The organism is Ruegeria sp. AO1, from assembly GCF_056535985.1.
The window spans coordinates 565,659-681,001 of record NZ_JBQFJC010000001.1 but is presented as its reverse complement, the minus strand read 5'-3'; the positions used below and the strand labels follow the sequence as shown (position 1 = coordinate 681,001).

The following is a 115,343-nucleotide window of genomic DNA, read 5'->3' as shown; positions in this document are numbered from 1 at the left end:
CGCGTTGCTATAGCGGGCTCCGCCCAGCAGAAGGTGTGGGTTCGGATTGTGTAGCCGCTTCATGAAGTGTGGGCGCGCTTCGTTTAGCCACCATTCCAGGATGCAACGAGGATCAACCTTACCGCGTTTCTTTATCGACGCCGTCAAAGGTTTCTTGTTTTTCATCATTTCCTTTGGAATGGCGAAGTTGACAGTTCGCGAACCACTCGGGAAGGAAACGTTAGCCTTCTCGCCAGTGACTGACAGGTTAACGAGTGTATCGACCCTCAGCGGCATAAAGGTCAAAACACTGGCCATGGCAGCGGCAAGTGAAAGTCTCACAGCACGAGCCTGATCGCCCATCAAAAGATCATTGTAGTTCTGGATCAGTGGAACAGCCTGGCTATGAAAGTGACCTGCGAGCGTCAGAAACTTTTCGACACGCCGAGGTGACGTTACAAGGCGCCGACAGAACGCCTGGTTAGCCTCGGTCATTGTGTCCCAGTTTTGAAAGTACTCGGTCTCGAAAAACTCTTTTTGAACTTTTGACAGATCAGGGTGGAACTCACGGGCGAAGCGAAATGCCGCCCCCATGTTTTTCCTGAGCGTTCTGGCGCCGAGCGGCTTCCAATAATACTCGCCGCCCACTTCCGCATCGAAGGCTGCAAACAGATTATCTGCCGTGGTCAATTCCGCGATGGATTGGCCGCCGTCCAAATCCAATCGACCAAGTTCAGAGAGGCAGGTGAAGTACCAGTTCAGATCATCCCCAGCAGATTTGACGGTCTGCGGAGAAAGTGGGGTGCGACGGCGTCCTGCCAGGAGCCCGTCATAGGGTCGACCGAGGCTCATCGTCGCTTGGTATTCGTGAATAGCTGACGTGATTTCGGTCGGTAGAGCCGGTGTCACACGGTGGCGTGTGGCCTTCGGAATTTCACCTAACTTTGCTGGCAACAGAGCAGGTTCGACTGTTTCCGGAAACTCATGCAGGCGATCCAACAGACGGGCAGCTTTACGAATTGCGTTCTTGCGGCCCTGATCGTGACAGTCTTTCATCCAGAGGTGCAACATATCAATACTCAGCTGCGCCGGCTGGACGCCCTTGCTTCTCGCCAGACTTGTCAGAACGGTTAGAGCGATGAGTTCTGGCGTTTGGATGTGATTGCCGTTTCTGCGCGGTTGGATCAGAACGGTCGCGGCTTCCTGGAGTTGCGACCAATCGTCCGCGAGCCCGCGCAGGCGCTTTTCCTCGGCGCGCAATCCTGACGCGTGTGCCATCAGGCTCTTTACGTTGCTGTGCCACGTTTCGAACTGCTTGAAGGTGTCGAATCCTTCGGGCGCATCTTTGTTGGCGACGTGACCTGACCATCGCTTGACGAAGGCATCGACATCGATCGGGATCATCGCCAGCGGACAATTATAGGCTGGCAGTTTTCTACATTTGTTTGCGGATCCCCGGATCTTCTTCGCGTTTGCTTGCGAATATGGGTAGTCTCCGGCGTCGAGTTTTTCGACAGCTTGCTCGAGGGTCATCTGCATTAGTGCCTCCATCATTGATTATGTTTTTTTGCGTTTGTGACGCGGTTGTTCTTGGAAATCCGGATGATCTTCAGAGATGCGTTTTGAGGTTCTTTTTTCGAATTTCGGCACTTTGGATGCGAAATGAGGAAAAGGACTTCAAAACGTATTAAGGTGAGGTTTTGTGGGCGTATTCCTCACTTTTTCCGGATCGGGCAAAGGTGCGGATTGCGGTGTTTTCGGCCTCACACAGCATCAAAAAGCTCCTCAATCTGGTGTTTCCGGAACCGGATCGAGCCACCGATCCGGAGGCTTGGAATGATGTTGTCGCGGGCATAGTTTCGGATGGTTGCCGGAACGCAGCCGAGTTCTTCGGCAAGGTCTTTGCCGGTCAGCAATGGCTCAAGCAGTGCCGGATGTTGACCTTGATCCAGCATCTCGGCATGAGGCACGCCTTCGACTCGCCACACATCCGTGATGGAATAACGCGGGCGTTTCAATGGACCGTGGGCGGGAGGGATGCCGCATTCGCGCAGCACCCGGCGCACTGTGTCCGGATGCAATTGCCAGCGGTCCGAGATCTGGACTTGTGACAAGCTTGGTAAGCCGGCCAGCGCCGTAGAGTGAGTTCTGAGTTTGGATAGTCGCTTCATAAAGAGCAGATGGCTCCACAACGCCGATCCGGAAAAAAATAGCCGAAACTTTTTCTACAATCCCACTTGGAAGGCCGCCGACTAACAGTTGGGGCCTTTCGGGATCTTTACCAACTCATCGCGAGCGTAGACCGTGTGAAAACTGTTTTTGGGCCAGCGTGTTTTCGCGTGTCGAACGCGAATGCGGACATCGGTGACACCCGGGCTTTCACCATCTTGGCAGGTCACGATAGCGTTTTCATGGGATTTGAGGGCACCCCACTTTTTCAAGACTCTCTTCAGTTTCGGCTTGAACTCTCTCATGTCATGTATTGCAGCGTCACAGCGCTCATTGTGGTCGTCGATGCCAAGACTTGAGGGTAGGAGTGAGAATTCCGGGCGCTGCATGTTTTCGTGTAGCGTCAACAGGGTGACAAAAGCGGGCTCAAGATCGGAGTTCATGTAAGCGATATCCATTGTGTGCATAAACGCATAACGCTCGCGATCAGACATCAATGCAGCAGCGAAAGCTGAAAACTCCCAGACAAGGACCGATGGTGGGCCCGCCTTGATTTCCAATGCGTCGAAGAGACCCGTCTCGGTCAAGCTCTCCAGCTTACCATCGGAGTTCATGCAAACCGCTTATGACGTTTTGCAACTGCGTTTGGCACCCGAGAAACTCTATGGGCATGATGAGGCGCGAGGCTGGATGCTAACATCGTTCAATTCGAACAATTCGAAGCCATTGGGCGGAATCGACGACTACACCAATTGTCAACTATCGGCGTTGGATTTGTCAGCCTGTTCCATCTGAGCTTGATAAAGATCCATAAGAAAGTGACCTCGGAGCCAGGACACGACGTAAGACGTTACTTCAGAATTGTCTGCGAACCGCGCGAAGGCGTTTAAAATGTCTTTCAGTGGAACGCCTTTGAAGCGTACAAGACTGCGTAAGATCATTCCTGTTGCCTTCTCAGCTCTTCGACGTGCACGCGGATCCTCGAAGGCGAGCGATACGAAGGCGGCTGCGGTTTGAATGTGTTTTCTGATATCTGCATCTGGTCGGCCAATATACTCTGACGCTCTCTGGAAACGCTCCATGTCGTCCGTACTGTCGATTCCCATCATCGTGACCAGCGTCGGCGCGTTCAGACCAATGAAAGAGTGCCGCAATGCTGCCAACGTGAGCAGAGCCTCCGCTCGTGCGGCGTCATCAATTATGCCTACGTCCAGAAGCAGGTCCAAAAGCGCATCTAAGCCGAACGCGTCGATCTTGAAGACACCTTGTGCAATTTGACGCAATCGAAGATCCGCGCTCAAAACGGTGCACCCTTCGCGCTGCGCAACCGAAAGTGTGTCAAACTGCGTGCCAAGGAAATCAGAAAGTTCTCTCAGTTTCAGATCAAGTGAATCCGAAACTTCTATCCCAACAACATTGCAGTCATTTTTGATATTCGCTGCCACGTTCCTGAGATCGTCAACTTGTGCCGCGAGTTCCTCTGCGGATTGTTGAATCGACACGATTTTATCGCCTTCAGCCATTGCGGTCAGGCGTCCATCTTCGTAGCTGTTCAAATTTTCCACCATCTCAGCAAGCTCGTCGACGCAAGAGGCGGAGGCATAAACGGTATTGAATGCTTCCCGAACTGATCCAAGGAGTCCAAGCTTGCTGAGCAGCCATCCCGTATGAGTATCAATGACCACTCCTTTTTCGGCGGCCTTGCGAGCATGCTCGATTTCCATCCGTATGTCCGGCGTGCGACCCGTTGCGCTGAACATCTCTTGACCAGATTGCGCCAGATACACCGCAAACTCGATCGAGTTCCCCCCACCCATGGATGCGACTGAAGCCAGTGGCAGCGGGTTGTCTCGGTAGAGAGTTTCTATGCGTTCGACCTGCGCACGCCGAGCTTTCAGGTTCTCTAAGATGGGTGTGACATCATCATCTTTGATCGTGACCGACCACAATGCCGTTTCGTCTGGGAAACGATCTTGGAGTGTATGTGACAAATAGTGGAACAGGTGAAGATACTTGGATTTCACCTGTTCGATCTTCCATACGAACCGGTTTGGACCGGTTTCGGTCATAAATTCCTCACCTACAGCTTTACCCATCGCCGCTTCAACTATTGGGTGATCCGCACGAAGATGAAGAGCCACGTCATCTTCACTTGCAACGACAACAAATTCAAATGGCTTTCCATCGTCTAACCTGGAAAGCTTTACGAAGCTGCCTTCCTCAACGATAGAACTCTCCGGTATCGATGGAGCGTCTCCGTCGACCATCATTTCAACCAAAAACAATCCGACGTATGAGTTGCAAACTCCGGCGTCTGTTTGATGTCGCGCCGCGATGTCATATGCGTAATCCAACGCATCTCGACGGCCGCTGCGCCACAAAACTTGGAACAAGTCCATTCTATCGCGCAGTTCACCCTCTAAGGTTTCCAACGTAATTGTCGCAAGGAAGCTCTTGGCGTCGCGCTCCTTCCCAGCCCTGAGAAAGCTTTGCCATAATGCGAGCTGCGTCCGCGCGTTATTCGGTTCGAGGTTTAATGCGCGTCGGAACCATGGAAGGGCATCCTGAGGGCGTCGGCGATTGAGGTGGAAGTGGCCGCCAGCGCGCTGCGTCTGTTCGCCTGCGTTTCCTGCTCGCTGGACAGAGGTAAAAAACGCGACGCCCGACGCCAGTGGAATGCTGGCCGATGCATAAGCCAACGCCAGCATCCTTCGTTCTCTCGTTTCCATGCCAGTGTCTACGTTGCCCTCGAGAAGTTCGATTGCCTTCTCTGGTTGATCGCGATCTATGCACTCTGAGGCCAAGCGCCATCGGAGCTCTCTATTGCCTGCGAGATCTTGTGTGAGCGCAAGTTCGAAGGCCTTTTCGCCGACTTCGGTAGCACCGAAGCGGTTGGCAAGTTGGCTAACAACAAGATAGCTGTGCGCGTCAGGCTTTATCTCTCCGAGCGCTTCCTGAAACGCATCGTTGCGCTCGGCTTCCGGCAACAGCAAGACATTCGAAACTTTCGCTATGTCTTCTGGTGGGATCTGTGTTTTTCCGTCCAGGTCTTCGGTTTGGAGTTCAATTACTTCGAGCGCTTCCTTCCACTCTCCTCTGTTGAGTGCTCGCTCCAATCTTATTGGCGCGTCTCCGGCAAAGCGGTCCTTTAATGCTCGGTCAAGTAGCTCATCGTCGTCTAATTGCATCGCGAGGCCAGCAACCGCAGCGCGGGCGCTGGGATCTGCGAAGAGGGTATCAACATTGGCCTCAACAAGTGCTCGGGCTTCCGGAAAACGTTCATCCAAGCGCAGGCCCATGATCGTGTTCTGTAAAAGCGTCGTGTCAGGCGCGATCCCATAAAGTTCAGTCAGCGTGTGACTTTTCCAAAGCTCCAGTAGGTACTCAGCGGCCTGTCGGGCTTGTTGCTTCGCGTCTGAGAACTCTTGCGGCGATGCGTCCCCTTCAAAATGCAAGGACGCCAACCGCTCGAGATCTCCTTCAGCCGCGGCTCGACAAAGAGTCTTTGAATTCGGGTGCATGGCCAACGCCCGTTTGGCTTCGTCGTACCAGCGTGAATCACCTGCTGCGCGGAGGGTAACCATGCGTGCAACACAGACATCTTTATTCCTACGCAGTTCCAAGGGTATTGCAGAGGCATCGACCAAATCGCCTTTAGCGCTTCTAACATAAACCCAATTGGCCCAATGGAGCGCGCTGTTCGGTTCTGTGGCCAACAATTCGTTCACGCACCGTTCGGCGGCTTCCGGGTCGCCTTGCAGCAAGTGCGCGACAACCAAATTCGAGCGGTGCTTGAGGTTCTCTGGATCAATCTCAGAGGCTTCAATGAATAGTCGTGCAGCTTCTTCATCGTTTCCCAAACCTTTTTCGCATGTCGCAATCAAGGATGTCACCCTCGCTGCAGACTTCGGTGCCAGAGGTTCGGTTGCGTCAGCCTCTTCCAAGCGCGCCCTCAGTAGACCGATTGCCGTCGCAAATTTGGACTGTGCAATTAGGTTTCGGTAGATCTTGAATTCGGGATCCAATGGATCTGGCTCAATGATGCCAGTAGGAACGCTCTGAGAAAGGTGTTCTACCTGTTCTGCGGTTGCAGAAATTGTGCTCTTGAGCTGTTCATGTTCCAGCCGAACCGTTTCAGTGATCTCCTGTTGCGCCCGCAACTGTTCACTGGTGCTGTTGACAGCTTCGGTGACGTCACTTCGCCACTGCGTGATGTTTTTGTCCCGTTTCGAGGGCAGGACACTTCGGCCTAATCCGCTAAGCGCACCACCCACAAATGGTACCGCAGAAAGACTGGCATCAACCACATCTCGACTGCCCTCAGATAAGCGCGTTCCCTTTTCGGGTGGTTCCAGCTTTTTGGCCGCAGAAGCCTCATCAGGTACGACGGCAGGAAGCTGAACGTTCGTTTTGTTGGTTTCGCGTTCGCCGTCGTCTTCAATCAATTTTCTGCTACTTTTCTTATGGTTCTCAATACCGCCTACATAAGCCTTTAGGCAATGAAATTAAATGGTATTTGTGCCTCAAATTCTTGCCGTCACCTGGTCGAAAACACGAACACAAAAAGTGGTGAAAGAACAATTCATGTGTTCAAAGTAGGCCCCGGCGCAAATTTTCGCGCCAGGACTGAAAGCCACTCTCATAACTGCTAAGCGAGTGCCAGCAAGTGTTCAAATGCCGCGCGCTTCAATTTGTATTTCGGCAGTTTCAGGGGCCGTAGGTCAGTCACCTCACGAAGCTTGATGGCCACTTTCTTGAGCGCGTCGTCAGAGAGGCACCCGATCTCTTGCACTTGAAAAAGCGGCTTCTCCAATTGCGGGTCTTTTACCCTCACGCTTTCGGCCTGACTGCTTTCACCAAGGGTTACTTCAATTTCCAGTGTAGAGCTTTCGGCGAGGTTGCAAGCCAGGATAACCGGGAAGCCATAGCGGTAGTTTTTGCCGATCATCAGTTTGAAATCCGCCTTGTCGACCGCTTTTTTAAGATCTTGGACATGGTGCGCCGTATAGAAGACGTTCAGGACATTGCCATTCTTGTGCCCAGCGATTGCCTGCCGTTCGCCGTCAACCACCATTTCGCGTTTCAACATGCTCGAGAAGGTCTTGCGAAGCGCATAGAAATCCTCGTCGAAATCACCGATGCCGAGATGGTCGAAAATTCGGCGAAGATGCTTGCCGTAAGCGCTGGTCACATCACCTGCTTTTGATCGGCGTACCGCCTCGGGAAAAAGTAGTGGGCCGTGATTGTCACGAAGTGACTGAAACCATTCGACGAACCCCAAGTCTATCAGTATCTGTGGGATCGGAATAAGCCGCTTGCTGTCCTCTGTCTTGCCCGTGGCTTCTGGTCCGCATGCGATTGCAAAAAGATAGGTTCCATCGCGATACCTGATATCGCTGCGTTTCAGAAACAGAATCTCCTCAATGCGAGAACCGATGGTCAGTACGATCAGGGGCACCCAATAGTCGGCATCCCGTACGATCACCTTGCCTCGTTGCCAACGGCGATGTTCAGACGACGCTCCTGTATAGATCGGCGACGTCAAGAGTCGCGCAATCCGCTCCGTGGTCCATGGCATCCGGTTTTTCGGTTTTGTGACACGAACATACAGCTCATCGTCGGGTGCAAGTGATTGGATGTGCCGTTGCATTTCTTTGTAGGAAATGGCGTTGGGGATTTCTGGGCCGAGTTCTGAAGCTGACTTGAATTTTCTGTTCATTCCATCCCGGTACTTTTTGAGCGTACGCAGCGTGACGCGCGGTACCAAACGTTCAGAAAGCAACGCACGCTTTTCGGGGTTGGATAGTCCCTCCATGGCGCGGACTTCCTCCATAACTTGGAAATCGGCGGCGTCCGCCTGAGAAATCTCAAATTCCTTGGTTATGTTTTTCCCTTCGCTCTCGAAGCGGTTCCGACCGTGCGACTTGCCGTGGGTGCGGGGCAGTCGGGATGCCCATCCTAAAAATTCTTTCTGTCTTTCTTTCGTGATGGAAGAAACCGGGATGTCGTCAAAAAACTCTTTCATCAGCCGATACACGGAACCTGTGAGCTTTTTCATGTCTTTTGAAGGGAAGTTTTTGTCGGTCCTGGCCCGTGCTTGGGAAATCAGAACCGGTGCCTGAACGAACTTGTCGAAGTCATCCAGCCCGTGTTCAGCCAAGAGTTCCGAACTGGCATAGCGCACGTCGTCGCCTTCTTGCGCGGCAATTTCCACGTCATTGAGCCGACGTTGCAAAGCTGTCGCACGTTTGCCCAGATCGTTTGGAATCGGCGTTGGAAGACTTAGGGCAACGCGGTCTCCGGCGGCGCGCAGCAACGGCTCGACGTCGGTCCATTGTCTGTTCCTTGCGGCCTGCCGGAGACGTCGGTTTTCTTCCTGTAGCGCTTCGATCCTCTGGTCGACCTCGCCCGCATTCAAGGCAGTGTCTTGGTTTTGCTCTTGCAGCATGCCCTCAAGTGCTGAGCGTAGCATCTCAGTCAAGACGGCTTTGGCGGTCTCGGGGTTAAGCGAATCTTTAATCAGTGCGTCCACGTGTGTTTTCTCCATCTGCTCGAGGACGGTGAGCAACGCGGCTGCGCGCTTCACGGCGTCGAGCGGGAGGTCGGTTCGCAGCGACAGGCAAAGAAACTGGTTTGGGACCTGGTTTGATAGTTTTTTTGGCAGGCGTTTTCGGAAATAGAAAATACGACCGCGGCGCATGAGGTAGGGGCCGGCATGGTAACAGGGTTTGCGCAACCGACCGCCGGGTCGGTTACTGGCCGGCTGTGTCACAGCATGTGTCACAGTTTCCGAATGCTGTGACACATCGGATTTTCCGGAGGCTATGTCGCCCCTTATTTTCCTGGCTTTTCTGGTGTGGAGTCCGGCCTGAAACCGAGTCTTTTCTATTCTCAACACACTGATAATACGACACTTTTCCGAAACTGTCCGTATAGAACCCCAACTTCATCCGGGTTAGATGCGAGTCTTGTGGGCGTGAAGGCAAACAAAAGGCCGCAGGAAGCGGCCGGAAACAGCATAGAAATTTTGACTTAAGATTAGAGGCTTAGCAGTTCGGATGCCGGATATACCGGCAGGCCACCAGCATCTGGAGATGGATAAATCCCTATTTCATTGATGCGTTTCTGGAGATCGCTTTCCTCAATCTGCAACACACTCGCTGCACTGCGTACCGTTTGAAAACGCCCCAGAAACTGATCGAGAATTATGACGCTCACACTGTTCCGAATTCTCCGCCGGCAGCCGGATGGAGTTGGATAGCATGGCAGGAGGTTGAGTTTATTCAACTGTTTGAGTTCAGCGTACTCTAAGCCAAGCTGCTTGGTCAGATCATATGGTGTGATGTGTTCACTGGTGAAGATGGGAAGCTTGGCAACAAGTGCAGACCTGAGAACACGAATGCCAGAAATGCCAACTTCGGTTTCATGTTGATACGAACCAGCCAATTGGTCGGTCAGGATGAGCCGAATGACTTGCGGCGTGGTGCATCCGTAAGCAAAGCACGCTTGATGGATGCTGCAATAATCAGCGTTGTCAGTAGGGCTGTTGCCAGCAACATGCTCCTGGATACGAGCCGAAAAGCCCTCAATATCTTCTCGCCGAAACCGCCATTTCTTGTGGGCAGTGCTTCTGATCGGCCGGAGTAGACCGTCATTCACCAGCGCTTCAAACCCTTTTGTGCCAATGCCAAGAAGCTTAGCACCCTTGGTCTTATCCAGGCTTTTCACTAAGTCTTGGATGTGGGCCAAGCATTTTTGCATCTGAACCTTTAGGTTCTGTTGCTGAGGGTTCCCACCTTCGGGCAGTAATCCGTCACGTACCAGTGCCATCCTGACCCAGCTGTGGTGCCGATTTGCTGCCTTGGCAATGGCAACAATGTTGGCGTCGACATATCGTTCAACACTGACCTTTTGCGAGATACTGTTCAGACAAAAGTGGCCCTGGTCGGCGCATAGTTGCCTCATCAACTCTCGAAAGAACGAGCGTTCCTTTGGCTTGACGGACAGCAAAGCCCAGTTGTGCAGCCAGGTTTTGCTCAGCCGAAGACGATGCTTGCAGAGGGCCTTATCGACAGCTTCAAATACTGAGGACGCGCCCTGTTCAGTAATTGCAAAGCCAGCGTTGATCGCATTCCGCTGCTGTTCACGAGTTAGGTCAGCTGGATGACCGGTGCCCATTTTGACGAACTGCCCTAGACCGAGGCACCAACGCTCCACAACGTCGATCTGAACGTCACCGATCCAATTGCACATTGGTGTATCACTATCGATTTGACAGATAGCGGCGCGCTCGAACGGACTTTGACGCATGGGCAGAACATATCGCGGCAGCTGGTCGAGCCAGCCGCGCTCAAAGCGGGCACGCAAAATATGGTCGTAGCAAGAGGTGTAGTCCGCATACGGCAACGGTATCAAAGCAACGTTGTGAATCGGACAGGTCTGTATTGGGCGAGGAAGCCAGTTTCGACGGAGATGTAGCTGCGATTTGTCGGATGTTCCCGTCTCCAGCCAGCAAACCGGACAGATCGCGAGGTCTTGCTTACGCAACGACCGCGTCAGGAACTGCTGACCGTGCAGGCGTGAGTAGGTTCGTGACAGCTGTTCTGGGCTGTTTTGCGTCAAGCTTGATCGCTCAGAAGCCGTAAGATCGGCCAAGCGATCAAGCTCGGTCTGACGACCAGTGCAGACCTTCGCCTTTGACAGGCCTGTCGCTGTGCAGAATTCTTGTGTGGTGCCGGATGCGTTGATGGCGGTGTTCCGGGCAAGTAGTGAGAATCCGGGTTCGTCGGCTAGCGCCGATGTCTTTAATGGTAGAACTGTGATCATTTTTCTGCTCGTTGTTGGGCCGTCTTGTGCGACAGCTATTCTTGGGGTTTGATTTTTATGGTTTCGAAGTCGTCGGCGATAAACGGATTGAGTGCGGGAACGCAGTCTTCTTCTTCTCGGTAGCAGTCTTGGAAATGTGCGATGACAAGCTCATCTGCATCGCTCCGATATGCTTTTGATGCGGCACGCTGACACCAGACGCAGATTTCGCCAAAGGCATACATACCTGCGTGCATGAGACGTGCTGCGAAGTTCTGGGTCATGACGCTGGCACCCAAGGCGATACCGGTATTTTCAGCTACTATCTTCAATACTCGTATCGTCCGCGCGAGGTCTGACGCCGGGTCAAAACTCGACATTCTGACCTTTCTGTAACGTCGATCCAACTGACCGTCTGATGCGAGGACATCGTTAAATTCGGGCATGCCAATCAGGATTGGAATGATCTGACCAACGCGCGGCTTTACCAGTGATTTGAGAAAGTCCTGCAGATCCTCTCGATCTTGTTTTCCCGTCGATCTGATGTGTTGGATTTCGTCGATCACCAAAATCTTGGTGTTAAGCTTAGCCATGTAATTGCGGCTCGAGCGCAGCATGGCTTCGGCGCTATCTTTCTGGCGGGCCGGCCAACCGAGCTCTTCTAACAGCGCCGCGCTGAGCGATTTCAATGTCGCTCTCGCTCCAAGGTCGAGTTTCAGAAATGGTCTTTCTGGGTCCCCTGCGTTGGTTTCGGCCATCCCGAGCGCCTCTAGTGCCTGCATAGTTCCCTCAGATTTTCCGGTTCCGGTCAGACCCAGAATGGCAATCCCGCGCGCCTCGAAACGTCGGCCGGATCTGGTTGCCATTACAAAGTCCTCGTACGTCTCTGTAATCCGCTCCCTGATCCGTTTGGCGTCGCGGCTGTCTATGAATAGTGGACCGGCATTGGTCATAGTGGAAACATGATCAGACATCGTCGTCGTCCCCCTGCCACCAATCAGTGTCGTAATCGACACCGCTATCCCCAGCGTCGGGCTCCGCTATTGGCGTGTCATCAACGTAAGTCGGGGTGGCTTTCTCTGCGGCAACGTCTTTTTCGATGCCGGGTGCTGGCTCGCCTATTATGAAACCCAACCCGTCGTCAGCGCTCGGAAGCCCATCTAATTGGTCAACAGTATCATCGAAGATCGACAGGCCATGCCACAGATTGTTCGCAAGTCGATTGAAATCTGCTGAAGTTGGCGCCTGCGGCAACGTGCCTACAATCTTTTGCTGATCCGTCACGCGTGATCTGATGTTGTTGAGAGCTGCCAAAATGACGGAGAAGTTTACCTTGGCCTCGGCGGCGTAACGCTGCCTTAGGATCGCACCGACTGCGTTCCATTCGACGACAGAGATGCCATCGAAGTTTTCAATGCTGTTTGGAACCTCGATCCATTTTCCTTTGACATAGACGCTGATCGCTCCAAGCGAGTCTGGGTCAACATAAACGGGGCACTTAGGGCTGCCATATTGTTTGCGTGCTTCAACGATTTCCTCGCTGTTGAAATCAATACCAAGAACTCGAACACCTCGCCGTGTAAGTGTGCGTTCGATCCTAATACCAAAGGCATGTCGACGGATGTGTTTTGGTAAGTCAGGTGGCTTGCCTACCGTCCCGACAAGGCGATTGAGCGCGTTTTGTGGCGTCTCGTCAAACAGGCCGAAATGGCTGGACTGATGATATACGTCGACGATGTATCGGATAAAAATCAATGCCAGTTGATCATCCGTTAGCGTAACCCGGTCCTCAGTCTTGTAGTCGCCTCGCTCCTGCGGGTTGCTAAAGGTCCGCGCCGGGATCAAAGGCATGGCACAGTCGGTAAAGGTGCCAAACACCCGTTCAATAATCCCGCGTAGTTGAGGTTCGCCAAGCGTCGGATAGAAGTAAGTCGCAAAAGCTGTGTTGACGGCGCGTTGCGTGAACTCGGAAAAGAACGCTGAGCCGGTGTCGGACTGCAGGCTTTCAAATTGCATGCCAGCCCAGCCGTTCTTGGCACCAGCCGCTTTCGCAAGATGATCCTTATTCTGCGTCGCCATCCGCAAGGCGCGTACGGCAGCCTCTGGGGTTTGGGACGCGGACAGAGCAAAGCCAACGATATACCGTGTGGCCACGTCAATGACGATGTACATCCAACGTCGTCCACGCGGTAAAGCTGCAAGGGTCTTCTTGTCTAGACCTTCACGCAATGGTCCAGCCATCATGAACGTGCGAGCATCTACCTCCCATTCGTCAATTTGAAAGCATTCACCGGGACGCGTTGCGCGCTCTGTCTTTCCTATGCCTCCATACTCGTGTTTGGCTGCGGTCAGTCCGTCTCGCCCCGCCTTGATGGCAAAGGGGCCGAATTTCTGAAGCCACTCATGCAGAACGGATCTACATCGTGTTTGTATCTTCGGTTCACCAGTGGCCAGTCGTCGCTCGTTCTCTCTTTCGATATCCATCAGGGTTTCACGAATGACCCCGTTTCCAGAGTATTCCTGATCATTGAGGTACTTCCGGAGCCTTGCATTGATGAACGCAAAGCTCTCCTGATCGATGTCGATTGATGAGAATTTTCCGCGGCGGTCCACAAGTGCCTCAATCCGGCGACCTGAGTTCCGATACTTACGTTTCCAAAGCAAAATAGTGCAGGCGTTTGGCCAGGGCGGAACCTTTTCGGTTTTTGAACTGAAGTACTGTTTGCCAAATTCTCCCTCGAATGCGCGACGCGCAATGCTTGCTTCCTTGAACAGAATGCCCTCATTTTCTTGGACACTCTTTGGGGTAAACTTGAGTTTCTTTTGCGCGTAGAGCTTCTCGACAGCGCTCACGATGAACCATCGGTTCAGCACCAGTGTTCTTTGAGTATCCGGCAACTCCCAAACGAACATGTAGGGATCTTGCGAATAAGTCGCTTCGATGATGTTTGCGGGTCGACGCTTGATGTCCCATTCCTTGCTCGCCACGGCTTCGTGGATATCTGGCCAGGAGAAGCGTTCAATGGCATCGGAACCATCAGCGCGCTTCATGTAAGCGAATTTTTCGTCGCTCATCATGAACTGGTACGAGACGCCGCCCCAACAGTAGAGGTCAACGGTGTTGAAATGGAATTTTTGGGTCATCAAACTGCCCTCACCATCGTGAAGAAGTTAATGCGACCGGGGCTGACCTTTGCTAGCACTCCTTCATACATGCCTCGGACGATGCACCGAAACCCGCGACCTCCTGCACGGCATAGACGCGTCAGGTCACAAATCGAGATTTCTCCATGGACGCTTTCCAAGACTTCGGCCAATCGTGCATCGACGTCATGATCGGGGCAGAGGGCAAAACGCTGATACATGATCGCGTTGAAGGCTTGGACGCGTGAAATGCAGTGTTCGGTAACAAGACGAAGTTCATCTGCAATCTTGGGAACAATGCTTTCTCTGAGGCACTCAAGCTCCCTAATGAAACGACCTGACGCCAGCCGCTCCGTTGGTTTAACCGCGACAGCGATGCGGCGGCCGTCCCGATTTTGGATCACCAGGTCAATGAAATGCTTGGCAACCTTTCCGTCCTCGTCAATGAAAGGCAGCGGGCCAACCTGTTCACGGACTTGCACGACCGAAGGATTTACAAGCGTCAGAGCTAGGTGATGAAATTCAAGTTGGCTATCCAGTCCGTAGCGCCTTGGTTGTCCTGTTTCCAGATCTACAAGAATCGCGAGGATCCTGCATGACCCACGAGATCGTACATTGATTGGACGGTTGCCACGATACGGGAGCGGTGTAACGTCCAGCATTTCAATAGGGCCAAAATCATCTGGAAATGGCTCTGTAGGCCCAAAGGCGCGCTGGAACGCCCCCGGCAACCCTGACAAATCGATAGGTGGAGTCGATGCGATCACCATCACCGCGTGATCGAGTAGCATATTCATAGCAAAGCATCCCTGTTTCCGAACACGACCGCGTCGGATTTTTGAGCGCAAGTGATCAGCCGCTTGCGCGAGTCTGTTGACTTTCAAATTGTGAGGTGGGATGAATGTAGTCAGTCACGACAGGGGTCTGGTTGCGAAAGCATCCGGGCCTTTGTTCATTCAGCACTTACCTCTGGCTGATGGTTTTTGGTGGCTAGATCATGCTGCGTCCTCTTGGTCGTTGGAGGGCTGTTTCGGCACAGAGCGTACGGCTTCCAATGTTTCGAAAATCTTTGCCATAATCGGACTACTAGTCCGCCTGCGATGGATAACCATGCTGACGGTCGATGGGTGTCGATTTATGGAATCTGCGAATTGAGCAAGGGACATTCCAGCTTCAGTCTTGAGGCGAAATTTTATCTCTTCAGCACACATTTCACATTGCATGGATTGACGTCCACTTTCCTATACGATGTACCATCACAATGAATCTTTTGCGGTCTCGTTGCAATCCCCAATCAGGCCCAATTAATACCCATATGGGTACTATATTACCTCAAAAATCTTCTTAAGTTAATAATAGATTCAATATGTTACGTGATTTCACGTAACGAGATGATCATTGGTCCGAATAGCTCAATTGGGATTTACTGCCTCAGCTAAATCGACAAAGGTGGTGAGAAATTCGGGAGCCGGAAAATGGCCAATTGGTACACTGCAGATACGCATTTCTCGCATGAGAATGTAATCGCTCATTGTGATCGTCCATTCCGGTCGGCAGCCGAAATGGATGCCCTCCTCATCGAAAACATGTGGAAGGTCGTGAAGCCGGATGACGAACTATGGATAATTGGTGATTTTGCCTTTGGTCCAAAAGCGAAAGAGGCACCATATTTGGCGGGTGTTTTCAGCCAGCTGCCCGGAGCGAAAAAGCACCTTGTTGTTGGGAACCATGACCTCAGTCCTACTTTAGAACTGCCGTGGGACAGCATACATTATTTGGTCGAGGTCAAAGATGGGCCTCAAAACCAGGCTCATACACTTTGCCACTATCCAATGATGACTTGGAACCATGCAAGGCGCCAAGCGCTTCATCTTTTTGGTCATGTTCATAACAACTGGAAAGGAGCAAGGAACGCCGTCAATGTTGGCGTCGATGTGTGGGACTTCACGCCGGTTTCATTTCGGCAAATTGCAAAACGGGCGAAGTCGTTGCCTGTTAATAAACACTGGTCTGATGTTGAGCCAAGGTCTTCCCTACTCTAGTTCGGTTCGTCAACCACTACGAAACAGCCTGGTAATTTTGGAGTAAAAATGTGGCGCAATTCTTGGTATGGAGCGATTTGCATGACGAGTTCTGGGATGGTTTTGAGCTACCCGACCTAGCCTCTCCGATAGACGGAGTGTTGATCGCAGGCGATACCAACACGATGGGACGCCACTTGGATATCCCGGCTCGGGCCGCGCGCAAATACGGGTGCCCGGTTGTTACCATTTGGGGAAATCATGAACCTTATGGGTCAATCTGGTCGGAACTACTGGCCGACGAAGAGCGACAGCTAACTGATCTTTGCGCAGAAGGCCTCGATATTCGGGTCCTACATGGTGCGGTAACGGAAATTGCTGGTGTTCGTATCATCGGAGCTACACTTTGGACTGATCTCCAGCTGTTTCCAGGATCGGACACGCAAACGCAGATTATGCTGTCTGCATACCTTCAGGACTATCGAGAAATACGAACCGCGCCTGATACAAGGTTTACAGTTGAGGACATGCTGGAACGTCATAGAACCGACAAAGTTGCGCTGTTTGAAGCGCTGCACCGGCCTCATTCTGGCCCAACGGTTGTAATGACACATCACTTGCCAGTACGGGAGCTACTCACGCCTTGGCGCACCCACCAAAGCAACCCGGAGCGTTTGCTGAGCAACGGTTTTGCAAGTGATTTGTGGGATGAAGTGCGAAAGCTCAAAGTCCACACCTGGATATGTGGGCACAGCCATGAGCAATTTTGCTGGGTGGGAAAAGGCGATCATGGATCGATGCGCTTTGTTTCCAACCAAAGAGGTTATCCAGGAGAGAGAACAGCATTTGATCCTTCGGGTTTGATGGCAGTTTGACCCATTCGATCGCCAAACGTATCAATTGTACATGCTTTGCAGAGAAGCTTGGTGGTAACCATAGAGCCACAGTCGTGTTGCTGTTTGGACACGACTTGCGGTCAACCAAGTTCAAAACTGTTGAGGGAATCAACAATCCCGCTTATCCGACGTTCTCCAATTGGTCCATCGGACCCAAATCGTAACCCCCAACAAGGAAAGGGACATACATGCTTATTCGTCATTTCGCCCTTTCGGGGCCGATCAACACCTAAACTGAAATCAGATCAGGTTTGATCCAGTTCGCCGGCTCGTAGCTGGCACATCTATATACGTTTATTGGGTACTATCTTATGGGCAATTCTGTCTTGGATGGTCGCGCGTCAGCTGTGTCCAGCGACGGCGTCATCACGAAATTCTATACATCTGCGGCCTGGATTGAAGGATGGGCCGAAGCGCAACTCGAAGAAATCGCCGGCTGGATCGGCGTGCAAAAAATCGCGGCCTTTCCCGATTTGCATCCGGGCAAATACGGGCCGGTGGGATGTGCCGTTCTGGCGGACCGTATTTTTCCGCAGCTGATCGGTAACGACATCGGCTGCGGCATGTCGCTGTTCCAGCTTGATCTGCCTGTGCGAAAGCTGAAACTGGAGAAAGTGCTGCGCCGGATGCGTGTTCTTGGAGAGCCTGCATTTGAAGATCAGCGCTGGCGACTGGAAGATGCTGGCCTGCCGACCGACCTGTTTGCCACATCTCTGGGCACTGTGGGCGGTGGCAATCATTTTTGCGAGTTGCAAACTTTGGCCGAGGTCGATGACGGCACCGGCCTCGATGCATCACGCCTGTATCTGCTGGTTCATTCCGGATCGCGCGGATTTGGCAATGCGGTTCTTGGTTCGGTGCCGGATGGTGCCTTCGCGGGTCTTGATCCCGAAAGTGACACCGCGTTGGCCTACCTGCAGGATCATGACCGGGCCGTTCGCTGGGCCAGCCTGAACCGCCAGATCATCGCTGAGCGCGCGGCGGAGGCCTTGCGGGCGGATCTGAAACTGCTGGTCAATGCACCACATAACTTGCTTGCGCGACATAGCGATGGCTGGCTGCACCGCAAAGGCGCGGCAGTCGCTGAGCAGGGACTTGTTCCGCTTGCCGGGTCGCGGGCCAGTGCCAGCTACCTGATGGCTCCGACCGGTCATGACGACGTGCTAGGCAGCCTCGCTCATGGTGCCGGGCGACGCTACGACCGATCCTCGATGCATGGTCGTGTACGAGCGAAGAAATCTGACATCCTGGCCATGCTGCGTACATCCTTCGGTGGCCGTATTCTGTGTGAAGATCGCGACCTTCTGATTGAAGAAGCGCCCTTGGCCTATAAATCGGCCAAATCTGTCGCCGAAGATCTGGAGCGAACAGGTGCTGCGCATTATGTGGCGAAGTTCCATCCGCTCCTGACCTTCAAGAAAACGCGTGACGGGAGGCGGTCATGACTGCATCCCGACATATCTCACTTCTGGTTACGAGCGGCAGAGGTCCGGCGGAATGCCAGCAAGCCGTCGCCGGAGTGCTGGATGTCATGCGCGAAGAGGCCGAGCTCCTCGCCGTGGACTTCGATACCAGTGGGGTTCGAACAAAACTTGGCTATAAATCTGCAGTGGTTCTGATCAGCGGCGCCGATGCCGAGGCCTTTGCCAAGAATTGGCGCGGTACGATCCAGTGGCGGGCACAAAGCAATCTGCGTCCGACGCACAAACGGACCAATTGGTTCATTGGGGTGTTCGACTTGCCCAAACTCGCACGAACACCCGAACGTATTCAAGCGAGCGACGTCACTTTTGCAACCTTCCGGGCGGGCGGACCTGGCGGGCAGCACCAGAACACGACCGATAGCGCAGTGCGGGCGACGCTCAGGCAAACCGGGCTTGCAGCGGTGGCGCGCGAAGAACGGTCGCAACACCGCAACAAGGCGCTGGCATTGGAACGTCTTCAGCATCTGATGGCCGCGCAAGCCACTGCGGAAGAAGCCGCACAAAATGCAAGCCGCAATGAGCTGCACCATGCGCTCGAACGCGGCAATCCGGTGCGGCGTTTCAAAGGTCACGACTTTCGCGAAGTGAAAGGGGGCTAAGATGGAAGCATTTGATCAATTCCTGACCAGCGCCCTGACCAGCGATTTTTTCGCGGGCGGCTTGGCGCTCGGGGCCTTCGGGGTCGCGGCGGCCTTTCTGCGCATTGCGTTTATGGCCATGTACGGTGTGATTGTTCGGCGCGTTTGGGTCAGCCTAACGCTCGACAACAGAAGCGCGGCCTATCGCCATTTCTGTATCTGGATGGAGCAGAACAACGTCCTGTCCCATTCGCGTCATGTGCGTATGACGGATGGCAAATGGGCTCGGGGAACAAAGGGCTATGCACCTGCTCCAGGGCGGCACTGGTTTTTCTGGCGCGGAAAGCTCTGCCGTCTGGAGCGCGACATCAATGAAAAGTCAAAAGTGGGCGCATCACACAACCAGCGCCCGATGGAGGTGTTGAATGTCACCGTCCTGTTCGGAAAGGTCGAAACGATATTGGGCTGGATAGCTGAGGGACGTACGCTTTCCCAAACCAGGGACCGTATCGGCCCTGGCCTTCATATTCTGAAAGGGGACTGGTGGGATCATGTCGGTGATGTCCCGCGCCGTTCCGTCAATACAGTACTGGTGGATGACGATCGCATCGAGAAAGTGCTGGAGGACATGCGTTGGTTCTATGGGGCCAGCGATTGGTACGCGGAACGTGGTGTTCCGTGGCGGCGAGGGTATCTGTTTTACGGCCCTCCGGGCACGGGCAAGTCGAGCCTCATTCGCGCGCTGGCGTCAGACCTGTCATTGGATATCGCGTCGCTGGATATCGGGCGCGTCACGCTGACGGATGATGATCTGCGTGAAGCGATGATGTGTGCCCCCAAGGGGTCGCTGATCGCAATCGAGGATGTGGACGCCGTGTTTACGCAGCGCGAAGGTGGTGAGAAACGCTCGGGCGTCAGCTTCTCGGGCTTGCTCAACGCCATCGATGGTGTGGCCGCTCAGGAAGGGCGTGCGCTGGTCATGACCACAAACCACAAAGAAAGGTTGGACCCGGCCTTGATCCGTCCGGGCCGCGCCGATGTGCACACCGAGCTTGGATTGGTGGGTGCACCAACAGCCCGCCGACTGTATGAGCGCTTTTTCCCCGGTGAACGCGTTTTGGCCGGGGTGTTCGAACAGCGGTTAGGAGGTCAACAACACAGCCCTGCCCAGATTCAGGGTTGGCTTTTGGCCAACAGCGCCGACCCAATGGTGGCTGCGCATGCGTCGGGGCTAGAAGACCGCATGCAAGATATAGCCGCCGAATGAAAAAGCATGGGCGCCCGGATATCTCGCGCCCGCCTGGCTAGATTGTACCCCACTCCAAATCAAACCTACCAACATACTTCCGCAGCCGATATGCACCGCTCTAGGTTTTGCGTTTGCCGCTCGATAAGGCAAACAAGGCGCGCCCGGCCGCACTTAGCCAATTTGATGGTTCGTTTTATTTCTAGATCTTGCAGAGTCGCTTTGGCTGATGGCAAATATCGAAAGCTCTGGCGGCGCCGCAAAGCATACCGCACTTGGCGAAATTTCCCGAAGAGGCGAACCCATAAACCCGCCTCCCGTAGCACACGTAAGAATTGACTAGATTGCGCGGAAATCTCTCACAAAAGTGGTAATTTTCCACATTACTGAGAACAACCCAGCCGGGGCTAAACTCCCTCTGGGCGCGCCGCCTGCAACTCTTCGAGCGCGCTTTGGTGCTGCACGACGAAGAACTTCATGTCATCCTGCGCGGCTGTGAAATTGCCTCGCGCGTGTGCGATCGCCTTGCCCGCCGCCATCCGCTCTTTTTTCACGCCGTCAAGTTTTCCAAACTGCCCATACGTGTTTGTTAGTTCTCTGAGAAGCTTCGGCAGCGCGCCTTTTATGTTTTTTCCATGGGTGGTGATGTTGTATTTCTTGCTCACCGCGCGCAGTGCGGCATCTGCCTTTGTCTCAATTTGAGCCCGGTCCACGCCTTCCTTCTTGTGGTGGGTTTTCCAGACAGTGCGAATCTTATCCTGCTCTTGTTGCGCCGCTTTCACATCCTTGATGATTTGTTTGCATGCCGCCGAGATGCGATCGGCGCGGATGCCGACGGACTGGATTTCCTTGCGGACGATCGCGTCCTTGTTTTCTTTGTCCTTTTTGAACTTAGCGTAAGTCTCTTTTGACTTTTTGTTGGCCTTCTCATTGGCCATTTCATTGGCCACATCCTTCTGCTTCAGCTTTTCGATGTTCTGCGCCAGCTTTGTGGCGACCGCTTCCTGCTTACGGATATGCGCGCGATAGGCTTTACAGAACTCCTTGGTCTGGCTTTGCAGTATACCGCATTTGCCTTCCGCCTTGAGCATCGCGTTCGACAAACTGGAAAACGCCTGAACGATCTCGGGCAGATTGTCGTATTCTCTGACTTTCGTGGAATCACCTGAGGCCGGAAGGCCGAGGTTTTCCATTGCATCCATTATCTTACCAACGCCGCTAGCCTTAGCTGCAGACGAGCGGTACTCGCGCCAGAATTTAGTGCGATATCCCTTCTTAGGAATGTCCGCAAAAACGGATTTCTTGTTTTTGTCCGTGAGTGTAGTTGACATGTGAAAATCTCCTCGAACCTCGTTTAGTTGGAAACACCTCGGGCATCGCAACGTGTTGCCTAGAAAGGCGCTCATTGAAGGTTGCATCGGCCTATTCCATCTGAGGTAGACCATCCCCGTTCCTACCCGCCTTGCAGCTACAAAAACCTAGGTGCGCCTTCAGGCGACAGGGCGCGTGCTATAATCACGAGCCTATTGTTACGCCGGCTTTGAAGCAGTAACATAGACGGGACAAGTTTGGACGCCTTTTACGCTAGCACCTCGTTGGAATAGATGGCCGTCTAGAGCGCATACATTATTTCGTACTTGTGACGGACAAAACAAAAACGCAAGACAGGCACGAAGCTCAGTTGAGAGCGTCCTAGAGTCATGCAGATTACATAGGACCAAATTGAAAAAACCCCAGTCTCTTGCACTGCGCATGCTAAACACAACCTGCCTGCCCACCGCAGTCATCTCCATCGCTACCCCCTTTTGAACCAATGTACTGGAAACGTCCCATAGTGATTTAGCACGGCTCCAGTCCAAGCGCTAAAATCGCACAAGGGTCGATGATTTGGCGATTTCCAGACGTCTCAATTGGCAGATTGATTGTCTCAAAGACGCTTAGTAATTGCGCATTAGGGCATTAGCCTCAAACAAATGTTTTTCAAGAAATTATGTTTTGCTGGGATTTGAATCGTTTCTGCACCCATCTCTTAGTATTCCATCGCTGAAAGCCTAAGGAACACAAAAATTGGCAGCCTCCGAGGCACCGTAGAGCATACCTAGAGAGTAGTTGGGGCGATTTGAGTGGCCCCGAGACGCTGGTGGTGTGCCGCTTCTTTGCAGAGACTTGGCCACTACCGTCATACATGAATCGGCAGCGTATTGTGAGAGGATGCTATAGTATCTTTCCGGTTTCCAAGAGGTAGCGATCCGCCTCTTTTGCACGTATTTTCCCAGCCAATTGACCGTAGCTGCAGTTTTCTTCTCGGAGGCGCCGACCAAGTGTACTTACGCTCATTCCAAGCGCCGTCGCAGCGGCGTCGATAGTAAATGCCCGGCATCATGGGGAACGCCTCGCGCATCATGGGCATCACTAGAAATAAATAGCGAAAAACCTCTGAGGCATTAATCCAGAGAAAATTGGCAATTAGTGCAAAGGAGAGTGGTCCCAAACGGCGTGTCAATTCTGGGAATTCGGTGATTGTGTTCATTTTAGAGTTTCCTTTGTGAGGGAGAGCAAGCTCTGGACAGCTTTGCGCAGAACATCGCCGTCGCTGACACCCCGCGACTTTGTCCAAAGTCCATGGGTAAAAATGACCACTACGTCGGCAAGGTCATGGATTACTTGCGGTTCAATGTGAGGGGCGGCGTTTTTGAGTGCTACCGCAAACCCTTGGCGTAGCCGGTCATTGTGTCGGGTGACCTCTGCCATCACATCGGGATCGCTCGGTGCAACTTCCGTTGCCGAATTGGCCACAAAACATCCCGGTCCGGGCAGGCCTAAGCTTTCCCCCAATCAGATTTGCCGTTCAAAGTAGTCTGATACGTTTTGCAAGGTCGCATCGGGGTCTTCAACTTCCTCAAAAGCGGGGGTCACAATACTGCTCTGATACCTGTCAAAGCAAGCCAGAAACAAAGCCTTCTTGCCACCAAAACTACTATAGACTCCGTGTCGGCTGACCCCTGTTGCTTTCACCAGATCATCCATTGATGAGGCATGGAAACCGTTGACCCAGAAATGCTGGAGCGCGCGATCGGCGAGTTGTTCGGATGTGAATGACATCGTACGTGGCATATTTAATGCACACCAGAACGATCGTTCTGGAACAAGCGGGCATTCCCGCAATAGAATCGAAGGAACGGAAACTTACAAGGATGTACCTTTTTCGGGCCGTCGACAAAGCCGGAAACACCCCTGATTTCGTGCTGTTTGAGCGAAGGAACGATCCAGCGGTAGCCACGCTCTTTACTAACCGCTGTCTTCCAATGAAATTTTAGAAAAGATCGCTGTAGACAAAGTAGAGTTAATTCTGCGGGACTTCGTAAAGTGAAAAAATCCTTCATCTGTTTGGCTACTTAGCTAAAAATCCAAACGGTTGAGTCCAAGTACTCGAACAACTTGATCGAACAGGATCGTAGGTCATCTTACGTTGCATACGGCACATCTACGGGTGCGAGTCGTTCAGATCCGCATCCGCTTCTCTGTACGGCGGTGAGGTTGCCAACATGATCCGAAAGCAGCAATTCTCCAATAGGACCAGGTCGGTCTTTCGTCTGTTTGCCGAGTTCGCAGAATAGGTTTGTCCGGTAGTTTGCAAGCACTGGCCGTTCAAAACGTTTGCGACAAATCCGGAACAGGACAATGCGGTAAGTCTCTTCTACCTACCCCCGTCACAACGGGAGCGAATTCTAAGATCGATGGAGCCTGAAACTAGGCGCTTTTTGGTCTTTTCTGGCCAAGGCCAGGACGCTATTGGTTCAAATAGTAGTGAACATCTTTGTGATTGCAGTCACTATACGATGATGGGAAAGGTGCCTCGACACTGCACGAATGGCTGATGTGTTCGCCATCAAAACTTGCTTCATATTTGAACTCTACGGCCTGAGGGGCGTCATCATAGATCTGATATGTGACGTTCATTTTCGCTTTGTTGGCTGTATCCTTGTATTGAAACTCTATTTCACCAGACCCATGAGGTTCGATATACGGTTGCACACCTTTAATATTGACTTCGTTGTGGTTCGAGGTGGGATTGACCAGAAGAGCTGATGTATTGTTTTCAATATGCATCTTTATGTGCCTTGTGCCCTCGGCATTGACGACGGAAGTGAGGGCAACAAAGAGACCCAGAGCAGTCAAATTTTGCTTCATTTTCTCATCCTTAAGTTGATTTTGTTTTGGGCTGGTAGCTTATAACTATCACTTCCTCTCGCAACCACAGCTTCAAGAATGTGGGCTTGTCTCAGCCAATATGATCCCAGTAGCAACTTTTTTGAGACGAGCAGCCACTAATGTGTGATCCGAGATCAATTTACTGTCTGAATTAGCGTGAGGCAGAGGCTGCGATACTCTCGCGCACAACGGCTCGAAACCTCAAGCCATTGCAAATAGAAGTATGGGTTTGCCATTCAATCTCTTTCAAGAGAGTGACGCGCGGGGTTTGGTATGGCTTACCGTGACTAGGCAAGGTGAATTGGCGGCGCACCTCCCCCGCCTTTGGCAGAGGTTCATTTATCCGAACCCTGAGCCGGAGGGTGGCGTCTAGCACCGCGTCATCGACTTCAGTCTCCGGTACTTCGGCGACTTTGGGCGCTTGCTTGCCATCCTCGGTACTTTTTTTCCTAACCTAACAGTGAACAAGTTCAGTTGGGGAGGCTCAATGGGTGAATGGCAAAACCTGCAATCCCGCTAAAATTGCGACACCGCAACACTATTTGAGACATAGTGACAATGACAGCCCGCCCCTCAATTCAATACCATGAATGAAACCTGGGGTTGTGCGTCCAACGTCAAAACTCAGGTTTGCCCCGAGGGATCGATGCAGAGTCAAGATGTTAGCCCGTATGCCAACTAGCGACTTCGATACGTTTGCCGTTTTGATGTCGAGCATGACAACTTTAAGGACAAAGCATCTAAAATCACTAGTAGATAATCAGCATTCTCCACCTTCGGTTTTGTTCACCTTTACGGCGAGTTTTGTACGTCGGATCAACCAAAATTGAGAAAGCTGAAAAGGCAAGTAGTTGGCGAGTGCAACGTTCCCTCATAGTCATTAATCGAAAGGTTTTATCGTATGAACAAAAATGTACCTTTGGCGTTCTCAGCGTCGCTTCTTCTTGCTTTCGCGACCAGCGTATACGCGTCAGACAATATCAGCTTCCCGGTTCCTACTGGCGTTCCCCAGGTAAAGGGCGGCTTTAAGAACACGTCGAGTGGTGTGGTCACCAAGGTCAAGGTCAACCAGCAAGACGAAAACGGCTGCGAGCAAGACAATCAGGAGCATGACGCCAACGTAGCTGACGGAGGCGGCTTCTATATTTACTACAATCCGCAATGCAACTACGAGTTCCACGTCGAAATCGCGAGCTGCAATAATCAAGAGATGCACATGTCATCATCCGATATCCAAGCGGGCGAGACAGAAGCGCATTTGAAGGGCGAATGCCCCAATCCCAATCTCACACGCGAAGTCCCCTGAATACGGACTTTCAATCGCCGAGAACCGGTCGCGTTGAGAATTGAAAACCATTGGGAGCGGATCGATCCGCTCCCTTCTAACTCGGCATTCGGAATCAACCCATGTCTGCGGCATGTTTTCTTTTCGTTTTCGGCAGAACCACTTCCTGCCAGGGAATAACCTAGCGTGAAAAAGACGGGCGCGAGTTCCGAATTTGAATAATCCCACTTCTTTGAATGTAATATGACGACAAATCAGAAGCGTATGACGGCAGTATCGATCCCTCCGGCAAAGGTTGAGGTACATGAGTGTCCGGATGCACCGACGCGTCTGGTCGTTCCCCAGAATGCAGAGCGAATAGCCCTAGGCGAGATAATACATAGTTTGTATCGGCGGGCGGAAAGACTCTCAAATTGCAACCATAAGAATAGTCCTTGAGGGACCAATGACGAGCACAACACATGCAGATCGGATTGGATTCTGCTTTACCAAAACACTTCGTGAGATCCTCACGGAGACCACAGAGCGCTTTCGAAAGATCGCCCACACTAAGGTTCGGAAACGATCGTGCTTGCTGTGTTGTGCAATGGCTCTGTTCCTGGCTGCCTGCGGTGGCAACATCGTTTCAAACAGCGGTGTCTACTATAACCAAGGTCTTGAAGGTTCATACAATAGCGTCCTGCTGACAAACATTGTGCGTTCGGCCAAAGGGCGGCCAACCTATTTCTCAGCGGTAGGTGACTATTCAAAAAGCGCCGACAACAGCCTCGGCCTATCGACTGATCTCGATGCCAGTATCAATGACCTCAACTCAACCGATGTGGGTCTGGGAATTGACGCGGGTCCCGATCAGTCTCGCAACGCAAACGTTTCTTCCCTTGAGACCGAGCAGTTTACGCAGGCCATCCTAACACCGCTTAGTCGCAAATTGTTTTTCTTGCTGGCTGAGGGGCAGGCGCGAGATCGGCTTGATCTACTCACGACGTTGACAGTCAAATGGATTGCAGTTCCCAGAAGCACCATTGCAAACCTGCAGAGACAGGCGTCGAACGAATGTGCAGGGAACACGGTAACCTTTCCCATCGCACTGAAAGCCATGTGCCAACAATTGCCTGTCGTGATCGCAAATGGGAACTGTGCAGGCTCGCTCACATCTGGTGGCGGCCAAATCGTGGTTCGAAGCGATCCTACGAACGCCTGCCAGCACGCACGCCTTCGCGCGCTGGTTGAGCCTATCACTATTTTGCAGCCTGCCTTGTTGCGTTCCAATTCAGGGAATTCTGTGACGTTGCTGGCCTTGGAACAATCCGCAGCTTCACCAATCTCAGCAAAGGAGGTGCGCAAAAAAGCAGCCTCCGATGCAAGCAAAAGCGGCGACGCAAAAACCCGATCGCCGACCCGCAATCAGGACCTCTTGATTTTTGGTAGCGGCAGCTCATTCGCGCTGCGCTCACCAAAAGAGATAATCCAATACTTGGGTGAGATCGTGAAAGCTGACTATCTGAATGAGGCGGTCCCCATGCTTACAGGGCCTAGGGGCGGTGACATCCCTGTTTTCGAGTTACTCCATGATGACCGCATCAGATCAGACGCAAAGATCTACGAAATTGATGGCGAACCATACGCCCTGGATGAACCAGAGCTTGGCAAACATTCGACTAGCTTTTCGTATCCTTCCCTAGCCATTTTGAAAGAAGTCATCAGTCTCAACACTTCGCAGAGCGTGCTACCCAAGAGCCCAAATATTTTGGTTCAATAGAGATTCCTACTCCCAGACAAAATTGCGGAATAGAAAGCCCATTTTTGTGCGATTGCAGCGAAAGCACAGTTTTCCGCAGAAGAGCGCAATATTCAGCACGAAAAGCTGTTCGCCGACTACAGGCGTGCGCTGTGTGGCGCCAGGCCTGAGAGGGTTTGCATACCGATGTGCGATTTCTATTAGCCGACCCCAATCCTCTGACTAACTGATGCGTTGCGATAAAAACTGGTGATGTTTGGCGAATGCACTGCCGCTGGAAGATCGCCGTTCGTCAGCGTAGCCCAGCCGAGAGCAAATCAATGCTCGCCGCCTGAGTCTTGAACGCCATAGTGCGACCGAGAATATGGGGCAGTGATTGCAGTGTTTATGAATGCCACATTCTGTATTTCTAAGAGAATGCTGGTCGGATAGGTCAGAGCTAATTGTCGCGATTCAATGACTTATTGAAATCTCGCGCATCAAGAGGGTCAAAGATTCGTGACGTTCCGGAAGGACTGACGCTGGGTTGGACTGGCAAGAAGTGTGAGAAAACCGCACGTATACACGCGGGAGAAACCGCTTTGTTAAGCATGGAGACAACACGCTGTGCTAACCCCTTGACTGGCCCAACACGAGATGCGAGCGGGTCGGGATAATGGGAAGGGCATTCCGTTCACTGCAGCTTCTGAATTGGACAATGCCAGGGTCGGGTTGAGCGCGTTTTTTGCGCGTCGACCCCCAGCCCAACCCAATAGTCAATGCGAGCCACGTACCCCGCGCGGATCTTTCAAACCTATTGAAAATAGCGGGCCTACTCTTTGGGCCAAAGCAACAGTGTGTAGGCGACTCGTAGCCCCGGATTTTGGTAAGTGAGAATCTGCACTAAATTAACCATAGGGGAAAGGAACCGTAGCGTTACACCTCTACAGTTAACTAGCGGATTTCAAAGCGGATAGGGAACACGAGAAATGGAACCATACGCTTCAGAATAAAGGCAACTTTGGCGATCTGAGCTATCAGGAAGCATTGACAAGGTTTGATGCGGGATATGCTTCGACGAAGTCAAGTAACGATCTTGCCGACCTATGTATTGGCCAAACGGCCTCGGGCAATGTGAATACCTCCGACCCAAAGACTCTCCAGGGTAGATTTTGGACACCACCAACCGTTGAGCGAAGGCTACCGGTGCATCTCAGAATGAAGTGAGTGTGAAATGAGACACTTGGACATTGATGGCCGTTTCGCCCTCAATATCATCGCCATTCTATAGCTGGAGAATTCACGCATTTGGACGATGAAACCATGACCACAGACTATTACGACCTTATCGAGGCAGCAATTGTGGATGACGCTAACCAACTCGACAAGGTCCTATCACGAATTGATGTTAATGCGACCGATGATGATGGCTGGACAGCATTGCATATTGCCGCACGACAAGGCAGTTTGAATGCACTTAAGTGTTTGCTCAAGCAGCCAAATATCGACGTAAACTCCACGAACCGATGGAAAAGCACCCCCCTTATGCTTGCGGCGGGTGTTGGTAATGCAGCAACCGTTGAACATCTGCTGCGGCATCCATTGACGCAAATCAACCTGCAAGCTGAGTACTATAGGCGCACCGCTCTAATTGAAGCCTGCGCAAAGGGTTACCTAGCTGTCGTCAAATTGCTTATCACCCACGGTGCCGATGTGAACGTGATGGACAAAACCGGCCGAAACTCTGCGCTCATCGAAGCCATAAAGAACCGGCATATCCAATGCACAGTCTTTCTCCTGCGCACTGGCTTGATAGACTTTGCTGAGCGTGACCTGCGGGTTCAGGCACTAATCTGGGCGGGTAGCTTTCAAAGCACTGAGATCCGAACGGAGCTAAATACTGCTATTGAGCGGTTCTTCGCAAGGCGGTCACCGATGGGCTGACTCCCACGATGGGTCACTCGGGGATTCTGCCTCAAAGAATTGGCGATTGACGCGCTTGGGTTTAGCGCGTGGATGTCTTTCAACCCCGACAATGAGAAAACCAGCGCTCTGCGTGACTTTTATGGATTAACACTCCACGCGCACAAACTATTCCTTTATGGGAGCTTGTGGAACTGGAAGCACCTGCGGTCCGCTTAGCTAAGTAAGCCTTCTACGCCCCCGCACTGCTACCGGTTAGCCTGGTGTTCTTTCTGCAGCGTCGCCGGCAACCGAGAGAGGCTTTGGCGTGAAGTCCACTCTTACGCGATCAACCCAATGTGCTTGATACGGGCCGATGTCAAACAGCCACCGCCCTAGCCAACACGCTCCTTGCAACGGCTCTACCTCGAACAAACAAGCCCCCACCGAGAGTTGCCGACGCAACAGCTTTCAGTTCACGATCTTGCACGGCATTCGCATCCCCGCCCCCGCATACGCCGGTCAGGGTAATCCCGGAAAAACTCTTTAGAAGGCCCACCTAAGTGCTGCACGAACGAAGGGACCCTGAGCGTTGCTGCCGATCTCTTGCTCTGCTGCTAGCTCAAGCCGGACGCCTTGCGACAAGTTCTGCTCATAGCCAAGCCCTATGCTGGCGCCTGTGAAGTCCATCGAGGCGACGGTCAGGGATTGCGTATCTGAGAACAGCGTGACATCGGCCTCGGTGTCCCCGAGCCCCCTGCGCAGCACTCCGCTGAGTTGGCCTTTCAACACACCACCGTTGTTGAGAACCTTGTTTGCCTCCAGTCCCAAACGCGCTTCGATGACTTCTGTCGTTGTGTCTCCAACAGTTGCATTCGCGTCCGAACCGGTTTCCGTATAACCATCATTTTTCTGACGAGTATAGCGTGTTTCGCCAAATGCTAGCAGGTCAAAGCTGTTGCTGAGACTGAACTCTTTCTCGACCCCGATATGCGCTGTGACGACAGTGCTGTCGTAGTTGGCCTTTGCGTCTGAACTCCCAGAAATCTGGCGGGTGCTATCCGTGGAAAGCCAACCAAACCCGAAACCAGCATCGACTGTGAATGAGCCGAACCGGCGTTCGACCGCAGCATCAAGATAGAACCCATTGGTATCGAAGTCAGTTGAGTTGCTGTCCCCATTCGCATAGAACACACCCATTCCGACAGCATAGGCAAGGCCGCTATCGCACCGTGTCGAAAACCCGGCGCTGCCATCAAACGCTGTGAGATTGGTGTCATTGCCAGGCGCCGTCTCAAACTGGTTGTATTCAGCGTCGATCACGACAAAAGGTCTTAGCCCAAGGGTCGGCGCACCAGACCCTCCAATCTCCTGCGGCACGTCCAGAGGATCATTGCAGTCCAGCACAAGATGACTGTTGCCGATGGTGCTACCGTAAAAGGCTACAACATCATCAGGGGTAACGACATCACCAGCAAACACAGTCGCATAGATTGGAAATGCTCCGCCCTCATCTTCGACAAACCAGGACCAGCGCTCGTCAGATACCAATTTCGTGAACGTGCCGCCATCTGGATTTGCGTCTTCAAAATAGAAGATCGCGCTCTCGCCCTGCGCGTCCAGGTTGACATCGTGATCCTCAACACGGATCAGACCGGTCACCTTGTCTTTGGAGTCGATATTGAGCGTCCCGGATCCTCCGCCCAGGTAGATGGCATAGGCTTCGCCGGTATTGGAGAAGGCCGAGATCGTGCCGACATCGGTGATCACGCCATTAAAATCGGTGAAGAAGATACCAAAGGCATTTGCGGCCCCACTTCCTCCGGTAGCGGTTGCAGACGCGGTGATCACCCCCGTGTTCGAAAACGTTCCATCCATATCTCCAAGAACGACAACGCCGTAGGAAAGCGCAGTTCCAAAGATGCCGTCCGTTGTCGTAGCACCTTCAACCGTGCCGGAGTTAAGAAAATCTCCGGTCAAGTCTCCCGCGAAATAGTAGGGACTCGCAACCGCCGATGCATTTGCATTTGTCTGAGCACTCACACGCCCATGGTTGATGACAAGGCCCTCTACAGCTGTGAGAAAATAATGACCAAATGCCCCCCCACTTCGGGCGCGTGTTGCAGAAGTATTTTTTGCACTGATATCCCCAGCGTTTTCAATCACCGCTGTAGAGCTTACGAGAGAGTTAAATCGTATGCCGGAAGCACTGAGGTCACCGCCAAGATCGGGCTCGTTTCTTACTTCTGCGCTGATTGTGCCGGTGTTTCCCACAACTCCGGCAACTTCCCCAACTATATCAATGCCTGTCGAAGCTGAAAACGTAGTAAAACTCGGCGCTGACTTGTTGACACTAAGTATTGAAATGTTTCCTGTGTTCAGTATCTGACCAGTCTGCAACAGAGCACCATTCAGGAGCAAAGCCTTGGCTTCGATTTGCGAAAGTTCATCCGACTTCGAAATGATGCCGTTGTTGGTGAAAATGCTGGAATAGTCCGGGTCGATCTCAACTGCCGTGCTAGTGGTTGTGTCATCTACTTCACCTGTGTCGGTGATGGTCACGTCCTCATCCGTCATTATCACTAGCGGTGTCGTCTGAGGTGTATCAACAATCGTCTGAGCACCAGCTGCTCCAACAGCAATCGTTGTAAAGAACACTGAAGACAGAAATACCGACGGCGCAATACTGGCTACAGCCCCCTTCAATTTCACCAAACGTCCACCACGCACTGCATTCTTACGCGTGCGTCCTGCTTCACAATTTACCAACTCTCAATACCTCAAACCTAGCTCTTGTTGGTTCGGCTTCGCTCCAAGGGAAGCGCATAGCCAAACGCCTTTGGCGTAAGTTACTGAGGGCAAGACACTAAAACGACCTTTGAGCGTCTCATGAGATTGGTCAAATGTCTCATTCGTTCCCGCAAATCTATCAAAAGAGAGGCTCTGTCGGCGTACATTGCAAGCTTTGGGTCAAGGTTGACAGACCGGCGTGAGCAGCCGCTTGTTGATTTTAAATATTCAACGAGCAAGTTTCAGAACGGTCTCAAAGAAAGGCTATCCCTTCCCCAAGGACATCGTTCTATTTGCTGATTTCCTCTAGCTTTGACATAGGACGTCACGCCGGGACCTGGAAGAGGTCACTGTTGGACGGGGCTTTGAACTCGATCACGCGGCCCTGAAAAAACTGGGCGAAACGCAAGCTTTGCATGAGCGCGAAAATCCAGTTCGGGATATCCTGTAGGTTGCACACTTTAAATCGGATCGATTGGCCAGCCGAGACCTGTATGGAGTCAAAAGCCAGTAGCCAATCCCAGGCGACACAGGCATCGGAAAGGATCGAGCTGAGGTGTTTGGCTTTGAAAACCATATCTGTGATCTGCTTTGTTGAGACGTCAACGAAGTCTTTTTTGGGATGGGTCAAACATCGATTTCTTTCCTCCTTCCAGAATGGAAAACCGACTGGAAAGGAAGCCACTATTGCCCTTGGTTGCGAGGATCGGGCCGTAGCCTATGGCGGCCTTCTGTGTTGGCTCTAGCGACGTCGTGTACGGAAATAATTACGAGCTCGTGGTTAGGATAGGCGTTGCGCACTCGCCGAACTGCCAGCTCCTCTGAAAGGGCGCGTACCACGTGCTTGCACCGCGCTAGGCCCTCAGCCTTGAAGGTAACTTCAAATAAAGATCTTGTGGAACTCATAGAATTCAACTTTCAGAAGATTGAAGGCCCAAAAAGACGTTGGGCAAAAGGGGAATCAACTATGACACCGACGGAACCTGTTGACGGTTACAAGTCGCGATTCCCGGCGATAAAAGGAGGTTGAAAAAACACGCCATAGTTGAAATCAGACTAACAGCAACGAACCTCCCCGTAGTAGAGAAGCTTTCTGTGCCTTCGTTTCATTTAGGGCTTTGTGTATCTCAATTCGAAGTACTGGGACGTCTCCAGCAGCGTCTTCGGCGATGAACGGAATATGCCAATCATTCTGAGACCAACATACCGCCCTCCTTTGTGACGTCTCCGGGGATCGGAGGTACCGAGAAGATTTCCTTCGGCGTTCGTTGGACCTGAGTAGCAAACAGGGGTCGAGTGCGGCTGAGTGCTAGATCCCCCGTTAAGCGTTTTTCACCTTCATTTGCCGCCAGCGATACTCCCCAGTGAGGATGATGTGAGCCCAGCCAAGAGGCGATATGTGCGATAAGAGATATCCTGGCGTTTTCAAACCGCCCTTTTTCCGCTGCGCAACCGCCATGCCAAGCTGTTTTGTGTTCCAGTAAATTATGATGGCGGTGAGCAGGTTGAGGCCAGCGATCCGAAAGTGTTGGCCTTCAGTTGTACGGTCCCGGATTTCTCCCTGCCGCCCGATCCGCAAGGCGCTTTTCAAAGCATGATGTGCCTCACCTTTGTTGAGACCGATCTGGGCACGGCGCTGCATGTCTGTGTCGAGCAGCCACTCGATGATGAACAGTGTACGTTCGATGCGTCCGATTTCGCGCAGCGCGACGGCCAGATCATGTTGCCGTGGCCGCGCCGCCAGTTTCTTCAGGAGTTGACTGGGTTGCATCCTGCCTGAGAGCATCGTCGCAATGCAGCGCAGCACATCTGGCCAGTTTGCGATAATCGTATTTTCTCGGATTGTGTCGCCCACCAAACCCCTTAGTTCAGTCGGAACACTGCGCCGGTCAAAGACATGCAGCCGTTTGGAGGGCAAATCCCTGATGTGCGGGATAAACAGATACCCGAGAAGCGAGGTTGCATCAAAAACGAGATCTGTGAAGCCACCCGTGTCGGCATATTGTTCTTTGATCCGTTTGCCGGTCGGGTTCATCAACAAGCCGTCCAGAATATATGGGGCCTCGTTCACCGTGGCAGGGATAACCTGCGTGGCAAAGGGGCCGTATTGATCTGATACATGGGTATAGGCTTTCAAGCCCGGCTCATGGCCATACTTCGCATTGATCAGATTCATCGCTTCACCCTGTCGCGTGGTGGGGAAGAATTGCCCATCACTGGAAGCGGTTTCGCCGGCACCCCAGTATTTTGCCATTGGTAACTGTGCCTGAGCTTCGACTACGATGGCCAAGGCCCGATTGATGGCCTCGCTTTCGACATGCCAGTTCGAGAGCCGTGCCAACTGAGTAAAACTATGTGTGCTGCTGGCCCCGGCCATCTTGCTCAAGCCAAGATTCAGGCCCTCTGCCAAAATGACGTTAAGCAATCCGAGCCTGTCTTTGCACGGTGCCCCGGTGCGCAGATGGGTGAAGGCATCGGTGAACCCCGTGTCATTGTCTACGTCTATAAGGATATCCGTGATCCGTACCTCCGGCAGGCGGCGATAAAGATCAAGGATGAGGCTATCGGCTTCAGCAGGTACATCAGCTTCAAGCCGTTCGACGCGCAACCGGCCATCCTCAATAATGCCGCCGGGAAGGGTTCCGTTTTTGACTGCCACAGCAAGCCTATGCAGCCCGTCCTCAAGCCGTTGCTTACGATCTGAGATCCAGATTTTCGGCTCCAATGGCATCGACAAGCCCATAGTCTGCGCGGCCTCGACCGGAACCAAAGCCTGTTTCATATCAGAATAGCGGCGCGAGTGGGCAAGCCAGACATCCCCGGATCTGAAGGCGTCGCGCAGATGGAACAATACCGCAACGACCCACAAGCGGTCCCGGTTGGTTTCTGGATTCCTCAAGTGACTTCGCCATTTAGACTGTGGCTGAAGAAATGGCGCAGAGTGACTTGGAATAGCGCGTTTGTCACGGATCACACCGGTCGCCGCCAGAAGAGGCTCAGCCACACGGGCTCCCGTTATGTCCAACGCTTCCAGCATTCGCGGGGCATAGAGCTTGAACCGATGATATCCCTGCTCGACATAGGCCAGTGCATCCGCCTTGACGGTTTTGCCGAGTGCTCCGGCCGTCGCGACGAGTCGTTCCAGAACATCCCAGCCACAGGACGCATCTACGGCACTAGCGACAGCCATGTCATCGCCCTTGGCTACTAACAATGTCGCGCCCAAAGTCTCAAACCCGGCCAAGGTCGCCGCGATCTCCGATTGCGCCTCGGCAACACGGGCATCGCAAATCCTCTTTGCTTCCCGCCAGATCGAACCGACAATCCGGTCGTGGGTTTCGATGACGGTATCAGCGATGGCAGCTGACCATTCCACAACGCATGCGGCAAGAATGGCCAAACGGCGATCACTGGTGATGTCCCGCAGCCCATCTGTGAAATACCTTTCGCCCTGACGGCGCAATTGTGTGGCCCGATGCGCCGGAATGTCGTCCAGAACCGCAGATGACAAGGCAATTCCTTGCAGAAAATCTAACCGATCAAGCTGACGTTTCATATCGGCGGAGTTCTTACCGACCTCGAACTGCCGCAACCAGATGAACCGGCTGACCCGACCGTCCACCTCTTCGGTCAGCAAGGCATCAAGGCGTGCGCGCATCTTGCTATCGAGACGCGCAACAATACGGGCATCGACCCGCCGCTCGGCATCAACCAGCGCATCCGCACAATGACGTTCTATTCTGGTTGGGCCGGGCAAGACGATCTGTCTCCGACGACATTCTTCCACAAACCCGCGCACCATGCCCTCACTGGATTGTGCGGCCTCGGCGTGTTGATCGAGCCAACGTTTCATCTTCTTTGCAGCTTTGCCCGTGAACATCTTGTACCCATAGATATTGCGCAAAACGTCAAGATGTTCGTAGCGGGTGTTTTCTCTGGCGGCGTAGGGAAGAAGATCGTCAGGCTTTAGGCCAATTTGGGCGGCAACAAAACGCAAGACAGGCTCAGGGATCACCTCACCTGCATTCAGCAAACGGCCCGGATACCGAAGAGCGCAGAGTTGGAGCGCAAAGCCAATCTGGTTTTTGGGCCGCCGCCGCGTGCGGATGTGCTCGATGTCTTTATCATCCAAGGTGTAGTGCTTCAACAGCGAAGCTTCATCGGTGGGAAGATCTAAAAGCGCCGCGCGTTGTCGCGCGGTCAGAACCGCTCGGTGTACCATTCAAAGCTATGTCCGTTAGAGGTCCGATGAACGGACGATTTTTCGTGACGCGCTCGTCCCAGCAAAACTGGCGCGGGAAGCGTCTCGTATAGATAGTACGATAAAAATTGCAATAAAGGGGCCATATTCGTACAGTTCGGCCATGAGCCCCACACTTATCGGATACGCCCGCTGCTCGACCAACGATCAGGATCTCACCGCCCAGAAACTGGCGTTGAATAATCTCGGCGTCGCTCCAGATCGCATCTACACCGACCACGGCCTGACCGGCACTAGCCGTGCCCGCCCCGGTTTGGATCAGGCAATAGCCGCCGTGCGTGAAGGCGACACGTTTGTCGTGCCCAAACTCGATCGGTTAGCCCGGTCCGTTCCTGATGCCCGCGCCATCGCAGATCAGCTCCAGGAGAAAGGTGTCAGGCTGGCGCTCGGCGCATCCGTCTATGATCCGACTGATCCTATGGGAAAGATGTTCTTCAACATCCTTGCTACCTTCGCCGAGTTCGAAGCCGATCTGATCCGCATGCGGACCCGTGAAGGCATGGCCATCGCGCGCGCCAAGGGCAAGCTGCGTGGAAAACAGCCCAAGCTGTCTGAGAAACAGCAAAAAGAACTCTGCCGGATGCATGGCACAGGGGAGTATTCTATAAGCGAACTGGCCGAGGTATTCTCTGTGTCACGGCCAACCGTATACAGGACCCTCAACCGGCACCAGACCTGACTTTCGCTGCGGGCTGTATGAACTCACCAGACGCGGACAGAACTGCCGTTCGCTGTGCTTGCCCGAATGTCTGCTTGCAACAGAACGATCGTTCTGTTACACTTTGAACATGCCACGCACGACGTCTTTCACTTCTGAACAGCTTTCCGACCGCGCACTCCAGCATTTCTGGGTAAACGGCTTCCATGCCTCGTCGATGGATGATCTGGTGAAAGCAACGGGGGTTAGCCGACACGGTATTTACAATAGTTTCGGCGGCAAAAAGGCGTTGTTTCTGGCTTGCTTTGACCGGTATCAGCAAAGCGTTGTGACCCCCGCCTTTGAAGTGGTGGAAGCGCCTGATGCGACCCTGCAAAGTGTGTCGGACTATTTCGAACGGCAAATCTCTTTGGGCGAAAGCGTAGGTCTGCCGGGACCGGGGTGCTTTGTCGCTAATTCGGCTACTGAAGTTGCCCCCAGCGATCCTGACGTCATGACAGAGGTTGCACGACACAATGGTCGTCTCCGGCAGGGGTTTGCGTCAGCACTGCAAAACACCGCACCTCACCATGAGCCGCAAAAAATCCACGAACTAGCTGATGTCATGGTCATCTTCACCAACGGACTTTGGATGACGTCGCGCACCGTCAGCGACGGCGATGTGTTGCGCAAAGCTGTCCAGAGCTTTCTCTCCCTGATTACGGACAACCTAAAATGAGCATGATCGCCGAAAACCCTGAAACGTCCCGCCGCCTAACGCCGCTCACCCTGGCGCTCATTGTCAACTTCATTTGGATCAATGCCTCTGAGGTTTTCCGCTATTTCGCATTCGTCATGCCCATGATGCGCGAGGCATTCCCCATGGTGCCGAACGTTGCTCCAATGAATCTTCCGGTGTTCATGATCTGGGGTGTTTGGGACACGATCCTGGTACTGACGGCGACGCTTCTGCCGTGGATGACAATGAAAGTCTTTGGAGCCTCAGCACTACGTGCGGTTTTGTACGGCACCGGGGTCTGGATGTCTGTCTTCGTGATACTTTGGCTAGGCCTCTACAACATGAACATGGCCACGGTAGGTGTGTTGGCCGTAGCACTTCCTATGGCGTGGGTCGAAACGGTCGTCGCCGCGCTGATCGTGTGGTGGTTTACTGCCCGCGATCAGGCATAAGCCCAATGAGCAAAGACCTTTCTGCCTTCGTGCCGATCCCGAATCACTCCGCGATTTGGTTAGCGCACAAGGGAGCTCTTCACTGCACGGCGCTGAGGTTGAGCGACGGATCACTTTGCCTCTACAGCCCGGTTCTGGGTCTGGGCGAAGCGGCCAAAGCCAGCCTCGCGGCCCTTGGTGAGGTTGCCTACTTGCTCGCACCGAACCACTACCATCACAAAGGTCTCAAGGAGTATGCAGACGCATTTCCAAATGCGAAGATTGTCTGTTCTGACGGTGCGCGGCCTCGCCTTGAAAAACAGGCGGGGTTGACCTTCGAAAGACTGGGACAGTTGGAAGCTTTGCTCCCTGAGAGTTGCGACTTCGCCGAGCCGGTCGGGCTAAAAACCGGAGAAGTCTGGCTGGTCATCATGGCCGAGCAGGAACGCCTATGGATCGTTTGCGACAGCTTCAAAGGCCCCAAGGGAAAAGTGGGCCACGTCGGGCGGACGGTTGAAATGCTGGGCACGTTCCCCACCTATGGGATCAAAGACAAAGTTGCCTATGCCGCATGGCTACGGGATCGTTCTGCTGCGGATGAACCCACGATGATCATCCCGTGCCACGGATCGATGGTTCGAAGCGAGCACCTCGCGACTGATGTAGTATCTTTGTTGGCAACCTAACTCTTCCAGAGGATCAAGAGCTGACATTCGTGCGTCGCGCAGCATTACTAAGTTTGGCTCTCTCTTTGAATCCGCCGCGCAAAAAACGAACGGCGGCTTCACCGAAAAACTGCTTAAAGGGAAATCTAGCACTCAGCCGCACTCGACCCCAAACAGCTTTGATCTCGCGCTCAAAGACCTACGGTCTCCGCTAGGGCCGGAGAGGGGGTCGATCCGGCCCTAGCACGAGCGGGCGCCCGTGGTGAGTGAGTGGTGCCATAGCCGATCTTCCGAAGAAGTGCATGAGCAACGAAGTGAAATGTACCTTTCACCCCCCGCCCTGTCGCTAGCTCGCCGTCTCAGATGGCTAGTCAACTGTGTCATTCGGATCGTTAAATCAGCTAAGTTACGTTTTAGAGAGTTGCGGAGGGCAGGAAAAATAGAATTGCTGATCCAATTGACGGCTGATAGCGGGCGGGCTCAGCTCTTTCTAGCAACCCCTTGCACGAGAGAATAGCGAGACCATTATTGGTTTTGCTGACTGTCTTTATTTGAGCCAGCCGAAGCAATTTTGACATGAGTCACCTCTGGGAGAACCATTTTGACTACTAGCCTTGCCGTTGGGGTTTTCCCTATTGTGCTGTGTGGTCTTGCTTCGTTGCAGCATCAAAGTCATTCCTCTCTCATTTCGGGGATTTTTGCTAGCGGCAGAAACCAATGCGCATCTAGATATTCTGCTCTGAAATTGGAGTTAAGCGCTTCGATGAAGGGTTGTATGGACCCTCGTCAAGAGAGAAACATCACTCTATCTACTCAAACACTTCACAAATCTCGAAAAACTGCTGTCGCGCCATGCCCAAGTTGCAGATTTTTTTGTCGAAGACAGCAAAAAGCGCCGCATCACCTTTGCCCGTCCAGCCAACAAAAACGAAGTACTCGAAGAGCTCAATCTGTATCTGGGTCGTAGTAGATAGTTGGTCTCTAAAGAATGTCTGATGGCTCAGCGTTTTCAGGGCATCTTTGGCAAACATTTTGACCGCAGAACAGATTTTTTTTTCTCCAAAAAATACTTCCCCTGAGCTTGAGGATTTAGGGTTCAGCAGACCCGCAGCGCAAATGGCTGGCAACGTCTCAAGTCGGCATTCGAGTTCCACGGCGCCAAGTTCTACAACCCTTTCAAATACGACGTTTTCAGCCCCAACTATGTTACCCGAAAGGTCCGGAAACACGCCATCCATCAGTGCGGACAAAAGAGCTGACCCGCCTGTGCTTTGCCACCCTTCTTCCTCATAGTGAGAGGAATCGATCAGGTCGCTGTTACCATAGATAAAATGAAAGTCCTCGAAATAGACCTGTGCTTCGGTCTGTAGGCGTTTGAGGATCTTTTTGCGGTCCGAATGCGATTTAAGCATATCGGTTCTGGAAACCACTACGAACCGACGCGGTGGGCAGTACTGCAGCAATTTTTGAACCGCATCCCGTTCGCTTAGCCGCCATGCTTGCGAAGCATTGGTGGTCCAAACCAGTGTATCTGCATTGCGTATGATCGCTTGAGCCTCGTTGCTTATTCTAGCACTTCTGTCCATCGGTATTTCGTAGACTTCAACATTCTTCATATGCTCCTTGGTGTGAAACACAGTCAGGCTGGCAATACCCTTCAGGTCCAGACACTGTGAAACACTTCTGAAAATAGCCTTTTTGCCAGATTTGAAATTCGCAAGAATGCCCGCCTGTTTTGCGTAGCGAAAAATGATGATCGGACGTTCTCCACTAACCAACCCATAAGTCAGCGTGGTTTCACGCAATAGCGTGTTGATGACAGTTGATTTTCCGGAACCAGCCTCACCGCATACAACAACCCTATGCGCCCAACTCATGATTTTCGGTTCTGGCATTTATCTCACCGTGTCAAAAGACGCTTCCGACCGCCTACCCACTCGGAAGCGTCGGGACGGACACCTTGTTTTCTATCGCGATCAGCGCGTCTAGCTTGCTCTGAGCAGTACACCGCTGCTTGCGTAGTATGCCGGACAGCAAAGAGAGCTTTTGGGGAGAATCCGCAAACTCCATGAGCGCTTTCTTGTCCCGTTCAAGCAGACCAATGTATTTTTCTATTTGGCTTTCAGCCAACCTTGAACTGGCTAGAACACTTTCTACTGCTGCGCTGAACCGCTCGGCCAGGGCCATTGCAAACGCATTTAGTAGATCAGCAAAACCACTGTACAGCTCATCCTTCATCAAGCTTTGAATGGCCAACATATATCGATCCACATCCACTTTGTTCTTCTTCCAGAATTCCCAGCTGTTGCACAAATAGACCGTTGTGCTAAGGGATTTCTTTTTTAACGCAAGCGAAGACGAAAAACCGTAGTTTGGTAAGTCTCCTATCGAGATCGCCTTTGCTTGCTCCTGCCCGCCGCTGATCGTACCTAGAGACACACGTTGATACTCGGCTGCGATTGAATCAATCTTCTCGCGAGTGTCGTCGTAGGCCTTAGAAGCCAGTTCGCGGATCGAAGTGCCAATAGGCAATATATCGATCTCGAACCCTGCAGGCTTGTTACCGAGCTCGCTGGCCACCATAAATAGATGTTGGACAACATTCCTCTGCGTTTCGGCAAAGACTTCAATTTCTTTTTGAACCTGGAAATCAAGAAGGTTCCGCGCGTCGAGAATTGTGGACTGCGCCCGACTTTCGGCACTTGATTTTAGCGCTTCAAACTTCGCCGCAGTTTCGCGAACCAGCTCAACTTCCTGATCAAGCTCATTGACCGCAGCCAGAATATTGTTCGATTTAACCTTATTCAGAAGCGCCTCGACCGCGTCATGTTCACACTGGGCGTTCACTTTGAGCGTGTTGACCTCGGCATCAATGTCTCGGGCGAGACGGTCGATGCGCTGTGTTCCTTGCTGGCTATCCATAAAATCGGAGATTTTCCGTTTCACTGCATCGAGTCCAACAAAACGCGCTATCTTTTCTTCGTCCGTCCGCAGCTCACCTGCCCCAAGCGCGTCAAGATACGCATCCAGCTGTTCCTGCACCAATACATTTTCGAGCTTGTGGCCATTGGATAGATGGCTCCCCAAATACGCGCTCCCAGCTATAACTGTGAAGTTTGATGTTGAAATCGCTTTAGACAATCGCGCGGTTACATCTTCAATGACTTCAGGCACTTCCGTTTCGTATCGGCTGAGCTCGTCTATCCGGTTCACGAAGATGATGAACTGCTTGTCATCCTGCGCTGACAGCGCGTTCAGCAACGCAAGATCTACATTGGTCAGCGCCTGATGTACCGACAGGACCATCAAGTAAATATCGGCTGAGTCGAGGTTCCGACAGGTGTACTCATCTCTCACTAGAAATGGGTCATTCACACCGGGTGTGTCCGAGATGACAATCGGCGCCAGGAATTCTGGCTTACGCATGTATAAATCAGCCTGCTTGGTCAAAGCAGAATAGCGGCCAGAGGACGGGGCCGTCTTGCTCCCGTCAGCCTCCTGCCCAACGCAGACATAGCGCACCATCAAGTCCGGGGTCAGAAAGCCGTATTCATGCTTCGATCCTAGGAGCGCAGCATAGTGCTTGCCCAATCGCTTTTTGGCGACCGATTGCAATTCAATACCTTGGTTCTTCAGCACTTCGCTGTCAAAACCGGGCAGCATCTCGGCCAGTTTTTGGAAGGCTTCTGGCGACTCATCGGTAATGCGCTTCCAGTCATGGTCATCAAAAAATTCAAAAGACGCGCCTTGTATCGGATCACCCGGCACATTGATGCGCAAATTGGTGATAGCGGATGTCCATGGATTAACATCGGTGGGAAAAAGGTTCATTTCACCAAGGAAAGCATTCAAAAAGGTGGATTTTCCAGATTTCACTTGCCCGATAATAGCGACCTTGGTCGCACAATTCTTGAAGCGAGTATTGAGATCGGCAAGCCTGGAATTTGATTCTAAATAGCTTTCTTTTTCCAGGTCAGACAAGACATCGCGGATTCTGTCGATTTTCTTCCTTTGTAGAGGCGCGATGTTCATGTGTTTACTGCCTTTTGATCATACTCACATACTGTTCCGAACAGGAGTCATACTTAGTACAGAATCTTTCTTCCAAAGGCCTAACTTCCACCATGGACGAGAGTACGTGATCACAGTTTCGGACACGGTGCGGCTGGGTGGCATGACGCCACCCAATACGCAGTCTAAAGGCTCAAGGTTTCTTCGACCTTACGTACGTTCAAACGCGCCATCGCAAGGTTTGCCTGCTTCCTATTTAGCGCAACGTAAATGAATACGCTGGGGTTCGACGACAATGGACGGATCAGGTGATATTGAGTGTCCAGAGTGATCAAGACGTCTTCGATCTTCTCTTTCAGACCCAGCGCTTCGATTGCGGCGTTCTTTGCCCGAACAACTTCAGTGTTGGCAGCGCCTGCTGCTTCCAAATCGAACTTTCCGGCACCTGCTTCAGCGGCCAGCATCATTCCGGACTCACTGTCTACGAGACAAGCGCCAACAAAACCTGCGATATCTTTGAGTGGTGATATGTCAATGGACATCTTTTGTCTTACTCCATTTTTGGTATACAACAAACCGAACTAACGATACCGATTGAGGTCGCTAGAGATCGAAAAAGGAATGCTGTCAGCTTACCGTTGAGTTTCGAACAGTGAGGTTGATCTTTAGAACGATACCTCTAGGCCAAAATCGACAGTTGTTCGGTCTTCGGAGTCATAACCGACCTCGAAATGTCCGAACTTGCTGTCATATCGAACAAAGGCCCGCGATGCGAAACCGTCGTCATATGGCGATGTTAGGTCCGCACCCATCAGCTCGAAGCTCATGTCATTGCCGTCTGACCAGATCGCATCCAAGCCGTAGGCAATCGTGCCAACGCCCGTGTTGTGTTCCATTTGAAAACGGGTTTCCACGAGATTGGAAAACCGGCTGTCCACAGACATTTCAGTGCCTCCATCCCAGTTGAAGTCGTGGTCTTGCTGCCAAAGACCAACATAGCGCAACCTGATCGAGCTGCCCTCTATAGGACCAGCATGAGTGATTGCTGGGGAAATGAAGACCGATGCGTAGTCTGAATCGGTGGTGTCGATCCCTCCCAAAACACCGTTATCGGCAACATCGCGGTCAGTGTGATTGTATGACACACCTGCCATAAGTGAGTAGTCCAGCTTGCTCGAAAACGTGCCAGACAAGCCACCATAAAGAGTAAATATGTCAGTGTCATACGAGACGTCTTCGTCTCCCGAAACGGTGGTATAGGCGAGACCCCCGAAGAAACCACGCGAATTGTGGGACTTGCCAGCCACAACACCGAAGGAAAAGGCATCGTATCCAGGCGACGTGCTATCTGAACCAGCGAACAAGCCACCACCAAATGCACGCGTCCAAACGCCTTCGTCATTTGCTGCAAAGGCGAAAGAGTTTTCTGGGGCCTCTGCTGAGCTGCCTGCCTCGACGGCGTCTTGCAGCATCTGCGTCATGTTAAAGAATGCTTGATCCTGCTGAGCGTAGGAATCGAGATCGGCAACATATACTGCATTGGTGCCAGGATCGAAGTAGTGCGAATTGTGGTAGGATCTGATTTCAGCTGGCAAGCTGGCTGGGGCACCGTCTCCGATGTGAGCACCTTCCGCAAAACGGACAGTTGCATTTAGCCCATCGTCAAGAATCACTGAAGTGTGGTCGGCACTAAGCTCGCCTACAAAGACACTTCCAAACAAAAGCGAACCGTCCAGAAGTCGAATGGTATTCCGATCACCTGTCTCAAGCGGTGTACTACCGGTTACTTCAATCGAGTAACCATTCCGCGAAAATACTGATCCTGAGTTTTCAAAAACGTGTCCAACATGACCACTTAGGGTCACACCATGGCTGTTTTCCCCCTCAACCGAAACAAGACCCGTGTTTGCTGTATAGCTGAGTTCCAAATCGTCAGGAAGCGTACTACCGTTTCGATAGTGCTCGATCCCATGAGAGTTGTCGCCATAGGAGAGAATGGTGCCGGTGTTCAAAATAGTCCCGTTCGCGCCATTGATATCAATCCCGAACCCTTCAGGATTGATTTCAATGAACCCATTGTTGATCAGAGTGTTGTCATGACCCTCGGCTCTCAAACCACTTACATCAAATGTGCCGGGTGCAGGCCTGGGATCAGTTTCAGCCAGCATCCTGATGGTGCCGTTGTTGATCGCAGTAGCATAGGTAGATAGGTAAAATGCGCCTCTAGCACCATCGAGATAAATTCCACGGCTTTGTAGAACTTCAGAAACGATTTCACCGTTGTTGATGGCCGTATTGCCTGAAAGTGCCTCAGCAGAGGTGACAAGTTCTGGGTCGTTCGGATCGTCAAAAAAGGCCCTAACCGAATTCACACGAATGCCGGCTGAGGCAAAGGACGTTAATCCGGTCTCCCCATTTTCTTCGGTAACCTCTTCCGCAGCTTCCTCCAGAATAACCAGTTTTCCAGTATTTATGAATGTTGAGTTACTGACCCTAGACGCCTGTATGGCGTTCGAAAAGTGATCCCCCACGTAGATTTCACCGTTGTTTAGCAGCCTGAAGTTGTCGGCTTCGCTTACGTAGATACCTTCCGCTGAGACCTTATCGGCATCGATCGGGCCACCAAATGCTTCGTCCCCGCTGGTTCGAATAGTGCCGTTAAATACGACGGTTACGCCGTTCAGGAACAGGTCGACGAGATCAATGCCTGCGTATTCGAAATCTTGGTCGAAGATTTCGATATCAATATCTTTGCCGAAGATAAGAGTGACACCTTCGCTTAAAGGCAAGTCAGACCCAATGATGTCATCGAAAATGGTTTGGTCATCAGGGTAGTTAGGAAAGATATCCTGTGGGGTATTATAGTTGAAAGTTTGCTGCGCTTGAAGGCCTACCGGTATCAAAATCGCGGTTGAGCACATCAATGCCGCGCAATGCAGGTTCCTTCTGGATTTGGTGAGTGAGTTTTTCATTTTTTCCTAACATTCCCCGGAATCTACGCCGGCTGCTCAACCTTTTGGGTCCGATTTGATTTACTTTTTAGGCCTGCTGTTCAGGCCGTCCTTTAGTGCGATGACCACACTTTCCGGACAGTCGCGTTTGACTTCGTTCGATTTCAGGAGGCGCGTTGAAACCTTCGAGCTAAAGCAAGGTTTCGGCCGGGTGTTTGCAGCGACCAGTGTTTGGGATGCCCAAAACAAGGCACCGTCGCGATACGCCGACATGACTTGAGAGCGTCCAAAAGCCATGTGTACTTCGTTGCAACGGATTGAACGAATTGCCCAATCGCTTGCGCTGCCCGCGCAAAATACAACTCGCCTGCCCATCACAGTCGCTTCCATTGCTACCCCCTTTTGTACCAATGCACTGGGGTCGTTCGTTGGTGAGTTGGTACGACTCCAGATCGGTTGTCAGGTTCGCATAGGGGTTAGTGATTTGACGATTTCCGGGTGTCTCAAGTGACAGATTGGTTGTCTCAAACACGTGCCCTGAAAGCGTATAGAGTTAAAAAGCTTAAAGCGCTTTCGACGCAACACGGTGACACAAACGCTCCACCTTTTGCGACGCTGAAGGAATTTCAGACACTTGATAGGATGTTCTAGCGGGCACGCAACGGGCAAATCGATCTTTTGCCCAATTGCTCGAACCACCTACCCAAGCCCCCCACCCGAGCGGGATGGGAGGTTTTTTCTATCTGAGATGAGAATTCGAACTGGGTTCGTGTGGCCAATCAGCGGTTAACGATCGCCAATTGACGCTTACGCCAGGCACCTGGTGGCATACCGAACTGTCGCTTAAACGACGCTGAAAAAGAGGCTTCAGACTGGTATCCAACTGACAGGGCGACATCAACAATAGCTGGCCCCGAAACATTGCCGAGCTGTTCGGCCGCAAGCACCATTCGCCATCGCGTCAGATACTTCAAAGGGGGTTCTCCAATCAGTTTCGAAAACTGAGCAGCAAACTTGGCCCGAGACATTCCAATCGCCTCTGCCAATTCTTGAATTGACCAATCCCGAGCGGGCTCATCATGCATTAGCTTCAATGACTTGGCGATGCTTGGATCCTGTAAACCTTTCAACCAGCCGTCATGTGCTTCGGGCGAAGATTCAAGCCAAGTGCGCATAAAATGAATGAACAGGACGTTAAGCATACCGTCCAATGCTGACAACGCGCCTGGCGAACTGCGGCTCGCTTCAAGCGCGATACTGCGCAGCAACGGCTCCATGAGCTCAGCTTTGTCGTTCGCCTCGCTTCGCAGAGTAATCCGATCCGGAAAACTCTTTGACAAGTGTGTCGCTGCCGCACTTCCAATATTGAACCTTGCGCATACGATCGACGTCTCAGGTCCATCTCCGCTCTTGTGGACATCGTGGACATCACCGTCCTCGACTGAGTGAACACGCACACGCGTATCCTCTTCGGCAAACGTCACGAACGGCGCATCCGGGGCGCTCCCTAGAACATGTGTTTGACCTTGAGTGAACAACACCATGTCACCCTCTCGCAGATGAATTTGCTCACCATTGGTCGTGACAACTACGGATCCATTTGAAATCAGATGAAACACGGCCTCTTCGTTCTTTGGAGATTCAAAAGCCCAATCACCGCGCAAGCTTAGCAAGCCTATCGTGCGACCCTTGACAGGTATATGGCTCAGCATTTCGCTCACTACATCCATTTGTCGCTTTCTCTCTGATAGTTGCCCGCATTTCCGATGGGTCAGCTCTTTCTATTGAACCACTCTTTGTCCTGATTTCGCTCCTCGGCATTTGGACGTGCTAAACTGGTTCTATGTGAAAGATACCAGGGCTGCCCTCCAACCGAACCATCAATACAATAAGTTACTACCGCCTGACACTAGGTCACCGCCCAGTCAATTCAATAGCGCACGCCCTCAGACCGATCACAATCGCCGAGTTTCAAATAGTTTTAAACAGGCATGTATAGTCGAAACGTCTCACGACAAACGCGCATCGTCTCACAGAAAGCCGCAAAAAGTGAACCCAAGTCACTACTGAAGCCGAGCATGGCGATCACGATCTATACCCAGATTGGCATGAAATACTTCTCGTTGAACGCGCCAGGGGTCATCCCAAATTTCTCTTTGAAACTACGACTGAACTGATTGGGGGATCGAAAACCACAGGAATAGGCGACATCTAAAATAAGGCCACGCGCAGGCAATCTTGTCCGCAGCATCTTGCGCGCAGCCTGAAGTCGAAGATCAGTGATCATTTCACGTACTCCGCCCACAGGCTCAAAAGCACGATAAAGTGTCGCGCGAGACGCATTTGCGTAGGCTGCGATGCTAGCGATATCGAGATCGGGCTCGTCTAGGTTTTCTACCACATAGGCCCTTGCTCGTTCCCTGATAAGTTCATGGCGACTTTTACTCGTGTCGCGAGACTCTGAACTCAGGATGTTATACACAAGCTCTTTGAAGACACCTGAAAGCCTCAGAATTTCGGTTCGGGGAACGTCTTTTTTTAGTTCCTCAACGCTGGAAATTGCCGCGTTCATAATGGTGTTCAATGGCGTGCCCCTAGGCAGTGCAACTACTTGAAAAGAATCGGTCAAAATGCCACTGAAGTAGTGGGCAGGAAGCATGACCTTTGACAGATTGCCGGGCCCAAAAATTGTATCGAATTGGTGGGTTTGGTGCAAATATATGTCACCGGCAGACAAACGGTGCTGGAGTCGCGGCGAAGCCAATTCCACACTTCCGTGATCGATCCGGCACACTGTGATCTTTTGCGACGTCGTATCCGATCTGCTATGCTCTTTAGCTTTTGCGATTCTGTAGCCTGAGGTCGCAACCTTCGCTAGCCAAAAATCTTCGACTATCTGACGCTGAACGGCATTGTAGTTTTCGTTACTTGCCGAGATTGCTTCGAACTTAGCGCTGCCCATCGACATCTTTGGTGCGCCCTGGACAAAGTTCTCGAGCGCATACAATCGATCGTCTCGATCAAAGTGGCGCGCGTCAAACGTAGTCCTATATTTGCCTGCATCCAACCTGTTTGTGCTGCCCATTCTATCCCCCGAATTGACAAGACCCCGTACTTAATGTTCGGGCAGCGAACTGGTGAAGCTTATGATTGGTTTAACCCCATTGCCGCCCAATAGCGGGAACTCAGATATCTAGAACCTGAGCAAGGCCCACACTCTAGGAATTCTATAGCTTGTCGACCGTTTCCCGCCTTCACGAAGCCCATTAGATCACGGGCACCAAAGTCGTTTAATCATCGGACGTCTTAGTTTATTGTCTATTCGTCTCTGATGCCTTGGAATAAGCTCAGTTGATCCTGGTGGAAGACGTAAAGGGAAATTACTGAGCCATGCTCGGCTGCGTGTCTGCACCAAGCTTATTCGCAACCAACTGAATGTTTCCGAGAGAGGCGCCCGCTTCGGGCTTGGACGATGCTCGTGCAAGCAACGGCGGGCCCCTAAGGATCGCTTGGGCGTAGCAGACCCCGAAATGCACGTTTTGTTTAGTAGCCTAGTGCGCGTATTGGGAACACTATTCCGAAAATGATCCTTCTTGTTCGCAAATATTAAATAAGTATCGATTACACTTAACTAAATGAACGTAGCCAACTAGGCAAGATCGTACTCTCCGCGGCGGCTCTCCACGTGACCGTAGGGAATGCACTCCGCGCAAATCAGCAAGGCGCAAACGGCGATAGGAGAGCAACTCCTATTGAAGAAACAGTTCGCTACTATCCAAATGGACAAACCCGGCTGCCGGGCTAGGCACGGCGCTAATTCACTAATCAAACTAAGATCTAAAACGCATAAAGGCTTCAAGCCAGTTTGCTCGGTTTTCAGACATCTCCCTTTGAATCCAATGAGGCGAGTTGACTTCGTAACTACACCCGGTGTTGCAATTGGTCGTGGTGATATATCAATTCAAAGCTTGGTTGAAGAACTCGGCATTTCGAACCAAATCTGAGTATCTCGAAGTCTATTTGCGGTCGGTTGTAGGTTAATGCCAACCCTATGATGAACAACGATTAGAATGCTCGGAAGCCTGAGCCATTTTGAATGTGCTTTAGGCATATCCCAAGGACCTAAGAAGCCTCCGAACACTAGTCTTAGCCGTTTACTGTGGCCTCACGCCACTTTCGGTAGCGTTTGGCCCACTTTTTGGACCGTATTTGATTGCGCATCAATGAAAAGAACGGGAAACGGCTCTTACGGGGGGCTTTCCCCAATGACATATTCTCCAACTGGTTGTATGCAAGCACCATCGACGCGAAACCGGCCAGTCTTTTGTTCTTCCACTTCACGTTAGGAACATCGACTGTAAGCGCCTCTCCGTTTTTCCATTTGTTGATCAGATCAGGTTCAAAAGCCAAAGCGCGCGCGATTCCCAGGACCGAGACGCCTATTCCCTGAGTTCGCTCGCCGATGGCACGCTCGGCAACCTCTTTGGATCGTATACCACCAGTTACCATGATTGGCATCGTTGCGACTTGGGCAACTTCACGCGCAAAATCAACAAAATATGCCTCCCGACGCGCAGTACTGGTGCCGTCTTCGCGGCGACCCTGCATGGCCGGGCTTTCGTAGGAACCACCGGAAACCTCTACAAGATCCACCCGAAGATCATTCAATTGCCTGACGACCCATTTAGCATCTTCTAGATCAAATCCACCCTTCTGAAAATCAGCTGAATTCAGTTTGACTGATACCACGAAGCCGGAAGACACGACATTCCGAACGGCGGTGACTGTCTCTAACAAAAGACGCGCACGGTTCTCCAACGTCCCTCCCCATTGATCTTCCCGGTGGTTGGTAAGCGGCGACAAGAACTGATTGATCAGGTACCCATGGGCCGCATGGATTTGAACTCCAGTAAAGCCTGCATTTTCAGCCAGAACTGCAGTAGTTGCAAAGCGGTCAATGATCTCCCTTATCTCGTCATCAAGAAGAGCTCTGGGTGAGCTAAATCTATTGGACATTCCCGGAATTTGCACGGCGATATCCGAGGCTGATACGGCTTTTTCACCGAGTAAAGCCATAACTTGTCGACCAGGATGATTGATCTGCATCCAAATCTCGCCACCGCCAGATCGACCGGCACGCGCCCATTCTTTGAAGGGCGCCAAGTCAGTCCCTTGTTGCAAGACCACGCTTGCTGGCCCTGATAGCGCGTCGGGTGAAATCATAACGTTGCCGGTGATCATAAGACCTGCGCCACCCTTTGCCCAGCGGCGGTAGAGTTGTATCAGACCGGCATCTGGAACCTGCCCATAGGCAGCGAGGCTTTCTTCCATCGCCGCTTTGGCTAGGCGGTTGGGCAATACCGTTCCGTTAGGTAGTGTCAGCGGCTCAAAAAGATCGGTTTGTGTCATTTTGGGATCCTTGTTTTCGTGATCCCAGCTGATATAAACCCTGGACAATGGTTCAAGGTCAAGAGCATGAAGATAGGCAAACTTGCAGATGCAACCGGAGTAACCGTTTCGAGCATTCGCTTCTATGAAAAGCACGGTTTAATCCCATCTCCGATGCGAAGAGAAAACGGTTATAGGGACTATCCTGACACAACGGTTGAGCGCCTAAGAACCATCACCATCAGTAAGTCGCTAGGCTTTTCTCTATCTGAAATCAAAAGGTTTTTGCCTGATGATCCCGAGAATTCAATTCCGCGCCCAGACGTCATCTTGAACCTTGAACAAAAGCTTCAAGATGTGGATCAAAAAATCCGTGAACTCAAAGAAGTAAAACGGAAGCTCATCGGAACAATCCAGCATATGAAAGACCCTGACAGCGACAGTTGCTGAACTGTTACTGAGTGATTTGAGACATTTTGCACTGAGATTGGGACATCCGCCCATCAGAAACTACACAAGAAGAACACGTGCATAGCAACGAAGTAGAGTAGAAAGTGATCCATCCATCCTATCGGAACGCATAAAAGCTGTGATCACCTCCTCGAAGGCACCCGTCAGATTATGATGCCCAACAGGATTCGGTTCTTGAATGTCGGGTGCCAGCGCGTGAACACGCTCTGATTCAACCGGAGCAGTATTAACAGCCATCGCAACCGAAACTGTGAAAGCTACATTTTTGGTTCAGAGAAGAGTTCCTTAGCAGAGCAACCTTCTAAAGCCCTCAAGAAGCGTGGATTTTGATCGAATATTGCAGGAACACCTACAACAAGAAAAGCCCGAACACTGCTGTGGCATGAAAACCGCAGACTTCGGAAACCATTGTACAGGTGTGCCAAAACCAGATCATTTGCTAACACTCAAAACATGCCACAAAAGTGGAACTCATCTTCAGGATTTGCTATAGTTCCCTTAGTGATGAGCAAGTAGACGAGCATATCATGCCGCGCCCTTGAAGTTTTTCTGTCGCCAAGATCCTGGTGGAACTCCATACTCACGCTTGAACGCCGCTGAGAACGAGGCTTCGTACTGATAGCCAACCGAAAGTGCTACATCTACAATTGATTTCTCTGGCATTGAGAGCAGTTGCTGGGCAGCTTGTGTCATCCGCAGTCTGTTTAGGTACTGAATAGGTGGTTCACCAATCAATTCAGAAAATTCCCTAGAGAACTTTGATCTCGACTGACCTATTTCCTTGGCAAGGTTTTCGACAGTCCAAGCCCTCTCAGGTGAACTATGTATCAGCGTCAGAGAACCTGCAATTTCTCGATTCCGAAGTCCTTTCAACCATCCAAATTGATCATCAGGAGCTTCGTCGATCAATTTACGAAGGAAGAAGACGAAAACAACATGTAAAACGCTGTCTAAGGAAGCAAATACTCCCGGTGAGCCTTCCATTGCCTCACCTACCAACGCAAGCAGCAGTTGATCAACGGACGAAGCGCTTTTGAATGCAGGCTTTCGGATAACTATGTGATCTGGAAAACTCCGAAGAAGAGGCGAGCGCGTTATGGGTCCAAGGTCTAAGGCGGCGCAAACAACTACAGTTTCTGGTCCAACGCCCTTCTTGACTATTTCATATACATGATCACCGTTCTTTGAATGAACACATGAGACTAAGGTCTCTTCGGATAGGTCCAATCTGGTGGTGTTCGCTGAGCTTCCGATAGTATGGAATTTCCCCGTAGGAAACATTATCATGTCGCCTTCACCAAGTTCTATTTCATCTCGATCAGTTTTGATCACAGCTGAGCCTGTCGAGATCAAATGAAATACGGGATCACCTTCCTTGGGAGAACTAAGCGCCCATTCTTCGTGCATGCTGAAAACACCAACCATTCGACCTTTGATTTGGAATTGGTTCAGTATTTCGCTTGCTACGTCCATCGTCTTAACTTGGATCCACTAACCTAGCTTTGCTATTCTTGATTGAATTTTCCCGCCCTGTTACGGCGAAATCGGCTGACAGGAAGATGACCAGTACCAGTGCTAATATGAGAATTTGGAAGTGTCGAAGCGTTCCATTCCCAAACCTCGTTTCCCTGCGAGAGCCTCACCGACTTAGGAACATGACGGTTAAACATTCTCTGCGTTTCCAAACGCCATTGGGCAAAGCTCTCATCAGATTCATTCTCACTTAATTGTCCGCCGCCCAGTACAGGTTTTGCGGCCAGAATTCATTCTGAATGTGCATTTCTGACCCGTGCAAATTGACCTTCGAAAAATTCGTTGTCGTCCGCCAGTAGGGTTGTATCACAACGCCCTCATTCCGCATGATTGTCACTATCCGTTCCATAATCTCGCGCCGAGCATCGACGTCCGGCGTTGCCATTGCTTTTTCGAGTTCCTGATCGAACTCTGCGTTCGAAAACCCGCTTTCGTTCCACGCTTCACCTGAGCGATAGGCCAGCGCAAGAACCTGCACACCCAGTGGCCGATGGTTCCAGTCTGTTGCGGAAAACGGATACTTATCCCAATCGTTCCAGAAGGTGCTGCCGGGCAGAACTGTACGTCGGATCTTGAGACCCGCGTCTCGGATCTGTGCTGCAGCTGCGTCGCAGGTATCCTTCCGATAGTCTGAATCGATCGAAATCAACTCGTGTTCAAAATCGGCCATTCCTGCTTCTTCCATGAGCGCTTTTGCACGTTCGGGAGAATGCGTTTCCGGACCAATATCGGCGTACTCGGGGTGCATAGGGCCAACATGGGTATTATTCGCGACAATACCGTTACCCGAGTCACCTAGTTCGAGCAACACCGCGTTGTCGACCGCAAGCTGAAGCGCTTTGCGAACACGAACATCCGCGTAGGGTACTAACCCATCGACTTCGGCCTTTTGATTGGTGCGAATGCAGATAGTCGCCCCAGTTGCCACGTCGTCCCGGCGCCAACCGTCGATGCTTTCAACGATCTCAATAAACTCGCCGATATTCTGATACATCGTATCGACTTCGTCAGATTCGATTGCAGCAACCCAATTTGCAGGGTCAGTGCCATAGTCGATGTATTCTATCCGATCGATCCAAGCCCCATTGCCTTGGTCCCACCATGTATGGTTCGGATTGCGGATCAGAACAGCTTTTACACCGACCTCAATCAACTCCGGAATATAGGGGCCCGTTCCAAGCGGCTTTTCAACGATGGTTTCATAGCTATAGTCCTTATGTGTAATCGCCGCCGGATAGTCTGCCATCGCAGCGATCAGAGTGATGTCCGGACGAGGCAGATTGAGTTTGACGGTGTGGCTATCGACAACTTCGATAGCGCCATCGATCGCCTGACCAGATTCAGGGTCAACCAATGTCGCAAAGCGACTCGCCATCGAGTTTCCTTCTACGCTTGTATCGCACCAGCCACGAATGTTGCGTGCCACATCATCGGCAGAAAACTCGCTGCCGTCGTTCCACTGAACACCCTCTCTCACGTTCAGAGTGTACGTCCTGGCGTCATCCGAGAGCTCCCAGCCCTCTAGCAACTTCGGCGTGAAAGTGGCATCGTTGTTGTATTTAACCAGATACTCGATTAACCCTCGTGTCAGGTTGCCCATCTGTACCCAGTCATAGGTACGAGGGTCCTTTAGCGGGTGCAGTGAGGTCTGATATCGCACTGTCCCGCCCTGCATCGGTTTTTGAATGGTTTTCGCCATTGCAGGCACCGCCATGCCAATCATCGAATATGCAGTGGCAGCTGACGCACCAAAAGTACTAGCCGTTACAATAAACTCTCTGCGACTAACTTTTTCACCGTGGGCTCTGACACGCTTGGCAGCCGCGATCAGGTGTTCGGGCATTGGTTTCCCATTGCTTTTTTGGAATGTCATATTTTGTCCCTCCTATGCCGTGAGTTTGCGCAAAGGGGTGATACCGACCAAAACATATCTGGTGCTGGTCGTAGTGAGCGCGTTCTTTGGTGAGCATATCATTTCGCAGGACAAATTCTTGGTCAAAGGAAAAACAGTAGTTCATTTGGTTCCGCTTAGTTATCGCAAACTGTCGATCTTTTGCCGTCAACCGGCTCGCTCTCATCGCGGAACTGAAACCCTTGACCAATCCCCTGCAACAAACTGCTTTGGGATATGCCAAAGTAGTGTTTTGGAGCTGTCGTTTATCAAAAACTATAGTTCGACGATGAGAACCCGACTTGGCTACAGGACGAGATCGGAACGCAGCGTTCCTTTTATCCAATTTATGAACTCATGTGCGGCAGGCTTGTTTTGTTTTGCCTTGCCCATCGATAGCCAGAAGTCAACTCGCCCAGGCAGCGAGCTTTTGCCTACTCTTGCTAGATGACCAGACGAGAGGGCATCGGCACACAACAGATCATCGCCAATTGCCAAACCCGCGCCTGCCATCGCCGCACGCAATGCAGTAGCGCCGCTTCCCAGGAAAATTCCATGGTTGTTCCTTACGATGTTTTCTGCACGCAATATGGCGTCCCACCAATAAGTATCTTCATCATGCAACAAGGGTAGATCAACAAGGGGCTCCTCGCAGCTAGCGATTAACTCAGGTGTAGCTACGGCAAATGCGCGAAATCGACAAAGACGTTCAGACCGGAAATCGCGATGACTAGGATGTCCAAACGTAATTGCGAGATCACAGTTTCGCTCTACGCGGCTAGTGGTCTCGGGTACAAAAACAACCTCAAGATTTGGCAAAGCATCCCGCATTTCGTTCAACTTGGGAACGACTACAAAGTTCAAGAACTCGTGGTCAATTACAACTTTCAGGACTTCTTGTTCGGATCGGGAAATTGCTTCACTGCTGCCAGCGACTAGTAATTCTACTATTCGTTCTGCGTAGGTTAAGTAGGCCTCGCCTGCTTCCGTCAAGACAACAGACCGATGGCGGCGGCGAAACAACTCAGCGCCAACACGTGCTTCCAAAGACGCTATTTGTTTACTGATCGCAGGCTGTGTGACGTTCAATGTTTCAGCGGCGCGCGCGAAACTGGACAGTTTCGATGCCTCAACGAACATCCGCAGAGCGGTAGGGGATGGGAGATGCTTCATACGCAAAAGATAACTAAATGGAACTTTCAGAGCAACTATTGCTCGTTTGACCCACCAAAAATGCCCATTTAACACTTTCGAGAAAGCTGTCAATTTTAGTTCGGAGAGCCGAGTGCAAGAAACCCGGAAGCTCGTCGCAAACACGGCCAAACCAAACAGCTGGATGAATCTCTTCGATCCTCCAAGCTACTCTTCCGATACCATTGGTGTTCTGCTCAGAGAACTATATGGTCTGAGTGTTGATTGTGTCCCCTTGACCGGTGAGCGCGACCAGAATCTTCTGCTTAGAGCCGATGGCAAGCCCTGGGCCGTTCTGAAAATCAGCCACCCAAACGAGACCGAAACTTACATCGATTATCAAGCAGAGCTATTGCAGCACTTGCTAGAGTTCGCTCCAGACTTGCCTGTGCCTCGAATTTTCCCAACAGCCAACGGCGCATACTACAGCTATTTTGAGTTTCCCGACGGTAGAAGCTGCGCGGTTAAGGTTGTTACCTTTTTGGAAGGTCTTCCACTTTTGAAGTCAAAGACAACTATTGAAACTTGGGCACATCGCGTCGGGAAGATGCAGGCTAAAATCTGTCTGGCACTGGAAGGGTTTGATCACCCTGGCGCTAATGATTTTTCTCCATGGAATGCGACATCTAGTGCCGTGCTCGACGATCAGATCCTGCCGCTGATGGAACCCGATTTTCTAGATCTTTTGGCACCCGAAATAGAGCGGCTAAGGTCCGTATCGCTGCCGCGAATCCGGCAAATGCGATCACAGATCATTCACAACGACTTCCACAACGGAAACATTCTTTTGGATGAAAAGCAGAACATTTCTGGCATCATAGATTTTGGAGACGCGGTTTTCGCCCCGATCATTCAGGACGTCGCTGTTGCCGCGGTTAGCTTAATAGAAATGGCACCGGACGCTCCCGTTGACGCCCTGTCGTATCTGGTTGCTGGGTTTCGCTCGGTGTACCCACTGTCCTCAGAAGAACTCTCCGCTTTGCATGACACAATGTTGTTGCGGAGCATGCTCAACGTGGCGCTGGGTCACTTGAAGGATCAAGGCGTACCAGCAGACCAACGCCCTCGCACGGCAACACAAGTATCCAGCAAAACACTACTTAAAATTTTATCACTGAAAGCAACTGAGTTTCTGGGTGCGTGGTAAACTGGATCTAAGGATGGACAAACTGAGCCCTTCCCGAACGCTTCTGCAACGCAGGCAGACTGTGCTTAGTCCGACTTACTTTCATCACTACGACACTCCTATTCATGCCGTTCGAGCTAGAGGCGTCACAATATGGGACGAAAGCGGCAGGGCGTATCTAGATTGCTACAACAATGTCCCATCGGTGGGGCATTGCCATCCACACGTTATTTCGGCTTTAACGCAGCAGGCGTCCTTAATTAATAGCCACAGCCGCTACCTAGACGACAATATCGTGCGCTATGCGGAACGCCTGGTCGCTACGCTCCCGGCCGCAATCGACACCTGCGCGTTTGTGTGCAGTGGTACCGAGGCTAACGCACTTGCCTATGACATGGCCCGCGCAGTGACGGGTAACAAAGGCGTACTGGTGTCTGATGGTTCTTACCACGGAAACGCACTCGCTGTTGCAGACTTCTCGCTCTTTGGTGGCCCTCCAAACGAAACCCCCGGTTTCGTGAGGTCAGTCCCTGTACCCAATCCACATGAAACCAACGACGAAACCGAGACTGGTAGTTTCGGAAAAAAGCTAGCGAACGGGGCCGCGCCCATTGTTCGCGAGTTGGCGAAATCACGCCACGGCTTGGCCATGTTCATTGTTGATCCGATTTTCGATGCGCCCGGCATTTTTACGACGCCTCCCAAGTACTTGGCCGAAATGTCACGGAACGTGCGTAGTATGGGCGGACTGGTCGTCGTAGACGAGGTGCAATCAGGGTTAACCCGCCTAGGTGACAGTGTCTGGGGCTTTATGGATTCCGGTGTAGTGCCCGACATCGTGACAATGGGTAAACCGATAGGTGCTGGGTATCCATTGGCGGTTGTCGCTTCGACCCGCGAGATATTTTCGACCTTTGCCAAGAAACGGCAATACTTCAACACCTTCGGCGGGACACCCGTTGCCGGGGCGGTTGGAAATGCTGTGATTGATGTAATCGAAGAAAACAACATTCTAGAAAATGTGAATTCCGTAGGCCGCTTTTTAAAATCCGAACTCGACACGATGTCCCGAGACTTTGACTTTATGGATTGCGTTCGAGGCAAAGGGCTGTTTTTAGGCATTCCGGTAGTTTCAGACAAGTCATCTCGCCGCCCTGATCCGAAAAGGGCTGCCGCACTCGTTAACCAAATGAAACGCAATGGCGTATTGGTCTCAGTCTGCGGTGCATCAAACAACATTGTTAAAATCAGGCCGCCATTGGTTTTTTCACATAACGATGCCCATCAGTTGTTAGGCACACTGCGTCACTGTCTGACTGTGATTGACCAGACCATGTAAGAGAGAGGTAAACTGTGAGTAAGCGCGATGGTGAGATGTTTAAGGGACCAATCACTGCCAACTCGTTCTCCGGCATTTCGACTTTTTTTAGGCGGCGCGTAAGCCAAGCCTACGATAAAGCAGATGTCGTAGTATATGGTTTGCCAAGTGATCTTGGAACCAGCAACAGATCCGGGGCACGGTTCGGGCCGAGAGCCATTCGGGAGGCCTCACTACAGCTTTCGTGGGGCGAAGTCTGGCCATGGGGATTTGATCCATTTAATCAGTTATCGGTTATCGATGCAGGGGATATTGAGTACACCTACGGTCAGCAGCAGGAGTTTTCGCGCGCGGCTCTGGACCGCGCCCGAGAGATTGCAACCACAGGAGCTATTCCGTTTTCGCTAGGGGGCGACCACAACGTGACCTATGGCTCGCTGACTGGGGTCAGCGAAATCGTAGGGCCGGTCGCATTGCTGCACTTCGACGCGCATTCTGATACGAGCGTGGGACCGGACAACCAGCACGGAACAATGTTCCGTCATGCCCTGGATGAAGGCCAAATCATCGCGGAAAATTCGCTACAAATTGGAATTCGAACCGCGTATCGCAACGACGACGCCTATTTGCGCTTGCACGCACCCGAGGTGATGCTGACATCGCCTGAGGATACCGCACGAAAAATAGTCGATAGGATTGGGCCTACCCCGTGCTATCTATCGTTCGACATCGATTGTTTGGATCCAGCATTCGCACCAGCGACTGGCACCCCGATCCCTGGCGGGCTCTCCACACTGCATGTTCTGGAGATATTTCGCGCTTTGCCGTCAATACCCGCGAAGAGCAGATTGAACTTTGTTGGTGTTGATATAGTGGAAGTTGCACCCGACTATGACCACGCTCAGATGACATCACTAGCTGCAGCACAAGTGGCGCATGAACTCCTATGTCTTATTGCAAGCTTGCGAACTGATTCTTAGGGTCAATATGCATGACCAATACTTGACCGTTGCCGCTATAGCGATGCATAGTAGGAAGACCTTGGGACGTCGACATTGTTGTATTACCACGCGCGCCCCAAAAGCTTCGATTGATAACCGGTTGAAGCCTATTGCACTACCAAGTACGACAGTAATCATTCCCATCATTGCCAAGGCTATCAACAGATCGAGCTGAGTGAGTCCTGCATTCAACCTTCGCTCAGTCATGGCTTGCCCCGTACTACAACCGTATGAAACGCGTTGGACGCAAAGGGAGGCTGTACTTGTCGAACTGCAATGGAGAGCTCAACAACCCTGAAGTGTGGGTCAAACGCAGACGCCGTAGCAGGCTTCACAAGCGTTTCATTGATTTCCCAGTTCCATTTAGCGAATAGTAGATATGAACCGAAACACCGAGATCGTTCATTCAAAGCATAAATTGAAACATCGCAACAATGAATTGATACGCCAGACACTATGAGGAAATCGGCCTGCCGCAATACAGTCTCTAAGCGGTTAACGGGTGTTTTCATGAGTCTAGGTCTTGTAATTGTTAGTTTGATTGTTGGTGGTTTGGCGTCGCTATCGGCCACACTTCTGGGCTGTCCAATTTGGCTTATAGTGACGTGCTACTTTGGCGCTAGCTATGCCTCTATCGCCGTTTGCACCTTGCTGATTTGCTTGAAGAGTTACTCCTCTGACTGTGAGCGGAGTTGCTCCGGGGAGCTCGATCGTGTTTAGCCAGATGCGCTCAACTGGTTCCGAGTAATTGTCCCCGGTTAAGTTTACTGTCAGTTTTGCTATGCTGTGCATTCGTCTACGCACACCCAACAGACTTTCCAACCACTTCAGTCAGAACCATCCCCTCCCTAGCTCGGGCACGTATTGAAGCGGAGGTACGCAAAGAATGGCTCAAGGGCCTAGGAAATCACTCGGTAGACGTAAGAGTTGCAAGCGTAGGTTTCGGACGTATTGGCGCAAGTATCGTATGACACTACAACACCCTCTTGCGGGAGTGGTTGTGTCCGCTTGCTTGGCAATCCCGATTGCTGTTGTCATACTGATCCCTGCAGTCGTTGGCTACTTTGCGATCTCCTCTGAGAAAGCCCTATACGGCCTGCTTTCTGGAATCGCCTATGTGACACTCATGGGTCCTCTATTGGTGGGGGGTTTGCCCGTACTTGTACTTATTATTTTACTCCAAGTTCCAATCTTGAGACTGACAATCGTCATTGCGCTGGTCATCTCATTCGGGCTTTTACACTTGGGAAAACGCTTACCCTGGATTCAAACATTGATTTGGGTCACAGCATACCTAACCACTTTACTCTTCGGAATATCAATGGGAGTGCTCTCTGTTTGAGCGCCTCCTGTTAGCGGACTGAGCGGCTCTTGTGCCGCTAGCGATGTGCTATCTCCAGCGAGCCGACGGCAATCGGCAAAACGCTCTTCAAGCCAGTCGGCTTGATCGTTGCCGTGAGTTTGAGCCTAAAGAAAGCACTGGGAAGCTAATGATCCGTAACCTCGGTGCATTTCCCCTTGCCCCAACCGGACTTGCTGCCGGAGGTCGTGAAGTCAAACGTGCCCTTTTCCGGGTGAACATTGTAACTCAGCGTGTAATTCTCGCCGATGTAAAGATAGGTCAGTGTGTCCAACCCCGGGTACACCGCGACATCCTTGTCGATGTCACCTATCGTAATATGACCTTTTTGCTCACCATCATATTTAACAAGCTTGGCGGCCATTTCCGGATGCTCCGCATCCGGTGCCTCGCATTCAAACACGCGCTCTTCGGCAAAAGCTGGGAAAGGGAGTACGGTAAGAAGAAGAGCTGCTTTTTTCATGGGATTCCAATCTGGTTTTCATCTGTTTCGATGCCTTAGCGTAAGCGGATTCTGGGCGAAAGTTTGGCGAAACACGGGTTGTTGTGGGTTCGGGTACTAGGTTAAAAATGAGAGAGAACCGCACGCTTGAGCGTGGGAGGAATCGGTTTTTGACCCCGAGACCACTCGGGCCACGCGGCGTTTACCCCTTGACCAGCCCGACGCAGGATGACGGCGGATCGGGATGACGGGACCGGCCCGGAGCCAGAGCAAAGAAAAAGGCGACTTGCGCTGCCCTACCCTTCCCTCAGTTCTGTTCGTCGTCGTCTTTCCGTTTCGGGAATGCCACCATTCCAACGCTGGGGAACACTTCGTTTCAAACATTGATCGACTTGATTTCTCCGCTATCGTCATCCGTGGTTGCAAAGAGAACCTCGCAGCGGCTTCAAAAGTTCGTGCCATCTTTTTCACCGGCTTTCACGTTCTGTTTCAGAGTTTGAGTGCCATCGTTTGAGCCTCGCTTTTGAGTGTTTCGATGACCATGGAAAAAGCGAGATCTAAGCTGATTTCTTAGCTACCTGCTCCGCCAGAGTAGAAACAACTCTTTGGAGATGTTGGGTTAGATCGATTTTTCCCAGGACCTTTATGTTCTGTCCGGGGTATGCCCGGTAGATCCTGTCCATTTCACAGATACCAGGCGTGGATTTAACGATGTGTGTGACTGTTCCCGACACGCTTGTTTCGAAGGTGATTTGGTAAATACGCTCATCGGACATCGTGCGTTTCGCCTTGTGTTCTCTCCCAAGAGCACCGACATGCAATGTCATTGGGATCCATCCTATGTGAGAACTGGTAAGACCCAGCGCTCTATGCAATGTCGCTACTCTACAGGTGGGAAGCCGCCCCATGATATGGCGGCTCCGTGGGCTACTATCTCATTTTGCGGCAATTGATGTCTCAGCGACTGACTCCTGGTAAACCTCGACCTCTTCCGCCTCAATTGGATCATGAGTCATCAGGCTCGGTGCCCATCCATTCGTGCATCTGGTGACGTAGTCGCGACACGGCAACCACCAGAGACCAGGAAGGGCTTGAGATACTTGACCGGCGTGTTGGGATGAACAGGCAGTGACAGGCTTTATGATTTCCGGCTTTCTGTATGCGTTGTTTTTCCGTTTAACCACGGGTCAATACTACAGCGATTCATCCTGGAGTACTTCCCGACCACCTCTTCCGTGGTCGGGTTTTTTTGTAGGCATCCCTTCGCGGGCAGCAGCTCAGTTTTGATACGGGATGTAAAAGATCTGAGACGTGTAGATGTCGTCGAATCCAGACCTCCGTGGTTTAGTGTGATCAACTACCGTGAGTTTTCACTCACTCACGGATCTAAAACCCCTCGTAGACTACCCCCTCGAACCCCGATCGCTTATCAGGCGATCGGGGTTCTAAGTTTGCGGGTGTGTTCAAGGCGACCGCCTTACCCAAAGACAGGATCACTCCGAAGAAATGGAAGGCGCTCTTGCGCCGCGTCGGTGCCGCCGATAGCCTGTTCGAGCGCACAGGGCAGACAGTAGGTTGCCTGTAGGATAGGTTCTTCAAGGTCTGGTGTCATCGTTCGATCTTGCTCTGTGTCAGACGGTGGTTCGGGGTACTGCGAACGTGATCCATGCCCTGATCTTCTAGCGATCTCGTTAGTTCATCAGAGCTATGGCCGGCATGGCTACCGTAAGGTGGCGCAGTTGCTTCGGGTCAGCGTCGTTTGATCCACTGCAACGCCTCGCTCATGCATGATCTCTTCTAGATCGCGATATGACACACCGTATCGACATAAAAGAACACAGCGAAGAGGATCACATCTTTCGGATACTGCGCGCATTTGAAAGATATCATAAAAACAGAATTTCGAATTCAATACTTCGATATCCATTCACTCAAAGCACTTATGGGCGTCAACAGTCAAAAGTTTGCAACAGACTCGAGCAAACTCTACACTAGAACGAGGGAAGTTTCGGGGGGCAGGTCATGATCTGGAAACTCAAACTTGGATAAACAAAGCCGTTATCGAGTGACAACTTGTACACGAAAATTTTCGCTGTCGCGTAAGATGTTCGAGATCGCTACGGTGCGGGAAAGATCATGGTAATCTTCCAGTCTTAAAGCGTGTCCAAGCTCTTGTTAGTACCCGCAGGGTCTTTTGATCGCGTGGGAGATTTGGAAATAGCCGTGCCATCATTTCCTGAGTTGGATAGACACTCGGATCGCTTTTTATTTCGTCCAAAACATATTCGAGAGATGCTTTATTACCATTCGGATAGTAGTAGAGATTGGTGACACTGGCGATCACTTCTGGTTCCATCAAATAGTCGACAAACGCATGAGCGCCGCTCGGGTTAGGCGCATCAACAGGTATCGAAAGAAAGTCAAAGAACACCTCCGTACCCTCATCGGGTATTACAAAGGATATCTCCAAACCGTTATCAGCTTCCAGTGCATTTGCGTAGGCCAAACCCGCATCACCACTCCAACCAAGCACGAGGCACAAATCCCCCCGTGCCAATTCATTGATGATCGAACCAGTGTTGAAATGGCGGATATACGGCTGGATTGGTTTTAGCAGCGCCTCGACTTTTTCGAAGTCCCGACTGTCCTTGGTGAAAGGATCAAGACCAAGGTAGTTTAGTGCTATTGCAACGACTTCCTCAGGCGAGTCGATAAAAGCGATACCGCAATCCGCAAACTTCGACACCAAGTCGGGATCGAATAAGATATCAAGGCTACTAATCGGTGCGTCCTTCATGCGGTCAAAGATCAGCGCAGGATTGTAGATGACACCAGTCGTTCCCCAAAGATACGGAACCCCATACTGGTTTCCGTCATCATGTTGAGCAAGGAAACTCATGATTTCTGCATCGAGATTTCCGATATTGGGCAGCCTATTCTTATTCAGCTTTTGTAACGCACCTGCTTGTATCAATCGGTTTGCAACAAGTGCTGAGGGAAAAATTACGTCGTAACCGCTGTCACCGATTAGCATCTTCGTTTCAAGAGATGCCAGAGTGTCAAAATAGTTATAAACCACCTTGATCCCTGTCCTATCTTCGAAGCCTTCAATCACATCATCCGGTATGTAGTCTGCCCAAGCTGTAATCGTGACGACATTGTCTTGAGCGTGGGTTTGATTTGCTATCGCACCCAAAACTGACACCACCGAGGCTACAACTACTCGTTTTACCCGGACTCGGATTGACACACTGTGTGCTTTGCTCAAGTCACCGTTTCCAATCGGGCGCATCGGTCAGAGGCACCTTATTTCTAGTGATTTGGTGGAAGGTTGTATTGTATATCAAACCTAAAACGAGATCGGTTCTCAATAGGGCGAGACGAGAGCATCCCTGTTGCACCCTCGTAGTCGCCTGTTCCACCCGTTATGGTGATGCGGGATGTTCCAGGTTCTTGAGCCTGCACCCCCGAGAACGTCATCATGCCATGGCCATCGTGATCTTTAACAAAGTCACAGATGTAATGCCCGTCACGCGAAATTTGTTCATAGGACCCGGCGTTGCTTCCAATTCGATTGCCATCTTTGTCGGTAAGGTCCGATTGCCAAAGAATCCTGTTACCCAAACTCTCGGCATGGTACGAAGAGATATATGTATCCTCGGCTGAACCACTGAACACGATCAAAGTTTCTGCGTTTGCAGTCAGTGGGCCAAAAGCCAGAAAACATGTCAAAGCGGCTAATTGCATTGCGCGACTACTCATTCGGGTTATTCCGCGGCCACAGTGTTTTTCGATCCCTCCGTGCCCAAGAAGAAGACAAGGACTCGCACAGGACCCGGGCCATCGTTTCGGCCATAGTGCGGGACATCTATAGTTTCGAGTACCGCCTCTCCAGTAGAGTAGGCTTTTTCCCCATGTTCGCCATAGTCGACTGTAAGAGTTCCTTCTAGAACGTAGCCTACAAGCGGGACATCATGGTGATGCCATCCTGTTTCAGCACCAGCAGGGATCGTCACTAAAGTACCAGTGATGTGTGCGTCACCGGTAGGATAGATCACCCTTTGACCGAGGATGGTTTCATTGCTGGACAACAGGGTTAAGGCGCTTAGTTCCCTATGGTCGTGGGCAAAAGCCGCCACCGCAGGCAGACAAAGCAAAGCCAAAACCAATAGGCGGGACATCAACTTTATTCCAATCAGAAAAACAGGACGCGAGGCAGTTTTGACGCATATAGTCATGGCTCGCATCGCCAAGCTGTCTCATCTTACACAAACACTGTTTCAATTTCTGATTTCGTACTTTGTGCGTCTTCCAAGTCAGAATTTGGCACGCATTGTTGAAAAAGGCACAAAAGCAGGTCGTACCCTTTGCTACAAAATCCGCCAATTCGTTTGACCGGTGGCGTACCATACGAATTGAGGCGAGCTTAAACATAGAACCATCGTAAAGCGTGTTCACTCGCCCCAGCAGCATCTTCAACAGCGGTCCCCGAAATGGCAGGAATTCTCCGTTGATTTTCAAAAGCTATGTGACTGCTAGTTAGAGATATCGTTGTACGCATGCTCGTCAATCCAGTCTCAAAGTTTGCAACAAATCCCGAAGAAGAACTGCGCCACATCATTGATGATCTGACGCGGTAGAGATTCAGAAAACCCACCTAAGTGCTGCACGAACGAAGGGGCCCTGAGCGTTGCTGCCGATCTCTTGCTCTGCTGCTAGCTCAAGCCGGACGCCTTGCGACAAGTTCTGCTCATAGCCAAGCCCTATGCTGGCGCCTGTGAAGTCCATCGAGGCGACGGTCAGGGATTGCGTATCTGAGAACAGCGTGACATCGGCCTCGGTGTCCCCGAGCCCCCTGCGCAGCACTCCGCTGAGTTGGCCTTTCAACACACCACCGTTGTTGAGAACCTTGTTTGCCTCCAGTCCCAAACGCGCTTCGATGACTTCTGTCGTTGTGTCTGAGACAGTTGCATTCGCGTCCGAACCGGTTTCCGTATAACCATCATTTTTCTGACGAGTATAGCGTGTTTCGCCAAATGCTAGCAGGTCAAAGCTGTTGCTGAGATTGAACTCTTTCTCGACCCCGATATGCGCTGTGACGACAGTGCTGTCGTAGTTGGCCTTTGCGTCTGAACTCCCAGAAATCTGGCGGGTGCTATCCGTGGAAAGCCAACCAAACCCGAAACCAGCATCGACTGTGAATGAGCCGAACCGGCGTTCGACCGCAGCATCAAGATAGAACCCATTGGTATCGAAGTCAGTTGAGTTACTGTCCCCATTCGCATAGAACACACCCATTCCGACAGCATAGGCAAGGCCGCTATCGCACCGTGTCGAAAACCCGGCTCTGCCATCAAACACTGTGAGATTGGTGTCATTGCCAGGGGCCGTCTCAAACTGGTTGTATTCGGCGTCGATCACGGCAAAAGGTCTTAGCCCAAGGGTCGGCGCAGCAGACCCTCCAATCTCCTGCGGCACGTCCAGAGGATCATTACAGTCCAGTACAAGACGACTGTTGCCGATGGTGCTACCGTAAAAGGCTACAACATCATCAGGGGGCACGACATCACCAGCAAACACAGTCGCATAGATTGGAAATGCTCCGCCCTCATCTTCGACAAACCAAGCCGAGTGTGGGTCAGATACCAATTTCGTGAACGTGCCGTTATCTGGATTTGCGTCTTCAAAATAGAAGATCGCGCTCTCGCCCTGCGCGTCCAGGTTGACATCGTGATCCTCAACACGGATCAGACCGGTCACCTTGTCTTTGGAGTCGATATTGAGTGTCCCGGATCCTCCGCCCAGGTAGATGGCATAGGCTGTGCCGGTATTGGAGAAGGCCGAGATCGTGCCGACATCGGTGATCACGCCATCAAAACTGCCAAAGTAGACACCATAGGCATTTGCAATCCCCCCTCCGGTAGCGGTTGCAGACGCGGTGATCACCCCCGTGTTCGAAAACGTTCCATCCATGCCTCTATTAACAAAAAGACCATAGGCATCGGCAGTCGCCGTGGAACCGCTGGTTGTCGCAGTAACATTAATATTGCCGAAGTTGCGAAAATCACCGCCAATAACATCGTAGACAAGGTAACCGCCTGCTATCGCTTTAGAATTGGACGTAGCTTGAACGGTAACCGGGCCAAAGTTGGTAATGCTGCCGGTTATGGCGTCTTCCACATAAAGGCCAGAAGCCAACGCTAAATCGACTGCTCGGAGAGTTGTGGAAGTTGCAGCGACGTCCATTGAGCCGTAGCTTAGAAAACTGCCGTCGAAATTTCCATCGACAGTGTAGGCAGAAGCTCTCGTCGAACGAAAACCAGTCGCACGAGCCTTCACCCTGCCGCCGTGGGCAATACTCCCTGTATTGGATCCATCGACATATAAGCCATCCGCATACGTGCACCAAAAAAAACCGCAAGGTTCTGTCGACGTCGCAGCAACATCAATCGTTCCAAGGTTGATAACATCAATGTTTTGGGAATTAATAGAGTAATGACCTTGAGCTCTAGCCTCAGTAAGACCAGTAGCCCTAACTGTGATAGTACCGCTATTGGCAAGGGTGCCTGTCATTTCTCCGAAACTACCATAAGCACGTGCGCGACCATTTGTGGAAACCGCGGTAACCTCGATCGAGCCAAAGTTAAGGATATCACCGATTAGTTGAGGCCTATCTCTAAAATTTCCCTGAAAAAAGTAACCGGACGCGAGCGCTCTACCACCCCCAATTGCTTCAGCAAGAATACTCCCCTTGTTACTGACACTGGTATCTACACTTCTGCCAAAATTATACCCAAACGCGTCAGTTCCAATGTTTTCTTCGGAATTCGCTGTTGCCGTGATTTGCCCGGTGTTGTCGATCACCGCAGTAGACGTCACGGCATCGCTAAAATTCATGCCGATAGCTCGGGCAGCACCGCCGAACGCGTTGGTGGCGCTTGCGCTGATTGTGCCGGTATTTCTTACAACGCCAGAGACTGTGCCAGTTATCCGAATGCCTGCCACAGTTCCAGATGTATTCTCACTAGCCGCAGTGATGCTTCCATTGTTCAAGATCTGACCTGTCTGCAGCAGAGCTCCATTCAGTATCAAACCTCTGCCGTTAGATGTCGAAATAGCGCCATTGTTGGTGAAGATGCTGGAATAGTCGGAGCTTATCTCAACCGCTGGGTCAGTGTTCGATACATCTACCGCGCCGGTGTCTGTGATTGTCGCATCCTCATCCGTCGTGATCTCTAACGGTGTGGTCTGAGGTGTATCAACAATCGTTTGAGCTCTGGCCGCTCCGATAGAAATCGTTGTAGCGAACACCGCAAATAGAAGGACCGACGGCGCAATGCTGACCACCGATCCCTTCCACTTCACCAAACGGCCACCATTCACCGTATTCTCGCGCGTGGGCGCTGTTTCGCAGCTTACCAATCTAAGCCTCCAAACTCATCTCTTGATGGTTTGGGCTAAGTTACTGAGAGCAAGACACCAAAACGACCCTTGTTCGTCTCGCGTGGATGGTCACATGTCTCAATCAGGTCCGTCTGATCTATAGAGGGGTCGAGTCCGGCTAAGTGCAATTATAGGGCGGTAACGAATACTGGTTGGTGCGAAACTGAACATTCACCGTGCCACGTCCGAACAGGAAATACGCGGGACTTTTCTGCCGCTCGCTGGTCTTGCGCCAAGGTCTGCTTTTCCAACCACGGACGCGGATGCCCGTTAGTCAGGGTACAACAATTCGATTAGTAGCCTCTCAGGCGTGCCATGAACTCTTAGCCTGAGCGTACCAGTTGGCCCACAAAAGCTGCGTAGTCCAGTGTTGGAAAAAACAAGTTGGTCGGTAACAAAAGGCTGGTCGTATTCACGAAGAAGCTTCTTTTCGGGGTTGAATAGTGAGAACCGAATGGCGTTCTCCGGCACCCAAGAGATGTCGAGCTGATCAACCAGCGACGCAGAACTATCTTTCGGTAGCTGTGTTGGGTCAGAGTAGGGCGTGTTTATGCACACAAACCCGACATCATCCCGGAAAGCGGCCGTCAATGGCATGGATATTTCTTTCTCACGAAAGCTTTGAAGCTCTGCCCAGTTCCAGCGAACGCTTTGTCTTTGAGACGTGATCCAAACTCCAATGAGAACAAGCACGATGACAAGCGCGAGCATGATGGTTTTGAAGGCGGCTGATCTCAGCATTATCGCAGTATAGCAGTGGGCGGATAAAGCCAACACCAAAAAACAATGCTGGACGGCTGAGCGGACCTTAGCTGCCTTTGACCTTAACACAACGAATGGCTGCTTCACGCAAACCCGGGGTCAATCATTTGTTCGTGCGCCTGAAATACGTGCAAGTAGTGTTCTTCCGAGAAACGAGCAGGCCGACGGGATTTGTCGCAAACTTTTAGAACGACCATAGGCAGTCGACTGCTGGACACACCTATCCTGCGATCTCGGCAAACACCTGAAAACCGGAGGTCGTAGTGCTGGGGAATTGCTGTTTTCGGATCATGTTGGCCACCTCAATGCCATCCAATGTGGCTGAGGCGGATTCGAACGACTTAAACCCACACATGTGCCGAACACGCCGCTTTATGAACCGATGATCCGGTTCAATCATGTTGTTTAAAAATTTGGACCTGACCGTTTGGACTTTGGCTAGACAGCCGAACCGCTTCAGGATCCTGCTCACCTCTCGAATACCCGCTGCGTTGGCGCCACTTTTGTCGATGACGATTTTGTTTGGGACTCCGTTGGAAGCCAGCGCTTTGCTCAAGAGCCTGGCGGCTGCTGGACGGTTACTGCGCTCAGACAGCATGAAATCAAGAGTGTTTCCCGCTTTGTCGACTGCTCGTTAAAGATACATCCACTTGCCGCGAACACGAATATAGGTCTCGTCCATGCGCTATGAACTCAGCGTTGGACGCTTTTTTGATTGCGCACGAGCTGCAACGATCGGCGAGTATTTCACTACCCACCTATTCAATGTGGCATGGTCAACTCTGACACCGCGCTCAGCCATGATCTCATCCAAGTCACGATAGGACACCGTGTACCGCAGATAGAAGTAAACTGCGTACAAAACCGCACCCTTGGGGAAATGACAGCCCTTTAACGAGATCATGTTCAAACAACCTGTTCGAAAACTATTCGACCAATACAAACCTCAGATCACGCATGCTCGTCATTCCAGGCTCAAAGCTTGCGACACAACCAGAGATGTAGAGCACCGACAGGTGAAATATCTCGATAACATCTTCGACGCCGGCCATGGTAAGCTGAAACAGCTGATTAAGCCGGTGCGCGGATTTAAGACGATGAAAACAGCCTATGCGACGATCAAAGGTTTCGAGGTCATGAGAGCACTGCGAAAAGGGCAAGGCCGCGCCTTCAACCTTTCCAGAGATCCGGTTGGAGAAAAGCGCATGATCGAGCGGGCTTTCGGCGTCGGACCTTGCATCATGACAGAGGCTGTCGCACTGATCGAAAGTCAACTGGGTGCATAAGTGTGCCTAAAGGTTCGATAGCTGCCGGCAAATCGAAAATTTGCAACAGAGCCGGCGACCATCCACCGTCTGCAGTCGAGCGAGTCCATAGTTAAAGGTTCATTACAGAACTATCACGCGCACGGCATTTCATGCCTTGAGAGCCCACGTCAGGGCCTCGCGAAGCGCTTCTCCGCTCTAGGCTGCCACTTATACCCTGAGCTTACTTGGCATTCTTTTCAAGGTACTGCCAAAATTTTATCTTTTCATCCAAGGTCTTTTCCATCTGCTTCGGCTTCGCTTTCGGCACGGCCTGCTGCACCACATGCGTTGCTTCATGACCGATCAATTTCTTGGCCGCCGATGCAGTCTTGGCAGCTTTCGACACCTGAAGCAGAAGGTCTTTGTTCGCCTTTTCGTCGACGCATTTTTTCTTCTTGGCTGTCGAAATAGCCTTTTGCGCGACTTTACCCTGCTTCATTGCCACTGCAATCGCCTTCTTCACCGGTGCCAGTGCTTTTTTCGCGACAGGAGACGACTTTTCCGCCTGGTTTATGATTTTGGCCTGCTGGAAAATAGCCGCAGCGATTTTGTCCGCTTCTTTTTCAAGTTTACCCAGGCCCTTTTCATCAATTTTCATATTGTGTCTCCTCAATCTGAGACGCTTGGTCGATTCATCGGGTCGACATTTCCCATGCGGGTCACTTCTCCGCTAGGTCTTGGCTTGTTTTGGCCCGCTTCTCAATGTCGGCATGTCTCAAGATGGTGGCGTTGAGGGTTTTGTGGCAACATCCGTCCCACCTGTCGGCATTGCCAAGTTGTTTGCCAGCGGTTGCAAAAAACGGTTGCGGGCGCGGTCGGGCGTTTTACACCGAGGGCATAGCTATTCCAAAGATCGTGAGCATCCCATCGGGCGAGCCGTAGGAAACGGAGGAGAGGTGATAGCGCCGTCGTCGCCGGTGATGACGCGGACCGAGTTCAGCTGGTCTCGGTGCAGGTAGCTGGGCGCTCCATTGACGAGGCGGACATCGGGGTGGGGACAGGTGATGATCTCTTCTGTGGCGCCTTGTCCGTAGTTTCGGATTTCGACATCGCCGAATGCGACGGTGACGGTCTCGGTGGGCAGGCCGACATTGTCTATCTTCTTGAGCCGGGTGCCATCGGCGCCGTAGACATATTCGGTTTTGACCTCGCTATAGGTCACGCTGCGGGGGCGGTTCTCCCCGTCATAGGTCATGACCTTACCAAAGAGGCCCTGGGTCATGTTGCCGTTGGCATCATATGCAAAGACTTCTTCATTGACCGAGATGGGACGGTGCGTTCCAGCAGCGTAGGTGTAGTCCCCCACATGGCTGTTGGAGGTCATGTTGCCAGCCGCATCATAGGTGAAACTCTGATCGAAGCTGGTGATGCCGTCGCGGTTGCTGACTTCTGTCAAGCGCCCTGCGTAATCATGGGTGTAGTTCAGATTGCTCTGGTCTTGCGTCGTCCATTGCTGAATCACCCGACCGGTTGCCGTACGACCATACTCGGCTTTGGCCATAGTCAGGCTGGAGCTGTCGCGCAGCTTGGTCTTGTTCATCCAGCCGCGTGTAGGGGAATACTCGGTAGCAGAGAGTCCTTGTGCCCTTGAAGTCTTCCAAGGCTTGTGCACCCTTGCCCCAAATTTCAACGATCTGGCTCCAGTCTTGATAAAAAAGCGTCATGTGAAACCCGGTTTTCCGACTCTTGACCCTGACCGTCTTGAGTTGGTCGAAACTTCCGAAACCCTTGGCCCCATTAAAGATCTACAGGCGCCGGAATGATGGGTCGTCTGGCCGTACTGTCAGCTGAGACACCATCTGAAGTGCTCCCTTAAGTTTCTTAGCACGCGCTATCAAATGAACCCTCGACCCGACGGGTGGAGAACAAGTATGCGACAGAACCCAATCTACGGGCTTGTACAGTTACACCTGAGACGGTTGTCAACAGATGCAATAGGCGCTTACTGGGCGTTCAAAACTCAGCATGGGGAATCGGGCACTCTGGCTGTCGAAGCCACCGAAACTACCTTCAACATTCACCTTCGGCCTTAATGTCATCGAGGATACGAGGATGAGTAAAAACCATCGCATTCATAGTTGATCTATTTAACCCCGCTAGTGGAAGCCTGAACGGAGCTTTGTAACTGTTTTGCGCTTCGACTAAGACCAACTTAGCATTGTCCGCCATCTCTGGGAGCCGCTCTTTGATTGAGCCGATGTTACTATCCGTTCTTTTTTCATCAAACGCTATTCCGCGCGTGCATGACCAAGCAACGCGATGTTGGTCGTCCGCTTCATCAAAACGCAAAAAGGAAACTCTAATACTCAGATCAGATGCAGATGAAAGCATACTCTGTGAAACAGCGTGAACTGAATTTATATAGTTGGAGTTAATCGTCGATTCTTCCCGCGAAATAAGATCTGAAACAGTGTAGGTTGCTTTCAACAATCTCGAGCTCTCTCGATAACCATCGAAAAAAGTGTATGATGCCACGATAGACCATAGAAGTAAGGGAAACATCATAACAGCTTCGATCGCGATCGTCCCATGTTGAGATTTTCTGAAACGCGATAGGCGAAGCTGCGCAATTCTCCCGATTTTGAGATTAAAGGGGTTCATGGACAAACACCGTTGTAGCATAAAGTTCCACTTGGCCACTATTTCTAGTCGATGCGGCTTTCCCGACCCATGACCCTGACCACAATGGAGACACCTCGATACATGCTCGAACAATCATAAATTCATTTGATGTTCCTGGTGCGAAAACCCTGTCTTCCGGCAAATGAATGGTCTCCGGCGTATCTGCGCAAAAAGGTGTAGGGTCCAAATTCTCATCAGAAAATGCTGCAAACGGATCAATTGACTTCATTTCAAGAGCCAAGTCGGTCGAACAATCCTGGATAAACAATACCCGTTCACACATCATGCTTTTAAGAACATCGTGTGTCCAAACACTCTCTCCTACCGGCAAATTGTTCACACGAACTTCTCTAATCGCTTCATCCAAGGCTCTTTCAAGATCCGCGTAGCGCAATGACGTCAGACCCAAATCAATACCTGACGCGGTTAACAAAAAGAAAATGGGGAACCAAAAAACGAACTCTATTGACGCATTTCCTTTTTCGCAGCGACAAAAGAAGCGAGTATTTTTTGCAATGAAACGTTTCATCATTTGAGCTTAAGCAAAGAAATCGAAGAGGCAATTGATGCAAAAACATCCGAGATATCACTGCCAGTTGCTTCATAGTATGTAGCGTCTTCGCTCGCGCAGCTCTTCAGAAGTGCTTTGGAAATCTCAGGAGCATTAAAGGCGATAGAGAAGACAATAATCTTTTCCGAATAAGCCTCGTTGCATATAGCTTTTGTATTTTCGTCCTTTCCAGTATTTGAGTACGGGTACCTTAGTTTTGTCATAGAGTCTTCGTCGAATTCATCTTTCTTTTCTTCACCAAAACCATCGCCTATGAGCAACGAAATGAAACCGAATGTCGAGTATTCCCAAAGATCAGGCCAGGATAACTCGACGGCGGTTTCCCCTTCTGATTTCTCTCTTGTAGTGGAGTAATCAATAGTATCGCAATTTCCGTTGCTAGAACTGGCGCATCTGTATTGCATAAATGTGTCGGATGCACCGTAGGCATGGTCCTGGTTCTGTTCTCTAGCCCAATACCAACCGTTGTCGGCATCCCACTCCATCAGCTGGATGTAAGGCCAATAGAAACTATCAGTATCAGCGTCGTAGAAAGAATAGATATCTTCTGATTCATTCCACCAGATATCTGACGATCCGGAATGAAAAGGCGGGTTGACATACTCCTGCCTCGTGTTTCGTCCGTCAGTCATTAAAACGATAACCTTCAGAGTATCGCTCGACGCATTCTCCGAAGGGCGATCAGAAAACACCGCTGGAACATCCCCAGCTTCCGAAAGCCTTTTTATAACGGGTTTCATACTGTCATCTAAAAGCGCCACCCCCCATTTCATTCCAACATCAATTGACGTGTAGCCACTCGCCTCTAAGCCTTGGATATGTGACTTTAAGACATCGACGTCATTTTGAAAAACAGTGACTTCTCGGAGACCAGGAGAGGCATCGCTACTTGCTGAATTATCCGGTTTTTTGTTATTGCCCAGACATTCGTTGTTCGACACGGTTCGGCCATCTTTTCGGGTATCCTGGTCATGCCACTTCGAGTCAGCATGTAGAGTTTGTGGAATCGATGGCGTAGTTATCCTAAGACCCGAATCTGGATCGTAGGCTTTGATCGCCTTAAGCTCTGAAGTCCTAAAATCTTCTGGTCGAAAATCCAGGCAGTTCCCAAAACTGTTTCGCCCCACGGTATTCAATTCGTCGAAAAGGAAATCTGGGAGGGCCACTTGCTGATTGTAAGGCACAATGGAAATTGACGCATCATTTACATCGCCGTTGCTATAGATATCATCAACAAATTTTTCTGCTGCTGCTTTGAGGTCATCCAGTCTATCGCCCTCCATCGATTCAGAGATATCCAGCACCAGCGAAATTTCGACACTGCCCCTGGCTTCTTCGGCGGAACTGCTGGCCGTTGCGGTCAGCGTATCCACTCCGCTCCACCTCATGAAATGGGTTTTGACTCCCATTCTTGCGGTAGCGGATACAAGGCGCGCGTTCTCAGTACCGACTTCCACATCTCCGCAAACATCGGGCTCTACTGTCGGCTCTCCAACCAAATACTGATCAAGGCCATCTTTATTTAGATAGTCTTTAACTACATCCCTTGGGCAAAGAGTCTGATCCATATCTGCGGCCGCTAAAACGGCTCGATCGAGAGAATATTGTAACATTGCCCTTTCACGTTCGTACCTCATCATGTCGACTGCAAATCCAGCGGATATCAGGACGATCACCAAAAGAAACAACGTCAGAATTGTCATTGCGCCACATTCTGATTTCCAGAATAGACTATTGGCGAAACGACTCTTCGGTCCAACATTGAGGCCGGCCTCAAATGGTACTTTCAGATAGCCATCCTTAAAATAGAAAGATTTGAACACGTTCAGACACTTCAAATTCAAACTCCACAAGCGCGCAGACTGACTGGTAGGTCGCAGCCGATTCTCGTACTAGTTTGAACACAGTAAGTTCGGTTTACGATGCTCGCGGGTTGGCACCATGTCTCAATTGAGTGCTCAATAAGGTCACCAATCCGGAAGCACAGCCAATTTGTTTAAACGGATGTACTCCAGAGATCCGTTTTTCAACAGGAGCGGATTCAATATCGTGTGCTCTGATTTTACTTCGGACGATCAGCCACAATGCGCGTCTGGTGTACTCACCCAGAGCATTGAGACCTTCTCGTTTCGACCGATACCCAACTTGTCTTGCAAGAAGTCAATGGCTCATCCATCGTTTGGTTGTGTCAACCTGAGTCACCTAGTCGAGCTGTTCCGGCGATGGCGTAGTCTACGCTCCTTCTGGCGCTTTGGGAGTTGCGACCCGGCCTCGTACCGTAGTCGCTAGACCTCCTTATGATTGACCACCTAGCTCAAAAAACCAATCAGTTCGGTGGTCTTTCGGCAGACATACCGGCCGTACTACTTCGTTGACAAGATCAGAGGAGCGATTGCGGGAAATCATCTCGAATTGACGGATGGTATTGGAAAAAACTCTGCGCTGGTCTACTCACCCGCGGCGTCCACGCCCCGATGTCGCCTGCTCCTGAAGTGTATGAACGATAGTTTGACGAAGCCGCTATAGGGTCAGACCCAAAGGTTTTTTTTGTGGTTGAGGTTTTCATTGAAAACACTCCGATCCGATTCCACCTCTGCAATGACCTTCTTCAGCCGGGCCTCCTCTTTCTCATGGCTATTCCATTCAGCCACTGTGCCCGCCCCATCCCGCCGAGTGTAGAGGGTCGCGTCACTGATCCCCACATCACGACAAGCCTAGACAAAGTCATCAACAACCGCCAACTTTAACTCGATCCCACGCAACAGCTTCAAAGTGTCTTCGTCCGAGTATCGCTTCCGAGCCATCTCTTGTTCCCCCTCCTCGGCCAAAGTAGTGGCCCAATTTTAGGGGGCAAAGACACTGGGCGACCGCACGCTTGCGTCAAAAACATCGTCCCGGTAGATAGCAGACCAGTGATAAACTAGCGATCAAATTGGGCCAGACAAATAGGTAAGGTCTCGGTCTAGCCTCAAATCCCCCAATAACTCGTTCCTTACTTCCATCAGTAGTTTGTTAAGTGCAAATAAGTAGTGGAAAGAGATTCGCCGTTCTGGAACAAAATCTGGGACATGGCTTCTGATGGCAGAAGGACTTGGATAGCTTCGTCTGCACAGTAATGTTTGCTCAACCACTGGACCAGGTAGATAAGTATAACCTATCTCCAATAAGTCTAGGCGTAGCGGTCCACCAATTTTGATTCGGTGTAAGGGTTCGACGTCAATCAAAAATGTCGTGTCACTATCTGAATCCAATGGTAGGTCATACCCTTCAAGCAATGAAAGCTGTGACCACAACACAATTCTAGGTACCGAGATCATTGTTTTACCCGAAACTGGTTTGGTTCGTGCCAAGGCAGAATTGTGTCATACACCACCGAAAAGAATGAAACAGTAAAAGCGCTGGTCGCTGACCTCACCGGAAGAAAGTCCTTTTTAACGTTAGCTCCGAAAGTACAATCTACTAGTGGTCTTGCATCTTCTAAGCTCACCGGTATTTCGAGGTTTGCAATACCTTGTTGTTCCGCTGATCTTTCTTCAACAGCAGTGACCGTTTCAGATATGACAATTATTGATCCAAAGGCTGCTTTGAACCGACTAAGTTTAATTCTTTGATCTTCCGTCATTTTCAATGAATGCCAAAGAGTAACGCAATTAGTTAAACCCATGATAAGCCTTCGAAGGTTAGCTTACCAAGTTTCCATGACACCCCAAGTAACGATAGCCAAGACCAAATGGCAAGAAACGCGACATAGTAGCGGCAACCTGAGACAAACGGCTAACAAAGGATTGTTTAATAAATCGATTAGGGCCTGATTGACACCGTCTAGAGTGGTCGGGTCATGCAACGTTGAACAACTGCACTGTGAACTGGTACTCTGCAATGACACACTGCTGTTTGCAATGGTAGTGGCCGCGTTTGATGGTCCGTGTTTTTTTCTGGCCTTTCAGAGTTGATTTGTCTGGTCGCAACGGTCAAATGCTGTGTCGGTATCCGAGCAATCGTTTTAGCGGCGCGTGATCACTCTTAATCAGATTGTTTCACCGCTTTCGATCGATGTGCTAAATACTGACGAAAAGCGGATCATATCGACCATTGATTTCGCAAACGACACGACGGTAGGTAGGAGCTTTGTCCGTAGCGATGTTCGCTGGCAGGCAAAGTCGCACACGTTTATTAGCGAAGTTGTAGAAGGCCTTGGCCGCTTTTGCATTCCGTCAGACTATCGGTCGGAAGTCTAGCATCCCAGCCGGGGGTGTCCGGTCCAGAACCTCCAGTTTCCAAATAAAGTGGTAGTTCTCAGAAACTACGGAAACAGCCAATTTGGCCGCAATCCATATGCGTAACCGCTAGTTTCGGTAAAAGTTGCGTTCTTGCCCGACAAAAAACGCGTTTCAAGCCGGACAAGCTTTCATTCACACCGGACGACACATCTGGAAAAGGTGGCTGGGGTGGTAGGATTCGAACCTACGATACACGGTACCAAAAACCGCTGCCTTACCACTTGGCTACACCCCATCGGTGAGCGGCTGTCTACGATTGTTGCTGGCAGGGTTCAAGAGGATTCAGATAAAAAAGTGGGCCGTCTAGAAAAAATTTTGGTCGCGCTTGCTGCTGCGTCCGCGGCGGGGTTCCTTTGACCTGTTTTCGACACCGATATCGCCAAGCGCCAGTCTCGGGATAGACAAACAAGGGCACTAAGATCCCTCGGAACTTAGATCCTGTGAGTTCGAATTCAGGCCTGGCACTGTCACCTTTGCTGACCTCGGTGCCCGGACGGCTTACGTTGAATTTGGGAGCCCATGGCGGAACGGATACTGCGAAAGCTTCAATGGCCGTGTCAGGGACGAGCTACTCAACGGCGAAATCTTTACAACCTGCGCAACGCACAAATCCTGATCGAACAATGAAGGAGACACTACAACACAAAACGCCCCCAAAGTGAATTTGGGCTATCGTCCGCTAGCGCCCGAAACCATCGTAGCGATGAATCACAGGCCGATGATGCACTATCAATCAACTTGGACCAGTCAGATTAGGCTGCACACTAAACAATGGGCCGCTCAGGATCGCCTCAAGGGTGATGCGACGTCAGACCCGGCTGGGTTGCGGATCTCCATTCGTGAACCGAATGTTAACAGCCTGTTTTCTGCGTGTTCAACCGTGTTCTTTAATACTCCTGTATGAATCCTTGCCTGAAAAGTCTGATGGCCGAGATACGCAATGAAATTCGGGGGGTAAATGGATGTTGGACCTTGCTTTGACCTTTTCAGCTACTTCAGTTTGGGTTGCCGTTGGTTTCTTGTCAGGGTTTTCTTTTTTATTGACTTGAAGGAACCGTTTGGCAGATGCACGAGCCCTCAACCCCTTACACCGCTGCAATGAACGCATTTCAGTTAGAAAGCGAAGACGCCGACGGCTACGCGGCTATGTGGGCCGCTTGTCAACTCATGGCTTTGCTTGAAGATAGGCCGGAACTAATGAAGGAATTTGCGGACTTGTGGGCGAAAAAGTGGAAACTCAATACACATTCGCACTTTGACGCAGACCCCATGTAGCACCTTTTTGCATCGCGAAATCTGAGTTTTAAAGGCTGACTGGTAAGGGGAAATACCGGCCCGTCCAGCAAGGTCCTGTCCCACTAAATTCAGTGGATTTACAGCGGCCATTTGCTCCACCAAGTCACGAATAGGGAAAGCCCACAATAGCCGGAGAGGCCCCCAATATGCCCGTCGGCCAAGCGAACGGGGTTCGGTCACAGCAATTACCTTAGGATCTGCGGAGACTACTTAAGATCAGTATTGTGTCACTTAAGTAGAAGCGCATTCGAGGCAACCGACTCGCAAAGATGCAAACATTCGGCGAAATTGGGCAGCTTTGGATGAAGAAAAACAATCGACTAAGTAACAATCGCTCCGAAGCTAAACCTAGAGCGCGGTGTGCGTAAAAAATAGTAGGTTCAAGGGAACTCGAAAAATACCTGATTACCAACAATGTATTGAGAGAGGTATTTGGTAGCGGAGGAGGGACTTGAACCCCCGACACGCGGATTATGATTCCGCTGCTCTAACCAACTGAGCTACTCCGCCATGAGTGAGAGGCGATTTAAGGGAGCGGTCAGGGAGGGTCAAGAGGGAAAACACCCCCAACTTACGGATTCTTTCAGTTCGTCGGCTGCCCCTCATGCGGAAGAGCGGCGCTCGCCGCAATGCCAGAGGCGACACCGGCGATGAAAGCGGCGCAGCGGTCAGGCTCGGTGATCAGGATCATGTGCCCTGCCCCGTCAATCACCTCGTATCCCAGCCCAAAGCGCTCCATCGGAGGGCCGTGGTGAGGGGCCGACAGGATTGCATCCTCGGTGCCATAGAGGATGGCACCCGGTGTCCGAAGCGCATCATAGCGGGCGACTTGCTCGGAGATGCTGAGATCAACGCCGATCACATCCTCGGACGCCGTGACAAAGGCCGAGGGGCGCAGGCCAAGGGCGCCTCCCGCGCGATCCAGAAAATCCGAAGGCGGCGTTTCCGGTTCGAACACTGCGCCTAATGTATGCGGTGCGGCTTTTGCTGCGATGGGAACGGCCAGCGTGTTGCCAATCAAGCGTCGCAGCCATTGCGTGCGAATCTCCAATGGTTTGAAAACCGCTGGCGTTCCCGGCAGTTTTTGGGTCAAAGGGGCAAGCAGCGCCAGCCCGCCTACCCTTTCGGGAAAGTCCAGCGCCATCGCGAGCGACACCGCTCCGCCCAGTGAATGCCCAACAAGAATCGCGCCGGAGACCTCTTTTGCCGCAAGAAACTCGGCAATCATCCGCGCCTGCTCTGACAGTCGGGCCAGATCTGCGCTGTCGCGTATGGAATACCCGCATCCCGGCCGATCAAGCGCGATCACGTGGTACTCCTCGGCCAGTTTGTCGACCAGTGCGTAGGTATAGTGCTGCAATTGACCCGCCAGCCCGTGGATCATCACGATGGTTTGCGCGTTCGGGTCGCCTTTTTCAACGTAGTGAATACGCCCGCCGCGCACCGGAAGGATTTGCCCCATCTGCGGAACGGTTTTCAGCCCCTCACCCATCAGGCTGCGAGTCCACAGGTTCATCGCCAGCAGAAACACCGCGAAGATGGCCAATAGAATAAGAAGCGTCGTCATATCAAACCTCGCTGCCTGCGGCGGGAACCGGGGCGTATTGCTCTAACCCGGATTGTGCCATGCGTTTTTGGAATTCCGCAACTGTTCCGGGCCACAGAGTCGTGTTGCGCCCTTCGGCATCCTGATACCACGACGAACACCCTCCGACCTGCCAGACACTGTCGGCGTGACGGTCCTGCATTTCCTTGGTAAACGCGGCTTGCCGTGCGGGGTCGGGAACAACCGCCTCCAGCCCTTGGCTTTGCATCCCGTCCAGAACACGGCCGATATGGCCGACCTGAGCCTCAATCATCAGCACGACCGAGTTGTGGCCGAGGCCCGTATGAGGCCCGAGCAGTATGAAGAAATTCGGAAATCCTGCGATGGCAGTGCCCAGATTGGCCTGCATCCCCCTCACCCATGCATTGCGCAATGTCTGCCCACCTGTCCCAGTAATGGCGAGGCGTTCGACCATATCAGTGACATGAAACCCGGTGCCCCAGATCAGGATATCAGCCTGTGTTTCGCTACCATCGGCTGCGATGATCCTGTCTCTTTCAATCGAACGGACTGCTTGCGATATGACGTCGACATTGTCGCGCGCAAGCGCCGGATACCAATCGTTCGAACTGAGGATCCGCTTGCAGCCAATCCGGTAATCTGGCGTCAGCTTCTCGATTTCGGCAGGGTCTGAGATCGCGCGTTCAAGCTCTTTTCGCCACAACTTCATGGCATATTGCACCATTCGCGTTTCACCGCGGAACACCCGATGGCGATACTCGAAGATCGCGAAGATCAGCTTGCGCCGCAGTCGCGGCAACAAAGGAATCCGCGCGTAAAGCCTGCGAACCCAAGGCGCGATCGGGCCGTCAGGACGCGGCAGAACATAAGGCGCGCTGCGTTGGAAAATCGTGACATGGCGGGCCGTTTTGGCGATCTCTGGTACGAATTGCACCGCCGAGGCACCCGTTCCGACCACTGCTACGCGCCTACCCGCGACCGAGACGTTGTGATCCCATTGCGCAGAATGAAACGTCGGGCCCGGAAAACTGTCGGCCCCTGCAATGTCCGGAATACTGGGATGATGCAACGCACCGATGGCCGAGACCAGAAACCGCGCCGACCAGATCTGCCCAGACTGCGTTTCGACCTGCCAGCGCGCGCCATCCCATTTGGCCGACTTCAACTCCTGCTGAAAATGACAGAGGTTGTAGAGGCCTTCCTGGCGCGCAACATCCTGCAAATAAACCTGAATCTCGGCCCCTGCCGCATAGGCGCGGCTCCAGTTCGGGTTTAGGTGCGTGGCCATCGAATAGAGGTGCGAGGGGATATCGCAGGCAACACCGGGATAGGTATTCTCGCGCCATGTCCCGCCGACATCACCAGCCTTTTCCAGAATGGCAATGTTGCGGAGGCCACGTTTGCGCGCCTCAAGCGCCATGGTCAGCCCGGAAAATCCGGCCCCGACGATCAGCATATCAACCTGGTGATCCACGCCCTCACCCCTCTTCAAGACGACCAGAGTGTATTGGCAAAGACTATAAGCGCAGGCGGCGCCCTGAACAGCGTCCCGTTGGGTAATGCCGCCAAACTAGCACTCGCATACGCTGAGTGTGACGTGCCACTATGTCGTTTTCGACGAATTCGATCAGTCAAAACGCCCCTTTTTGGCGATGAGGCTCACAGAATCCGTCGTCATTGCGACCGAAAAGGTCGGAATCCGGAGCACCACACACGCAAAGAGTGTCTAGCCTTCCCAACCAACCCACATAACCAAAGACGCCTTTTCGGTGTCCGTTTAACATCGAAATCACAAGGAAAAATTCAAGGCGCGACAGAACCTGAGTGGGTCAGGATTTAAAGCCGCGCGCCTGACCGACCGGTGCGATCACCGCAAAAACATAAGAGAAGAGCCTGCAAACAGAAAGGCCTTCCACCCTATCAAATCGACAACACGGAGGAAATTGATGTCGATTAAGGAACCGTTTACGGATTTGGACATTAAGACCGCGGATAGCGGTTTTTATGAGAACAACAGCGTTCCGATTGCGCTGATCAGTAAGGGTGTAATGGTAGCCCTTGTGCTTTGGGCGCTGATTTTTCCGGCGAACGCGAACAGCACTCTGGGCAGCTGGAACTCTCAGATTCTGGAGGTCTTCAATAGCTTCTACGTCATCATCGTAGGTCTGTTTTTCTTCTTTCTGGCCATCGTTGCGCTGCTGCCGGCCACCGGCAAGCGGGTGATGGGGACGCCCGGGGAAAAGCCCGAGTTCTCGAATTTCTCGTGGTTCTCGATGATGTTCGGCGCCGGTCTGGGTGTGGGCCTGATGGTGTTCGCCACCGCCGAGCCTCTGGGCCTGTGGGGTTCCAACCCCGTGGTTGTTGCGGGCGACGTGCCCGGCAATGAGCCCGAGGCGGTCCAGTCGGCCTATCGCTACACCTATCTGCACTATGGCTTCCACGCCTGGGCGATCTACGTGGTGACCGGCCTGTCGCTGGCCTATTACGCCTATACGCGCAACATGCCGCTGACCATCCGCTCGGCGCTGACGCCGCTGTTTGGCAAGCTGATGAACGGTTTCCTGGGCCATGTGGTCGACGTTCTGGGCGTTGTGGCAACGATCCTGGGTGTGTCGGTCACCATCGGCTACGGCGTCAGCCAGTTCATCGACGGTGTCTATGCGATCACCGGGATGGAGTGGATCATGGACCTCAATGGTGAAGTTCCGGCCCCGTCGAAGGTTGGCCTGATTGCAGGTCTGCTGGTGATCATGGGCCTGTCGATCATCTCGGCTGTGTCGGGTGTTGGACGGGGTGTTAAGTACCTGTCGAACCTGAACTTGGTGCTGTCGATCATCCTGCTGGGCACATTTGTCGTCTTCGGCTCGTTCGTCTTTGCGATGACCACCTATGGCACCGCGCTGGTGGATTACATCCTGCACTTCCTGTCGCTGAGCTTTGGCGCCTATGGTCCGCTCTCGGCCGAGGCGTTTGCAGCGGCTCTACCGGCCGAGGCTCAGGCCCATGCGGATGCCCTGATGGGTGGCGCGACCAATGCCTGGGGCAGCTATGACGGCTTCAAGAGCGGCCTGGAAGGCGCGGCAGCGGAACTCGACGAGGCCACTCTGGCCGCGGCCTATGCCGCCGGTGAGCAGGGTCGTCAGTTTGGCTGGCAGGCAGGCTGGACCACGTTCTACTGGGCCTGGTGGATTGCGTTCTCGCCCTTTGTTGGCCTGTTCCTGGCGCGCATCTCGAAGGGTCGCACCGTGCGTGAGTTCATCCTGGGCTGTGTCTTCGCACCGGCGCTGGTCTGCTTTGCATGGATGACGGTTCTGGGCGGCACCGCGATCGATCTGGAACTGGCCGGTGAAGCCGGAGGCGCGATCATCGGGGCCTCGAACACCAACAAGCTGTTCGTGACGCTGTCCTACATGATCGACGGTGGTCTGTTGTCGATGCTGAACGTGATGTGCGTTGTGCTGATCATGACCTTCCTGGTGACCTCGGCGGATTCGGGCATCCTGGTGATGAACACGATCATGTCGGGCGGCAGCCAGGAGACGGGCATCAAGCACCGCATCATCTGGGGTCTGATCCTGTTGGCGGTGATCGGCGCGCTGATCCTTGCAGCGGGTGAGAACAACCCGATGGACGCTCTGCGCAACGCGATGATCATCGGCGCGCTGCCCTTCACTATGGTGATGGGCCTGATGATGGTCGCCCTCGCCAAGGCACTGTTCCGCGACAGCCAGCGTGACAAACACGCCGAGGCACCACAGGCCGCAGAATAAACCCACCAAAACACAAACAAGCCAAGCGCCGCCCAAAAGGGCGGCGCTTTTGCGTGTCGCATCCTGCAAGCACATATCGCTATCAGAGAGGTTGGCGCGCCGCGAATCCGTCATTTTGGTTCCAAGATGGAGGATTGCCCTTTGAATATTCGAACCCAATCACGTTCCGGAGGCCGCGCTGCGCGACGCGCGCAACGCACAGCTCCGAACTTTGAAATGCTCCCCGGCCTGACCCGCACCATTCCCGAATGCGAGGTGATGGACGGCAGCCAGGTCGAGATGATCGACAATGCCGCCATGGACATTCTGGAAAATGTCGGCGTTCAGTTTCGCGACCCGATCGCGCTGGAAGACTGGAAGAAAGCTGGCGCCAAAGTTGACGGCGAATTGGTCTATCTGGACCGCAACATGGTGCGCGAGCTGATCTCGACCATTCCGGCACAGTTCACCTATCACGCGCGCAACCCGGCCAATAACGTCAAGCTGGGCGGCAAGCATTCGGTCTTTGTGCCGATGACAGGCGCACCGTTCCTGCGCGATCTGGACGATGTGCGCCGCAACCCGCTGCTGGAAGATCTGGCGATGTTCCACAAGCTCAGCCATATGATGCCCGCGCTGCACAGCTCGGCCCACCATATCGTCGAGCCTTATGATCACCCGATCAGCCAGCGCCACCTGCGCATCACCTACTCTTCGATGAAATACTCGGACAAGATGTTCATGGGCATGACCACCTCGCCCAAGAATGCCGAGGACGTGATGGATATGTGCGCGATACTGTTTGGGGATGAGTTCATCGATAGCCACCCCGTGACCACCGGCAACTGCAACGGCAACAGCCCTCTGGTCTGGGATGAGACGATGCTGGGCGCGATGCGTGCGTTCTGCCGCCGCAATCAACCGGTCCTCTGCTCGCCCTTTGTTCTGGGGGGTGCAAACACGCCTGCCTCTGTGCCTGCCACTGTTGCGCAATTGACGGCCGAGGCACTTTCTGCGCTGGCCTATACGCAGGTGGTCCGCAAAGGGGCGCCCGCGATCTGGGGTCACTACCTGTCGACCGTGTCGATGAAATCCGGCGCGCCGATGGCTGGCACGCCCGAGATCAGCTTGATGAACTTCATGATCGGTCAGATGGCTCGCTTCTATGATGTTCCCTGGCGCACCTCAAACACGTTGGGCGGCGCCAAGACGTTTGACGCACAGGCTGGCTACGAATCTGCCACGACGCTCAGCGCGGTTCTGCATGCCGGGGCGAACTACATCTGGCACTCGGCGGGCTGGAACGAGGCCGGTATGCATTGCTCAGTCGCCAAGTTCATCGTGGATTCGGAACAATGCGCGATGGCCTATCGCATGGCGGAAGGTCCCAAATGGGGCGACTTCGATCAGGCACTGGCCGCCGTTCCGGATGTCGGCCCGGGTGGCCACTATCTGGGCCATCCGCATACGCAGGACAACTTCCAGACGGCGTTCTTTATGCCCGAGCTGTTCGACAACAACTCGATCGAGCAGTGGCAGGCTGAAGGCAGCGTTGAGATCACGGAACGCGCCCTCAAACACGCCAAGAAACTGCTAGCCGAGTATCAGGAACCAAAGCTGGACGAGGCCAAGAACGAAGAGCTTCTGGACTATATTGCGCGCCGGGAACGGGAAATTCCGGCAGCGGATGAGTTGAACCAGACCTACTGATACCAACTCCCCTACTGGCCCGCCCACCATTCAGGGCGGGCCTTTTTTTTTGCAAAACCGCTAAAGCCGCAACAGGCGAGAGAACTTGCGTGTCTCGGGCCGCTCAATGTCGGCAGGCTCGGTTGAGCCCGCCATACTCATTCATCCCGCGCGCGCCATTCTTTCCAACGCAACACGGCATTCGCCCCGATTTCCCAGAATGGCTGGGGCGGCAGGCGTTTGGGGGTGTCTTCGGCTTCGAAAAAACTTGTGATGTCGGAACTGTGGCCACAGGCCCTCTCCGCCGCTGCGATCCCGGTCAGGGTCCCGCGCGCAGTGCCCAGCCCGTTCTGAACGCAACCGGAATATACGCCCGGCTCAATCTCTCGGGCGACGGAGACGCTATTGAGGCTGAGGCATAGGTGACCGGCCCATTGATGCTCCATCCTCAGCCCCGCTAGTTGCGGGAACCGCTGATCGAACTTGCGCTGCATCACTTTGGCGGCACGCGCCAGATCGCTGGAGGTTGCTGCCATGCCTGGCCGCAACGCCGCACAGGTCCGGGTGACAATGCGATTGCCGCCCTGCCCGGTGTCGATCCTGCGCATGGTCGTTCCCATCGGGTCCGAAGGTGTCACGCCCCAGCGCGGCTGCCCACCCAAACGGGTCAGCGCATCGGTATCTAACTCGGGAGTCATCGAGGCAAAGAGGAACAGCTGCATCAACCGGTCACGCTCAATCCCGAAGCTTTCCAGATGGCCGTTGACCGTCAGGATGATCTTGCCGGTGCTTACGGTGCCTTTCCCAGTCCGCACCACCCAGTCGCTGCCGCGTTTTTCAAACCTAAGAACGGGCGAGTTTTCGAAAATGGTGACCCCATCGCCAGCCAGCCCCGCAGCCAACCCTCGAACATAGCCCGCCGGTTGCAGCATGACCGTTCCAGGCGTGAACAGGCCCGATTGATAATGCCGTGATCCTGTGAGTTCGTGCATCTGCGCGGGGTTCAGCATCTCGCTGGTTTCGCCTAAGGTTTCCAGATGCCGCGCGTAGCTGACATTGTGCGCATGGCCCGTGTCGCCTGCCGCTCCATTGACCTTGCCGACCTCATCGAAAAAGTTGCGTTCGATCTGGTATTGCTCAACAGCGGACCGCGCGAATGCAATGGCCTGCCGGTTGAGGGCGATCATTGTCTTGTCGTCCCCCGCACCGGCATAGTCATCCGATGCAAGGTCATGCGGAAGGTCGATCATGAAGCCCGAGTTTCGCCCCGCGGCCCCTTCGGCCACGCGACCGGCCTCAAGCACGACCACACGCGCCTTGGGGTCCAACTGGGTCAGACGCCGCGCCGCCGACAAACCGGCAAAGCCGGCGCCGACGACCACGACATCAGCCGTCATGTCCTTGTCCAACTCCACCGCGGGCGGCTGGGCGCCGAGGATGGCGCTCCAGGCCGCAGGGCCGCGATGGGTTGGCAGTTTGCGTGCTGAGTATGCGCTCAATCGACGGCCTCATCCGCATCATCGGCCAGATCAATCCAGATGGTTTTCAACTGGGTGTACTGATCATGCGCATGGACGGAGTTGTCGCGCCCGCCGAAGCCGGACTGCTTGTAGCCGCCAAAGGGCGTGGTGATATCCCCTTCGCCAAAGCTGTTCACGGTCACTGTCCCTGCCCGGATCGCCCGAGCGCCCCGGATCGCGCGTTTCGCATTGGCCGTGAAGATCGAGGCGCAGAGGCCATATTCGGTATCATTGGCGATCTTGATGGCCTCATCGAAGCCCGAGACCTCAATCACCGACAGGACGGGGCCAAAGATCTCCTCACGCGCCAGAGTGGCGTCATTGCCCGAGACTTCGACCACGGTGGCTTCGACAAAGCCCCCGGCGGCTTTGCCGCCAGATTGAACAGAGTCGGCCTTGCCGCCGATCACCACATTCTCGGCCTGATCCAGATAGCCACATACCTTGTTATAGTGCCCTTCGCTGACCAGCGCGCCCATGCGGGTTTCCGGGTCAAGCGGGTCGCCAATGTTCCACTGCTTGGCGTGATGGGCGATGCGCTCCAGCAACTCGGCCTTTACATCCTTGTGCACGATCAACCGTGACGCGGCCGAGCAGTTCTCGCCCATGTTCCAGAAAGCCCCATTCACGATATGTGCGGCCACGCGATCCAGGTTTTCGGCATCATCCATAACGATGGCCGGGTTCTTGCCACCCATCTCCAGCACGACCTCTTTGGCGTTGCTTTCAGCCGAGTAGGTCAGGAACCGCTTGCCGGTCACGGTCGAGCCGGTGAACGAGACCATGTCGACATCCATATGTCGCCCGATCGGCTCACCCACTGCAGCACCGCCGCCGGGGACGATGTTCAGAACGCCGCGCGGCAGGCCCGCCTCCATTGCGAGTTCGGCAAGACGAAGTGCGGTCAGCGTTGTCTCAGCTGCGGGCTTCACTACGACCGAGCACCCTGCCGCCAGAGCCGGTCCGATTTTCCAGGCCAGCATGAGCAGCGGGAAGTTCCAAGGCAGCACCAAACCCACCACGCCAATCGGCTCACGCACGACCATGGCGATGTGGTCGTCACTGGCGGGTGAGACCTGATCGTAGATCTTGTCGATTGCTTCGGCGTGCCATTTCAGACAGTGAATCGTTTCGGGCACGTCCACGGTTTCGCAGTCAAAAATGGTCTTGCCGCTGTCGATGCTCTCCATCACCGCCAGTTCGCGGGCATTGCGGGTCATCAGTTTGCAGAGCCGGATCAAGACATCCTTGCGCTCCGAAGGGTGCAGTTTCGACCACCGCCCATCGTCAAAGGCTTCGCGCGCTTTTTCGACCGCGAAATCAACGTCCGCAGCACCACAAGCGGCAATATCGGCCAGCTTCTCTCCGGTCGCGGGGTTCACCGTTTCGAACGTCTCGCCCGAGATCGCCGGGCGGTACGCGCCGTCAATGAATGCTCCGGTCGGCAGCGTCAGGTCTGCGGCGATGGATTTGTATTCGTCCTGTGTCAGCAATTCCATGCCTTAGCCCCCAATCTTCTTTTCAGCTACGATGTCAGCGATTGTTTTCTTCAACACGCGGGTCACCTGTTCCAACGCCCGCTTGTCATCCTTGTTCAGACCCTTCAGCGGAGGCCGCATCGCGCCCGCCTCAATGCCATTCATGGTGACGCCATGTTTGATGGTCTGGATGAACTTGCCGCCCTGTTCCAGCACCCGCATCAGAGGCATCATCGCGCTCATGATCCTGCGGCCTTTGGCGAAATTACCTTCGATCACACAGGCGTTGTACAGCGCCACATGCTCTTCCGGCAGAAAGTTCGACCCACCGCACACCCAAAACGGCGCGCCCCAGGCAAAGAACTCCAGCGCCTGATCATCCATGCCACATCCCAGCTGAATATGCGGGTAGTCGCGCGCCAACAGATGGACCCGGTTGATATCGCCCGAGCTTTCCTTGATGCCGCAGAAATTCCGGCTGCGGCCCACACGGTCGAGGAACTCCTCGCCCATCATCGTCCCAGTGCGGTGCGGGTAGTTGTACAGCATCACCGGCAGGTCGGCGGCCTTGTCGATGGCCAGCGCGTTCAGCGCATTCTCACGATCGGTGGGCACCGAATAAGGCGGGCTTGCCAGCAAAATTGAGTCTGCTCCGATCTCACGCGCCCCCGAGGCCAGCGCAATCGAGTCCGGCGTCAGCAGCGCCCCGGTCCCGACGACCAGAGGCAGACGACCTTTCAACTGCGCATGCGTGAACTTGGCCAGCTCCAGCCGCTCTTCAACGGTTTGAGCATAGTTTTCGCCGGTCGAGCCGCCCGAGATCAGCCCGTGAACACCACTGGCGATCAGGTATTCGATCACGTCGGACAAAGCGTCCCAATTCACGCTGCCATCCTCGTGATAGGGCGTGACCACAGGGGTATAGATCCCCTCAAACTTGAAAATCGGGTTCATTCCGTCCTCATGCAGGTTTTGAAAGAGGCGGGATGCCCATCGGGACATCCAGCGCATCAGGCATCACGAACAGCTCAATCTGATCGCGAGACAGGTTCCAATGGTCCTCGGCCAGTTGCGCAGCAGCCGCCTCATCGCCCGCCTCGATGGCGGCGATGATGGCGTCGTGCTGACGGCTGGCTTCAGTCAGGTTTTCGGTCAGACCCGTGTTGCGCGGTCTGTAAAAGGTCATGCCGATCCGGGCGTGGTCAATCAAAAGGCGATTGAAGGAAGGCAACAGATATACATTGCCGGACATCTGCCCCGTAACATCATGAAACCGGTTATTGGCCAGCGCGCGATCCTCGGCCGAGCCCGACTGCAGAGCCGAACAAAAGGACTGTTGGGCATCCTTCAGGGCGTCAATCTGATCTGGCAGAGCGTTGCGCGCGGCCAGCCTCAGGATGGCGCCATACACCATCGGGGCCGCCAGAAAGAAATCCCGCAGCGCGGTATGCGACATCTCGGATACGCGCGTGCTGCGGTTGGCGCGCTGGTCCAGATATCCCTCACCGGCCAATTGCCGGAACACTTCGCGCAACGGGGTTCGCGACAGGCCGAATGCTTCGGACAAATGCGCCTCATCCAGATCGGCGCCGGGTTGTAGCCGCAATGTCAGAATCGAGACCTTGAGGTGTTCTGCAAGCTCAGATTTGCGCGAACGCGCTTCGTCCTTCATCCGCCTATCCCTTTGCCGCGGCCACTTGGCGAATCGAGATCGCCCAGCCACGGGTGTTGTATGCGATTAAAATACAACTTGTATACAATTAATTTTCGTGCAGCATAGGCAACCTGCGAATAATGTCGAAACCACCCAGCAGCCCGGAAGCGCAAAGACCGCCATGCCCGATCCCAGCCACATCACTTTCATCCTGATCGAGGAGTTCTCGCACCTCGCGTTTTCCTGCGCGGTCGAGCCTTTGCGGATCGCCAACCTCGTCAGCGGGCAGGATCTCTACAGTTGGTCTTTTGTGTCTGAGCATGGTGAACACGCTGTCTGCTCCAACGGCTCGGTGACTCTGGTCCATGGGGGATTCGATAGTCTCCCCAAATCTGATCAGATTTTCGTGCTGTCCGGCATCCACATGCGGAACCACGCCTCCAAACCTCTGCTGGGTTTGCTGCGGCGTGAACGGGCAAGAGGGACTGCGATCGGCGCGCTCTGTTCGGGCGCTTGGCTTTTGGCTGAGGCCGGTTTTCTGAACGAAATGCAGGCCGCTATACATTGGGAATACCATGACGCCTTCACCGAGGCCTTTCCCGATGTAAATTTGGTGCGCAGCGTGTTTGTGGCCGACGAAAAGCACATCACCGCCTCGGGCGGGACGGCGACCGCCGACCTGATGTTGCACTTGATCGAACGAGACCACGGCGTTGAGCTGGCCATGGATGTGGCCGATCAGATGGTTTACAACGCTGTGCGCAACGCCACGGCCAAACAACGCGTTTCACTGCAATCGCGCAACGGCATGCGCAACATCCATCTGGCCAAAGCGATTGAGGTCATGCGCAACAACATCGAAACGCCGGTCTCGCCCTCTGCGATTGCTGATGAACTTGGCATTTCGACACGGCAGCTCGAACGGCTTTTCGGGAAATACCTAAATACCTCGCCCAAAAAGTATTTTATGGAGATGCGCCTTGAGCGCGCGCAAAAACTGCTGTTGCAAACCGAGGCCTCGGTGACTGAGGTCGCCATGGCATGCGGGTTTGAGAATCCAGGCCATTTCTCACGCGTGTTTCGCCTGAGTTTTGGCGTCACGCCTCACGCACAGCGCAACAAGATTGACTGAAATCAAGCAAACCCACCACTGGGGGAGAGCATCCTGATCTGCCCGAAACTGGGCACATCCACGCTCATCCCCCGATCCCTTCGAGAACCCCCTCATTAAAATCGGACTAGTCAACACCTCGGTAGGATAGTGTGGTGGTACCGACGAATGTTGGCACAACTATTGCCAATTCGTGTCAGATCTTGGTTTCTTTCCGACACAAACATTAATTTTGCGGAATTTGATCAGAATTTAGGTCACAGCTGAGTGTTTTGTGCACTCATAAGCACCCACGCACCCGCTCAGACCCCAGGTGATTCCGGTCCGACTTTCGAGCTTGTCTACTTTGCTCGTCGATCCACCCTGCCGAAACCCTTTTCACTAAACACGGAGGCAGTATTAGTCCGAGCCTTGCAAAGCCGAGACATCAAGGACCGGCGACTGCGAGGTAACATGGACGCGCCGCGTAACACCCTGCGACGATGCGGTGATATCGAGCGTCGAAACTTGATCAAAGCGCTCAAAATACGCGAATTCGATCATATCCAGAGCGGCCATGTCCGAACACTGAATAACATACTCGGCCAGAATCTCGGGCGCGCCCACCGCGTCTGCATCCGACCCCAGCCCTTCGCCTGTCAAAGACACATTGGCCGACGCCGTGGCGCACCCAGCCTGTTCAGGGACAACAAAAAGGGTCAACGGCTTTGACAAGGACGAAATGGCATCCGCGATCGCGGAGCGATCCGCGTCATCTGCTGCGCGATGGTCAAACCCCAAAATATCCTCGCTCGGGACTACCAAAGACACGCTGAACTGAGTTTCCTCAAAGGAAATATCCAACGACCCCGCAGCAGCGGTCTGCGCGGGCACCTGATCCCCCGCCCATGCCTGGACGGTTACTGCACACAAACCGATCGAAGCACTCAACCACTTCATGAACTCACACCACTCGCAATAGAATCACATGGATTAGTCTAACTTTATACGAACATGGCGCAATCGCGACGGCGTGTATCAGACCCACCAGATATGGGGATGTAGCGTCCCTGCAGTAAATCCGACAATAAAACTCAGGTTGACATTGTCGACTATTTCACTCAGCTATACGCGTGCAAGTGCAGCCCCTTTTGGACGCACATGAACGAGATTCCTGACATGAAAGACCTGAACCCAATGACGAAATTCTTTGCTGCCGCCAGCACTCTGACCCTATGCGTGGCCACCGCCGCATCGGCCGGTGACGCCCCTGCAAAAGCGGACGTGCTGGACACTTACGCCGATATTGCAGAAGCCAAATATGATGACAGCCTGATCGCCGCCAAAGCGCTGCAAAACGCCGTCAACGCACTGATCGCCGACCCGTCGGACGCCACGCTGAATGCCGCCCGCGCGGCCTGGATTGCCGCCCGCGTCCCCTATCAGCAGACCGAGGTCTACCGCTTTGGCAACGCCATCGTCGATGATTGGGAAGGCAAAGTAAATGCGTGGCCGCTGGACGAAGGCCTGATCGACTATGTCGACGCCTCCTACGGCGGCGCCACTGACGAGAACGAATTCGCCGTTCTCAATGTCATCGCAAACCCGAACTTCGAGCTTTCGGGAACCGCGATTGACGCGAACGAGATCACCCCCGAATTGCTGGCAGACAAATTGCACGAAGCCGACGGGATCGAGGCCAACGTCGCCACCGGCTACCATGCCATCGAATTCCTGCTGTGGGGGCAGGACCTGAACGGTCACGGCGCGGGCGCAGGCAACCGCCCGGCAACCGACTATGCGAAAGGTGTCGACTGCACCAACGGCAACTGCGACCGCCGCGCGCAATATCTGAGCGCCGCGACCGACCTGCTGATCAGCGATCTGGAATGGATGACCGCACAGTGGGCCGAAGGTGGTGATGCACGCGTCGCCCTCACCGAGAACGAATCCGCGGGCATCAGCACCATTTTGACTGGCATGGGTTCGCTGTCCTACGGGGAACAGGCTGGTGAGCGTATGCGCCTGGGCCTGATGCTGAACGACCCCGAGGAAGAGCATGATTGCTTTGCCGATAACACGCACAACAGCCACTACTACGATGGCCTTGGCATTCAGAACGTCTATCTGGGCAGCTACACCCGCATTGACGGCACTCCGATCTCGGGCGCCTCGCTGTCGGATCTGGTGATCGCCGCTGACCCGGCGCTGGATACTGAGATGAAAACCAAGCTGTCGACCACGATGCAAGCTCTGGGCCGGATCAAATCGACCGCCGAGGCCGGTTTCGCCTATGACCAGATGCTGGAACGCGGCAATGCCGGTGGCGAAGCGCTGATCATGGGTGGTGTCAACGGTCTGGTCGACCAGACCAAGACCATCGAGCGTATTGTATCGACGCTCGAGCTTGACGGCATCGAGTTCGAAGGCTCGGACAGCCTGGACAACCCTGACGCGGTTTTCCAGTAATACCATGACATTGTCGGGGGCGTCGGCGATACGGCGCCTCCAACATCTAGGTCACATCACTGCGTGACTCGACCAAACGGCAATAACTTACTAAATAAGTAAGAAACCCAACGAGCCTCGATTCGCCATGATCGTCTGCCACTGCACAAACATCTCCGACCACGACATCCGGGCCGCTATCGACTGGATGCGGACCTCTGACCCGCAAGCGATCATAACCCCGGGCAAGGTCTACCACGCGCTCGGGAAATCTGCCGACTGTGGCGGATGCATGCCGCTTTTCCTAGACACGATGCGAACCGACGATAATCTGGAAGTCCCCATGCAGCTGCGTGCGTTGCGCACCGGCCTATCACAGGAGAAGGCAGATGAAGGGCGATCCCAAGGTCATAGAGTATCTCAACAAATCCCTGCGGCATGAGCTGACAGCCGTCAGCCAGTATTGGCTGCACTACCGGCTTCAGGAAGACTGGGGCCTGGCCCATATGGCCAAGAAAAGCCGCGAAGAAAGCATCGAAGAGATGGGTCATGCGGACAAGCTGATCGAACGGATCATCTTTCTGGAAGGCCACCCGAACCTGCAAAAGCTCGACCCTCTGCGGATCGGGCAGAACCCCAAGGAAACGCTGGAATGCGATCTGGCCGCCGAACACGATGCCCGCACATTGTATGTCGAAGCGCGGGAATATTGCCGCGAGGCGGGCGACTACGTCTCGATGTCGCTGTTTGAGGAATTGATCAGCGATGAAGAAGGCCATATCGACTTCCTGGAAACGCAGCTCGATCTGTATGAAAGGATTGGCGACGCGAATTATGCGCAACTCAACGCCGCGAAAATGGACGCCGAGGAATAGTATTCTCGCCCTCTCGGTGGTCGCTACCGCGGCCACCCCTTCCCTGTCAGCCGAGCTGCAGGACCTTCACCTCAACTTCACCCCACGTACCGAAGACGAACGCGCCCGCATTGCCGGTGTCACTGCACCGCCGCAGGATTTCAGCGCGCCGCAAAGGTTCGAAGAGTTGCCTGCCGGGGCCTCAACCGTGCGCGTGCGCAACAACGCGGATGCGTTATCGCAACCGTCCAAGAACCTGAGCTTTGAGCAAGAGCTGGACTTCAAGGTCGGCAACGGATTGTTCAAGAAAATCTGGGTCTCTTCGCCGTCCTCAACCCTCGCGTCTGATGGTCTTGGGCCGCTTTATAACGCGCGCTCGTGCCAGCGCTGTCACATCAAGGATGGGCGCGGGCATACGCCGAACGGGCCGGATGACAACGCCATCTCGATGTTCCTGCGCGTGTCTATCCCCGGAGGTCCAGAGGACGCGCCGGATGGGATCGAAGACTATCTCGCCACCCTTCCCGAGCCCAACTACGGCGGCCAGATGCAGGACTTCGCCTTGGCCGGCCATCCGGCGGAATACCGGTTGGAGATCACCTACGAAGAGATCCCGGTTGCGCTGTCCGAGGGCGAGAGCGCCTCGCTCCGCCGCCCCACCTACAGGGCTGCCGATCTGGGATACGGCCCGTTGCACCCGGACGCCATGCTCAGCCCGCGCGTTGCGCCTCAGATGATTGGCCTTGGTCTGCTTGAGGCGATCCCGGTCGAGGACCTGCTGGCCAAAGCCGACCCGGACGATACGGATGGCGATGGTATCTCGGGCCGAGCGAACATTGTCTGGTCGACCGAGTTTGACGCCCCGATGATGGGCCGCTTCGGCCATAAGGCCGGAATGCCCACGGTCATGGAGCAATCGGCGGCTGCTTTTGCAGGTGATATCGGCATCTCGACCCCGCTGTTTCCCGCCCCGTACGGAGATTGCACCGATGCGCAGGACAATTGCATAAAAGCCCCGCATGGCGACGGCGATGTGCGCGTCTTCGAGGTGGATCAGGTCGGCATGGACCTCGTGGCCTTCTACAGCCGCAATCTGGGCGTCCCGCGTCGTCGGGATGTGGATGACCCGCAAGTGCTGCGCGGGAAAGAGGTGTTCCACGCCACAGGCTGCGCCGCCTGCCATACCCCGACCCATGTCACCCATCGCATGGAAGACCGGCCCGAGCATAGTTTTCAGCTGATCTGGCCCTATACCGACCTCTTGCTGCATGACATGGGCGACGGTCTGGCTGACAACCGCCCCGAAGCCCGCGCCACAGGCCGCGAATGGCGCACGCCGCCCCTGTGGGGGATTGGTCTGACCCAACGCGTGTCCGGCCATACTGAGTTCCTACATGACGGGCGCGCCCGCACCCTGCTTGAGGTTGTGCTTTGGCACGGGGGCGAAGCACAAACCGCACGTGACACTGTCGTGACCATGCCCAAAGCCGACCGCGACGCCCTTATCCGTTTTCTCGAAAGTCTGTGACCCATGCGCCTATTTGCTTTTGCCATTGCCTTAGTCGCCCCTTTGGCGGCGTCAGCCCAAGACCGAGCAGCGATCCTGACGGATGTGCCTGCCGCGCATATTCTGCCGCGCTTTGCTGAATTGGCAGACGCGACCGAGGCTTTATCCTCCGCATCCCAATCCGATTGCGTCCCTCAATCAGAGACCTTGCGCACGGCCTATGGCACCGCCTTTGACGCGTGGATATCGGCCAGCCATCTGCGCTTTGGCCCCACCGAGGCCGACGACCGCGCCTTTGCCATGGCCTTTTGGCCAGACACGAAAGGGTTCACGCCCAAGGCTCTATCGCAGCACATCGCGGCAGAAGACCCCGCCGTGAACGACACGGCCGCCTATGCCGAAACCTCGGTCGCGGGGCGCGGATTCTTTGCGCTTGAGCAGATGCTCTACGATCCCAAATTCGCCGATCAGGGCAGTGCCGAATACCGATGCGCTCTGATCCGGGCCATCACGGCGGATCTCGACGCAAGTGCCGACGCGATGGCGGAAGAATGGCAAAGCTATGCAGTGAAGCTGGAACAGCCGGGGGGCGACAGCCCGTACCGCACGCAGGATGAGGCGATGCAGGAGCTTTTCAAAGCGCTCTCGACCGGGCTGCAATTCACTGCCGAGACCCGATTGGGACGGCCCCTTGGCACGTTCGACCGCCCCCGCCCCAACAGGGCCGAAGCCCGCCGCTCGGAACGCGCCTTGCGTCATGTCGAGCTGTCCTTGATTGCCCTGCAGGACCTTGCAGCGCGGTTGTCCGCCGACCATCCCGAGATCGCGCAGGATCTGGACGTGGCCTTCAACCGCGCAATCAAAAGCGCCCGGTCCATCGACGACCCAGCCTTCGCTGGCGTGGCCAATCCTGCAGGCCGTTTCCGGGTCGAAGCGCTACAACAGGCCGTGAATGGCATTCGGACCATCGCCACGACCGAGCTTGGCCCGACCCTCGGCATCAGCGCCGGGTTCAACTCTCTGGACGGGGACTGAGTAGTGACCAACCGTCGCCATTTCCTGGCCGGTCTTGCGGCTGCAAGCCTTGCGCCCGCAACGGGGTGGACCTCGGTCGGGGCGCCCGCTTTTCTGGCCGCTGGGCTGTTTCCGGATGGCGCGTTCCGTCTGGCCGGTCTGGATGAGGGCGGAGACATCCTGTTCTCGCTGCCCCTGCCCGCAAGAGGCCATGCCGCCGCCGCACACCCCCGCAAGGCGCTGGCCGTGGCCTTCGCCCGCCGCCCCGGCACGTTTGCTCTGGTCATAGACTGCGCAACCGGGCAAGAGCTTGCACGGCTACGGGCCCCTGAGGGACGACATTTCTATGGTCATGGTACTTTCACATCGGACGGCACCCGGTTCTTTGCTACCGAAAACGACTATGAGGCTGGCGAAGGCCGTATCAGCCTATGGGACGCCACCAGCTTTGAACGGTTGGGAGAGTTTTCGTCGGGCGGGGTTGGTCCACATGACATGCGCCTAATGCCGGATGGCCAAAGCCTTGTGATCGCCAATGGAGGAATCGAAACCCACCCTGAGACCGGGCGGACGAAACTGAACCTACCCGTCATGCAGCCAAACCTGACCTATCTGGACCTGTCCGGTCGACTGCTTGAACGGGTCGAGCTGCCAAACGCCCTGCACAAGAACTCCATCCGTCATCTCAGCGTGCGCAACGACGGGCTGGTGGGGTTCGCGATGCAATGGCAGGGCAGCCAGACCAAGCATACGCCCCTGCTGGGCCTACACCGTCGGGGCGCGCCGCCGCAACTTCTGTCCGCACCAGAAGACCTCCAAAATACCTTGCAAGGCTATGCTGGCAGCATCGCCTTTTCGGCCAGCGGGGCCGAGGTCGCCATAACCTGTCCACGGGGAAATGCGCTGCATCTGTTCGATGTAGCAGGTCGCAGCTTCACGAGAGCTTTCGAACTGGAGGATGTCTGCGGTCTGGGCGCAGGTCCGGACGGGCTGGTCTTTACCACCGGCACGGGCACGTTTGGCGCTGTAGACGGGCTCCGCGCGCGGGTTCTTGCCCGCCCCGATTGCCAATGGGACAACCACCTGATCCCGATCCGCGCGCACGCGTAACATTCGGCAATCCCTGTCACATAGTTTACACTTGGACGAATCAAAATGCTGCCGTATTGGCGGGCGCGAAACCGGCACCTCTGAGTTAAGGACTGACTTGATTGAAACACACGCCCGACGCACCGCATACCATCTACGGGGTTGAGAAATGGGGCAAAGGCCTCATCGAGGTGACGGAGCAGGGCGAGATCGGTCTGCGCAATCCGATGTCTCCGGACACGGCGGCGATCAGTCTGCCCGGTATCCTCAGCGATCTGGATGACCGTGGGATCAAGGCGCCGATGCTGCTGCGCGTCAGTTCGTATCTAGAACACGAGATCGCGCATCTGAACGAGAGCTTTGCCGACGCCATCGCGCGGGTGGGCTACAAAGGCCCCTATCGTGGCGTGTTTCCGATCAAGGTGAACCAGCAGGCGCAGGTAGTCGATCGCATCGTCGAGTTCGGCAAAAAGTACAACTATGGCCTCGAGGCCGGATCAAAGCCCGAACTGGTCGTGGCTCTTGCGCATCGGCTGGCCCCCGAGGCACTGATCGTCTGCAACGGCGTCAAGGATGCGGAGTTCATCCAGCTGGCGATCCTCTCCCGCAAGATCGGGTTCAATACGGTCATCGTGCTGGAAAGCCCGAAAGAGGCGGATACGGTGATTGAGGTCTACAGGGAACTCGGTATCGAACCTCTGATCGGCGTGCGCGTCAAACTGACCAACCAGATCAGCGGCAAGTGGGAGGAAAGCTCGGGCGATCGCTCGGCCTTTGGCATGAACACCGACCAGTTGGTCGCCACGGTGGACAAGCTGCGCGACGCGGGTCTGCTGCATTGCCTGAAACTGCAGCACTCGCATCTGGGGTCTCAGGTACAGGACGTCAACGACGTGCGCCGCGCTGTCGGCGAGGCGTGCCGCTATTACACCGAACTCACGCGCGAAGGCGTCCCGCTGACCCATCTGGACCTCGGCGGCGGTATGGGCGTGGATTATACCGGCGAAAAGAAGGCAGCCGAAAATTCGATCAACTACACGGTCGAGGAATATTGCAGTAACGTGGTTGAAACTGTCGCCTATGCGATGGACGAGGCCGAGATTGCGCACCCAACATTGGTCACCGAAAGCGGCCGCGCCGTAGTGGCGACCTCATCCATGCTGGTGTTCAACGTGCTGGAAACCACGCTCTACGATGCACCCACTGCACCGGATGTGGAGCCGGATGACAACCATCTGGTCTCGGACCTCGCTGCGGTACACGGATACCTCAGCAGCGACCGCCTGCAGGAATGCTGGAACGACGCGACTTTCTATCGCAATGAGCTGCGCGCCCTGTTCCGACGTGGATACGTGGACCTGCGCCAGATGGCCCGGGCTGAGCGTATCTATCTGTCGCTGATGGCCCGCCTCAAAGCTTTGGCAGCCAGTGATGATCTGGAAACGGATGTGGATGACCAGCTTGAGAAAGTGGCCGATATCTACCACTGCAACTTCTCGCTGTTTCAATCCCTGCCCGATGTGTGGGCCATTGACCAGTTGCACCCAATCGTCCCGCTGCAAGGTCTGAATGCGACGCCCGACCGCCGCGCCGTGCTGTCAGACATCACCTGCGACAGCGACGGCAAGATCGACCAGTTCATTCTGGCCGACGGTGTCTCACCCAGTCTGCCGGTGCATTCGCTGCCGGATGAGGTCGAGTACTTCATGGGCGTCTTCTTTGTCGGCGCCTATCAGGAAACGTTGGGCGATCTGCACAACCTTTTCGGAGACACCAACGTCGTCACCATCGACCTGCGCGAAGACGGCGGATTTGATCTACTGCACGAACAAGAGGGCGACACGATCAGCCAGGTGCTGTCGTACGTTGAATTCGACCCCCAAGACTGTGTCGCCGCCTTCCGCAAAATGGTGGACGAGGCGATCTCGACCGGTACTCTGCAAGCCAAGGACCGCAAAACCCTGATGGGCGCCTATCGCGACTCGATCAACGGCTACACCTATTACGAATAAGAAGGAGACAGACCATGGGCAAAACACTGGTTGTCGGCGCGGGCGGCGTATCCCACGCAGCTGTGCATAAGATGGCGATGAACTCGGATATCTTCACCGAGATCACTCTGGCCAGCCGCACGAAATCGAAATGCGACGCTATCGCGGCAGCCGTTAAAGATCGCGTCGGTGTAGACATCAAGACCGCTGAACTGGACGCCTACAAGGTCGAAGACACGGTCAAGCTGATCAAGGAGACCGGGGCCGAGATTCTCGTCAACCTTGCCCTGCCCTATCAGGATCTGGTGCTGATGGATGCCTGCCTTGAGGCCGGGATCCACTACCTCGACACCGCGAATTACGAGCCCGAGGATGAGGCCAAGTTCGAATACCATTGGCAGTGGGCTTATCAGGAACGCTTCAAAGCGGCCGGCCTGACCGCCATCCTCGGCTCGGGTTTCGATCCGGGTGTGACGTCCGTCTTCGCGAAATGGCTCAAAAAGCACAAGCTCGACACCATTCGCCAGATCGACGTGCTGGACGCCAATGGTGGTAGCAACGATCAGGAATTCGCCACCAACTTCAACCCCGAGATCAACCTGCGCGAAGTGCTGGCCGAAGTGCGCCACTGGGAAGGCGGCGAGTGGAAACACTCCCCCGCCATGACCCACAAGGTCGAGTTCGACTTCCCCGCCATCGGCCCCAAAACCATGTACCTGATGTATCACGAGGAACTGGAATCGCTCTCGACCCATTTCCCCGAGATCAAGCGCGCCCGCTTCTGGATGACCTTCGGCGACGCCTACATCACCCACGCCAAAGTGCTGGAGAACGTCGGCATGACCCGCATCGATCCGGTGATGCATGACGGCAAGGAAATCATCCCGATCCAGTTCCTGAAAACCCTACTACCCGACCCAGGCGATCTGGGTGCGGAAACCAAGGGCAAAGCATGCATTGGCGACATCGCCACCGGTCAGGCCAAGGACGGCTCGGGCGAGAAGACCTTCTACATCTACAACATCTGCGACCATGAAGAATGCTACGCCGAGGTCGGCTCCCAGGCCGTCAGCTACACCACTGGCGTCCCCGCCATGATCGGCGCGGCACAGGTGCTGAAAGGCAACTGGCGCGAGCCTGGCGTCTGGAACATGGAACAACTTGACCCAGATGACTTCATGGACATGCTGAACAATCATGGCTTGCCCTGGCAAGTCCACGAACTTGACGGCCCCGTCGAGTTCTAGATCCAGAACTTCATCTGGCCAAAAACATCCCGGGGGGTCCGGGGGGCTGGCCCCCCGGCCTCACCACAATCGGAGACGCCGGACATGTCCGACATGATGACGACCCAAGCCGGTGACGCCGGCGCCTTCCGCAAATTCGACTTCAGCCGCGTCCCCAGCCCCTGCTTCGTGGTCGACGAAAAAGCTGTCGAGCGGAACCTGACAATTTTGTCAGATATCGGCACCCGGTCCGGCGCAAATGTCCTGAGCGCGCTCAAGGCGTTTTCCATGTTCTCACTGGCCCCGCTGGTGCGCCAACACCTCGGAGGCACCTGCGCCTCTGGCATCTATGAAGCACGTCTGGGCCGCGAGGAATATGGCGGCGAGGTCGCAACCTTCTGCGCCGGGTACAAGGATACGGATATCGATGAAATCCTGTCGCTGTCCGACCACATCATCTTCAACTCGCCCGCTCAAAAAGACCGATTTCTCGCCAAAGCCCAAGCGGCCAATGTTCAGATTGGCCTGCGCATTAACCCCGAACATTCCGAAGGCGAGATTCCCAAATACGACCCCTGCGCGCCCTGTTCACGCCTCGGGACACCCGTCAGCCAATTGAACGAAGACACTCTGTTCGGAGTAGACGGCCTGCACATGCACACGCTCTGCGAACAGGGATTCGAACCCCTGCAACGCACATGGGCTGCCGTCGAGCCGAAACTCAAACCTTTCCTCGGTCAGCTCAAATGGCTGAACTTCGGTGGCGGTCACCACATCACCCGCGATGACTACGACCGTGACGGGCTGGTGGAATTCATCAAATCCTCCCGCGCGAAATACAATGTCGACGTCTACCTCGAACCCGGCGAGGCCGTCGCGTTGGACGCGGGTATTCTGGTCGGAGAGATCCTTGACCTGCCCACCAATGGCATGACACTCGCCATCACCGATATCTCGGCCACCTGCCACATGCCCGACGTGATCGAGGCCCCCTATCGCCCCGCCCTGCTGGACGAGGCCGAGGCGGGCCATACCTACCGTCTGGGCGGGCCTTCATGCCTGGCAGGTGACGTGATTGGCGACTATACGTGGGACAAGCCGCTGGAGATCGGGCAACGCTTTGCCTTCCTCGATCAGGCGCATTACTCGATGGTCAAAACCAACACGTTCAACGGTGTTCCCCTTCCGACCATCGCCCTGTGGAACAGCGAAACGGACGAGCTGAAGATCATCAAACAGTTCGGCTATGACGACTTTAAGGACCGCCTCTCATGAGCATTTTCCTCGACAGTGAACTGACCGCCGCTGAGCGCTCGGAAGACGCGCGCTTTCGCGTGATCCCGGTGCCGCTGGAACGTACGGTTTCTTATGGTTCCGGCACCGCCAAAGGCCCCGAGGCGATCATCGAGGCCAGCAATGAGCTGGAACGCATCACCGGCCATGCAGAACCCTGCGTCGAGGGTATATTTACCGAAACCCCGCTGGATTGCGACGGCCCCTTGCCCGAGGTGATGGAACGCCTCGCCCAACGGACCGAAGCCGCCATTCGCGCGGGCAAGGTGCCCGTGACCCTGGGCGGAGAGCATTCCCTCAGCTACGGCGCCGTGATGGGTGTGACACGAGCGTTGAACCAGCACGTTGGGATCGTGCAGATCGACGCCCATGCCGATTTGCGCAACGCGTATCAGGGCGAGAAACACTCCCACGCCTCGGTCATGCACCTGCTGGCCGAAGAGGGCATGCGTCTGGCCCAGTTCGGCGTGCGTGCATTTTCAACCGAAGAGGCCAAAAGCCGTCTGAAAAACCATGTCTTCCACGTCGACGCCGAGGAACTGGTCACTGGCAACATCCACGCTGTCGATCTGCCCGAGGACTTCCCGGAGCTGGTTTATGTCAGCTTTGACGTGGATGGTCTCGACCCGTCCCAAATGCCCGCCACTGGAACGCCTGTACCGGGCGGTTTGGGTTACTATCAGGCGCTGCGGCTGGTCGAACACGCCCTCAAAGGCCGCAAATGCGTGGGCTTTGACGTTGTCGAGCTAGCCCCCGACGGCAATGCCGCCTGGGACTTCACTGCAGCTCAGATCGTCTATCGCCTGATGGCGGTCTGTTAACCCTCCGAGGTTTCGTTCAGCTCCATGTGCCCTTCGCCCTTGTTCAACACACGGCGCAGCATAGGCTCGAAGAACTCCAGCGGTTTGGTTGGGTAGTTCGGGTCAAACGCCTTCTGATCGTATTCATGGCAGAAATAGCGGCAGTCCTCCCAATAGGGGCTGTCCCGATACTTGTCGCGCGCGTTGCGGTCTCCGCCAAGATGGTGGTTGTAGTAATAGCCCTGAAACACACAGTGATGCTTGAGAATCCAATGGGTTTTTTCGCTGACATAGGGCTTCATCATCGCCGCTGACAGCTCACCATGGTTGTAAGGCGACAAGATATCGCCTGTGTCATGGATCAGCGCGGCGACCACAAGTTCTTCATCCGCTCCATCCTCATAGGCCCGCGTCGCGGCCTGTAGAGAGTGTTGGTACCGGTTCACCGGATATGGCGTCCATTCCTCATCCAACGAACGAAGCGCGTCCAGAATCCGGTCTGGCAGGGCGGCGTTGTAGGCCTCTTCATAGTCCATAACGGCGTCCCAGTCGGCTTTTGTGGCCTCTTCAAAACTGGTCCAGGTCGGCTTGTGGCTTTTGTCCAGCATAGCATTTCCTTTGTCCTAATCGGGGACAGGATATCTGGACTTGTGTGCTGAAAAAAATGAATTGATTTTATCAAAGCGATCAAAAAAATACTGCCGTTATGCAGATCAAAGCTTTTGAAACGTTTCTATGCGTGGCCGAGACCGGAGGGTTTCACGCAGCAGCGCGCAAGCTGAATGTGACCCAAACGGCTGTCAGCGCGCGCATAAGGCAGATCGAGGACGCCACAGGAAAGCCCCTTTTCACCCGCGGGGCCGGAGGCACGGCACTAACGGATTTTGGACGCCAGTTTCGTCCTTACGCCGAGCAGATGCTCTCTCTCTGGTCCTATGCTTCGACTGATTTGCCCACGCAAAACCAGAATCGCCCGGCACTGAGGCTGGGGGCGCAGCTCAGCGTTTGGGATCCCTTGCTGGTCGATCTCGCCATACGTTTCGAACAGCATCTTGGCCAATTGCTGCTGACACTGAACTACGATCATGATCTAGATATGGTGGACGCGGTCGCAACACATGTGCTGGACGCCGCGCTGACCCACGAAAAGCCCTCAGACAGGCGGGTGATGTTTGAAACCCTGCCACCAGAGCGATTGGTTCTGGTCGAAACCGCGGAGGCTTTGGTCGACAACCCGGTATTCATCAATCTCGAACTTGGCACCGCCTACCAGGACCATGTACGGACCACGGCCCGCAATGCAGAGGGGCAGACGGTCTTTCTGGGCAATTGCATGATGGCCTTGCGCTATGTCCTCAAACGAGGGGGGCGTGGGTTTTTTCCCGCCTATTTGGCCGCCGAGCATATTCGCTCTGGCGCACTGGTGCGGGTTGAACAGAGCCCGGACCTGATGTTGCCGCTATACCTCGCAACCCGCCCCGACAGCCCCGCGTTCGAGGATATTCTAGACTGCTTGCAAGTTCTGCGAGACCCTGCCTAGACAGCGACCTCAGCCCTGGAACGGCGCCAGATTGGGCGTCCCGCAACCGCCAAGAACAGGCACGAGATCAGGATACCAATGACCGCCGGTGCATAGAGAACGATCCAAAGACCCGGCTCATCTATCACGACCGGAGAAACAAACCCCCGAACTCCTTCCAGCAGAACCAGAATGGTAAACGCCCCCAGAATCTGCGGCCACAACCCGAACCGCGAGAAGCTTCCCAGCATCAGGGTGGCATATCCGACCAGCCCAACCGCCACGCAAATCGCGATCCACGAGAACCGCTGGTGCAACTCATCCGTCAGTTCACCCGGGCTGAACCCTTCGGCGCTGGCGATCGCCTCGCGGTCCCGGATCAGTTCCATTGTGGGGATCGCTTCAAGACTGCGGGTGTTCATGCCGCCGGTACTGGTCAACGCCGAGATATCGTAAGAGGCGTCCTGAAACAGGGTCGATGACAGGGTGCGCCCGTCCTTGTCCAAACGCAGCGCCACCCCATCCAGCATGACAAGGTTGATGCCGGCCGCATTGTTCACCAGATACGCTGTTGAACTTGAATAGCTGACAGAATTCGCTGGGTCTCGCCGGTCTGAGACAAAGACCTCGTGCAAAGTCCCGTCCAGATCAATCCGACCGATATAGACCGTGACACCGTCGGCCGGGTGCAGAAACTCACCCTCATTCAGCAATTGGGCGGTCACGTCACCTGCAACTTCGGCCTGCCGGATCTCGAGCTGCTCGACCGAGGCAGGGCGCAGGAAAACGCTGATCGCCGCCATCATCATCCCTGTAACAAGACCGAACAGCACCACAGCCCGGGCCAGCCGCCATGGGCTAGAGCCGGTCGCCAGCATAACTGTCATCTCACTTTCCCGGCTGAGGCGGTTCGTGGCGTAAACGGCCGCAGCGAACACAGCCATCGGCATCACTGTCCGGATCAGGGTCGGCAGCGTCAGAGCGGTGAATTCGAGGAACACAATCGCCGACTGGCCGCCACTGATCACCCGATCAAACAGGCTGACAGACCGCGTGATCCAGAAAACACCGACCAGAACCAGAGTGAAAAAGCCGAACAGCACCAGCAACTGCCGCAGGAAGTAACCATCGAAACGCGACATGTACCCTCATTCCCGGTGTCTGCGATTTGCGGGGACTTTAGGCTATCCCGCAAGCAGAGGAAAGACGGTCACCGCCCTGCTTTGAGATCGGGTGGGGTTTCAGATGACCAGAAGATCGACCTGATGTTTGATCTGCGCGAACGCTTCACGTGACACAGGATGAAAGCCCCCAGCATGACGATAAACGCTCTGGTAGTTGTCAAATAGCAGGTCACACAGCTCTTGCTGGGTGCTGTGCTGTCCGTCCGGGGTGAATTCCAAAAATATCGGTGGCCTGTACTCTGCGATGAGTTGCTTCATCCCCTTCAGGGCGGATAGCTCATGGCCCTCAACATCCATCCAGACCAGCCCAATTTGATCAGCCTGAAGGGTGCCTGACTGCACCAGGTCGTCAATCCGAACGATCTCGACTGAAAAACTCTCTCGGGTCTTGCCGCTTTTTCGCCTGGCGCCCAGACGCGAGCCGCCCCGGTTGAACAGATTACGGGTAAATTCAGCCGTTCCATTCGTGTCCGAAGCTGCGACACCCAAGATCGTCACTTTTTCTGTCAGCCCGTTCAACGCAAGATTGTGACGCAACAGGTTCATGTTGTCCGGGTCCGGCTCGATCGACACGACGGCGTCACACTGCAGGTCTAGGAAGAAATAGACGGTTTGGGTGCCAATATTGGCTCCAACTTCCAGAACAGACATTCCGGGTTTAAAGGCATTGTTTTGTTCAAGAAACGCCCGCAGATTTGTGACTGAGCCGCGGGCGAATTCACCGTTCTGGCAAAGGGAACGTCCGATTGCATCCGTTGGGAAGAAGGCAAAAGCATGATCGCGGAAGTCCCTAAACAACAAAATATCCTGATCAAGCAGCTGATTCATGACCGCGCGCCGGGTTTTGCCGTTGCCAAGAACACGTGAGGCAATCTTTTCGGCAATCAGGTTTCGCAATCCCATTCAACACCCTTGAATGCAAATCAAATATTGCCTTTAGTGCATATCTCTGCGTTCGCCGTTCAGCAACACAGGCATCGATTTGATACGAAACATGGTGCATTTGCGCCCTATCGGGCTAGGCAGGTTTTCGGCAGGCTTACATTCGCCAAGTGTCAGAGCCCTCATCGCCTGCTTGCGGCTGTTCCATTTCCAGCAATGTCGTTTGAAACAGGCTCCGGAACTCGGCCTCTTTCACCGTGGATTCGCTTGTTTCTTCATCTGCAGCACAGGTCTCTTCGGACCGAGGCTGCGTCAGTTGTGCCGCTGGCCAGCGGGAGTCACGAAAGATCGACCAAAAACTCTGTATCAAATTCCTTTCCTCCCAATGAACTGCGCAAACCTTGTCACTGCGGGGCCGATCCGAACCTCAGTGGTTGGCCAAAGCTCAAGGATCACAGTCCGTGAGTGGCACCCCGCAGCGACGAGGTGCATTTAGGGATTTCATTTTGAGACGTAAGGGGGAAGAAAACCCCTGTTTTCGTCACTTTTGTGCATGCAAAGTAAAAAATTGAGCCGCATCTTACGTTTACGTCAACTACGCCGAAGCGGAAGAAATTTCGGGACGCTACGTCAAATCTCTACCCACTGCGCAATATGGCCGCCGCTCAAACTGCCCCTGAGGAACCTCGAAGGGAAATTCGCACGGCGAAAATAGGATTCGACGCAGCCGCAAAAGCGAATATTCAAGTTTTGGGAAGTTTTGAATGGCAGGGGCAGCAGGGTTCGAACCCGCGACCTACGGTTTTGGAGACGGCAGGGGCACTTTTGTGCCCTTGTTTTTATTGACTTTTTCTATTGCAGGGACGGCACAAACGGCGCAAACAACGGCTTACATCGTATACTTGCGTTACATAATGGTGTTACACGGCAGACCTGTGTTAGTGATGCGCGGCGTTGGTTTTGATATCAGCCTAAGCTATTTCTCTAAAAGCCTGAATTTCGATGACCGAAACTAATAGACCGTTCTGGCGTCCGTCCGTAATAATCGCAATTCTACTGTCTTGGCTTGGATTGGCGGGGCTGGCCGACGCCTTTGTAGAGTGGAAGTCGTGGTTTGAGTTCGGGGTCATGAACCACTGGCGGGCGCTGCAAGCTTGGGTACTTCAATGGGTTGAGTTTAGCGTGCCGTTTTGGGTGTTGGACTACTTGATGCTTGGCGCGATCTACAATCGATCACTTTTGTCAGCAGTTTCCAGAAATTTCGCGAGGGAACATCAAGGACCACCCACTGCGCCCAAAACACTACGAGGTAAAGTCTTCGTACCGGTATTGATAGGGCTTTCATTACTATTCGGATTAGTTTTGTGGCCGATGTCCCTTGTCACCCATTGTTGCATGGCATTGTGGCCTAAAAGCTTTGAAATAGTTTTTAGCGTGTATAGCAATTCTTCCGCGACCCAGCGCAGCATAGACGGGCTCTTGGCCAAGGACGCTTTGCGCAACTTTTTTATTTCAATCGTCACCTTCATCCCTGTGCTGTTTGTCCTGACTAATGAAATCGGTCCAGCACTAAGCTTACAATTGACGAAGTGATCTCGACGCAGGCTTGCGGCCATCAGGCACAGACCAGGCCTTCCTGTTCGCCCTACCTACAAACGATACCTTGTTTGGGGCGGCCCGCGCTACCAATTCTCCATCCCCTGTCCAGCAGGTGGCGCGGGTCCATTGATCTAAAAAACAGTTTGGAGCGTACTTGTAGCACCCCAAACTGAAGCTCCGCGCATGCCACCCCATCCCTCGGCAGCGCGGGCTTTTCTTACCGGCAAGAGACAATATTGAACAATGACGTCCATACATACGACCTGACCTTGTCTTTGTTTTGTTCGATCTGGTCGATTGAATAACCAAGGCTGATTACGGGGCTACCGGTATCAAAGTTGATTGCTCGAAGCTGTATACGGTTATTTGGTGCTTCCGCTGGAACCCCAACACAATCCATAGCAAACCATGGATTTGGGGAATGGGGGCAAGATAGCGTTTCTGTGTGGTCCCCTCGCTCAAGTACTGCAGTTTTTCCGGTGTAGACAACCGTTGCCTGAACGTCTTTGAGGTTGGAATTTGGTGGCCTAGTCATTTCCAACTCACAAACGATTGTCTCGGCGAGTGCAGACGTCGCTGCAAAAAAAGACAGCAAAATGAGTGGTATCAAATGCAAATCCAGTCCTCCGACTTTGTCCAATATTCATCAGTTAGATGGTGACCAGACATGGTTCAACGATGCCGAATCTGGCTTTTGAGTTCAGGTTCGGTTGGCAGGGCGTGTTCAGGCGGCTCCACGCCGTGCTTGTTCAGCCATTCGAAAATCACGCCCCAGTCGTCTTGAAGCGATGGCGCGTCGCGGTATTCGCGCAGGCCTTCCAGCTTGCATTTGAGATCAAAAGGGATAGTTCGGGGCCACTTTTTCATGACCGGATGTTCTACAAGTGTTCTCACTTTGGTCAAGGGCTAGACCTTGCAAGGATCAATGGTCACAACCCCATCGCCCATTTTCGGCTCAGGCATCCTCCATCATCTGATCCGCCAAAAACTTAATTTGGTCTAGAACGATGGTGTTAGCGTTTGGATGACCACTAAAAATGTAAGAACTACGGCCCAATAAACCCCTCACACTGCCTTGTCCAAAGCTTAGTTCAGATGGTGCAAATAACTCAATTGCAACGACCCCATAGCAGCCGCCATTCGCACGCTCGCTGGTGACGCTTATTTCGAACTTAATGTGATAAAAGTGGGTATCTTTGACGACGTACCCTAGTTCCGACAGCTTATCCTCAGCGTACGTTCTTGCTTCCCCAATATTCGTCCAGCAGCCGCCTGTCGCACCGTCAGTAAGGCGCACTTCCACTGACCCTAGATTGTCTGTTCGTACAACTTCACTCACCCACGCCGTGGCGGGCGCGGGTAAAGTTGGGGCCGCCAGTGCAGCGGCCAGCACTACGGGAGTGAATTTCTTCATACTCTGTCCTTTCTGGTCACCTAACTCTCACTTAGGAAACCGCGCCGAAAATTCCTTTTCGAAACCAGACAATTTCTAACGAAATAGGTGAGTTAATGGCAAGAAATCACAAATTAGCCGTTTATGTCAGAGACAGAGCTAGCGCGTCGTGTATTGCCTAGCCCATCAAAAATGCCCTGATGGATGTGAACACCGTCCAAGATTGATCGAACCCTTCAATCGACCATTCCCATGAAATGAACGTTGATGCGAAAGCGTTGACCACCAAAGGTTCAGGTAAATGGTGGTCAGGATATCCTGCTACATTCGATCACGCAATTTTCGAAAGAATAGCTAGAATTTCTTTGTTTGCATCGATCAGGTCTCTTGTGTTTCGCATCGATTTTGGTGCATTGGCAGAAGTTACTTTGACCGCATCAGTCATTTTTTTGTGTTCTACAGCTATGGCTTTCCATGATTGCTTTAAAGGAGCTGTGTCCGTCAAACTGTCCACCAATGCTTCTATTTTCGAGGAATTCTGATAGAGTTTTTTGGCGACTAACTTAGCAGCGTCAGGGTCCGTTTTTTCTAGTTTGGGCAACCCGTTTCTTAACAATTTGCTGGCAGAAGCGATTGCAATTATCTTGCGCTCGGTCGACTTGCGATGTTTGTCCAACGAGTTGATACGCGCTGCTACTGTCTGCAATGACTTAGACAGGGTTTGAAAATCCTTTGCGATGGCCAGTTGATCGGTCTGCAATTCATTCAGTGACCCCGTAAGTTCTTCGACGGCTTTAAGTGTGGCATTGGTACCCTTCAAGAGTGCCGAAGCTACACCAGCCGCGTTGCCGGTGGCGGCTGAAACGGCGGCGGATGCAATGGTCAGCGTTGGCACAATAGTGACGCGCCCGATGGCCTTAAAACGTTGTTTGGAAAGTCCTTGGAGTTCCTTTTCGTCAGCAGACTTAACTAGGGACTGAACGGCTTCATCGAATATTCGTGGCGCTAATTTGTTAGACCATCTGTCCCAAAGCACCCTGATTTCCTTTTCTTCAGCGTTGAGAAACTTAGAGCTTCTTGCCGCCTCGGCTTTTTTGGGATCACTGTTTTCAAGTATCTTTCCAATGGCGTTGACCCTGCCGTTGATGTCTTTGATGAAAGAGCCAGACTTTTGTTTTGCTAGGGCGTTGAACGATTTTTCGAGTTTCGGAACAAAGGACTTCGCAGTGGAGGCAGATAGTTTGGTCGGCAACTTTACCTCACCATCACAACCCATTTCTGTTGAGTTAATTAGGCGGTGGCCCTCGGGGTTGTTTTTCATGTTGTACTTAAGCGTATTGCCTTCGAGCTTGACGTTGAACATTTTGAACTCCCCAGTACAAAGTCTTTGCATAAATGCTTGTGTGTGCACACACCCATCGTGGTATGTTAATGGGTCTTGATTAATTTGGGTTATCTTAGCAAAAGAAGCTTAGGTGCAAATAGCACAGGCTACTCGACTTTCCGACTTCTCGCCTGCTTAGTGTTTGCTTTCAAATTGCTCTGAAGAACTGACCTCACCGCAACTAGTACGGCTATTCAAAGTCACTATGGCTACAGCGAATATCGAAGATTATCATAGGAGGCGAACTCTGGTATGGGGCATCAGGTTCGGGTTTAGGTCATGCCTTGTGGCATGTACGCTTTCATTGCAACCCTAGGCTAAAACTTGACCCGGAGAATATGATGCTCAGAATGATGGTTCTTCTTGCGCTGTTTTTGATCGCTGCCTGTGACAGCAGAACTGAACGACTGACGCGGGAATACCAGATCGGTGAAGAGTTGATGATCGACTGTCAAGAAAATGGACAGCGCTGTCCTGAGTATCTCGATTTCAAAAAGCGCTTTGAAGCAAGTGTTAACAACGTCACTACTTTTGAGCGCAGTCTTGCGACCCACAAGGCGCGGATAGCGCGGGGCGCTCCGGTCTAACTCCCGGTGATTGTGACGGGGCATCAGTTTCGGGTTTGAGGCTTACCTTGAAGCAGGTGCGCTTTCATGACAACTCCACCCTTGGGTAACGCTGGGGAAATCACTTTAGATGACTTGAGAATAGTCAAAAGCGGGAAATATTCGGAAGCTCTAGGTCACCTTGAAAAAGAGTGTCAAGAGCTGGAGGACGTTGAGGCGGCCATTAGGCTGTTGCGCAATGGGCATATGCGCGCCACTATTTTTGATCTCTGGCACTCAGATTTTTTTCGCCAAAATATTTTGGCACTTACTCGTACTGAGAAACCACGGTCAAACATCGAGCCTTTTCTAATAGACTGCAGAATTTTTTTTTGCGTAAAGTGTGGATGTTACTAGGATATTTCTTGGGGAATTATGATGAGGCTTTTTTTAGGAACCGCTTTAGTCTTGAGTGTTTTTCAAGCGTCTGAATTGCACGCTCAAAAGCTAAATGCGGATGCGTTTGATGGTGTGATCAATCCTATGACTGACGACGGGCTTTCTGGCGTTGAAGGTGATACTCTGATGACTGACTGGGTGGCGGACAGTTTAGGCACCGTTACTGCATTCACATACGACAATAAGTCTTGGCAAAAGGCGGCTGGTGGATTGACACCCAAAGTTCTCACCGACGAAATGGTGTCGCAGGGCTGGACCAACGAGGATGTGGCTCAGACGTTGCCAGAAACGCCAGACGTCTCGTGGTCCGTGTACAGATCAATGGCAGGACCCGGTAAGGTGGATTTCATGGCTGTTCCGGATGTCGCTGGGGTTCCCGGGTATGTTTTTCAATCAGGTGGAAACATCGAACCCGTTCCAGCAGCATTTTCCTTAGGGTCGAAGGTCTCGGACATTCAAGAGAAACTAATGGAAGCGATGATGATGGCCTTGAAAGGCGCTTGTGATTTACCAGTACGACCAAATGAAATTAAGGCCTCGGCAAGTGCAGCCGGTATCGTTGCAGTCGAAGCGACTTGGAACACCACAGACGTATGTGATCGACTGCCAAGTCCATAACGCCCCTTCAGTGGCCGCTGGGTTGTTGCGAAAGGCACGGACACGTTCGACCTTACGGAGGTAGTCTAGGGTGGCCGCTCGGGTGTCGGGCTTAACACCTCTGGGCACCACCTCAGGAACCCATTAGGTCACCTTAATACAATACGTTTTTGTATCACGTTGGGTAATGCTATCGGGCCTGCCACCATCTTCCGTGAAGTGACGCCATTCGGTGTCGCGCAGGGGGCAGTGTAGATCAGAGCTTCTCGATATTGACGCCGGGGGCGTCGGACGCGGTCTCTTGGACATTATTCGGACCGCCGATCCCCTGACGGCTGGGGCGGTTGGTTTATCGATGCATGGCGGATCGAATAGTTTCATCGACCCTGAGTATGGGATTGTGCGCGCGGCAACGTTGAGCGTGGTGAGTTTCTTGGATGGTGCCTTTTCTGGCGGGAGGCTGATCTATTCGCCGGATATGCCGGGTTTGGAGTTGCTAACGGCGGAGATACAGGGGCTGGGGGCCAACCAGACGCAGGCCGGGAACATCATGATAGACGCCGGTTCTGGCATGAATGACGAAGTGGTCTTGTCGCTGGCTCAGGGTTGGTATGCCGTGGCATCGCCGGAGACGGGAGACCCGATCTGGAGCGAGCGGAGCGTGACGTATCTCGAGCGGTTGAGCGAGGCGGCGGTGCTGGCTGAGGATGGGCAATAGGCGACGTCGGGTTCAGTCGCAGAGAAGGACTAGAAAAAAACCAGAGCTACCGATCAATTCGATGGTTCGATGAGCGGCGGCGAAGCGCCGTCAATCGGCTTGATCACCAATGCGATTTGTTTTGGGAAACTAGTTGACAGGTTCCGAAATCGGAACCATAACTATCTTG

Annotated in this window: 89 protein-coding genes, 2 tRNA genes and 5 pseudogenes (1 of these 96 only partly in view); 39 read left to right on the top strand and 57 right to left on the bottom strand. The window is 53.2% G+C overall.

All coding sequences use genetic code 11. The annotated features are described in order from the left end of the window. The 9 genes from ACR3FB_RS03280 to ACR3FB_RS03240 form a co-directional block, all read right to left on the bottom strand. A protein-coding gene (locus ACR3FB_RS03280; protein ID WP_480564061.1) for a hypothetical protein crosses the window boundary here: on the bottom strand, positions 1 to 1,518 show its 5' portion. 252 nt of this gene lie to the left of the window's left edge; only the first 1,518 of its 1,770 coding nucleotides appear in the window; the start codon lies at positions 1,516 to 1,518; its stop codon lies beyond the left edge, outside the window. Between the two features lie 224 nt (positions 1,519 to 1,742). Continuing rightward, positions 1,743 to 2,150, bottom strand: coding sequence for a helix-turn-helix domain-containing protein (locus ACR3FB_RS03275; RefSeq protein WP_480564059.1), 408 nt, complete (start codon positions 2,148 to 2,150; stop codon positions 1,743 to 1,745). A gap of 81 nt (positions 2,151 to 2,231) precedes the next feature. Continuing rightward, the gene (locus ACR3FB_RS03270; protein WP_480564057.1) at positions 2,232 to 2,735 is read right to left on the bottom strand and encodes a hypothetical protein; all 504 of its coding nucleotides are present in this window, start codon (positions 2,733 to 2,735) and stop codon (positions 2,232 to 2,234) included. 168 nt (positions 2,736 to 2,903) lie between these two features. Further along, on the bottom strand, positions 2,904 to 6,593 hold the full coding sequence (locus ACR3FB_RS03265) for a PIN domain-containing protein (RefSeq protein ID WP_480564055.1): 3,690 nt from the start codon (positions 6,591 to 6,593) through the stop codon (positions 2,904 to 2,906). Positions 6,594 to 6,796: 203 nt separating this feature from the next. Then, complete coding sequence (locus ACR3FB_RS03260; protein WP_480564053.1) at positions 6,797 to 8,920, bottom strand: DUF6538 domain-containing protein; 2,124 nt, start codon at positions 8,918 to 8,920, stop codon at positions 6,797 to 6,799. Between the two features lie 266 nt (positions 8,921 to 9,186). Continuing rightward, positions 9,187 to 10,974, bottom strand: a complete 1,788-nt coding sequence (locus ACR3FB_RS03255) for a TniQ family protein (RefSeq protein WP_480564051.1) — start codon at positions 10,972 to 10,974, stop codon at positions 9,187 to 9,189. A 35-nt stretch (positions 10,975 to 11,009) separates the two neighbouring features. Further along, positions 11,010 to 11,927 (bottom strand): TniB family NTP-binding protein, encoded by a 918-nt coding sequence (locus ACR3FB_RS03250; RefSeq protein ID WP_480564049.1) that lies wholly within the window; start codon positions 11,925 to 11,927, stop codon positions 11,010 to 11,012. Beyond that, complete coding sequence (locus ACR3FB_RS03245; protein ID WP_480564047.1) at positions 11,920 to 14,097, bottom strand: hypothetical protein; 2,178 nt, start codon at positions 14,095 to 14,097, stop codon at positions 11,920 to 11,922. The genes ACR3FB_RS03250 and ACR3FB_RS03245 overlap by 8 nt, the downstream gene beginning before the upstream one ends. Continuing rightward, complete coding sequence (locus ACR3FB_RS03240) at positions 14,097 to 14,894, bottom strand: PDDEXK family nuclease (protein ID WP_480564045.1); 798 nt, start codon at positions 14,892 to 14,894, stop codon at positions 14,097 to 14,099. Before ACR3FB_RS03240 ends, ACR3FB_RS03245 begins: the two co-directional genes overlap by 1 nt. Before the next feature lie 678 nt (positions 14,895 to 15,572). On the opposite strand from ACR3FB_RS03240, the gene ACR3FB_RS03235 reads away from it, so the two are divergent. The 5 genes from ACR3FB_RS03235 to ACR3FB_RS03215 all read left to right on the top strand — a co-directional run bounded on the left by ACR3FB_RS03235 (position 15,573) and on the right by ACR3FB_RS03215 (position 20,343). Beyond that, positions 15,573 to 16,139, top strand: coding sequence for a metallophosphoesterase (locus ACR3FB_RS03235; RefSeq protein ID WP_155148022.1), 567 nt, complete (start codon positions 15,573 to 15,575; stop codon positions 16,137 to 16,139). 50 nt (positions 16,140 to 16,189) lie between these two features. Then, positions 16,190 to 16,993 carry a metallophosphoesterase gene (locus ACR3FB_RS03230; protein WP_480564043.1) on the top strand — a complete coding sequence of 268 codons (804 nt, stop codon included), beginning with the start codon at positions 16,190 to 16,192 and terminating at the stop codon, positions 16,991 to 16,993. A gap of 332 nt (positions 16,994 to 17,325) precedes the next feature. Further along, positions 17,326 to 18,459 (top strand): RNA ligase RtcB family protein, encoded by a 1,134-nt coding sequence (locus ACR3FB_RS03225; RefSeq protein ID WP_480564041.1) that lies wholly within the window; start codon positions 17,326 to 17,328, stop codon positions 18,457 to 18,459. Next, entirely contained in the window at positions 18,456 to 19,097 is a 642-nt protein-coding gene (prfH, locus tag ACR3FB_RS03220; RefSeq protein WP_480564039.1) for a peptide chain release factor H, read from the top strand. The genes ACR3FB_RS03225 and prfH overlap by 4 nt, the downstream gene beginning before the upstream one ends. 1 nt (position 19,098) lies before the next feature. Then, entirely contained in the window at positions 19,099 to 20,343 is a 1,245-nt protein-coding gene (locus ACR3FB_RS03215) for an AAA family ATPase (protein WP_480564037.1), read from the top strand. Between the two features lie 386 nt (positions 20,344 to 20,729). Here the strand turns inward: ACR3FB_RS03215 and ACR3FB_RS03210 are convergent, their stop codons facing one another. From ACR3FB_RS03210 to ACR3FB_RS03195, 4 genes are all read right to left on the bottom strand, one after another. Next, positions 20,730 to 21,653 (bottom strand): hypothetical protein, encoded by a 924-nt coding sequence (locus ACR3FB_RS03210; protein WP_480564035.1) that lies wholly within the window; start codon positions 21,651 to 21,653, stop codon positions 20,730 to 20,732. Positions 21,654 to 22,848: 1,195 nt separating this feature from the next. Further along, positions 22,849 to 23,118 (bottom strand): hypothetical protein, encoded by a 270-nt coding sequence (locus ACR3FB_RS03205; RefSeq protein ID WP_480564033.1) that lies wholly within the window; start codon positions 23,116 to 23,118, stop codon positions 22,849 to 22,851. 39 nt (positions 23,119 to 23,157) lie between these two features. Continuing rightward, the gene (locus tag ACR3FB_RS03200; protein ID WP_480564032.1) at positions 23,158 to 23,424 is read right to left on the bottom strand and encodes a TetR/AcrR family transcriptional regulator; all 267 of its coding nucleotides are present in this window, start codon (positions 23,422 to 23,424) and stop codon (positions 23,158 to 23,160) included. Positions 23,425 to 24,111: 687 nt separating this feature from the next. Further along, positions 24,112 to 24,513 (bottom strand): hypothetical protein, encoded by a 402-nt coding sequence (locus ACR3FB_RS03195; protein ID WP_480564030.1) that lies wholly within the window; start codon positions 24,511 to 24,513, stop codon positions 24,112 to 24,114. Positions 24,514 to 25,435: 922 nt separating this feature from the next. Here ACR3FB_RS03195 and ACR3FB_RS03190 point away from each other — a divergent pair. The 3 genes from ACR3FB_RS03190 to ACR3FB_RS03180 all read left to right on the top strand — a co-directional run bounded on the left by ACR3FB_RS03190 (position 25,436) and on the right by ACR3FB_RS03180 (position 29,480). Beyond that, positions 25,436 to 25,840, top strand: coding sequence for a hypothetical protein (locus ACR3FB_RS03190; RefSeq protein WP_480564028.1), 405 nt, complete (start codon positions 25,436 to 25,438; stop codon positions 25,838 to 25,840). A 565-nt stretch (positions 25,841 to 26,405) separates the two neighbouring features. After that, positions 26,406 to 27,578, top strand: a complete 1,173-nt coding sequence (locus ACR3FB_RS03185; RefSeq protein ID WP_480564026.1) for a hypothetical protein — start codon at positions 26,406 to 26,408, stop codon at positions 27,576 to 27,578. Positions 27,579 to 28,859: 1,281 nt separating this feature from the next. Then, the gene (locus tag ACR3FB_RS03180) at positions 28,860 to 29,480 is read left to right on the top strand and encodes an ankyrin repeat domain-containing protein (RefSeq protein ID WP_480564024.1); all 621 of its coding nucleotides are present in this window, start codon (positions 28,860 to 28,862) and stop codon (positions 29,478 to 29,480) included. Positions 29,481 to 29,984: 504 nt separating this feature from the next. Here ACR3FB_RS03180 and ACR3FB_RS03175 read toward each other — a convergent pair. From ACR3FB_RS03175 to ACR3FB_RS03165, 3 genes are all read right to left on the bottom strand, one after another. Further along, a complete protein-coding gene (locus ACR3FB_RS03175; protein WP_480564022.1) occupies positions 29,985 to 31,418 on the bottom strand; it encodes an autotransporter domain-containing protein in 1,434 nt (477 codons plus the stop codon). A 1,135-nt stretch (positions 31,419 to 32,553) separates the two neighbouring features. Further along, positions 32,554 to 32,859, bottom strand: coding sequence for a hypothetical protein (locus ACR3FB_RS03170; protein WP_480564020.1), 306 nt, complete (start codon positions 32,857 to 32,859; stop codon positions 32,554 to 32,556). Positions 32,860 to 33,549: 690 nt separating this feature from the next. Next, positions 33,550 to 36,450 carry a Tn3 family transposase gene (locus tag ACR3FB_RS03165; RefSeq protein ID WP_480564018.1) on the bottom strand — a complete coding sequence of 967 codons (2,901 nt, stop codon included), beginning with the start codon at positions 36,448 to 36,450 and terminating at the stop codon, positions 33,550 to 33,552. A 142-nt stretch (positions 36,451 to 36,592) separates the two neighbouring features. On the opposite strand from ACR3FB_RS03165, the gene ACR3FB_RS03160 reads away from it, so the two are divergent. From ACR3FB_RS03160 to ACR3FB_RS03145, 4 genes are all read left to right on the top strand, one after another. Continuing rightward, on the top strand, positions 36,593 to 37,168 hold the full coding sequence (locus ACR3FB_RS03160; RefSeq protein WP_480564016.1) for a recombinase family protein: 576 nt from the start codon (positions 36,593 to 36,595) through the stop codon (positions 37,166 to 37,168). 109 nt (positions 37,169 to 37,277) lie between these two features. Further along, complete coding sequence (locus ACR3FB_RS03155) at positions 37,278 to 37,865, top strand: TetR/AcrR family transcriptional regulator (RefSeq protein WP_480564014.1); 588 nt, start codon at positions 37,278 to 37,280, stop codon at positions 37,863 to 37,865. Then, positions 37,862 to 38,317: a hypothetical protein gene (locus tag ACR3FB_RS03150; RefSeq protein WP_480564012.1), complete on the top strand. Its 456-nt coding sequence runs from the start codon at positions 37,862 to 37,864 to the stop codon at positions 38,315 to 38,317. Before ACR3FB_RS03155 ends, ACR3FB_RS03150 begins: the two co-directional genes overlap by 4 nt. Before the next feature lie 98 nt (positions 38,318 to 38,415). Then, complete coding sequence (locus tag ACR3FB_RS03145; RefSeq protein WP_480564010.1) at positions 38,416 to 38,982, top strand: hypothetical protein; 567 nt, start codon at positions 38,416 to 38,418, stop codon at positions 38,980 to 38,982. 788 nt (positions 38,983 to 39,770) lie between these two features. On the opposite strand, the gene ACR3FB_RS03140 is transcribed toward ACR3FB_RS03145, so the two are convergent. From ACR3FB_RS03140 to ACR3FB_RS03110, 7 genes are all read right to left on the bottom strand, one after another. After that, positions 39,771 to 40,856: a P-loop NTPase family protein gene (locus ACR3FB_RS03140; RefSeq protein ID WP_480564008.1), complete on the bottom strand. Its 1,086-nt coding sequence runs from the start codon at positions 40,854 to 40,856 to the stop codon at positions 39,771 to 39,773. Between the two features lie 34 nt (positions 40,857 to 40,890). Beyond that, positions 40,891 to 42,993 carry a dynamin family protein gene (locus tag ACR3FB_RS03135; protein ID WP_480564006.1) on the bottom strand — a complete coding sequence of 701 codons (2,103 nt, stop codon included), beginning with the start codon at positions 42,991 to 42,993 and terminating at the stop codon, positions 40,891 to 40,893. Positions 42,994 to 43,157: 164 nt separating this feature from the next. Next, complete coding sequence (locus ACR3FB_RS03130) at positions 43,158 to 43,514, bottom strand: roadblock/LC7 domain-containing protein (protein WP_480564004.1); 357 nt, start codon at positions 43,512 to 43,514, stop codon at positions 43,158 to 43,160. 123 nt (positions 43,515 to 43,637) lie between these two features. Beyond that, the gene (locus ACR3FB_RS03125) at positions 43,638 to 45,944 is read right to left on the bottom strand and encodes a hypothetical protein (RefSeq protein ID WP_480564002.1); all 2,307 of its coding nucleotides are present in this window, start codon (positions 45,942 to 45,944) and stop codon (positions 43,638 to 43,640) included. A 758-nt stretch (positions 45,945 to 46,702) separates the two neighbouring features. Then, a complete protein-coding gene (locus tag ACR3FB_RS03120) occupies positions 46,703 to 47,653 on the bottom strand; it encodes an AraC family transcriptional regulator (protein WP_480564000.1) in 951 nt (316 codons plus the stop codon). A 362-nt stretch (positions 47,654 to 48,015) separates the two neighbouring features. Continuing rightward, on the bottom strand, positions 48,016 to 49,008 hold the full coding sequence (locus tag ACR3FB_RS03115; protein ID WP_480563998.1) for a helix-turn-helix transcriptional regulator: 993 nt from the start codon (positions 49,006 to 49,008) through the stop codon (positions 48,016 to 48,018). Between the two features lie 1,061 nt (positions 49,009 to 50,069). Continuing rightward, on the bottom strand, positions 50,070 to 51,332 hold the full coding sequence (locus ACR3FB_RS03110) for an NADH:flavin oxidoreductase/NADH oxidase family protein (protein ID WP_480563996.1): 1,263 nt from the start codon (positions 51,330 to 51,332) through the stop codon (positions 50,070 to 50,072). 66 nt (positions 51,333 to 51,398) lie between these two features. Here ACR3FB_RS03110 and ACR3FB_RS03105 point away from each other — a divergent pair, with 66 nt between their 5' ends. Further along, complete coding sequence (locus ACR3FB_RS03105; RefSeq protein ID WP_480563994.1) at positions 51,399 to 51,761, top strand: MerR family transcriptional regulator; 363 nt, start codon at positions 51,399 to 51,401, stop codon at positions 51,759 to 51,761. A 546-nt stretch (positions 51,762 to 52,307) separates the two neighbouring features. Here the strand turns inward: ACR3FB_RS03105 and ACR3FB_RS03100 are convergent. From ACR3FB_RS03100 to ACR3FB_RS03090, 3 genes are all read right to left on the bottom strand, one after another. Continuing rightward, on the bottom strand, positions 52,308 to 53,255 hold the full coding sequence (locus tag ACR3FB_RS03100; RefSeq protein WP_480563992.1) for an AraC family transcriptional regulator: 948 nt from the start codon (positions 53,253 to 53,255) through the stop codon (positions 52,308 to 52,310). Between the two features lie 250 nt (positions 53,256 to 53,505). Further along, positions 53,506 to 55,188: an ABC transporter substrate-binding protein gene (locus tag ACR3FB_RS03095; protein ID WP_480563990.1), complete on the bottom strand. Its 1,683-nt coding sequence runs from the start codon at positions 55,186 to 55,188 to the stop codon at positions 53,506 to 53,508. Positions 55,189 to 55,512: 324 nt separating this feature from the next. Next, positions 55,513 to 56,472, bottom strand: coding sequence for a LysR family transcriptional regulator (locus ACR3FB_RS03090; RefSeq protein WP_480563988.1), 960 nt, complete (start codon positions 56,470 to 56,472; stop codon positions 55,513 to 55,515). Between the two features lie 19 nt (positions 56,473 to 56,491). On the opposite strand from ACR3FB_RS03090, the gene ACR3FB_RS03085 reads away from it, so the two are divergent. Genes ACR3FB_RS03085 through speB (ACR3FB_RS03075) form a run of 3 tightly spaced genes read left to right on the top strand, consistent with a single transcriptional unit; the run spans position 56,492 to position 59,821 of the window. Then, positions 56,492 to 57,544, top strand: coding sequence for a phosphotransferase (locus ACR3FB_RS03085; protein ID WP_480563986.1), 1,053 nt, complete (start codon positions 56,492 to 56,494; stop codon positions 57,542 to 57,544). 13 nt (positions 57,545 to 57,557) lie between these two features. Next, positions 57,558 to 58,862 carry an aminotransferase class III-fold pyridoxal phosphate-dependent enzyme gene (locus ACR3FB_RS03080; protein WP_480563984.1) on the top strand — a complete coding sequence of 435 codons (1,305 nt, stop codon included), beginning with the start codon at positions 57,558 to 57,560 and terminating at the stop codon, positions 58,860 to 58,862. 14 nt (positions 58,863 to 58,876) lie between these two features. Further along, positions 58,877 to 59,821, top strand: coding sequence for an agmatinase (gene speB, locus ACR3FB_RS03075; RefSeq protein ID WP_480563982.1), 945 nt, complete (start codon positions 58,877 to 58,879; stop codon positions 59,819 to 59,821). Between the two features lie 1,508 nt (positions 59,822 to 61,329). On the opposite strand, the gene ACR3FB_RS03070 is transcribed toward speB (ACR3FB_RS03075), so the two are convergent. Next, entirely contained in the window at positions 61,330 to 61,665 is a 336-nt protein-coding gene (locus tag ACR3FB_RS03070; RefSeq protein WP_480563980.1) for a hypothetical protein, read from the bottom strand. A 223-nt stretch (positions 61,666 to 61,888) separates the two neighbouring features. Between ACR3FB_RS03070 and ACR3FB_RS03065 the strand changes: the two genes are divergently transcribed. Beyond that, positions 61,889 to 62,158 carry a hypothetical protein gene (locus tag ACR3FB_RS03065; protein WP_480563978.1) on the top strand — a complete coding sequence of 90 codons (270 nt, stop codon included), beginning with the start codon at positions 61,889 to 61,891 and terminating at the stop codon, positions 62,156 to 62,158. A gap of 1,230 nt (positions 62,159 to 63,388) precedes the next feature. Here the strand turns inward: ACR3FB_RS03065 and ACR3FB_RS03060 are convergent. From ACR3FB_RS03060 to ACR3FB_RS03045, 4 genes and pseudogenes are all read right to left on the bottom strand, one after another. Beyond that, positions 63,389 to 63,534, bottom strand: a pseudogene (locus ACR3FB_RS03060) (IS6 family transposase); the annotation flags it as partial. Between the two features lie 244 nt (positions 63,535 to 63,778). Beyond that, positions 63,779 to 64,912 (bottom strand): extracellular solute-binding protein, encoded by a 1,134-nt coding sequence (locus ACR3FB_RS03055; protein WP_480563976.1) that lies wholly within the window; start codon positions 64,910 to 64,912, stop codon positions 63,779 to 63,781. A 44-nt stretch (positions 64,913 to 64,956) separates the two neighbouring features. Beyond that, positions 64,957 to 65,406 (bottom strand): allene oxide cyclase barrel-like domain-containing protein, encoded by a 450-nt coding sequence (locus ACR3FB_RS03050; RefSeq protein WP_480563974.1) that lies wholly within the window; start codon positions 65,404 to 65,406, stop codon positions 64,957 to 64,959. A gap of 5 nt (positions 65,407 to 65,411) precedes the next feature. Beyond that, a complete protein-coding gene (locus ACR3FB_RS03045; RefSeq protein WP_480563972.1) occupies positions 65,412 to 65,825 on the bottom strand; it encodes a cupin domain-containing protein in 414 nt (137 codons plus the stop codon). Between ACR3FB_RS03045 and ACR3FB_RS03040 the strand changes: the two genes are divergently transcribed. Next, a complete protein-coding gene (locus tag ACR3FB_RS03040) occupies positions 65,725 to 66,039 on the top strand; it encodes a hypothetical protein (protein WP_480566503.1) in 315 nt (104 codons plus the stop codon). The genes ACR3FB_RS03045 and ACR3FB_RS03040 overlap by 101 nt on opposite strands. Positions 66,040 to 66,288: 249 nt before the next feature. Here ACR3FB_RS03040 and ACR3FB_RS03035 read toward each other — a convergent pair whose 3' ends face one another. The 3 genes and pseudogenes from ACR3FB_RS03035 to ACR3FB_RS03025 form a co-directional block, all read right to left on the bottom strand. Beyond that, on the bottom strand, positions 66,289 to 69,066 hold the full coding sequence (locus ACR3FB_RS03035; RefSeq protein WP_480563970.1) for an autotransporter family protein: 2,778 nt from the start codon (positions 69,064 to 69,066) through the stop codon (positions 66,289 to 66,291). Between the two features lie 291 nt (positions 69,067 to 69,357). After that, on the bottom strand, positions 69,358 to 69,828 hold the full coding sequence (locus ACR3FB_RS03030; RefSeq protein ID WP_480563968.1) for a hypothetical protein: 471 nt from the start codon (positions 69,826 to 69,828) through the stop codon (positions 69,358 to 69,360). Between the two features lie 241 nt (positions 69,829 to 70,069). Next, positions 70,070 to 70,753: pseudogene (locus ACR3FB_RS03025) on the bottom strand (IS6 family transposase). Between the two features lie 91 nt (positions 70,754 to 70,844). Between ACR3FB_RS03025 and ACR3FB_RS03020 the strand changes: the two are divergent. Next, positions 70,845 to 71,135 (top strand): annotated as a pseudogene (locus tag ACR3FB_RS03020) (DDE-type integrase/transposase/recombinase); the annotation flags it as partial. A 202-nt stretch (positions 71,136 to 71,337) separates the two neighbouring features. Here ACR3FB_RS03020 and ACR3FB_RS03015 read toward each other — a convergent pair. The 8 genes and pseudogenes from ACR3FB_RS03015 to ACR3FB_RS02980 all read right to left on the bottom strand — a co-directional run bounded on the left by ACR3FB_RS03015 (position 71,338) and on the right by ACR3FB_RS02980 (position 78,864). Further along, a complete protein-coding gene (locus tag ACR3FB_RS03015; RefSeq protein WP_480563966.1) occupies positions 71,338 to 71,754 on the bottom strand; it encodes an eCIS core domain-containing protein in 417 nt (138 codons plus the stop codon). Positions 71,755 to 71,997: 243 nt separating this feature from the next. Further along, positions 71,998 to 72,696, bottom strand: a complete 699-nt coding sequence (locus tag ACR3FB_RS03010) for a hypothetical protein (protein ID WP_480563964.1) — start codon at positions 72,694 to 72,696, stop codon at positions 71,998 to 72,000. A 70-nt stretch (positions 72,697 to 72,766) separates the two neighbouring features. Further along, positions 72,767 to 72,901: pseudogene (locus ACR3FB_RS03005) on the bottom strand (TraM recognition domain-containing protein); the annotation flags it as partial. Positions 72,902 to 73,166: 265 nt separating this feature from the next. After that, a complete protein-coding gene (locus ACR3FB_RS03000) occupies positions 73,167 to 73,757 on the bottom strand; it encodes a TadE/TadG family type IV pilus assembly protein (RefSeq protein ID WP_480563962.1) in 591 nt (196 codons plus the stop codon). Then, complete coding sequence (locus ACR3FB_RS02995) at positions 73,744 to 74,307, bottom strand: TadE/TadG family type IV pilus assembly protein (RefSeq protein ID WP_480563960.1); 564 nt, start codon at positions 74,305 to 74,307, stop codon at positions 73,744 to 73,746. The genes ACR3FB_RS03000 and ACR3FB_RS02995 overlap by 14 nt, the downstream gene beginning before the upstream one ends. After that, on the bottom strand, positions 74,307 to 76,172 hold the full coding sequence (locus ACR3FB_RS02990) for a Tad domain-containing protein (protein ID WP_480563959.1): 1,866 nt from the start codon (positions 76,170 to 76,172) through the stop codon (positions 74,307 to 74,309). The genes ACR3FB_RS02995 and ACR3FB_RS02990 overlap by 1 nt, the downstream gene beginning before the upstream one ends. Before the next feature lie 1,490 nt (positions 76,173 to 77,662). After that, positions 77,663 to 78,013, bottom strand: a complete 351-nt coding sequence (locus ACR3FB_RS02985; protein ID WP_480563957.1) for a hypothetical protein — start codon at positions 78,011 to 78,013, stop codon at positions 77,663 to 77,665. A 776-nt stretch (positions 78,014 to 78,789) separates the two neighbouring features. Further along, positions 78,790 to 78,864: transfer RNA gene (locus ACR3FB_RS02980), tRNA-Gln, on the bottom strand. Positions 78,865 to 79,104: 240 nt separating this feature from the next. Here ACR3FB_RS02980 and ACR3FB_RS02975 point away from each other — a divergent pair. Continuing rightward, positions 79,105 to 79,329: pseudogene (locus tag ACR3FB_RS02975) on the top strand (integrase core domain-containing protein); the annotation flags it as partial. Between the two features lie 1,029 nt (positions 79,330 to 80,358). Here ACR3FB_RS02975 and ACR3FB_RS02970 read toward each other — a convergent pair. The 3 genes from ACR3FB_RS02970 to ACR3FB_RS02960 all read right to left on the bottom strand — a co-directional run bounded on the left by ACR3FB_RS02970 (position 80,359) and on the right by ACR3FB_RS02960 (position 82,966). Then, positions 80,359 to 80,435, bottom strand: a tRNA-Met gene (locus tag ACR3FB_RS02970). Between the two features lie 73 nt (positions 80,436 to 80,508). Further along, complete coding sequence (locus ACR3FB_RS02965) at positions 80,509 to 81,492, bottom strand: alpha/beta fold hydrolase (RefSeq protein ID WP_480563955.1); 984 nt, start codon at positions 81,490 to 81,492, stop codon at positions 80,509 to 80,511. Between the two features lies 1 nt (position 81,493). Further along, positions 81,494 to 82,966 carry a flavin-containing monooxygenase gene (locus ACR3FB_RS02960; RefSeq protein ID WP_480563953.1) on the bottom strand — a complete coding sequence of 491 codons (1,473 nt, stop codon included), beginning with the start codon at positions 82,964 to 82,966 and terminating at the stop codon, positions 81,494 to 81,496. A gap of 472 nt (positions 82,967 to 83,438) precedes the next feature. Here ACR3FB_RS02960 and ACR3FB_RS02955 point away from each other — a divergent pair, with 472 nt between their 5' ends. Then, positions 83,439 to 85,262: a BCCT family transporter gene (locus ACR3FB_RS02955; protein WP_480563951.1), complete on the top strand. Its 1,824-nt coding sequence runs from the start codon at positions 83,439 to 83,441 to the stop codon at positions 85,260 to 85,262. 141 nt (positions 85,263 to 85,403) lie between these two features. Then, complete coding sequence (locus tag ACR3FB_RS02950) at positions 85,404 to 86,951, top strand: trimethylamine methyltransferase family protein (RefSeq protein WP_480563949.1); 1,548 nt, start codon at positions 85,404 to 85,406, stop codon at positions 86,949 to 86,951. A 137-nt stretch (positions 86,952 to 87,088) separates the two neighbouring features. Here ACR3FB_RS02950 and ACR3FB_RS02945 read toward each other — a convergent pair whose 3' ends face one another. The 4 genes from ACR3FB_RS02945 to ACR3FB_RS02930 are packed head-to-tail and all read right to left on the bottom strand — an operon-like array spanning position 87,089 to position 91,600. Next, a complete protein-coding gene (locus tag ACR3FB_RS02945) occupies positions 87,089 to 88,429 on the bottom strand; it encodes an NAD(P)/FAD-dependent oxidoreductase (RefSeq protein WP_480563947.1) in 1,341 nt (446 codons plus the stop codon). Beyond that, a complete protein-coding gene (locus ACR3FB_RS02940; protein ID WP_480563945.1) occupies positions 88,426 to 89,949 on the bottom strand; it encodes an aldehyde dehydrogenase in 1,524 nt (507 codons plus the stop codon). The genes ACR3FB_RS02945 and ACR3FB_RS02940 overlap by 4 nt, the downstream gene beginning before the upstream one ends. Positions 89,950 to 89,952: 3 nt before the next feature. Further along, positions 89,953 to 90,882, bottom strand: coding sequence for a dihydrodipicolinate synthase family protein (locus tag ACR3FB_RS02935; protein ID WP_480563943.1), 930 nt, complete (start codon positions 90,880 to 90,882; stop codon positions 89,953 to 89,955). Between the two features lie 7 nt (positions 90,883 to 90,889). Next, on the bottom strand, positions 90,890 to 91,600 hold the full coding sequence (locus tag ACR3FB_RS02930) for a GntR family transcriptional regulator (protein WP_480563941.1): 711 nt from the start codon (positions 91,598 to 91,600) through the stop codon (positions 90,890 to 90,892). A gap of 163 nt (positions 91,601 to 91,763) precedes the next feature. Between ACR3FB_RS02930 and ACR3FB_RS02925 the strand changes: the two genes are divergently transcribed. Next, complete coding sequence (locus ACR3FB_RS02925; RefSeq protein ID WP_480563939.1) at positions 91,764 to 92,714, top strand: GlxA family transcriptional regulator; 951 nt, start codon at positions 91,764 to 91,766, stop codon at positions 92,712 to 92,714. Between the two features lie 378 nt (positions 92,715 to 93,092). Here the strand turns inward: ACR3FB_RS02925 and ACR3FB_RS02920 are convergent, their stop codons facing one another. Beyond that, positions 93,093 to 93,632, bottom strand: a complete 540-nt coding sequence (locus ACR3FB_RS02920; RefSeq protein WP_480563937.1) for a ZrgA family zinc uptake protein — start codon at positions 93,630 to 93,632, stop codon at positions 93,093 to 93,095. A 237-nt stretch (positions 93,633 to 93,869) separates the two neighbouring features. Here ACR3FB_RS02920 and ACR3FB_RS02915 point away from each other — a divergent pair, with 237 nt between their 5' ends. From ACR3FB_RS02915 to speB (ACR3FB_RS02870), 10 genes are all read left to right on the top strand, one after another. Next, positions 93,870 to 95,141: an imelysin family protein gene (locus ACR3FB_RS02915; RefSeq protein WP_480566475.1), complete on the top strand. Its 1,272-nt coding sequence runs from the start codon at positions 93,870 to 93,872 to the stop codon at positions 95,139 to 95,141. Between the two features lie 127 nt (positions 95,142 to 95,268). Next, the gene (locus ACR3FB_RS02910; RefSeq protein WP_170380566.1) at positions 95,269 to 95,562 is read left to right on the top strand and encodes a (2Fe-2S)-binding protein; all 294 of its coding nucleotides are present in this window, start codon (positions 95,269 to 95,271) and stop codon (positions 95,560 to 95,562) included. Further along, positions 95,510 to 95,995, top strand: coding sequence for a bacterioferritin (gene bfr, locus ACR3FB_RS02905; protein WP_170556457.1), 486 nt, complete (start codon positions 95,510 to 95,512; stop codon positions 95,993 to 95,995). Before ACR3FB_RS02910 ends, bfr begins: the two co-directional genes overlap by 53 nt. Beyond that, a complete protein-coding gene (locus ACR3FB_RS02900) occupies positions 95,955 to 97,502 on the top strand; it encodes a di-heme oxidoreductase family protein (protein ID WP_480563935.1) in 1,548 nt (515 codons plus the stop codon). Before bfr ends, ACR3FB_RS02900 begins: the two co-directional genes overlap by 41 nt. 3 nt (positions 97,503 to 97,505) lie before the next feature. Continuing rightward, positions 97,506 to 98,516, top strand: a complete 1,011-nt coding sequence (locus ACR3FB_RS02895; RefSeq protein ID WP_480563933.1) for an imelysin family protein — start codon at positions 97,506 to 97,508, stop codon at positions 98,514 to 98,516. 3 nt (positions 98,517 to 98,519) lie between these two features. After that, positions 98,520 to 99,605 carry a DUF1513 domain-containing protein gene (locus ACR3FB_RS02890; protein WP_480563931.1) on the top strand — a complete coding sequence of 362 codons (1,086 nt, stop codon included), beginning with the start codon at positions 98,520 to 98,522 and terminating at the stop codon, positions 99,603 to 99,605. Between the two features lie 101 nt (positions 99,606 to 99,706). Further along, positions 99,707 to 101,596 (top strand): biosynthetic arginine decarboxylase, encoded by a 1,890-nt coding sequence (gene speA / locus ACR3FB_RS02885; RefSeq protein ID WP_480563929.1) that lies wholly within the window; start codon positions 99,707 to 99,709, stop codon positions 101,594 to 101,596. A 14-nt stretch (positions 101,597 to 101,610) separates the two neighbouring features. Beyond that, complete coding sequence (locus ACR3FB_RS02880; RefSeq protein ID WP_480563927.1) at positions 101,611 to 102,822, top strand: saccharopine dehydrogenase family protein; 1,212 nt, start codon at positions 101,611 to 101,613, stop codon at positions 102,820 to 102,822. 84 nt (positions 102,823 to 102,906) lie between these two features. After that, positions 102,907 to 104,076, top strand: coding sequence for a carboxynorspermidine decarboxylase (gene nspC / locus ACR3FB_RS02875; protein ID WP_480563925.1), 1,170 nt, complete (start codon positions 102,907 to 102,909; stop codon positions 104,074 to 104,076). Continuing rightward, the gene (gene speB / locus ACR3FB_RS02870) at positions 104,073 to 104,915 is read left to right on the top strand and encodes an agmatinase (RefSeq protein WP_480563923.1); all 843 of its coding nucleotides are present in this window, start codon (positions 104,073 to 104,075) and stop codon (positions 104,913 to 104,915) included. Before nspC ends, speB (ACR3FB_RS02870) begins: the two co-directional genes overlap by 4 nt. On the opposite strand, the gene ACR3FB_RS02865 is transcribed toward speB (ACR3FB_RS02870), so the two are convergent. Beyond that, complete coding sequence (locus ACR3FB_RS02865; protein WP_480563921.1) at positions 104,912 to 105,502, bottom strand: HD domain-containing protein; 591 nt, start codon at positions 105,500 to 105,502, stop codon at positions 104,912 to 104,914. The genes speB (ACR3FB_RS02870) and ACR3FB_RS02865 overlap by 4 nt on opposite strands. Positions 105,503 to 105,600: 98 nt before the next feature. Here ACR3FB_RS02865 and ACR3FB_RS02860 point away from each other — a divergent pair, with 98 nt between their 5' ends. Next, complete coding sequence (locus ACR3FB_RS02860; protein ID WP_480563919.1) at positions 105,601 to 106,434, top strand: LysR family transcriptional regulator; 834 nt, start codon at positions 105,601 to 105,603, stop codon at positions 106,432 to 106,434. On the opposite strand, the gene lptF is transcribed toward ACR3FB_RS02860, so the two are convergent. The 3 genes from lptF to ACR3FB_RS02845 form a co-directional block, all read right to left on the bottom strand. Beyond that, complete coding sequence (gene lptF / locus ACR3FB_RS02855; protein ID WP_480563917.1) at positions 106,431 to 107,555, bottom strand: LPS export ABC transporter permease LptF; 1,125 nt, start codon at positions 107,553 to 107,555, stop codon at positions 106,431 to 106,433. The genes ACR3FB_RS02860 and lptF overlap by 4 nt on opposite strands. A gap of 99 nt (positions 107,556 to 107,654) precedes the next feature. Continuing rightward, on the bottom strand, positions 107,655 to 108,500 hold the full coding sequence (locus ACR3FB_RS02850; protein ID WP_419740891.1) for an FkbM family methyltransferase: 846 nt from the start codon (positions 108,498 to 108,500) through the stop codon (positions 107,655 to 107,657). Positions 108,501 to 108,636: 136 nt separating this feature from the next. Further along, the gene (locus tag ACR3FB_RS02845) at positions 108,637 to 108,849 is read right to left on the bottom strand and encodes a hypothetical protein (protein ID WP_480563915.1); all 213 of its coding nucleotides are present in this window, start codon (positions 108,847 to 108,849) and stop codon (positions 108,637 to 108,639) included. 394 nt (positions 108,850 to 109,243) lie between these two features. Between ACR3FB_RS02845 and ACR3FB_RS02840 the strand changes: the two genes are divergently transcribed. After that, positions 109,244 to 109,495, top strand: a complete 252-nt coding sequence (locus ACR3FB_RS02840) for a hypothetical protein (protein WP_480563913.1) — start codon at positions 109,244 to 109,246, stop codon at positions 109,493 to 109,495. After that, a complete protein-coding gene (locus ACR3FB_RS02835; protein ID WP_480563911.1) occupies positions 109,482 to 110,072 on the top strand; it encodes a hypothetical protein in 591 nt (196 codons plus the stop codon). The genes ACR3FB_RS02840 and ACR3FB_RS02835 overlap by 14 nt, the downstream gene beginning before the upstream one ends. Positions 110,073 to 110,750: 678 nt before the next feature. Here ACR3FB_RS02835 and ACR3FB_RS02830 read toward each other — a convergent pair. From ACR3FB_RS02830 to ACR3FB_RS02820, 3 genes are all read right to left on the bottom strand, one after another. After that, positions 110,751 to 110,945 carry a hypothetical protein gene (locus tag ACR3FB_RS02830; RefSeq protein WP_480563909.1) on the bottom strand — a complete coding sequence of 65 codons (195 nt, stop codon included), beginning with the start codon at positions 110,943 to 110,945 and terminating at the stop codon, positions 110,751 to 110,753. An 88-nt stretch (positions 110,946 to 111,033) separates the two neighbouring features. Then, positions 111,034 to 111,492 carry a hypothetical protein gene (locus ACR3FB_RS02825; protein ID WP_480563907.1) on the bottom strand — a complete coding sequence of 153 codons (459 nt, stop codon included), beginning with the start codon at positions 111,490 to 111,492 and terminating at the stop codon, positions 111,034 to 111,036. Between the two features lie 310 nt (positions 111,493 to 111,802). Continuing rightward, entirely contained in the window at positions 111,803 to 112,834 is a 1,032-nt protein-coding gene (locus ACR3FB_RS02820; protein ID WP_480563905.1) for a hypothetical protein, read from the bottom strand. Positions 112,835 to 113,205: 371 nt separating this feature from the next. Here ACR3FB_RS02820 and ACR3FB_RS02815 point away from each other — a divergent pair, with 371 nt between their 5' ends. The 3 genes from ACR3FB_RS02815 to ACR3FB_RS02805 all read left to right on the top strand — a co-directional run bounded on the left by ACR3FB_RS02815 (position 113,206) and on the right by ACR3FB_RS02805 (position 115,174). After that, on the top strand, positions 113,206 to 113,442 hold the full coding sequence (locus ACR3FB_RS02815; protein ID WP_480563904.1) for a hypothetical protein: 237 nt from the start codon (positions 113,206 to 113,208) through the stop codon (positions 113,440 to 113,442). A gap of 396 nt (positions 113,443 to 113,838) precedes the next feature. Continuing rightward, on the top strand, positions 113,839 to 114,477 hold the full coding sequence (locus tag ACR3FB_RS02810; RefSeq protein ID WP_480563902.1) for a hypothetical protein: 639 nt from the start codon (positions 113,839 to 113,841) through the stop codon (positions 114,475 to 114,477). A 280-nt stretch (positions 114,478 to 114,757) separates the two neighbouring features. Then, positions 114,758 to 115,174 (top strand): hypothetical protein, encoded by a 417-nt coding sequence (locus ACR3FB_RS02805; RefSeq protein ID WP_480563900.1) that lies wholly within the window; start codon positions 114,758 to 114,760, stop codon positions 115,172 to 115,174. Positions 115,175 to 115,343 lie beyond the last annotated feature (169 nt).

Bases quoted from the DNA above. Each gene is read 5' to 3' on its own strand.
- ACR3FB_RS03180 (WP_480564024.1), top strand. From the start codon at position 28,860: ATGACCACAGACTATTACGACCTTATCGAGGCAGCAATTGTGGATGAC.
- ACR3FB_RS03000 (WP_480563962.1), bottom strand. From the start codon at position 73,757: ATGAACCCCTTTAATCTCAAAATCGGGAGAATTGCGCAGCTTCGCCTA.
- ACR3FB_RS02930 (WP_480563941.1), bottom strand. From the start codon at position 91,600: ATGAAGGACGAAGCGCGTTCGCGCAAATCTGAGCTTGCAGAACACCTC.
- prfH (WP_480564039.1), top strand. From the start codon at position 18,456: ATGACTGCATCCCGACATATCTCACTTCTGGTTACGAGCGGCAGAGGT.
- ACR3FB_RS03240 (WP_480564045.1), bottom strand. From the start codon at position 14,894: ATGAATATGCTACTCGATCACGCGGTGATGGTGATCGCATCGACTCCA.
- ACR3FB_RS02810 (WP_480563902.1), top strand. From the start codon at position 113,839: ATGAGGCTTTTTTTAGGAACCGCTTTAGTCTTGAGTGTTTTTCAAGCG.
- ACR3FB_RS02820 (WP_480563905.1), bottom strand. From the start codon at position 112,834: ATGTTCAACGTCAAGCTCGAAGGCAATACGCTTAAGTACAACATGAAA.
- ACR3FB_RS03050 (WP_480563974.1), bottom strand. From the start codon at position 65,406: ATGAGTAGTCGCGCAATGCAATTAGCCGCTTTGACATGTTTTCTGGCT.
- ACR3FB_RS03275 (WP_480564059.1), bottom strand. From the start codon at position 2,150: ATGAAGCGACTATCCAAACTCAGAACTCACTCTACGGCGCTGGCCGGC.
- ACR3FB_RS03190 (WP_480564028.1), top strand. From the start codon at position 25,436: ATGAACAAAAATGTACCTTTGGCGTTCTCAGCGTCGCTTCTTCTTGCT.
- lptF (WP_480563917.1), bottom strand. From the start codon at position 107,555: ATGTCGCGTTTCGATGGTTACTTCCTGCGGCAGTTGCTGGTGCTGTTC.
- nspC (WP_480563925.1), top strand. From the start codon at position 102,907: ATGTCCGACATGATGACGACCCAAGCCGGTGACGCCGGCGCCTTCCGC.
- ACR3FB_RS03030 (WP_480563968.1), bottom strand. From the start codon at position 69,828: ATGCTGAGATCAGCCGCCTTCAAAACCATCATGCTCGCGCTTGTCATC.
- ACR3FB_RS02925 (WP_480563939.1), top strand. From the start codon at position 91,764: ATGCCCGATCCCAGCCACATCACTTTCATCCTGATCGAGGAGTTCTCG.
- ACR3FB_RS02955 (WP_480563951.1), top strand. From the start codon at position 83,439: ATGTCGATTAAGGAACCGTTTACGGATTTGGACATTAAGACCGCGGAT.
- ACR3FB_RS02840 (WP_480563913.1), top strand. From the start codon at position 109,244: ATGGCAGGGGCAGCAGGGTTCGAACCCGCGACCTACGGTTTTGGAGAC.
- ACR3FB_RS03125 (WP_480564002.1), bottom strand. From the start codon at position 45,944: ATGAAAAACTCACTCACCAAATCCAGAAGGAACCTGCATTGCGCGGCA.
- ACR3FB_RS03065 (WP_480563978.1), top strand. From the start codon at position 61,889: ATGACGGGACCGGCCCGGAGCCAGAGCAAAGAAAAAGGCGACTTGCGC.
- ACR3FB_RS03120 (WP_480564000.1), bottom strand. From the start codon at position 47,653: ATGGATGTAGTGAGCGAAATGCTGAGCCATATACCTGTCAAGGGTCGC.
- ACR3FB_RS02865 (WP_480563921.1), bottom strand. From the start codon at position 105,502: ATGCTGGACAAAAGCCACAAGCCGACCTGGACCAGTTTTGAAGAGGCC.
- ACR3FB_RS03095 (WP_480563990.1), bottom strand. From the start codon at position 55,188: ATGACATTCCAAAAAAGCAATGGGAAACCAATGCCCGAACACCTGATC.
- ACR3FB_RS03245 (WP_480564047.1), bottom strand. From the start codon at position 14,097: ATGACCCAAAAATTCCATTTCAACACCGTTGACCTCTACTGTTGGGGC.
- ACR3FB_RS03215 (WP_480564037.1), top strand. From the start codon at position 19,099: ATGGAAGCATTTGATCAATTCCTGACCAGCGCCCTGACCAGCGATTTT.
- ACR3FB_RS03105 (WP_480563994.1), top strand. From the start codon at position 51,399: ATGAAGATAGGCAAACTTGCAGATGCAACCGGAGTAACCGTTTCGAGC.
- ACR3FB_RS03195 (WP_480564030.1), bottom strand. From the start codon at position 24,513: ATGAAGCAAAATTTGACTGCTCTGGGTCTCTTTGTTGCCCTCACTTCC.
- ACR3FB_RS03250 (WP_480564049.1), bottom strand. From the start codon at position 11,927: ATGTCTGATCATGTTTCCACTATGACCAATGCCGGTCCACTATTCATA.
- ACR3FB_RS03210 (WP_480564035.1), bottom strand. From the start codon at position 21,653: ATGTCAACTACACTCACGGACAAAAACAAGAAATCCGTTTTTGCGGAC.
- ACR3FB_RS03010 (WP_480563964.1), bottom strand. From the start codon at position 72,696: ATGAACAAGACCAAGCTGCGCGACAGCTCCAGCCTGACTATGGCCAAA.
- ACR3FB_RS03015 (WP_480563966.1), bottom strand. From the start codon at position 71,754: ATGAAAATTGATGAAAAGGGCCTGGGTAAACTTGAAAAAGAAGCGGAC.
- ACR3FB_RS02850 (WP_419740891.1), bottom strand. From the start codon at position 108,500: ATGGGATTGCGAAACCTGATTGCCGAAAAGATTGCCTCACGTGTTCTT.
- ACR3FB_RS02995 (WP_480563960.1), bottom strand. From the start codon at position 74,307: ATGAAACGTTTCATTGCAAAAAATACTCGCTTCTTTTGTCGCTGCGAA.
- ACR3FB_RS02915 (WP_480566475.1), top strand. From the start codon at position 93,870: ATGACGAAATTCTTTGCTGCCGCCAGCACTCTGACCCTATGCGTGGCC.
- ACR3FB_RS03165 (WP_480564018.1), bottom strand. From the start codon at position 36,450: ATGGTACACCGAGCGGTTCTGACCGCGCGACAACGCGCGGCGCTTTTA.
- ACR3FB_RS02910 (WP_170380566.1), top strand. From the start codon at position 95,269: ATGATCGTCTGCCACTGCACAAACATCTCCGACCACGACATCCGGGCC.
- ACR3FB_RS02825 (WP_480563907.1), bottom strand. From the start codon at position 111,492: ATGAAGAAATTCACTCCCGTAGTGCTGGCCGCTGCACTGGCGGCCCCA.
- ACR3FB_RS03185 (WP_480564026.1), top strand. From the start codon at position 26,406: ATGGCTCTGTTCCTGGCTGCCTGCGGTGGCAACATCGTTTCAAACAGC.
- ACR3FB_RS02965 (WP_480563955.1), bottom strand. From the start codon at position 81,492: ATGACGACGCTTCTTATTCTATTGGCCATCTTCGCGGTGTTTCTGCTG.
- ACR3FB_RS02815 (WP_480563904.1), top strand. From the start codon at position 113,206: ATGATGGTTCTTCTTGCGCTGTTTTTGATCGCTGCCTGTGACAGCAGA.
- ACR3FB_RS02985 (WP_480563957.1), bottom strand. From the start codon at position 78,013: ATGGGTTTAACTAATTGCGTTACTCTTTGGCATTCATTGAAAATGACG.
- ACR3FB_RS02860 (WP_480563919.1), top strand. From the start codon at position 105,601: ATGCAGATCAAAGCTTTTGAAACGTTTCTATGCGTGGCCGAGACCGGA.
- ACR3FB_RS03160 (WP_480564016.1), top strand. From the start codon at position 36,593: ATGAGCCCCACACTTATCGGATACGCCCGCTGCTCGACCAACGATCAG.
- ACR3FB_RS03200 (WP_480564032.1), bottom strand. From the start codon at position 23,424: ATGTCATTCACATCCGAACAACTCGCCGATCGCGCGCTCCAGCATTTC.
- ACR3FB_RS03130 (WP_480564004.1), bottom strand. From the start codon at position 43,514: ATGTCCATTGACATATCACCACTCAAAGATATCGCAGGTTTTGTTGGC.
- ACR3FB_RS02880 (WP_480563927.1), top strand. From the start codon at position 101,611: ATGGGCAAAACACTGGTTGTCGGCGCGGGCGGCGTATCCCACGCAGCT.
- ACR3FB_RS03155 (WP_480564014.1), top strand. From the start codon at position 37,278: ATGCCACGCACGACGTCTTTCACTTCTGAACAGCTTTCCGACCGCGCA.
- ACR3FB_RS02940 (WP_480563945.1), bottom strand. From the start codon at position 89,949: ATGGAATTGCTGACACAGGACGAATACAAATCCATCGCCGCAGACCTG.
- ACR3FB_RS02830 (WP_480563909.1), bottom strand. From the start codon at position 110,945: ATGAAAAAGTGGCCCCGAACTATCCCTTTTGATCTCAAATGCAAGCTG.
- ACR3FB_RS03255 (WP_480564051.1), bottom strand. From the start codon at position 10,974: ATGATCACAGTTCTACCATTAAAGACATCGGCGCTAGCCGACGAACCC.
- ACR3FB_RS03225 (WP_480564041.1), top strand. From the start codon at position 17,326: ATGGGCAATTCTGTCTTGGATGGTCGCGCGTCAGCTGTGTCCAGCGAC.
- ACR3FB_RS03100 (WP_480563992.1), bottom strand. From the start codon at position 53,255: ATGGACGTAGCAAGCGAAATACTGAACCAATTCCAAATCAAAGGTCGA.
- speB (WP_480563923.1), top strand. From the start codon at position 104,073: ATGAGCATTTTCCTCGACAGTGAACTGACCGCCGCTGAGCGCTCGGAA.
- ACR3FB_RS03150 (WP_480564012.1), top strand. From the start codon at position 37,862: ATGAGCATGATCGCCGAAAACCCTGAAACGTCCCGCCGCCTAACGCCG.
- ACR3FB_RS02895 (WP_480563933.1), top strand. From the start codon at position 97,506: ATGCGCCTATTTGCTTTTGCCATTGCCTTAGTCGCCCCTTTGGCGGCG.
- ACR3FB_RS03135 (WP_480564006.1), bottom strand. From the start codon at position 42,993: ATGAACATCGCGCCTCTACAAAGGAAGAAAATCGACAGAATCCGCGAT.
- ACR3FB_RS03080 (WP_480563984.1), top strand. From the start codon at position 57,558: ATGGACAAACTGAGCCCTTCCCGAACGCTTCTGCAACGCAGGCAGACT.
- ACR3FB_RS03045 (WP_480563972.1), bottom strand. From the start codon at position 65,825: ATGTCCCGCCTATTGGTTTTGGCTTTGCTTTGTCTGCCTGCGGTGGCG.
- ACR3FB_RS02900 (WP_480563935.1), top strand. From the start codon at position 95,955: ATGCGCAACTCAACGCCGCGAAAATGGACGCCGAGGAATAGTATTCTC.
- ACR3FB_RS03115 (WP_480563998.1), bottom strand. From the start codon at position 49,008: ATGGGCAGCACAAACAGGTTGGATGCAGGCAAATATAGGACTACGTTT.
- ACR3FB_RS02835 (WP_480563911.1), top strand. From the start codon at position 109,482: ATGACCGAAACTAATAGACCGTTCTGGCGTCCGTCCGTAATAATCGCA.
- bfr (WP_170556457.1), top strand. From the start codon at position 95,510: ATGAAGGGCGATCCCAAGGTCATAGAGTATCTCAACAAATCCCTGCGG.
- ACR3FB_RS03235 (WP_155148022.1), top strand. From the start codon at position 15,573: ATGGCCAATTGGTACACTGCAGATACGCATTTCTCGCATGAGAATGTA.
- ACR3FB_RS03070 (WP_480563980.1), bottom strand. From the start codon at position 61,665: ATGAAAAAAGCAGCTCTTCTTCTTACCGTACTCCCTTTCCCAGCTTTT.
- ACR3FB_RS03110 (WP_480563996.1), bottom strand. From the start codon at position 51,332: ATGACACAAACCGATCTTTTTGAGCCGCTGACACTACCTAACGGAACG.
- ACR3FB_RS02935 (WP_480563943.1), bottom strand. From the start codon at position 90,882: ATGAACCCGATTTTCAAGTTTGAGGGGATCTATACCCCTGTGGTCACG.
- ACR3FB_RS02920 (WP_480563937.1), bottom strand. From the start codon at position 93,632: ATGAAGTGGTTGAGTGCTTCGATCGGTTTGTGTGCAGTAACCGTCCAG.
- ACR3FB_RS03140 (WP_480564008.1), bottom strand. From the start codon at position 40,856: ATGCCAGAACCGAAAATCATGAGTTGGGCGCATAGGGTTGTTGTATGC.